At 60.3% G+C, this 115343-nt stretch carries 103 protein-coding genes and 1 pseudogene (2 of these 104 running past the window's edge); 44 read left to right on the plus strand and 60 right to left on the minus strand.

Going from position 1 to position 115343, the window contains the following annotated elements; genetic code table 11:
• A protein-coding gene (locus tag M0814_RS05930; protein ID WP_103485354.1) for a translocation/assembly module TamB domain-containing protein crosses the window boundary here: on the plus strand, positions 1–160 show its final stretch. The gene continues 3515 nt to the left of window position 1, outside the view; only the last 160 of its 3675 coding nucleotides appear in the window; its start codon lies beyond the left edge, outside the window; the stop codon is at positions 158–160.
• Positions 161–365: 205 nt separating this feature from the next.
• On the opposite strand, the gene M0814_RS05935 is transcribed toward M0814_RS05930, so the two are convergent.
• The 8 genes from M0814_RS05935 to M0814_RS05970 form a co-directional block, all read right to left on the minus strand.
• Positions 366–2852, minus strand: a complete 2487-nt coding sequence (locus M0814_RS05935) for a fimbria/pilus outer membrane usher protein (RefSeq protein ID WP_103485353.1) — start codon at positions 2850–2852, stop codon at positions 366–368.
• Between the two features lie 85 nt (positions 2853–2937).
• Entirely contained in the window at positions 2938–3687 is a 750-nt protein-coding gene (locus M0814_RS05940) for a molecular chaperone (RefSeq protein ID WP_103485352.1), read from the minus strand.
• 72 nt (positions 3688–3759) lie between these two features.
• Positions 3760–4356, minus strand: a complete 597-nt coding sequence (locus M0814_RS05945) for a fimbrial protein (RefSeq protein ID WP_003223724.1) — start codon at positions 4354–4356, stop codon at positions 3760–3762.
• 108 nt (positions 4357–4464) lie between these two features.
• A complete protein-coding gene (locus tag M0814_RS05950) occupies positions 4465–5112 on the minus strand; it encodes a response regulator (RefSeq protein ID WP_003223726.1) in 648 nt (215 codons plus the stop codon).
• A gap of 21 nt (positions 5113–5133) precedes the next feature.
• Positions 5134–8301 carry a hybrid sensor histidine kinase/response regulator gene (locus tag M0814_RS05955; protein WP_103485351.1) on the minus strand — a complete coding sequence of 1056 codons (3168 nt, stop codon included), beginning with the start codon at positions 8299–8301 and terminating at the stop codon, positions 5134–5136.
• An 86-nt stretch (positions 8302–8387) separates the two neighbouring features.
• Complete coding sequence (locus M0814_RS05960) at positions 8388–9575, minus strand: EAL domain-containing response regulator (RefSeq protein WP_103485350.1); 1188 nt, start codon at positions 9573–9575, stop codon at positions 8388–8390.
• Positions 9562–12375, minus strand: a complete 2814-nt coding sequence (locus tag M0814_RS05965; protein ID WP_103485349.1) for an ATP-binding protein — start codon at positions 12373–12375, stop codon at positions 9562–9564. Before M0814_RS05965 ends, M0814_RS05960 begins: the two co-directional genes overlap by 14 nt.
• Positions 12376–12427: 52 nt before the next feature.
• Complete coding sequence (locus M0814_RS05970; RefSeq protein ID WP_242486721.1) at positions 12428–13048, minus strand: fimbrial protein; 621 nt, start codon at positions 13046–13048, stop codon at positions 12428–12430.
• A gap of 528 nt (positions 13049–13576) precedes the next feature.
• On the opposite strand from M0814_RS05970, the gene M0814_RS05975 reads away from it, so the two are divergent.
• The 5 genes from M0814_RS05975 to M0814_RS05995 all read left to right on the plus strand — a co-directional run bounded on the left by M0814_RS05975 (position 13577) and on the right by M0814_RS05995 (position 19924).
• Complete coding sequence (locus tag M0814_RS05975) at positions 13577–14896, plus strand: DUF308 domain-containing protein (RefSeq protein WP_103485347.1); 1320 nt, start codon at positions 13577–13579, stop codon at positions 14894–14896.
• A 237-nt stretch (positions 14897–15133) separates the two neighbouring features.
• Entirely contained in the window at positions 15134–15616 is a 483-nt protein-coding gene (locus M0814_RS05980) for a MarR family transcriptional regulator (RefSeq protein WP_045122382.1), read from the plus strand.
• Positions 15606–17075 (plus strand): efflux transporter outer membrane subunit, encoded by a 1470-nt coding sequence (locus M0814_RS05985; RefSeq protein ID WP_103485345.1) that lies wholly within the window; start codon positions 15606–15608, stop codon positions 17073–17075. The genes M0814_RS05980 and M0814_RS05985 overlap by 11 nt, the downstream gene beginning before the upstream one ends.
• A gap of 15 nt (positions 17076–17090) precedes the next feature.
• Positions 17091–18293: an HlyD family efflux transporter periplasmic adaptor subunit gene (locus M0814_RS05990; protein ID WP_103485344.1), complete on the plus strand. Its 1203-nt coding sequence runs from the start codon at positions 17091–17093 to the stop codon at positions 18291–18293.
• Between the two features lie 101 nt (positions 18294–18394).
• Positions 18395–19924 carry a DHA2 family efflux MFS transporter permease subunit gene (locus M0814_RS05995; RefSeq protein WP_103485343.1) on the plus strand — a complete coding sequence of 510 codons (1530 nt, stop codon included), beginning with the start codon at positions 18395–18397 and terminating at the stop codon, positions 19922–19924.
• 125 nt (positions 19925–20049) lie between these two features.
• Here M0814_RS05995 and lpxH read toward each other — a convergent pair whose 3' ends face one another.
• Positions 20050–20802 carry a UDP-2,3-diacylglucosamine diphosphatase gene (lpxH, locus tag M0814_RS06000; protein WP_045122383.1) on the minus strand — a complete coding sequence of 251 codons (753 nt, stop codon included), beginning with the start codon at positions 20800–20802 and terminating at the stop codon, positions 20050–20052.
• Positions 20799–21305: a peptidylprolyl isomerase gene (locus tag M0814_RS06005; RefSeq protein ID WP_103485342.1), complete on the minus strand. Its 507-nt coding sequence runs from the start codon at positions 21303–21305 to the stop codon at positions 20799–20801. The genes lpxH and M0814_RS06005 overlap by 4 nt, the downstream gene beginning before the upstream one ends.
• A gap of 250 nt (positions 21306–21555) precedes the next feature.
• On the opposite strand from M0814_RS06005, the gene M0814_RS06010 reads away from it, so the two are divergent.
• Together M0814_RS06010 and cysS are read left to right on the plus strand one after the other, a co-directional pair.
• Entirely contained in the window at positions 21556–23256 is a 1701-nt protein-coding gene (locus tag M0814_RS06010) for a glutamine--tRNA ligase/YqeY domain fusion protein (protein ID WP_103485341.1), read from the plus strand.
• A gap of 22 nt (positions 23257–23278) precedes the next feature.
• A complete protein-coding gene (gene cysS, locus M0814_RS06015; protein WP_103485340.1) occupies positions 23279–24661 on the plus strand; it encodes a cysteine--tRNA ligase in 1383 nt (460 codons plus the stop codon).
• A gap of 64 nt (positions 24662–24725) precedes the next feature.
• Here cysS and uppP read toward each other — a convergent pair whose 3' ends face one another.
• Together uppP and M0814_RS06025 are read right to left on the minus strand one after the other, a co-directional pair.
• Complete coding sequence (gene uppP, locus M0814_RS06020) at positions 24726–25598, minus strand: undecaprenyl-diphosphatase UppP (protein ID WP_003223749.1); 873 nt, start codon at positions 25596–25598, stop codon at positions 24726–24728.
• A gap of 253 nt (positions 25599–25851) precedes the next feature.
• Positions 25852–27699, minus strand: a complete 1848-nt coding sequence (locus tag M0814_RS06025) for a sigma-54-dependent Fis family transcriptional regulator (RefSeq protein ID WP_103485339.1) — start codon at positions 27697–27699, stop codon at positions 25852–25854.
• Positions 27700–28071: 372 nt separating this feature from the next.
• Here M0814_RS06025 and M0814_RS06030 point away from each other — a divergent pair, with 372 nt between their 5' ends.
• From M0814_RS06030 to M0814_RS06055, 6 genes are read left to right on the plus strand one after another with little or no spacing between them, the layout of a single operon-like run.
• On the plus strand, positions 28072–29166 hold the full coding sequence (locus tag M0814_RS06030; RefSeq protein ID WP_103485338.1) for an ABC transporter ATP-binding protein: 1095 nt from the start codon (positions 28072–28074) through the stop codon (positions 29164–29166).
• Positions 29166–30281: an ABC transporter ATP-binding protein gene (locus M0814_RS06035; protein ID WP_103485337.1), complete on the plus strand. Its 1116-nt coding sequence runs from the start codon at positions 29166–29168 to the stop codon at positions 30279–30281. The genes M0814_RS06030 and M0814_RS06035 overlap by 1 nt, the downstream gene beginning before the upstream one ends.
• On the plus strand, positions 30278–31144 hold the full coding sequence (locus M0814_RS06040) for a sugar ABC transporter permease (protein ID WP_103485336.1): 867 nt from the start codon (positions 30278–30280) through the stop codon (positions 31142–31144). The genes M0814_RS06035 and M0814_RS06040 overlap by 4 nt, the downstream gene beginning before the upstream one ends.
• A gap of 10 nt (positions 31145–31154) precedes the next feature.
• On the plus strand, positions 31155–31955 hold the full coding sequence (locus M0814_RS06045) for a carbohydrate ABC transporter permease (protein WP_103485335.1): 801 nt from the start codon (positions 31155–31157) through the stop codon (positions 31953–31955).
• Positions 31956–31965: 10 nt separating this feature from the next.
• Positions 31966–32238 (plus strand): DUF2160 domain-containing protein, encoded by a 273-nt coding sequence (locus M0814_RS06050; RefSeq protein ID WP_103485334.1) that lies wholly within the window; start codon positions 31966–31968, stop codon positions 32236–32238.
• A gap of 45 nt (positions 32239–32283) precedes the next feature.
• Positions 32284–34026 carry an ABC transporter substrate-binding protein gene (locus M0814_RS06055; protein WP_103485333.1) on the plus strand — a complete coding sequence of 581 codons (1743 nt, stop codon included), beginning with the start codon at positions 32284–32286 and terminating at the stop codon, positions 34024–34026.
• Between the two features lie 305 nt (positions 34027–34331).
• Here M0814_RS06055 and M0814_RS06060 read toward each other — a convergent pair whose 3' ends face one another.
• The 3 genes from M0814_RS06060 to M0814_RS06070 all read right to left on the minus strand — a co-directional run bounded on the left by M0814_RS06060 (position 34332) and on the right by M0814_RS06070 (position 37031).
• Positions 34332–34532: a type II toxin-antitoxin system prevent-host-death family antitoxin gene (locus M0814_RS06060; RefSeq protein ID WP_247868464.1), complete on the minus strand. Its 201-nt coding sequence runs from the start codon at positions 34530–34532 to the stop codon at positions 34332–34334.
• A gap of 394 nt (positions 34533–34926) precedes the next feature.
• On the minus strand, positions 34927–36360 hold the full coding sequence (locus M0814_RS06065) for a heavy metal sensor histidine kinase (RefSeq protein ID WP_103485332.1): 1434 nt from the start codon (positions 36358–36360) through the stop codon (positions 34927–34929).
• Positions 36357–37031: a heavy metal response regulator transcription factor gene (locus M0814_RS06070; RefSeq protein ID WP_003223767.1), complete on the minus strand. Its 675-nt coding sequence runs from the start codon at positions 37029–37031 to the stop codon at positions 36357–36359. Before M0814_RS06070 ends, M0814_RS06065 begins: the two co-directional genes overlap by 4 nt.
• Positions 37032–37443: 412 nt before the next feature.
• On the opposite strand from M0814_RS06070, the gene M0814_RS06075 reads away from it, so the two are divergent.
• From M0814_RS06075 to M0814_RS06095, 5 genes are all read left to right on the plus strand, one after another.
• Positions 37444–38691 (plus strand): TolC family protein, encoded by a 1248-nt coding sequence (locus M0814_RS06075; RefSeq protein ID WP_103485331.1) that lies wholly within the window; start codon positions 37444–37446, stop codon positions 38689–38691.
• Positions 38692–38738: 47 nt separating this feature from the next.
• Complete coding sequence (locus tag M0814_RS06080; protein ID WP_103485330.1) at positions 38739–39932, plus strand: efflux RND transporter periplasmic adaptor subunit; 1194 nt, start codon at positions 38739–38741, stop codon at positions 39930–39932.
• A gap of 15 nt (positions 39933–39947) precedes the next feature.
• Entirely contained in the window at positions 39948–43097 is a 3150-nt protein-coding gene (locus M0814_RS06085) for a CusA/CzcA family heavy metal efflux RND transporter (RefSeq protein ID WP_103485329.1), read from the plus strand.
• A gap of 212 nt (positions 43098–43309) precedes the next feature.
• Complete coding sequence (locus tag M0814_RS06090; RefSeq protein ID WP_003223774.1) at positions 43310–43513, plus strand: co-regulatory protein PtrA N-terminal domain-containing protein; 204 nt, start codon at positions 43310–43312, stop codon at positions 43511–43513.
• 80 nt (positions 43514–43593) lie between these two features.
• Positions 43594–43926, plus strand: a complete 333-nt coding sequence (locus tag M0814_RS06095) for a DUF2790 domain-containing protein (protein ID WP_003223776.1) — start codon at positions 43594–43596, stop codon at positions 43924–43926.
• Between the two features lie 117 nt (positions 43927–44043).
• Here the strand turns inward: M0814_RS06095 and M0814_RS06100 are convergent, their stop codons facing one another.
• Together M0814_RS06100 and M0814_RS06105 are read right to left on the minus strand one after the other, a co-directional pair.
• Positions 44044–45228, minus strand: a complete 1185-nt coding sequence (locus M0814_RS06100) for an acyltransferase (RefSeq protein WP_103485328.1) — start codon at positions 45226–45228, stop codon at positions 44044–44046.
• 179 nt (positions 45229–45407) lie between these two features.
• Positions 45408–46733, minus strand: coding sequence for an OprD family porin (locus M0814_RS06105; protein ID WP_103485327.1), 1326 nt, complete (start codon positions 46731–46733; stop codon positions 45408–45410).
• 788 nt (positions 46734–47521) lie between these two features.
• On the opposite strand from M0814_RS06105, the gene M0814_RS06110 reads away from it, so the two are divergent.
• Positions 47522–47986 carry a GNAT family N-acetyltransferase gene (locus M0814_RS06110; protein ID WP_103486073.1) on the plus strand — a complete coding sequence of 155 codons (465 nt, stop codon included), beginning with the start codon at positions 47522–47524 and terminating at the stop codon, positions 47984–47986.
• Between the two features lie 191 nt (positions 47987–48177).
• Here the strand turns inward: M0814_RS06110 and nuoN are convergent, their stop codons facing one another.
• The 22 genes from nuoN to M0814_RS06220 form a co-directional block, all read right to left on the minus strand.
• Positions 48178–49641, minus strand: coding sequence for an NADH-quinone oxidoreductase subunit NuoN (gene nuoN / locus M0814_RS06115; RefSeq protein ID WP_103486072.1), 1464 nt, complete (start codon positions 49639–49641; stop codon positions 48178–48180).
• 7 nt (positions 49642–49648) lie between these two features.
• Complete coding sequence (gene nuoM / locus M0814_RS06120) at positions 49649–51181, minus strand: NADH-quinone oxidoreductase subunit M (protein WP_003223785.1); 1533 nt, start codon at positions 51179–51181, stop codon at positions 49649–49651.
• Between the two features lie 39 nt (positions 51182–51220).
• Positions 51221–53074, minus strand: coding sequence for an NADH-quinone oxidoreductase subunit L (gene nuoL, locus M0814_RS06125; protein ID WP_103486071.1), 1854 nt, complete (start codon positions 53072–53074; stop codon positions 51221–51223).
• Positions 53071–53379 carry an NADH-quinone oxidoreductase subunit NuoK gene (nuoK, locus tag M0814_RS06130; RefSeq protein ID WP_003223790.1) on the minus strand — a complete coding sequence of 103 codons (309 nt, stop codon included), beginning with the start codon at positions 53377–53379 and terminating at the stop codon, positions 53071–53073. Before nuoK ends, nuoL begins: the two co-directional genes overlap by 4 nt.
• A gap of 3 nt (positions 53380–53382) precedes the next feature.
• Entirely contained in the window at positions 53383–53883 is a 501-nt protein-coding gene (gene nuoJ, locus M0814_RS06135; RefSeq protein WP_003223793.1) for an NADH-quinone oxidoreductase subunit J, read from the minus strand.
• A gap of 9 nt (positions 53884–53892) precedes the next feature.
• Positions 53893–54441: an NADH-quinone oxidoreductase subunit NuoI gene (gene nuoI, locus M0814_RS06140; RefSeq protein ID WP_003223795.1), complete on the minus strand. Its 549-nt coding sequence runs from the start codon at positions 54439–54441 to the stop codon at positions 53893–53895.
• Positions 54442–54452: 11 nt separating this feature from the next.
• A complete protein-coding gene (gene nuoH, locus M0814_RS06145) occupies positions 54453–55460 on the minus strand; it encodes an NADH-quinone oxidoreductase subunit NuoH (RefSeq protein WP_003223797.1) in 1008 nt (335 codons plus the stop codon).
• Positions 55457–58171 carry an NADH-quinone oxidoreductase subunit NuoG gene (nuoG, locus tag M0814_RS06150; protein ID WP_003223800.1) on the minus strand — a complete coding sequence of 905 codons (2715 nt, stop codon included), beginning with the start codon at positions 58169–58171 and terminating at the stop codon, positions 55457–55459. The genes nuoH and nuoG overlap by 4 nt, the downstream gene beginning before the upstream one ends.
• Positions 58172–58306: 135 nt before the next feature.
• Positions 58307–59662, minus strand: a complete 1356-nt coding sequence (gene nuoF / locus M0814_RS06155; protein ID WP_027614663.1) for an NADH-quinone oxidoreductase subunit NuoF — start codon at positions 59660–59662, stop codon at positions 58307–58309.
• Entirely contained in the window at positions 59659–60156 is a 498-nt protein-coding gene (gene nuoE, locus M0814_RS06160) for an NADH-quinone oxidoreductase subunit NuoE (RefSeq protein WP_003223804.1), read from the minus strand. Before nuoE ends, nuoF begins: the two co-directional genes overlap by 4 nt.
• Positions 60157–60158: 2 nt before the next feature.
• Positions 60159–61943, minus strand: a complete 1785-nt coding sequence (gene nuoC, locus M0814_RS06165) for an NADH-quinone oxidoreductase subunit C/D (protein WP_003223807.1) — start codon at positions 61941–61943, stop codon at positions 60159–60161.
• 69 nt (positions 61944–62012) lie between these two features.
• The gene (locus tag M0814_RS06170; protein WP_003223809.1) at positions 62013–62687 is read right to left on the minus strand and encodes an NADH-quinone oxidoreductase subunit B; all 675 of its coding nucleotides are present in this window, start codon (positions 62685–62687) and stop codon (positions 62013–62015) included.
• A gap of 10 nt (positions 62688–62697) precedes the next feature.
• Positions 62698–63111 carry an NADH-quinone oxidoreductase subunit A gene (locus M0814_RS06175; RefSeq protein ID WP_003223812.1) on the minus strand — a complete coding sequence of 138 codons (414 nt, stop codon included), beginning with the start codon at positions 63109–63111 and terminating at the stop codon, positions 62698–62700.
• A gap of 644 nt (positions 63112–63755) precedes the next feature.
• Entirely contained in the window at positions 63756–65081 is a 1326-nt protein-coding gene (gene aceA, locus M0814_RS06180; protein WP_003223815.1) for an isocitrate lyase, read from the minus strand.
• Positions 65082–65554: 473 nt separating this feature from the next.
• Complete coding sequence (locus M0814_RS06185; protein ID WP_103486070.1) at positions 65555–66292, minus strand: secretin N-terminal domain-containing protein; 738 nt, start codon at positions 66290–66292, stop codon at positions 65555–65557.
• A 243-nt stretch (positions 66293–66535) separates the two neighbouring features.
• Complete coding sequence (locus tag M0814_RS06190; protein WP_003223818.1) at positions 66536–66961, minus strand: GNAT family N-acetyltransferase; 426 nt, start codon at positions 66959–66961, stop codon at positions 66536–66538.
• Positions 66954–68126: a cupin domain-containing protein gene (locus M0814_RS06195; RefSeq protein ID WP_003223820.1), complete on the minus strand. Its 1173-nt coding sequence runs from the start codon at positions 68124–68126 to the stop codon at positions 66954–66956. Before M0814_RS06195 ends, M0814_RS06190 begins: the two co-directional genes overlap by 8 nt.
• An 86-nt stretch (positions 68127–68212) precedes the next feature.
• Entirely contained in the window at positions 68213–69583 is a 1371-nt protein-coding gene (gene purB / locus M0814_RS06200; RefSeq protein ID WP_003223822.1) for an adenylosuccinate lyase, read from the minus strand.
• Positions 69584–69709: 126 nt separating this feature from the next.
• A complete protein-coding gene (hflD, locus tag M0814_RS06205) occupies positions 69710–70333 on the minus strand; it encodes a high frequency lysogenization protein HflD (protein WP_003223824.1) in 624 nt (207 codons plus the stop codon).
• Positions 70330–71454: a tRNA 2-thiouridine(34) synthase MnmA gene (gene mnmA, locus M0814_RS06210; RefSeq protein WP_003223826.1), complete on the minus strand. Its 1125-nt coding sequence runs from the start codon at positions 71452–71454 to the stop codon at positions 70330–70332. The genes hflD and mnmA overlap by 4 nt, the downstream gene beginning before the upstream one ends.
• Before the next feature lie 59 nt (positions 71455–71513).
• Positions 71514–71960 (minus strand): NUDIX hydrolase, encoded by a 447-nt coding sequence (locus M0814_RS06215; protein WP_103486069.1) that lies wholly within the window; start codon positions 71958–71960, stop codon positions 71514–71516.
• Positions 71961–72159: 199 nt separating this feature from the next.
• Positions 72160–74385, minus strand: a complete 2226-nt coding sequence (locus M0814_RS06220; RefSeq protein WP_103486068.1) for an NADP-dependent isocitrate dehydrogenase — start codon at positions 74383–74385, stop codon at positions 72160–72162.
• 481 nt (positions 74386–74866) lie between these two features.
• Here M0814_RS06220 and icd point away from each other — a divergent pair, with 481 nt between their 5' ends.
• Positions 74867–76123 (plus strand): NADP-dependent isocitrate dehydrogenase, encoded by a 1257-nt coding sequence (icd, locus tag M0814_RS06225; RefSeq protein ID WP_047601677.1) that lies wholly within the window; start codon positions 74867–74869, stop codon positions 76121–76123.
• A gap of 61 nt (positions 76124–76184) precedes the next feature.
• Here the strand turns inward: icd and M0814_RS06230 are convergent, their stop codons facing one another.
• On the minus strand, positions 76185–76466 hold the full coding sequence (locus M0814_RS06230) for a cold shock domain-containing protein (RefSeq protein ID WP_103486074.1): 282 nt from the start codon (positions 76464–76466) through the stop codon (positions 76185–76187).
• A 224-nt stretch (positions 76467–76690) separates the two neighbouring features.
• Here M0814_RS06230 and clpS point away from each other — a divergent pair, with 224 nt between their 5' ends.
• Both clpS and clpA read left to right on the plus strand, forming a co-directional pair.
• Positions 76691–77074 carry an ATP-dependent Clp protease adapter ClpS gene (clpS, locus tag M0814_RS06235; RefSeq protein WP_027614670.1) on the plus strand — a complete coding sequence of 128 codons (384 nt, stop codon included), beginning with the start codon at positions 76691–76693 and terminating at the stop codon, positions 77072–77074.
• Positions 77075–77104: 30 nt separating this feature from the next.
• On the plus strand, positions 77105–79375 hold the full coding sequence (gene clpA / locus M0814_RS06240) for an ATP-dependent Clp protease ATP-binding subunit ClpA (protein WP_003223837.1): 2271 nt from the start codon (positions 77105–77107) through the stop codon (positions 79373–79375).
• A gap of 1047 nt (positions 79376–80422) precedes the next feature.
• Here the strand turns inward: clpA and infA are convergent.
• From infA to trxB, 4 genes are all read right to left on the minus strand, one after another.
• Positions 80423–80641, minus strand: a complete 219-nt coding sequence (gene infA, locus M0814_RS06245) for a translation initiation factor IF-1 (protein ID WP_002553999.1) — start codon at positions 80639–80641, stop codon at positions 80423–80425.
• Positions 80642–80753: 112 nt separating this feature from the next.
• Positions 80754–81461, minus strand: coding sequence for an arginyltransferase (locus tag M0814_RS06250; RefSeq protein ID WP_003223840.1), 708 nt, complete (start codon positions 81459–81461; stop codon positions 80754–80756).
• Positions 81462–81518: 57 nt separating this feature from the next.
• On the minus strand, positions 81519–82199 hold the full coding sequence (gene aat, locus M0814_RS06255; protein ID WP_045122387.1) for a leucyl/phenylalanyl-tRNA--protein transferase: 681 nt from the start codon (positions 82197–82199) through the stop codon (positions 81519–81521).
• A 62-nt stretch (positions 82200–82261) separates the two neighbouring features.
• Positions 82262–83221 (minus strand): thioredoxin-disulfide reductase, encoded by a 960-nt coding sequence (gene trxB, locus M0814_RS06260; protein ID WP_103486102.1) that lies wholly within the window; start codon positions 83219–83221, stop codon positions 82262–82264.
• A gap of 309 nt (positions 83222–83530) precedes the next feature.
• On the opposite strand from trxB, the gene M0814_RS06265 reads away from it, so the two are divergent.
• The 6 genes from M0814_RS06265 (at position 83531) to cysG (ending at position 91198) form a co-directional block, all read left to right on the plus strand.
• The gene (locus M0814_RS06265; RefSeq protein WP_103486101.1) at positions 83531–85939 is read left to right on the plus strand and encodes a DNA translocase FtsK; all 2409 of its coding nucleotides are present in this window, start codon (positions 83531–83533) and stop codon (positions 85937–85939) included.
• A gap of 78 nt (positions 85940–86017) precedes the next feature.
• Positions 86018–86638, plus strand: a complete 621-nt coding sequence (gene lolA, locus M0814_RS06270; protein WP_103486100.1) for an outer membrane lipoprotein chaperone LolA — start codon at positions 86018–86020, stop codon at positions 86636–86638.
• Positions 86639–86810: 172 nt separating this feature from the next.
• On the plus strand, positions 86811–88133 hold the full coding sequence (locus tag M0814_RS06275) for a replication-associated recombination protein A (RefSeq protein WP_003223849.1): 1323 nt from the start codon (positions 86811–86813) through the stop codon (positions 88131–88133).
• Positions 88133–88507, plus strand: coding sequence for a fluoride efflux transporter CrcB (gene crcB / locus M0814_RS06280; RefSeq protein ID WP_003223851.1), 375 nt, complete (start codon positions 88133–88135; stop codon positions 88505–88507). Before M0814_RS06275 ends, crcB begins: the two co-directional genes overlap by 1 nt.
• A 15-nt stretch (positions 88508–88522) precedes the next feature.
• Positions 88523–89803, plus strand: coding sequence for a serine--tRNA ligase (gene serS / locus M0814_RS06285; RefSeq protein ID WP_103486099.1), 1281 nt, complete (start codon positions 88523–88525; stop codon positions 89801–89803).
• Complete coding sequence (cysG, locus tag M0814_RS06290; RefSeq protein WP_103486098.1) at positions 89804–91198, plus strand: siroheme synthase CysG; 1395 nt, start codon at positions 89804–89806, stop codon at positions 91196–91198.
• A 117-nt stretch (positions 91199–91315) separates the two neighbouring features.
• Here cysG and M0814_RS06295 read toward each other — a convergent pair whose 3' ends face one another.
• The 8 genes from M0814_RS06295 to M0814_RS06330 form a co-directional block, all read right to left on the minus strand.
• Complete coding sequence (locus M0814_RS06295; RefSeq protein ID WP_103486097.1) at positions 91316–92317, minus strand: glutathione S-transferase family protein; 1002 nt, start codon at positions 92315–92317, stop codon at positions 91316–91318.
• Between the two features lie 91 nt (positions 92318–92408).
• The gene (locus tag M0814_RS06300; protein ID WP_103486096.1) at positions 92409–93410 is read right to left on the minus strand and encodes a glycosyl transferase family protein; all 1002 of its coding nucleotides are present in this window, start codon (positions 93408–93410) and stop codon (positions 92409–92411) included.
• Entirely contained in the window at positions 93407–93742 is a 336-nt protein-coding gene (locus M0814_RS06305; RefSeq protein WP_003223861.1) for a TusE/DsrC/DsvC family sulfur relay protein, read from the minus strand. Before M0814_RS06305 ends, M0814_RS06300 begins: the two co-directional genes overlap by 4 nt.
• Entirely contained in the window at positions 93739–94032 is a 294-nt protein-coding gene (tusB, locus tag M0814_RS06310) for a sulfurtransferase complex subunit TusB (protein WP_103486095.1), read from the minus strand. Before tusB ends, M0814_RS06305 begins: the two co-directional genes overlap by 4 nt.
• The gene (tusC, locus tag M0814_RS06315) at positions 94032–94388 is read right to left on the minus strand and encodes a sulfurtransferase complex subunit TusC (protein ID WP_103486094.1); all 357 of its coding nucleotides are present in this window, start codon (positions 94386–94388) and stop codon (positions 94032–94034) included. Before tusC ends, tusB begins: the two co-directional genes overlap by 1 nt.
• Before the next feature lies 1 nt (position 94389).
• A complete protein-coding gene (gene tusD / locus M0814_RS06320) occupies positions 94390–94782 on the minus strand; it encodes a sulfurtransferase complex subunit TusD (RefSeq protein ID WP_003223865.1) in 393 nt (130 codons plus the stop codon).
• 179 nt (positions 94783–94961) lie between these two features.
• Positions 94962–95666, minus strand: coding sequence for a YoaK family protein (locus M0814_RS06325; RefSeq protein WP_027614683.1), 705 nt, complete (start codon positions 95664–95666; stop codon positions 94962–94964).
• 25 nt (positions 95667–95691) lie between these two features.
• On the minus strand, positions 95692–96021 hold the full coding sequence (locus tag M0814_RS06330) for a DUF6388 family protein (protein ID WP_103486104.1): 330 nt from the start codon (positions 96019–96021) through the stop codon (positions 95692–95694).
• Positions 96022–96155: 134 nt separating this feature from the next.
• On the opposite strand from M0814_RS06330, the gene M0814_RS06335 reads away from it, so the two are divergent.
• The gene (locus M0814_RS06335; protein WP_103486093.1) at positions 96156–96506 is read left to right on the plus strand and encodes a hypothetical protein; all 351 of its coding nucleotides are present in this window, start codon (positions 96156–96158) and stop codon (positions 96504–96506) included.
• Positions 96507–96608: 102 nt separating this feature from the next.
• On the opposite strand, the gene M0814_RS06340 is transcribed toward M0814_RS06335, so the two are convergent.
• On the minus strand, positions 96609–97034 hold the full coding sequence (locus M0814_RS06340; RefSeq protein ID WP_003223869.1) for a GNAT family N-acetyltransferase: 426 nt from the start codon (positions 97032–97034) through the stop codon (positions 96609–96611).
• A gap of 149 nt (positions 97035–97183) precedes the next feature.
• On the opposite strand from M0814_RS06340, the gene M0814_RS06345 reads away from it, so the two are divergent.
• The 4 genes and pseudogenes from M0814_RS06345 to M0814_RS06360 all read left to right on the plus strand — a co-directional run bounded on the left by M0814_RS06345 (position 97184) and on the right by M0814_RS06360 (position 100265).
• Positions 97184–97621, plus strand: a complete 438-nt coding sequence (locus M0814_RS06345) for a hemerythrin domain-containing protein (RefSeq protein WP_003223870.1) — start codon at positions 97184–97186, stop codon at positions 97619–97621.
• A 222-nt stretch (positions 97622–97843) separates the two neighbouring features.
• On the plus strand, positions 97844–98479 hold the full coding sequence (locus tag M0814_RS06350; protein ID WP_003223871.1) for a lytic polysaccharide monooxygenase auxiliary activity family 9 protein: 636 nt from the start codon (positions 97844–97846) through the stop codon (positions 98477–98479).
• A 40-nt stretch (positions 98480–98519) separates the two neighbouring features.
• Positions 98520–99521 (plus strand): annotated as a pseudogene (locus M0814_RS06355) (chitinase); the annotation flags it as partial.
• A 153-nt stretch (positions 99522–99674) separates the two neighbouring features.
• Positions 99675–100265, plus strand: coding sequence for an NUDIX domain-containing protein (locus M0814_RS06360; protein WP_103486091.1), 591 nt, complete (start codon positions 99675–99677; stop codon positions 100263–100265).
• Positions 100266–100392: 127 nt separating this feature from the next.
• On the opposite strand, the gene M0814_RS06365 is transcribed toward M0814_RS06360, so the two are convergent.
• The gene (locus M0814_RS06365; protein WP_103486090.1) at positions 100393–100908 is read right to left on the minus strand and encodes a methylated-DNA--[protein]-cysteine S-methyltransferase; all 516 of its coding nucleotides are present in this window, start codon (positions 100906–100908) and stop codon (positions 100393–100395) included.
• A 150-nt stretch (positions 100909–101058) separates the two neighbouring features.
• On the opposite strand from M0814_RS06365, the gene ggt reads away from it, so the two are divergent.
• From ggt to M0814_RS06380, 3 genes are all read left to right on the plus strand, one after another.
• A complete protein-coding gene (ggt, locus tag M0814_RS06370) occupies positions 101059–102786 on the plus strand; it encodes a gamma-glutamyltransferase (RefSeq protein ID WP_103486089.1) in 1728 nt (575 codons plus the stop codon).
• A gap of 66 nt (positions 102787–102852) precedes the next feature.
• Positions 102853–103386, plus strand: a complete 534-nt coding sequence (locus M0814_RS06375) for a cysteine hydrolase family protein (protein WP_103486088.1) — start codon at positions 102853–102855, stop codon at positions 103384–103386.
• A gap of 235 nt (positions 103387–103621) precedes the next feature.
• A complete protein-coding gene (locus tag M0814_RS06380; RefSeq protein ID WP_103486087.1) occupies positions 103622–104641 on the plus strand; it encodes a lysozyme inhibitor LprI family protein in 1020 nt (339 codons plus the stop codon).
• Between the two features lie 60 nt (positions 104642–104701).
• Here M0814_RS06380 and M0814_RS06385 read toward each other — a convergent pair whose 3' ends face one another.
• Positions 104702–105343 carry a TetR/AcrR family transcriptional regulator gene (locus tag M0814_RS06385; protein WP_103486086.1) on the minus strand — a complete coding sequence of 214 codons (642 nt, stop codon included), beginning with the start codon at positions 105341–105343 and terminating at the stop codon, positions 104702–104704.
• 142 nt (positions 105344–105485) lie between these two features.
• Between M0814_RS06385 and M0814_RS06390 the strand changes: the two genes are divergently transcribed.
• Complete coding sequence (locus M0814_RS06390) at positions 105486–105944, plus strand: GNAT family N-acetyltransferase (protein ID WP_103486085.1); 459 nt, start codon at positions 105486–105488, stop codon at positions 105942–105944.
• A 128-nt stretch (positions 105945–106072) separates the two neighbouring features.
• Positions 106073–106708, plus strand: coding sequence for a hypothetical protein (locus tag M0814_RS06395; RefSeq protein ID WP_003223880.1), 636 nt, complete (start codon positions 106073–106075; stop codon positions 106706–106708).
• A 41-nt stretch (positions 106709–106749) separates the two neighbouring features.
• On the opposite strand, the gene M0814_RS06400 is transcribed toward M0814_RS06395, so the two are convergent.
• Positions 106750–107295, minus strand: a complete 546-nt coding sequence (locus M0814_RS06400) for a hypothetical protein (RefSeq protein WP_003223882.1) — start codon at positions 107293–107295, stop codon at positions 106750–106752.
• An 83-nt stretch (positions 107296–107378) separates the two neighbouring features.
• Positions 107379–107669, minus strand: a complete 291-nt coding sequence (locus tag M0814_RS06405; protein ID WP_103486084.1) for a hypothetical protein — start codon at positions 107667–107669, stop codon at positions 107379–107381.
• Positions 107670–107826: 157 nt separating this feature from the next.
• Here M0814_RS06405 and M0814_RS06410 point away from each other — a divergent pair, with 157 nt between their 5' ends.
• Positions 107827–109272: a SulP family inorganic anion transporter gene (locus tag M0814_RS06410; RefSeq protein ID WP_103486083.1), complete on the plus strand. Its 1446-nt coding sequence runs from the start codon at positions 107827–107829 to the stop codon at positions 109270–109272.
• 107 nt (positions 109273–109379) lie between these two features.
• Here the strand turns inward: M0814_RS06410 and M0814_RS06415 are convergent, their stop codons facing one another.
• Positions 109380–109895 carry a carboxymuconolactone decarboxylase family protein gene (locus M0814_RS06415; RefSeq protein ID WP_103486082.1) on the minus strand — a complete coding sequence of 172 codons (516 nt, stop codon included), beginning with the start codon at positions 109893–109895 and terminating at the stop codon, positions 109380–109382.
• 131 nt (positions 109896–110026) lie between these two features.
• On the opposite strand from M0814_RS06415, the gene M0814_RS06420 reads away from it, so the two are divergent.
• Positions 110027–110842 (plus strand): AraC family transcriptional regulator, encoded by an 816-nt coding sequence (locus tag M0814_RS06420; protein ID WP_103486081.1) that lies wholly within the window; start codon positions 110027–110029, stop codon positions 110840–110842.
• Between the two features lie 3 nt (positions 110843–110845).
• Here M0814_RS06420 and M0814_RS06425 read toward each other — a convergent pair whose 3' ends face one another.
• Positions 110846–111739 (minus strand): DMT family transporter, encoded by an 894-nt coding sequence (locus M0814_RS06425; RefSeq protein ID WP_103486080.1) that lies wholly within the window; start codon positions 111737–111739, stop codon positions 110846–110848.
• Between the two features lie 91 nt (positions 111740–111830).
• Here M0814_RS06425 and M0814_RS06430 point away from each other — a divergent pair, with 91 nt between their 5' ends.
• Together M0814_RS06430 and M0814_RS06435 are read left to right on the plus strand one after the other, a co-directional pair.
• Positions 111831–113162, plus strand: a complete 1332-nt coding sequence (locus tag M0814_RS06430) for a PLP-dependent aminotransferase family protein (RefSeq protein ID WP_103486079.1) — start codon at positions 111831–111833, stop codon at positions 113160–113162.
• 161 nt (positions 113163–113323) lie between these two features.
• Positions 113324–113710: a cytochrome c family protein gene (locus M0814_RS06435; RefSeq protein ID WP_103486078.1), complete on the plus strand. Its 387-nt coding sequence runs from the start codon at positions 113324–113326 to the stop codon at positions 113708–113710.
• On the opposite strand, the gene M0814_RS06440 is transcribed toward M0814_RS06435, so the two are convergent.
• Entirely contained in the window at positions 113707–114591 is an 885-nt protein-coding gene (locus M0814_RS06440; protein WP_103486077.1) for a LysR substrate-binding domain-containing protein, read from the minus strand. The two genes, M0814_RS06435 and M0814_RS06440, sit on opposite strands and share 4 nt — an antisense overlap.
• 160 nt (positions 114592–114751) lie before the next feature.
• Between M0814_RS06440 and M0814_RS06445 the strand changes: the two genes are divergently transcribed.
• Positions 114752–115343 carry the beginning of an FAD-binding oxidoreductase gene (locus M0814_RS06445; protein WP_103486076.1) on the plus strand. Its footprint extends 710 nt past the window's final position, so the window shows 592 of its 1302 coding nt (coding positions 1–592); it begins with the start codon at positions 114752–114754; the stop codon falls past the right edge of the window.

Genomic DNA, 115343 nt, shown 5'->3' on the forward strand with positions numbered 1-115343 from the left:
CGGCAATATCTCCGAGAAACTCAGCCTGCGTTATGGCGTTGGCGTGTTCGAACCGGCCAACACCATTGCGCTGCGTTACAAGCTGAGCAAGAAGGTTTATCTCGAAGCCGCCAGCGGTGTCGCCAGTTCGCTGGATATTTTCTATAAGCGCGATTTCTAGATTGCACCTGTTTATTCGAATCGAGGCGCGGCCTGCGCGAGCAGGCTCGCTCCCACATTCGATCTGTGCCAGGCATGGATTTGTCTTCGCTCGATATCCCCTGTGGGAGCGAGCCTGCTCGCGAAGGCGTCTTCTCATTCATCGATGATGCTGAGGCTGACGAACGCTTCGCGAGCAGGCTCGCTCCTGATTTGAACTGTTGGGATTACTGGGGCGGGCGGCACACCAGCGCCACCCGCTCATAGTTCAGCGCCTTGTTGCGTTCCGGCAACGCATAAGGCGCTTCGCACTGCTGCCCCTGCCAATTGATGGTCAGGGTGCCGGTGTCGGCCTCCATGAGCGCCAGTGCCTTGCCGCCAGGGTCGGAGATCGCCAGTTGCTTGCCAGCGCTGTCCTCCAGCGATGCGCCAAACGGGATCGGTTTGTGCTGCGCGTCGAACAAGGCGAACTGCACGCGGCGTCCGGTCTTGCTGGCGTAACGCGCCAGTACCACGGCACCGCGGCGTGGCACCACTTGTCGGGTCGCATTGTCGATCTCGACGTCGCCGCCCAGATCGCGAGTGTCTAGGTTGATCCAGTTCACGCGATAGGGCTGGGCGTTGGGCACCACGGCGAAACCGTTGCTGCCGGTCTTGGCCCCGGAGAAACTGCCGATTTTTACCCCTTGCACACCTTCGACCTGCGCCAGCGCGAACGTCTCGCCAACGGTTTGCCCCAGGTTGATCCCGCCGGCATGGCCGACGATCGAACCTGCCAGGTTCAGGTTCTGCGAGTTGTAACCGCGGCCCTGACTGTAGCCGGCACTGATATCCATCACCGAGGTGCGGGTGCTCAGGTTGACCGAGCCGGAGCTGCCGCCGGTGCTGCTGTTGCCGGCTTGTACCGAGTAATAGGTGCCGCTGTCTTCTGACAGATAGCCGTTGATACCCATTTGCGTGGTGTCGCTGGATTTCTGCGTGCTGGCCGAGACAAACGCCCGCGGTGCACGAGGTTTGGAACCCAGTGGGAACGACACCGACAGGTTGACCAGCGTGTCATTGTTCGCCGTCCCGTAATTGCCGACATCCTTGGTATACGTCGCGCCGAGGTTGTAACTCACATCCCCCCAATAGTTGCTGTAACCGGCAGACAGGCTTTGCGAACCGCCGCGTCCCCAATAACGCTGGTCGCTGGCGTTCACGTAGACGCTGCCATATTCCTGGTTGCGCCCCAGGCTCTGGTTGACGGTCAGGTCGGTACGGGTTTTCGAGTTGCCGGTACGTTGCTGACCATCGCGGCTCAACTCCTCGACGTGCTCGGTAAGGGTGCGATAGCCCTCGGTAGAGTAGCGGTAGGCCGCCAATGTGAAGTTGGTGTCGGTGCCGGTGAACGTCTTCGCATACAAAGCGCGCAAGCTGTTGCCGGTGACCGTTTCGCCGAAGGTGTTACTCATGGAGTGGGTCAAGTCCAGTGAGATCGCACCGATGGCGGTATTGCGACCCGCTCCGACGGACAACGCCTTGAAGTCGTCCGTGGCTTGCATGCCGATGATCCCGGACAAGTTGCTGCTGATGCCATACGCCAGTGTGCTGCTGAAAAACTGCGGGGTCTTTTGATCCTCGCTGTTGCTGTTGTACTGGCCGGCCGAGACGCTGTACTTCAACTGGCCCTGACGCACCATGATCGGCAGGCTGGAAAACGCTTGCACGGTCACCCGGCGCCGACCATCGGCTTCGATAATCGTCACTTCCAGGTCGCCGTTGGAGCCGCTGGGATAGATATCACTGATCTCGAACGGACCCGGCGGCACGTTGGCCGAGTAGAGAATGTAGTTGTTCTGGCGAATCTCCACGGTGGCGCTGGACTGCGCAATGCCGCGAATGACCGGCGCATAACCGCGCTCGCTGTCGGCACGCATGCCGTCGTCGGACGCCAGTTTCAGGCCGCGGTAGCGCACGCTGTCAAACAGGTCGGCATCGGAGAAAATATCCCCGGCGCTGAACTGGCCTTTCAGGGTGGTCACGTCATGTTGCAGGTAACTGCGGTTGCTTTTGAACGTGCTGGGGCGACCAGTGCCGCTGCTGAAGTTCGACTCGTTGCGCAAGCGCCAGGCACCAAGGTTGATGCCGTTGCGCAGGCCGACGTTGTTGGACAGGGTGTTGTCAGCCTGAGTGCTGTTGCGGCTGCTGCTCAACTGATAATTGATGAACGCGGCGGGTACGCCTTCGTCCCACAGCGCCGGGTCGACGTAACCCCGTCGGCCACGCTCCATGGCGCTTTGCGGGACACTGACCAGCAGGCGCAGGCGCGGCACGTCGTAACGCACGCTGGCGTGATCGATCAGGGCGGGCAAGTTGATGCAGGCGTCGGGGTCATCACCGGCCAGTTTGCCGCTGGCTTGCAGTTTGCCGATGTCGACCCCCAGTTGCTGCACCATCTCCAGGGTCAGACAGGCCTCGACCTTGCCCGTACCGGGGTGGCGCCGGAAGTCGATATCGCGCCGGCCGACCAGCGTCTCGTTGCCGTAGAGGTCGACCCGGTAATTGCCGGGCAGCACGCGACTGCTGGCGAGCAGTGATCGCAGGTCGACAGAGGAGGGGGCGCCTTGCAGAAACGATGTATTGAATTGTTCTTCATCATCGGCCAGGCAGGTGCAACTGAACACCAGGGCAATCGAAAATGGTGCCAATCCGTCGCGCTTGAGTAAAAACATGCAGGAACCCTATATCACCTCCGATACGAACTAACGGAGCGAAGAGAAATACAGTGAAAGTGCTGCTGTAACAGCGGCACGAAAGTTATGGCGCTTCTTTATTCAAGCTGGCTCGAGTGTCGGCACTGCTGGAAAGTTGCGCGCTATAACGATCTTGTGCGCCGTAGTCATTAATGCTGTTGAATAACAGGCGCACTGTATTGGCGTTGTGAAGTTGTTTGAGACTGAACTCTTTTTGTTCGCCGGGCGCGATCATCATCGAATCAAAGGGATGTTCGTTGATTGCGCCGGATTGCAGAGTGATATCGGCAATCGACACGTGATACTGGCCTGGATTGTTCACCACCAACAAGTTCTTGCCGGCGCGTTGGGTCAGGCGCCAGGTCAGTTCGCTCGGTGCCAGATAGGCGTTGTTTTTCAATGCCGGCGGGCGGAAGAACACCTTGATGCGCTGGCGCACGGCCAACTGCAAAGTGTTGGCGGATTTCGCCGACTGGGGGATTTCCTGCACGTTGAGCCAGACCACCGACTCGCGGTCGGTCGGCATGCCCGCGCCTTCGTAGATCACCCGCAAGATCTGCTGTTCGTCGCCGCTGACGCGTACCAGTGGCGGGGTGACGGCAAACGGTACGGCGGCGGTTTCGCTGGAATCGGTGTCGATCCATGACTGAATCAATACATCTGCACCGCTGTTACGCACGGTGATTCCGGCTTCCTTGTGCTGGCCGTCGAAGACCAGACGGGTGCTGCTCAAGGAAATGCCGGCCATGGCCTGATTGGCCACGAGCAGGCCCAAAAGGCCCGCGCAAAAGGACAATGAGTGACGATAAAACATAAGGGGTACCGCGCAGTTGAATGAGGGTGCGGGGCCGGACGGCCCCGCACCAGGCTTGATTGCTCGCGCGGGTTATTCGTATTGCAGCGTGAACGGCAGGGTGGCGTCACCACGACCGGCAACGGCGGTTGCCACGTCGCCAGTGGTGACATAGGCGGCCGAGAATTTCAGCGTGGCGTTGCTGTCTTGCAGGGTGTTTTCGATCTTCGCGGTGGACGGCGAACTCAGGTCGATCAACGCGCCGTTGGAGTCGAGCAAGGCGATACCGATGTTCTTCGCAGCGCCCAGACCGTCGATCAGCTTCAGCACTTTGGTCCCGGCAACGATGCCCGAACCTGCGCCCTTGGTCGGTTCGAAGATCATCGCAACCTTGGTCCCGGCGTTGCAGTTGATCTTCATGTCGAAGTTCTCGACGCTCAAAGTGCCGTTGCCTTTAGGTGCAGTGGCGGTGCCCATGTCCTTGATCGATACTTCGCCCATGTCGACAGAAATGGTTTTGTTCTTGCCGGCGCCTTCAACCGAGCAGGCATCGTTGTTGATGGTGCCGGTGAAGTTGATGGTGCCGCTGCCAGCCTTGGTCGGGGTTGGGGCAGGTGGATCTTCTGCCAGAGCGTTGCCGGCAGCGGCGATGATCGAAAGGGCGAGAAGTGCGCGAGTCAGCTTTTTCATGTTGTTTCCAATGGTTGGGATTAAAACAACAACACGATATAACGCGCACTTTTGCCGGGACATCAGACGATTCCTAGAAGTCGTCTTTAACTGGGGTGTGATTACCAGTTAGTTGAACAAGTCGCGCTCTATGCAATAAGTCAGCAAGTCCTGATCACTGCTGACTTCAAGTTTGCGCATGGCCGATATCTTTTGAGTGCTGATGGTCTTGGCACTTCTGTTCAAACTTCGGGCAATCTCGCTGACGCCCATTCCCGAAACGAACAAACGCAATATTTCATGTTCCTTGGGTGACAAGCGGGTAAAGCGCTCGTCGAGGTCAGCATTGTCGACGAGCACCGAAGTCGGCGGCGGCCCGTTGCTGCGCACCGGATTACCCCGGGCGATGGCCTTGAGCGCCGTTTCGATTTCGATGTGCAACTGGTTTTTCTGAATGATCGCCAGCACCCCGAGTTCTTGCAGGCGCGTCAGGATCAGCGGGTTGGAAATCATCGTCAGCACCAGCACGCGGACGCAGGGAAAGTGCCGCGTCAGGTACTCCACCAGTTTCAGACCATCGCCGTAGGTCGAGTCGCCGGGCATGTTGAAATCGGTGATGACCAGATCCACCTGGCGGGTTTCCAGCAGGTTGATCAGTTCGCTGGAGCAAACGGCTTCGCCCACCACGCGAAAGCGTTGGTCACGCTCAACCAGCTCACGTACCCCCACCAGAACGATGGGATGGTCATCGGCAATGACAACGTTGAGGGTTTCCATGGGTGATTATCCAGAGTGAGATTATTCAAGGGTATCCAATAGATCGTTCAATTGAGCCAGATTCCGGCGGACTTCCAGGTCCAGGGCGCTGGTCACGGCCATGCCGTGCAAACGGCACTCCAGCTCGACAAAGGTTGTGGCCATGGCTTCGATCTGCACTGCACCCAAAGCGCCGGCCATGCTGTGCAGTTGCTGCGCCACGCGATGGGCGTCGGCGCTGTCCAGTGCTGTCAGGGTGGTGTGGATGTCCTGACGCAGGGTGGTGACAAACAGTTCGCGCATTTTCGGCGACAGCTGGATCGGCGCAACGACTGCCGCCGGCAAGGCGATTTTGCAGTGTTTTTCCAGATGCGTGCGCAAGGTGGCCAGGTTCAGCGGCTTGACCATCCAGGCGTTCATGCCGACAGCGGCGCAGCGCTGGCCTTCTTCGCGCAGGGCGTTGGCGGTGACGCCGATAATCGGCAGGGCCTGATCCAGTTGGCGCAACGCCGTGGCCAATTGGTAGCCGTTCATGACCGGCATGTTGACGTCGGTCAGCAGCAGATCAAAGCGCCCCGGTACCCATTGCGCCAGTGCCTGTTCGCCATTCGTCGCGACGACCACCGAGCAGCCCAGCACCTCCAGTTGCTCCTTGATGATGGCCGAGTTGATCACGTTGTCTTCCGCTACCAGCACATGCAGCTTCAATGGCCGGGGCTTGTCCGCCGCCGCAGGCCGACTTTCGCTGCTGGCGCCGTGTTGCGCCCGATAAATCGCCCAGGCGATCGCGCGCACATCATGGGCGTCGACTTCATGATCGATCCCGCGTAACTGCGCCGGATTGGGGCCGTCCGCTGTGGCGATGATTCTCGGCCCGGGCCACGCGCTGATGTTGGCCAAAGGTGCAAGCTCGACCAGCAGCGCTGATGTCGCAGGGGTGTCGGCCGTCAGCGTACGGCAGTCGAGGCCAAAACGGTTGAGCCAGGCGATCAGGTGTTGTGCCTGCTCAGTGACCTGTGCCCGCACGCAGACTGCGGGGGAACCGAGGCTGAATGCAGGGCAATCGGCAAGCTCGCCGGGCGCGTGTTCCAGCGCAAGTTGCAGGGTGAAACTGCTGCCGAGTCCGGGTTCGCTGACTACGTTCAACTGGCCTGCCATCAGCTCGCACAGCCATTTGCAAATGGCCAGACCCAGTCCGGCACCGGCCTGCTCGGTGGCGTCGTTGACCTGATAGAAGGGGTCGAACAGCTGCTGTTGTTGCGCTTGGGAAATCCCCACCCCGGAATCGCTGATCTGCCATTGCACGTTGGCTCGGCCATCGACGCTTTCCAGCAGCCGCACCCGCAGCACTACGCGCCCGTTATCAGTGAACTTGATGGCGTTGCTCAGCAGGTTGTTGAGGATCTGGCGAATCCGTATCGGGTCGCCGCGCAACCGATCCGGCAGCGTCGCGTCGATGCAGGCGTACAGTTGCAGGCCTTTGGAACGGGCGAAGGCGCTGTAGGTGCGTACGGTGTCTTCGGTCAGTTCCAGTGGGCAGAAATCCTGAAGTTCGAGGGTCATCTGTCCGGTTTCGATTTTCGACACATCCAGCACATCGCTGATCAGTTGGAACAAGGTGGCCGAGGAACGCTGGATGGTCTGCAGGTAATTCTGCTGCCGCGGGGCGAGCGCGGTCAGACCCAGCAGTTCCAGAGTGCCGAGTATGCCATACAGTGGCGTGCGGATTTCATGGCTCATGGTGGCGAGAAAGCGACTCTTGGCCCGATTCGCCGAGTCGGCGGCCTGACGCGCCTCTTCCAGTGCTGCCGCATCTTCAACATGCCGGGTCACGTCGTGCAGCGCACACAACCAGGCGTCTTGACCCTGATAGCGGGTGGGCACGAAGGCAACGTGCAGGTAGCGTCCGTTGAGTTCAAGGTCAGCGTGGCCGGGGGCGGTGCGCGAGGAGAGCAAACTCATCAACTGGCCGTTGTCATGCCACTGCTGCGCGCGCTGATTTTCCAGCAGCACATGGTGATCGCTGCGGCGAATCACGCACAGGCCGGTTGGTGCTGTGTCGATCACCGCGCGGCTGAACGCCTCGCTTTCGGCGATGCTGGCGTGCGCACTTTGCGCGGGCAGGATGACCCGGGTCTGGTACCAGCGATTGACCGCTCTACTGCAACCAAGCACCGCCAACACCAGCGCCAGCAGACACAGCAACGGCCACAGCGCGTAATCAAGGAAGCTGCGCACACTGATGAAGTAGATTGCCGTCCAGTGTTGTTCGCCGGGGCTGCTCAGTTTAAACACCAGGCCGTCACGCTTGAAGTTCACCCCTTCATCCAGCACCTCGCCGGGTTTCAGGGCGCCGGTCAAGACCACACCACGCGGGGTGATCAAGGTGAAGTCGTCGTAGATCGACCACTGCATCAGCCGCTCGATGTTATTGACCTGAGACAGGTTCATCAGCGAACCCAGTACCACCCAGGTATCGGCACCTTCGACGGTCAGCGCAGTGCTGGCCAGGTTGATACTCACGTAGGCCAGCAGGGTTGGCGTGCTCTTGTCATCCTCGGCAGAGACATAGGGTTCCCAGTGCACCTGAAGATCGGGCAGCGGCGAATTTTGCCCGCGCAGGCGCTGGTTCACCTGGGTCATTACGTCGACCAAATGACCGATCTGCGTCTGTCCCTTACCGCGCAAGCGCCCGGCAGAGGGTACGGCGACATCAAAATTATCGGGACCATTGATCAGCACGACGTGGGGCGACTGATAGTGCGACGCTGACCAGAACGCGCTGTAGTAAGCGGCCAGGTGGGTGCCGAGTGCGAAGATTTTCGGGTATTGGCTGGGCGCGATCCTGTCCGGATTGATCTTCAGGCTGTAGGGCAGCGAAAACGGCAGGCCACGGCCCTCATAGATGCCCGGCCCTTCATCGGGCAAGGGCTTTTGGGAGTAGGGCGGCAATACGGCATTGGTGATCCGCTCGCCCTTGGCACTTTCCCGGGCGATATCCTGCAGGAACAGTTCCTGTTCGCGGACATTCTCCATCAGTCGGGCAAAGTGAAACTGCACGGTATCGTGTCGCTCTTCGACCATGCGCTTGACCCCCACGTAGCTGATACCCAGTAACAGCAACACCAAGGCGCCGAGCACCAGCAGGCTTTTATTCAGGCGCGATGAACTGCTGGCGAGCTTCTCCAGGAATGCATTGGGATGTGGCATCAGTGGGCCCGGGCAGCAGAGATGAGAGAGCCTTTGAACACAGTGACCTCGATAGCAAGTGACAGTCGTCAACACCCGCTTGCGGGTCAGTACGCGTTCGCCGGCCCGTCATGGGTCAGCAACTGCTGGAATTGATCCGAAGACACGGCATGGGAGATCAGGAAACCCTGAACCTGAGTGCAGTCGATTTTACGCAACAGAGCAAGTTCTTGCGCGGTCTCGACACCTTCGGCCACTACCGTCAGACCCAACTGCCGTCCCAGGCTGACAATACTGGTGAGGGCCTGGGCCAGCTCTTCGTTGGCGTTGCAGCCATGTACCAGCGTGCGGTCGATCTTCAATTCAGTGAACGGCGCCGAGACCAGATTCATGTACGAGCTGTAACCCTTGCCGAAATCAACCTGTGACAGATCGAACCCCTTGATCCGCAAGCGGCAGGCACCGGCATAGAAGTTGCTGATGTCGTCGGGCACCGAGCACTCCATCAGCTCAAAACAGATCCGTGCCGGCAAGCCTTGATGGGCCAGCACGAACGCGTGAATACGGTCGGGCAGGTCGTGGTTGTTGAGCAGGTGCGTCGGCAGGTTGATCGAGACCGGAATGTCATAGCCCTGCTGGCGCCAGCCGACTTGAGCGGCAATCGCTTGTTCCAGCACTTTCCACAGCAGCTGTTCTTCAAGGCCACAGGCGGCCAGCACCGGCAGGAACTCGCCGGGCAGCAGCGTGCCCTGTTCGGGATGAATCCAGCGCACCAGGGCTTCGGCGGCGACGATGCGGCCATTGTTCAGGGCTTTCTTGGGCTGGAACCAGGCTTGCAGTTCACCGTTGTCCAGCGCGTGCAGAATACGCTCGCGCCCGACGCCTTCGCGGGTCTCGGCCGGAACCATCTGGCGCAGTGCCTGCAATTGATTGATCAGGCAGCGCAGGGCGGCGGTGGTCACCGGTTTGGAAATCAGCCCGATCACTTTCACCTGCAGATTGCTCGCCACCAGACTGGCGCCCATCAACATCCGTCGCGAGGCCGCGCTCATGATCGCCAGTGCGGGGCGCGAACGTTGTGCGGCGAGGCCCTGAATGAGCTGCACGCCGTCCATGCCCGGCATCAGCAAGTCGGTGAGTATCAGGTCGAAGTCCCGCTGTTTCAGGCAGGCCAGTGCGGCTTCGCCGTCCCGGACGCCGACCACGTCAAAGTTGCCCAACTCGTTGAACAGATTCTGCAAATAACGGTGCTGGAAAGGGTGGTCTTCGACTATCAAAATGCTACAGGGCTTCATGAGCAACTCGTTCATAAGGAGCCAGGGCCGCGAGCAAGGCTCGCAGCGTAAAAGGTTTGACCAGACAGTGATTCATGCCGGCCGCCAGACACAGGGCATCTTCTCCGCGCAGGGCGTTGGCGGTGGCGCCGATGATCGGGGTGACACAGCCCGCGCGGCGCAGGGCTGCGGTCAGTTCGTAGCCGTTGAGGCGCGGCATGTTGACGTCGGTGAGGACAATGTCGAACTCACTGCCGCGCCAGAGTGACAAGGCCTCTTCGCCATCGCTGGCCAGCGCCACCGTGCAGCCCAGTTCTTCGAGCTGGTCGCGCAGGATCAGTTGGTTTATGGCGTTGTCTTCGGCTACCAGAATGTGCAGACGCAATGGACGCAGCCTATGCGGTTCGTGTTGCTCAGGGAGGGGGGCGATCTGGCCGCCCTGAGCCTGGCGAACGGCGCGCTGGATCGCCGCCAGATCATTCAGATTGACCTTCCAGCCATCAGCGCCGAACTGCGGCTCGTGGGCTCCGTCGCCGCTGGCCAATACTCGCGGGCCGGGCCATGCCTGGCTCGGGCGCAGATCGGAGGGCGTGGGATACAGCTCAAGCAGCACGACGCTGCAGTCGGGTTCCGTGCAATCGGGTGTGCCTATCTGCGGACGGGCGCCCCAGCGGCGCAACCAGCCGCAGAGACTTTCGGCCAGTTCGCGCACAGGCGAAACCACGTAAACGAGGTCCGGCGCCAATGCCGGTACGACGGCCGGTGAGGTCTTGTTTGAGGTTTGCTCCAGCGGCACGCTCAAGGCAAAACTGCTGCCCAGCCCCGGCTCGCTGACCATGCGCAGGGTGCCGTTCATCAAGTGCGTCAGCCGCTGACAGATGGGCAAGCCCAGGCCAGTGCCGGCCACCACGTTGGTGTTGCCTTCAGTCTGGTAGAACGGTTCGAAAATGAACGCCTGATCGTCATGGGCGATGCCTTTGCCGGTGTCCGAGACCTGCCATTGCAGGCACACCCGTTCGCCTTCGCGACCGAGCAGTTTGACCCGCAGCACCACGCGCCCGGAATCGGTGAACTTGACCGCGTTGCTCAGCAGATTGTTGAGAATTTGCCGCACGCGGCTGGCATCGCCGATCAACCGCTCCGGCGTTTGCGGATCGAGGCAGGCGTACAGTTGCAGGCCTTTGCTCTGCGCCGCCGCCGCGTAGCCTTGCACGACTTCGTGCACCAGCGTCGTCGGGCGGAACTCGCTCAATTCCAGCGCCAGTTGCCCGGCCTCGATTTTCGACACATCAAGCACGTCGCAAATCAGTTGCAGCAGGGTGGCAGAGGAGCCTTCGATGGCTTGCAGGTAACTTTTCTGTTGGGTATCGAGTTGCGTACGGGCGAGCAATTCCAGGGTACCGAGCACGCCGTACAACGGTGTGCGGATTTCGTGGCTCATGGTCGCAAGAAACAGGGTCTTGGCCTCATTGGCGGCGTCGGCCGACTGGCGAGCCTGTTCCAGCGCCGCTTCGATTTGCCGGCGTGCACTGATGTCGCTGAAGGCACAGAGCAACACGTCTTCGCCTTTGTAGCGGGTCGGCGCGCAGCTCAGGTACAAGTGACGGCCATCGGCGGTCTCGAAGTAATCGGTCAGACCGGGTTCGTTGTCGTCAAACGCCGCGCGGATCCAGCCCGGTCCCAGTTGTTCGCCACGGCGGCCCAGCCATTGGCGGGCGAGGGTGTTTTCCAGCACCACTTGAGCGTCGGTGCGCCGCAGCACGCACAGCGCCACTGGCGCGGTCTGGATCACGTCGCGGCTGAACAGCTCGCTTTCCACCAACGCCTGGATCCGGTGGATCGCCGGGTTGATCACGCGGTGTTCCAGGCGTCGGGTCAGCAGGTACACCAGGCTGATGCTCAACAGGCAAAACAGCAGTGCGCCGAGCATTTGCGGCCACAGTGCCCATAGCACCTCGAGCAAATCGATGGAGTAAGTGAGCTGCCAATCCGATGATTTCAGTTGCTTGCGTAACACCAACTGTTCCGGCAGCCAGCCGTCACCGACAAAACCGAAAAAGTCCTGTTGCCGCAGCAGTGGCAGATACTGCCCCGGCGGCGGTTTTTGGCTGTTGCTGAACAGCGGCATGCCCTGCGAATTGAACATGGTGAACTCGCCGGCGCTGTGATCACTCAAGGCGCTGGAGACTTCGCGGTCGTCCATTTCCAGACCGAGCCAGCCGGAGTTGATGTCGCGTTCGTCCAGGCGAATGAAGATGTACAGCTGCGAGTGCCCGTCAGCGGCATGGGTCAGCCAGAGTTCCTTCAGGTTGGCGCTGTTGTGGTGTTTGAGGGTTTGCAGTCGCTCAAGTGTGGCTCGGGGGAAAGCACTGGTCACCGGCGTCGCGTTGTAAAGGCGCCATACTTGAGACTGGGGGCCGCTGCTGACATATACCAGGTTGAGTTGCCGAGCCTTGAGGTAGTCGCGCATGCGTCGGGTCAGCCAGATGCTCCATTGCTGCGCCGGCGCTTGACCGAGCAGCAGGCGGATCTCTTCATCGGAGACCGGCAGGTCCATGTTGGCCATGCGCGTGGCCGACAGGCTGAGGCTTTCCAGGAGTGCTTCCCGGGTGGTGAAAAAGGTATGCGCTTCGGCGATCGCGCTGCTCATGTAGCTGCGCCGCTGGGACACTTCATTATTGAAGGTAAACAACAGAAAGCTGTAGACGCCGCCGAGAATGCCCACCAGCAGCACCAGGGCAAAAATGCGCAATAGGCGCCGTGCCGCGTGGGGCGAGGACAGGATCGGGCTGATCTGGTGGAGGTAGTTCTTCAATCTCATCCCGGCACTCTAGGGACGGCCAGGTGCCGGGAACATCAGACGATCCTTAGATTTAAAGGTAGTTGACGATGAAGGTGACCTCGGTGTTGGCACTGCCGGCCTTGAGTTCATCTGTCGGCAGACGGTAATACGAAGCCGACAAAGGAATCTTGAAGTCGGTGCCGGTGCTGGTGAACGCGTCGAACGGGTAGGTGGTGCCCAAGGCCATGGGCTGCCCGGCGTCATTCATCAATTGCAGGCCGATGCCCTTGGCGGTGGAGCTGTCATTGAGCGCGACGATGCCTTTGGCCGCATCGATCACCGTGGTATTGGCCTTGAGCGAGTAGGTGACTTTCTTGATGCCGGTCTGGCACTGGTTCAGGCCAATGTTGAAGCGCACCGTGCGCGGTGTTGCGCCAGCCTGGCTGAACTCGTTGAGTTGATAATCATCGCCCATGGCCACCGGTACGGACGGGGTCTGGCAGGAGGCTGCATTCAGTACCAGTGCATTGGCCAGATTAAACCTGTTCAGGATCAGCTCACCGGACTGCAGGTTGCCCAGATTGCCGGCATCAATCCTGACTTGCGACGCCAGTGGGCCGGTCTTGACGATTTCCAGTCTGACCGTACCGGCTCCGATGCCGTAGTAGGTTGAGCTGATCGCAAACAGGGAGGGCTCATAGCGACTTAACATATCCATCCAGATACGGAACGAGAGCCCGGTCTTGCCCAAGGGAAAGGTCGTTACGTTACTGGGTGGGGTGCCTAGCGCGGGATTGACTGCTACGCCGTATTGCGAAGTTGCGCTGCACGACCAGCTGTGCGAGCTCGATTGCTGCGCGGTGTCCTGGTAGACCACTGTGCCATCGGGTGTGTCGGCGGGGATTGTCAGGCCACCATTGGCAAGGCTTGCGCCAAAGTTGAGCGTTTGGGTGCGGGAAGAACCGTTGAATGTGCAATTCGCCGCTATCGCGTCCGACGCGCACGTCAGTAACGTCACCGCAGCCAGGGTGTGCATGGGGCGCTGAAGTTTTGATCGCTTCATGAAAAGGCTATTCGTGTTGGCCAGGGAGGACCGTACGTTAAACACGGGGTCTGACGAGAGACATCAGGCGATTCCTAGAAAGCGCGTCCGCGCTTCGGAAATTTGAGGATGTATTAGACTCAGCGAAGCCTGAAATCCCGGTAGGTTGCAACTGCCCCAATGCAACAGGAAGCGCCTATGGTCCGCTTGAGTATGGTCTTGCTCGGTAATGACTTTGTCCGCAAGCGTTGGTCGACGCTGGCGCTGACCGGCATTGTCTGGGGCGCGGCCGGGGTGGCGATCTTTATCGATGCGCTGGACGGTGTGCTTTATTTTCCGCTGCATGTCTTTGGCTATCTGCTGTTACTCGAGGCCCTGATCATTCTGTTGGTGCCGGCACCGCAGACCGGCACCGCCGCCGCTTTGCGCAAGGCCCGCGGTCTGGCGTTCCTGCTGCTTGGGCTGCTGATCGTCGACCGGCAACATGTGGCCAGCCTGATTCTGGCAGTGCTGTTCGGTGTGGCGTTTCTGCTCGATGGCGGCTTTCGGCTGGCGGCGGCGGTGGTGGTGCGCTTTGTCGGTTGGCGATTGTCGCTGCTCACCGGATTGTTCGAAATCACCTTTGGCCTGTTCATCCTTGAACCGTATCCGACGTTGTATAAGGGCACGGTGCCGTTCTGCATTGGCATGAGCATCTTTCTTTCGGGCTGCGCGTTGTTGCGCCAGTCACTGCGCTTCAAACACCAGCCACCGTTGGCGAGTCCGGCCTCGGTCGGTGGGCCGGCCCCCAGCACCGCGCTGGTGATCCATGTCTGGACACCCAGCGGCACCGTTGATGACACCCTGGTGCGCAACCGCCTGCTCAACCGCTATATCGCGGCCGTCGACATCAACGGTGTGATTTCTGCCGGCCACGCGGCCCTGGAATGCGGCCCGGACATTTACATCAGCCATTACCCGCTGGATGACATCGATCGTTCGGCGGGGGATTTCGTGCGATTGCTGCGGGCGACGCCGAACAATGATGTCGACGGCCGGTTCCTGCCTGACTATGCGGGTGAGGTGGCGGACTGGTGTCCGTCTTCGGTTCAGGTCAGTTTTGCTCATTACGACGCGCGGCGACTGCAGGCGTTCTGGAGCGAATACCGGCAGAACAGCACGTACAACCTCACCAGCCGCAACTGCTCGAGTGCCGTCGCCCATAGCCTCGAAGCGGCCCTTGAAGGGGCGATGAATCGCGGGCATTCGAGCATGCTCGACTTCGCCCGAGTGATCGTCAGCCCCGAGTTCTGGGTGGCGGCGCAAGTGCGTAAACGCGCCGAAGTCATGGCCTGGACGCCCGGTCTGGTGCTCGACTATGCACTCGCGCTGCATGCCGCGATCGAGCCCGCACCGCCGGGCTGGCACAGCATGTATGCGGTGATCAAACGCGCTTGCGGTTATGCGCTGACGGCCTTGCGCGGGCGTGAAGTGCATCCCCTCCAGCCGCCATCTGTGCATCCTTCCGACAAATCCTGACCGACGTTACACCCAGTCGCTGCCTTCGCGAGCAAGCTCGCTCCCACATTGATCCATGTATGCATGAGATCCCTGTGGGAGCGAGCTTGCTCGCGAAAGCGTCAGTGCGGGCAACACAAAAACCCAGTCCACTGGTCAACTAATTACAAAGCAACCTAACTATTACGTTGACATTCGCTGCCTAGGCAGTAACATCTCGACATACATTCACTGCCTAGGCAGTTATTAGGTGAGCACATGAAGCATTTCACCCCGGACGAATTCAAGCATTGCCATCTCGGCCTGTTGCTGGGCCGTGCCGCGCTGCTCAAAGACAAGATCATCGACACCCACATGGACCCCCACGGCATCACCGCCGCGCAGTTCAAGGTGTTGATCATCATGGCCCAGTACGGCGTCGATACTCCGGCCGAGCTGTGCCGGCATCTGTCGCTGGACAGCGGTTCGATGACACGCATGCTCGATCGTCTGGAACAGAAAGGTTTCCTGGCTCGCCAACGCAGCGAAGGCGATCGCCGTCAGGTGCAGCTCAAACTCACCGAGCAGGGCCAGCAACTGGCCGATCGTCTGCCGCACATCGGCGCCGATGCAATGAATGAACTGGCCGGCGCCGTCACTACGGACGAGTTGAAGACTCTGGAATACATCCTCAAGAAAATCCTGCTGGCCGCCGGTGACCCGATCACCATCCAGCGCTTAGGTGAACACAATGAGCAGTAAAACCTTGCGCAGCAGCCTGACCCTGGTGCTGTCGGCGATGATCCTCGCCGGCTGCGCCAATTACAGCGGCCTCGACACTCAAGGCACAAATCTTGATGCGAAAAGCCTGAAAGTCGGCCAGTCCCTCAACGGTGTGACCCTGTCGCCGGCGGCATGGCCGAAAAGCGACTGGTGGACCAGCCTTGGCGACCCACAACTCGACGGTCTGATCCGCGAAGCCCTGCATGACAGTCCGGACATGCAGATCGCCGAAGCCCGAGCGCATCAGGCCAGCGCCGCCGCTTATGCTGCCGATGCCGAACGCTATCCGACCCTCGACGCCAGCGCCGGTATCAGCCGTTCGCGTCTGGCCAAGGATCAGGATCCGCTGGGCAAGGGCGATGCCTATGCCACCGTGCGCAATATCAGCGCCGGTTTCAATTACAACTTCGACCTGTGGGGCGGCCAGCGAGATGCCTGGGAAGCCGCTCTCGGTCAGGCCCGTGCTGCGGAAGTCGACCGTCAGGCCGCGCAATTGACCCTCGCCGCCGACGTGGCCCGGGCCTACAGCGATCTGGGACAGGCGCACATCGTCTACGACCTGGCCAACGACGATCTGAAACGCACCAAACAGATGCTCGATCTGAGCCAGCGCCGCTTGAGCGCCGGGATCGACAGCCAGTACCAGTTCCAGCAAACCCAGAGTCTGGAAGCCAGTTCCGAAGCCAGCCTGATCGATGCCGAAAAGCGCTTGAACAGCGCGAAAATCGCCTTGGCCGTGCTGCTCGGCAAAGGCCCGGATCGCGGCAACGAAATTGCTCGGCCGAAAGTCCTGCAAGCCAGCGCCGTGGCCGTGCCGTCGGTATTGCCGGCGGAACTGCTCGGTCGGCGTCCGGATCTGGTCGCTGCGCGCTGGCGCGTAGAGGCGGCGAGCAAAGACATCGACTCGGCGAAAACCCGCTTCTATCCCAACCTGAACCTTACGGCGTCTGCCGGTGCCGAATCCTTGTTGGGTGACGCAATGTTCGGGTCGGCCAGTCGCTTCTTCAGCATCGCCCCGACCATCTCGGTGCCGATCTTCGACGGCGGGCGCCTGCGCGCCAACCTTGATGCGCGCGACGCCGATTACGATCTGGCGGTGGCGCAGTACAACAAAAGCCTGGTGAAAGCACTGGGTGATGTCAGCGATACGATCAACCAGTTGCGTGACATCGGCCGGCAGATCGGGGCGCAGCAACACGCCACCGAGATTGCCCAGGACTCTTACAACACCGTCGTCCAGCGTTACGGTTCCGGCATCGGCAACTACCTGGACGTGCTCAGCATCGAGCAGCAATTGCTGCAGGCCCAGCGTCAGCTGGCCAACCTCAATGCCGAGCAGATCGACCTGTCGATTCAACTGATGCAAGCGCTGGGCGGCGGCTTTCAGGGTGAAACCCTGACCGCAGCCAACGCCACCCCAGCCACGTCGCACAACTAATTTCAGGTATTTGTCATGGCCACTGCCGAAAACACTCAAACTCAAGACAACACCCCCGACACCGGTAATCCACGCAAGCGCAAAGTCATGCTGCTGGTGCTGGCCGTCGTGGTCCTGCTCGCCGGGGCCGGCGTGTGGGCGTATCACGAATTCATCGGGCGCTTCAACGAAAGCACCGACGACGCCTACGTCAACGGCAACGTCGTTGAGATCACCCCGCTGGTCACCGGCACCGTGGTCAGCATTGGCGCTGACGATGGCGATCTGGTCCACGAAGGCCAGGTGCTGATCAACTTCGACCCCAACGACGCTGAAGTCGGCCTGCAAAGTGCCCAGGCGAAACTGGCGCGTACCGTGCGTCAGGTGCGCGGCCTGTACAGCAACGTCGACGGCATGAAAGCCCAGGTCAACGCGCAACAGGCTGAAGTGCAGAAGGCTCAGGACAACTACAACCGCCGGAAGAACCTCGCCGCTGGCGGGGCGATTTCCCAGGAAGAACTGTCCCACGCCCGCGATGACCTGACCTCGGCGCAAAACGCCCTGGCCAACGCCAAACAGCAACTGAAAACCACCAGCGCGCTGGTCGATGACACCGTGGTTTCGTCGCACCCGGACGTGATGCAGGCCGCTGCTGAACTGCGCCAGGCCTACCTGACCAACGCTCGCAGCACCCTGATTGCGCCGGTCACCGGTTACGTCGCCAAACGTACCGTGCAACTCGGTCAGCGCGTACAGCCGGGCACCGCGCTGATGGCGGTGATCCCGCTGGATCAGCTGTGGATCGACGCCAACTTCAAGGAAACCCAACTGCGTGATATGCGCATCGGCCAACCGGTGGACATCGAGTCTGACATCTACGGCAGCAGCGTGAAGTACAGCGGCACCGTCGACAGCCTCGGCGCCGGCACCGGCAGCGCGTTTGCTCTGTTGCCGGCGCAGAACGCCACCGGTAACTGGATCAAGATCGTCCAGCGTGTGCCAGTGCGGATTCACATCAACGCCGAAGAGCTGGCCAAGCACCCGCTGCGGGTCGGTCTGTCGACCAACGTTGAAGTGAACCTGCATGACCAGAGCGGTCCGGTGCTGGCCCAGCAACCGCCGCAAAAGGCCTCGTTCACCACCAACGTTTACGAGCAGCAACTGGCCGAAGCCGACGCGATGATTGCGCAGTTGATCCACGACAACAGCGCGGCGGTGAGCAAGACCGCACAACGCTAAGGTCACACCCTTCAGGTGCGGGCTTTTGTGGCGAGGGAGCAAGCTCCCTCGCCACAAAAAGCGCGCTCCCATAGCGTCAACCCGGTTTCATAGGATTCACAATGAGCAATAACGCCTCTTTCACGCCGCCCAGCCTGTTGCTCAGCACCATCGGCCTGTCGCTGGCGACTTTCATGCAAGTGCTCGACACCACCATTGCCAACGTGGCCTTGCCGACCATTTCCGGCAACCTGGGCGTGAGTTCGGAGCAGGGCACCTGGGTCATCACCTCGTTTGCCGTGAGCAACGCCATTGCGCTGCCGCTGACCGGTTGGCTCAGTCGGCGTTTCGGCGAGGTGAAGCTGTTTCTCTGGGCGACCATTCTGTTTGTGCTGGCCTCGTTTCTCTGTGGTATCTCCACGTCGATGCCGGAACTGATCGGCTTCCGTGTGCTGCAAGGCCTGGTGGCCGGGCCGCTGTACCCGATGACACAGACCCTGTTGATTGCGGTCTATCCCCCCGCGAGGCGCGGCATGGCCCTGGCATTGCTGGCGATGGTCACGGTGGTTGCGCCAATTGCCGGGCCGATTCTCGGCGGCTGGATCACCGACAGCTATAGCTGGCCGTGGATCTTCTTCATTAACGTACCGATCGGCATCTTTGCGGTGATGGTGGTGCGCTCGCAACTGGCCAAGCGCCCGGTGGAAACCAGTCGCCAACCGATGGACTACGTCGGCCTGATCTCGCTGATCATCGGCGTCGGCGCGTTGCAGGTGATCCTCGACAAGGGCAATGACCTGGACTGGTTCGAATCGAACTTCATCATCATCGGCGCGGCGATTTCGGTGATCGCCCTGGCGGTGTTCGTCATCTGGGAAATGACCGACCAGCATCCGGTGGTGAACCTGCGGTTGTTCGCCTACCGCAACTTCCGCATCGGCACGCTGGTGCTGGTGCTGGGTTACGCCGGGTTCTTCGGCATCAACCTGATCCTGCCGCAGTGGCTGCAAACGCAGATGGGTTACACCGCGACCTGGGCCGGTCTGGCGGTGGCGCCGATCGGGATTCTGCCGGTGCTGCTGTCGCCGTTTGTCGGCAAGTACGCGAACAAGTTCGACCTGCGCCTGCTGGCCGGTCTGGCGTTCCTGGCGATTGGCCTGAGCTGCTTCATGCGCGCCGGATTCACCAACCAGGTGGACTTCCAGCACATCGCCCTGGTGCAGCTGTTCATGGGGATAGGCGTGGCACTGTTCTTCATGCCGACCCTGAGCATCCTGATGTCCGACCTGCCGCCGAGCCAGATCGCCGACGGCGCTGGCCTCGCCACCTTCCTGCGGACTCTGGGCGGTAGCTTTGCGGCATCGCTGACCACGTGGATCTGGATTCGCCGCGCCAATCAGCATCATGCCTACATGAGCGAAAGCATCAGCACCTTCGAGCCGGCGACCCGCGAGACGTTGAATCATTTAGGCGGCGCGAGCCAATCGGCGTACGCGCAGATGGATCAGATCCTCACCAGCCAGGCATACATGCTCTCCACCGTGGATTACTTCACGTTGTTGGGCTGGGGCTTTATGGGGCTGATTCTGATTGTGTGGCTGGCGAAGCCGCCGTTTGCGGCGAAGGCCGGCCCGGCTGCCAGCGGTCACTAAGCAAAACGCGGTCAAAAATGTGGGAGCGGGCGTGCTCGCGAAAGCGGTGTGTCATTCAGCAGAGATGTCGACTGAACCACCGCCTTCGCGAGCAAGCCCGCTCCCACATTGGGTTTTGTGTTGTGTCAGTTGGCAGGTGCTGCCAGTTGTGGTGGCGGGGCGAAGTCGAACGGTGCCAGGGCATACCCGTTCTCATCCACCTGCAACGCCCAACCCTGACGATCCCAGTCCCCCAGCACAATCCGCTTGGCTGCCTGCTCACCGAGCTGCAGCTTGTGGATCGCCGGACGATGGGTGTGGCCGTGGATCAGGGTTTTCACCCCGTATTGCTGCATGATCCGCGGAATCTCTTCCGGCGTGACATCGACGATGTCATTGGCCTTCATCCGCACCTGCGCACGGCTTTCGCTGCGCAGCTTGCGCGCCAGTTTGTGGCGGGTGCTCAGCGGCAGGTGGCGCAGGATGAACAGGGTGATCGGGTTGCGCAGGTAGCGCCGCAGCTTCATATAGCCGACATCGCGGGTGCACAGGCTGTCGCCGTGCATCAACAACACCGGCTCGCCGTAAAACTGCACGACACTCGGGTCCTTCAACAGCGTGCAGCCGGCTTCTTTGCAGAAGGCTTTGCCGAGCAGGAAGTCGCGGTTGCCGTGCATCAGAAAAATCGCCGTGCCGCTGTCGCTCAATTGGCGCAGAGCCTGGCAGATGGAACGCTGGAAGGGCGTCATGGCGTCGTCGCCAATCCACGCCTCGAAAAAGTCGCCCAAGATGTACAACGCACTCGCCGAGCGGGCGCGTCCGGCGAGCAAATCCAGAAACGCCCGGGTGATGTCCGGGCGCTCCTCTTCCAGATGCAAGTCTGAAATCAGCAATATCACGCTTCGATGATCTCGGCTTTCTCGATGATCACGTCGTCTTTCGGCACGTCCTGGTGACCGGCCTTGGAAGTGGTGGCAACGGCTTCGATCTTGTCGACGACATCGGTACCGGCAACGACTTTACCGAACACGGCATAACCCCAGCCCTGAGCGGTCTTGGCGGTGTGGTTGAGGAAGCTGTTGTCGGTGGCGTTGATGAAGAACTGCGCCGAGGCCGAATGTGGATCCATGGTGCGGGCCATGGCCAGGGTGTATTTCTCGTTCTTCAGGCCGTTGTCGGCTTCGTTCTGGATGCTCGGGCGCTTGTCTTTCTTTTCCTGCATGCCAGGCTCGAAACCGCCGCCCTGGATCATGAAACCCTTGATGACGCGGTGGAAAATCACGTTCTCGTAGTGACCGTTTTTAACGTATTCGAGGAAGTTGGCAGCGGTGATCGGCGCTTTTTCCGCGTCCAGTTCGATGACGATGTCGCCGTAGTTGGTGGTCAGTTTGACTTGAGTCATTATCGCTACTCTGTATTAGGAATTCGTGGTTTTCGGACACCGAGTGCCGAAACCGGTTCAGCCTGCATCGGCCAAGGTGCGCAGTTTAGCGTGACAGGCGCGAATTTCGAGGCTGTTTTTCATATCCCGGCGATTAAATGCGCTCCTTTATAGGCCGCGCTCTGTCAGGCCCTTGACAGCATCGGCTATGATAGCGGCTTTGTTTTGTCTGGCCCCCTTTGCGGCCGCGCACATGTAAGTCAAGGATCCTATGAGCAAGCCCACTGTCGACCCTACCTCGAATGCCAAGTCCGGCCCTGCCGTGCCGGTCAATTTCCTGCGGCCGATCATCCAGGCAGACCTGGACTCGGGCAAGCACACCCAGATCGTCACCCGTTTTCCGCCTGAGCCCAACGGCTACCTGCACATCGGCCACGCCAAGTCGATCTGCGTGAACTTCGGCCTGGCCCAGGAGTTCGGCGGCGTCACGCACCTGCGTTTCGACGACACCAACCCGGCCAAGGAAGACCAGGAATACATCGACGCGATCGAAAGCGACGTCAAATGGCTGGGCTTCGAGTGGTCCGGCGAAGTGCGCTACGCCTCGCAGTATTTCGACCAGTTGCATGACTGGGCGGTCGAGCTGATCAAGGCCGGCAAGGCCTACGTCGACGACCTGACCCCTGAGCAGGCCAAGGAATACCGTGGCAGCCTGACCGAGCCGGGCAAGAACAGCCCGTTCCGCGACCGTTCGGTGGCAGAGAACCTCGACTGGTTCGCACGCATGCGTGCCGGTGAGTTCCCGGACGGCGCCCGCGTGCTGCGCGCGAAGATCGACATGGCCTCGCCGAACATGAACCTGCGCGACCCGATCATGTACCGCATCCGCCACGCCCATCACCATCAGACCGGTGACAAGTGGTGCATCTACCCGAACTATGACTTCACCCACGGTCAGTCGGACGCCATCGAAGGCATCACCCACTCGATCTGCACCCTGGAATTCGAAAGCCATCGTCCGCTGTACGAGTGGTTCCTGGAAAACCTGCCGGTGCCGGCCAACCCGCGCCAGTACGAATTCAGCCGTCTGAACCTGAACTACACCATCACCAGCAAGCGCAAGCTCAAGCAACTGGTCGATGAAAAGCACGTCAACGGCTGGGACGACCCGCGCATGTCGACGCTGTCCGGCTTCCGTCGCCGTGGCTACACGCCGGCTTCGATCCGCAACTTCTGCGACATGATCGGCACCAACCGTTCCGACGGCGTGGTCGACTTCGGCATGCTCGAGTTCAGCATCCGTCAGGACCTCGACGCGAACGCCCCGCGCGCCATGTGCGTGTTGCGTCCGTTGAAAGTCGTGATCACCAACTACCCGGAAGGTCAGGTCGAAAACCTCGAACTGCCGCGTCATCCGCAGAAAGAAGAACTCGGCGTGCGCAAGCTGCCGTTCGCCCGTGAAATCTACATCGACCGCGATGACTTCATGGAAGAACCGCCAAAGGGCTACAAGCGCCTGGAGCCGAACGGCGAAGTGCGTCTGCGTGGCAGCTACGTGATCCGTGCCGACGAAGCGATCAAGGACGCCGACGGCAACATCGTCGAGCTGCGTTGCTCGTACGATCCGGACACCCTGGGCAAGAACCCTGAAGGCCGCAAGGTCAAAGGCGTGATCCACTGGGTGCCGGCGGCTGCCAGCATCGAGTGCGAAGTGCGTCTGTACGATCGCCTGTTCCGTTCTCCGAACCCGGAGAAGGCCGAAGACAGCGCGAGTTTCCTCGACAACATCAACCCTGACTCACTGCAAGTGCTGACCGGTTGTCGTGCTGAGCCATCGCTGGGCGATGCACAGCCGGAAGACCGGTTCCAGTTCGAGCGCGAAGGCTACTTCGTTGCCGATATAAAGGACTCGAAACCAGGTCAGCCGGTATTCAACCGTACCGTGACCCTGCGTGATTCGTGGGGCCAGTGATTTAGCGTCAAGGAAATATAAAGTGCTGACGATCTACAACACGCTCACCAAGAGCAAAGAAGTCTTCAAGCCGCTGGATGGCAACAAGGTGCGCATGTACGTGTGCGGCATGACCGTGTACGACTACTGCCACCTCGGCCACGGCCGCAGCATGGTCGCGTTCGACCTGGTGACCCGCTGGTTGCGGTTCAGCGGTTACGACCTGACCTACGTGCGCAATATCACCGACATCGACGACAAGATCATCAATCGTGCCCGCGAGAACGGTGAGTCGTTCGACGCGCTGACCGAGCGCATGATCGCGGCGATGCACGAAGACGAAGCGCGCCTGAACATCAAGAAGCCGGACATGGAGCCGCGTGCCACGGATCATATTCCGGGCATGCACGCGATGATCCAGACCCTGATCGACAAGGGCTACGCTTACGCCCCGGGCAATGGCGACGTGTACTACCGCGTCGCCAAGTTCATGGGCTACGGCAAGCTGTCGCGCAAGAAGATCGAAGACCTGCGCATCGGTGCGCGCATCGAAGTCGACGAGTCGAAGGAAGATCCGCTGGACTTCGTCCTGTGGAAAGCCGCCAAGCCGGGCGAGCCGAGCTGGGAATCGCCGTGGGGCGCCGGGCGTCCGGGCTGGCACATCGAGTGCTCGGTGATGTCCACCTGCTGCCTCGGTGAGACCTTCGACATTCATGGCGGCGGCAGCGACCTCGAGTTCCCGCACCATGAAAACGAAATCGCCCAGAGCGAAGCGGCCACCGGCAAGACCTACGCCAACGCGTGGATGCATTGCGGCATGATCCGTATCAATGGCGAGAAGATGTCCAAGTCCTTGAACAACTTCTTCACCATTCGCGACGTGCTCGACAAGTACCACCCGGAAGTCGTGCGTTACCTGCTGGTGTCGAGCCACTACCGCAGCGCGATCAACTACTCGGAAGACAACCTCAAGGACGCCAAGGCCGCTCTCGAGCGTTTCTACCACGCGCTGAAAGGCCTGCCGAGCGTGGCCCCGGCCGGCGGCGAAGCCTTCGTCGAGCGTTTCACCACGGTGATGAACGACGACTTCGGCACGCCGGAAGCCTGCGCCGTGCTGTTCGAGATGGTGCGTGAGATCAACCGCCTGCGCGAGAGCGATCTCGATGCAGCGGCAGGTCTGGCGGCACGTCTGAAAGAACTGGCGAGCGTGCTGGGTGTGTTGCAACTGGAAGCCGATGACTTCCTGCAAGCGGGCGCCGAAGGGCGTGTCGATGCGGCTGAAGTCGACGCACTGATTGCTGCACGTCTGGCGGCACGCGCCGGCAAGGACTGGGCCGAATCCGACCGCATCCGCGACCAGCTCACCGCCATGGGCGTGGTGCTGGAAGACGGCAAGGGCGGCACGACCTGGCGTCTGGCTGACTGATTGCTTGATCCGCGTTAAAACAAAACCCGCCATGTGCGGGTTTTGTTTTATCTAGAGGGTGGGGTTAGCTCAAGGCCCCGGTGCTGACCGCGACGATCAGGAAAATCCCCAGCACCGCGCGGTAGATGACGAATGGCCAGGTGGAGAACTTCTCCAGAAAACGCATCAGGCCCCAGATCGCGAAGAACGCCGAGATGCTGGCAATCACCAGACCGAAAATCAGGTGCCCCCAAACGGCGGCTGGAAGGTCGGCATGGAACAACACCCACAACTCTTTCAAACCGGCGAGGGCGATGGCCGGCAGCCCGAGCAGGAACGAGAACCGCGCCGCTTCTTCACGCTTGAAGTTGAGAAACAACGCTGCCGTCAGCGTCGAGCCGGAGCGCGACACCCCGGGAATCAGCGCGCCAATCTGCGCAATGCCGACGATCAGCGCATCGCGCAGACGCATTTCGTCCACGGTGCGCCGATGCCGGCACGACAGTTCGGCAGCGGCCAGCAGAACCGCCATGACCACGCAGGAAATCCCGATCACCATCAGGCCGCGCAGGGGCGAGTTGCAGGCGTTGAGCGTCGAGGACAGCGCAATGCCGGCAATGCCGATGGGTATGGTCGCCAGCACGATGGCCACCGCGAGGATGAACCAGCGGTTGTTGAAATCCCGTTGGCGCACCGCGTCGACGCTGCCACCGACCACTTGCTTGACGTCGCGCCAGAAATAACTGACCACCGCCGCCAGTGCAGCCAGCTGCATGGCCGCGGAAAACGCCGAGCCGGGATCCGGCCAGCCGAGCAGGGCCGGGACGATGCGCATATGCGCGGTGGAGGAAACGGGCAGCAACTCGGTGATGCCTTGAATGATGCCGAGGAAGCCGATCTGCAGGTAATCCAGCGAGGCGAAACCGATATCAAGGCCGGTGGAACAGATGTTGGTCAAAGCACTTATCCTGTGAAAATCAGGAGGAGGGAGGTGTCTGAATCAATGGCATGGCGAAAAACTGAAACATTTCGTCACAGTCTAGTCGGTTCGGTCAATGGGGTGAGGCATTGGTTTTTGTGGTGACCGGGCTGGCGCCTTCGCGAGCAAGCCCGCTCCCACAGGGGATCAGTGTCGTACACAAAAATCAGACATCACAAAAATCCAATGTGGGAGCGGGCTTGCTCGCGAAGAGGCCGGTTCAGCCACGCTGTCACTCAGCCTGACGCAAGCGCTTGTAAAGGGTGTTACGACTAACCCCCAACCGCCGCGCCAGATGCGAAATATTGCCCCCAGCCGCCAGCAATTCGCGGCTCAACGCCTCGGTATCGTTCAGATCAACCCCTAGCGGCGGCGCCAATTCCACCGGCTCCATCTCCAGATCGACAAAAAAATCATCCGGCAGATGCTCCGGCTTCACCGGTTGTTCCTCGGCCATCGCCAAAGCCACCTGCATCACGCTGCTGACCTGGCGCAGATTGCCCGGCCATGGATGACGGGTGAACAGTTCCAGCACCTCACGGCTCAGCCCGGCCCATTGCGTCGGTTCGCGATGTTGCTCCCACAGGCGTTTGAACAGCGCCTCCTTATCGCTGCGCTCGCGCAACGGTGGCAGTTCCAGGGTCAGCCCACCGATGCGGTAGTACAAATCTTCGCGGAACCGCCCCAGTTGCACCTGCTCCCTGAGCGAGCGGTTAGTCGCCGAGATGATCCGCAAGTCCACCGCGAACAACTCGCTGCTGCCCACCGGTTGCACGCAGCGCTCCTGCAACACCCGCAGCAACCGCGCCTGAGTGGGCAGCGGCATGTCGCCGATTTCGTCGAGGAACAGGGTGCCTTTGTCAGCCTTGCGGATCAGGCCGATGCTGCCTTTCTGGTTGGCGCCGGTGAACGCACCTTTTTCATAGCCGAACAGTTCCGACTCCACCAGTTCGGCCGGGATCGCCGCGCAGTTGACGGCGATGAATGCCTGTTTGCTGCGTGAGCTGGCCTGATGCAGGGCTTTGACGAAGACCTCCTTGCCAACCCCGGTTTCGCCGTGGATCAGCAGCGGAATGTCTTTCTCCAATAGGCGCTCGGCCTGGCGCACGGCTTTTTCCACGCGGCTGTCGCCAAAATGCAGGGAACTGAGGCTGATCGTTCCCGGCACTTTGATCGGCGCTGCGGCGGGCTTGGGCTCGGCAAATACCCGGGGCTGAATCGGCGCCTGTTGCGGTCGCTTCAATAAACACTGAAAACGGTTGCGCCCGGTGGTCTGCAGGGCGAACGGCAAGCCGTCAGGCTGATTCAACAGCTCCAATAGCGACACGTTGAACAGGCTCTCGATACTGACCCGTGACAGGCGCACGCCGAGCAGATTGTCCGCCCGCCGGTTGGCCGACAGCACCTGGCCGCTCTCATCGAAGATCAACAACCCCGCCCATTGGCTGTCGAGATTGTTCAACCCGGTGTTGAAGGTCAGTTGAAAGTGCTGGCCGTGGAACAGGTTGAGGATCAGCCGGTTCTCCACGGTCTGGCTCATCATCTTGACCATGCCCAGGGTGTGCGAGGGCGGCAGGTAGCTGTCGCTGGACACATCGAGTACGGCGATGACCTTGCGCTCGGCGTCGAAAATCGGCGCGGCGGAGCCGGTCATGAAGCGATTGGCCTTAAGGAAATGTTCATCGTGTTCGATGTGCACCGCTTGTTCGCAGGCCAGCGCAGTGCCGATCGCATTGGTGCCGCTTGAACGCTCCATCCAGCTCGCTCCGGCGCTAAACCCACGGGCGAGGTGCGGCTCGATAAAGCGCTGAGTGCCCCACGATGTCAGCACTTGGCCCTGATGGTCGGCGAGCATGATCAGGCAATTGGAGTTGCTGAGGATGTTTTCGTAATAGGGCAGGACCTCCTGGTGAGTGGTCTGCACCAGTGAATGATGACGGTCGAGTAAATGCGCGATGCCGGAGGCGGGCAATTGATCGAACGCCGGGCTGCTTTGGTGGCTGAGGCCGAACGCGCGGCACCGTTGCCAGGAGTTCTGGACGATCGCGTCGTGGGACAGCGGCGGGGTAGGTGCGGCCATGGTGGTGGGCCTCTGATGCAGCGTTTTTATTATTGTTATGAACCCAAATCCTGAGCAAAACACACATCAACTGTGGGAGCGAGCTTGCTCGCGAAAGCGTCGTATCAGTCACCGAATCGGCTGAACGACACACCGCATTCGCGAGCAAGCTCGCTCCCACAGGATCTCCGGTGTTCACCGAAATGAGTTCACAGAGTGTTGTTCACGATTGTTCATTGTCAATCGCCAGACTGTTCAAATCTGTTCAGTCATGAACACCCATTCCCTACGTTTTCGGTGCTTTTCACGACAAATCAACCACTTGCCATTTCTGGCACGAATGTCGCTCTGCTGCACAGGTCGCTTGACTCCAATAATAAAAAAGGCCGAGCCATGTCACTCACCCTGGAGCACGTCAGCCGTACCGTCGAGGGCCAGACCTGGATCGACGATGCCTGCCTGACATTCGAACCCGGATCCTTCAACGTTCTGCTCGGCCGCACGCTGTCCGGCAAAACCAGTCTGATGCGCCTGATGGCCGGTCTGGACAAGCCTGACAGCGGGCGCATCCTGATGAACGGCGTCGATGTCACCCAGCGCCCGGTGCGCCTGCGCAATGTGTCGATGGTCTATCAGCAATTCATCAACTACCCGACCATGACCGTGTTCGAGAACATTGCCTCGCCGTTGCGTCAGGCCGGTGTTGCCAAGGACATCATCCACAGCAAGGTGCAGGAAACCGCACGGATGCTGCGCATCGAGAAGTTTCTGCAGCGCTATCCGCTGGAGCTGTCCGGCGGCCAACAGCAGCGCACGGCGATGGCCCGGGCGCTGGTCAAGGATGCCGAGTTGATCCTGTTCGACGAGCCACTGGTCAACCTCGACTACAAGCTGCGCGAGGAGCTGCGCCAGGAAATGCGCGAGCTGTTCAAGCTGCGCCACACCATTGCGATCTACGCCACCACTGAACCCAACGAAGCGTTGGCGCTGGGCGGCACCACGACGATTCTGCACGAGGGCCGGGTGATCCAGAGCGGCCCATCGACCTCGGTCTACCACCAGCCGCAAACCGTGCTGGCGGCGGAGTTGTTCTCCGAGCCGCCGATCAACCTGATGCCCGGGCGCATCGCCGGCAACGAAGTCAGCTTCGCCAACTTCGTGCACTTCCCGTTGAACGTCGACCTGCGCCCGGTGGGTGAGGGCGAGTTCCGTTTTGGCGTGCGCCCCAGCCATATCTCGCTGGTGCCGAGCAACGATGACGACCTGGAGCTGGCGGTCACCGTCGAAGTGGCGGAGATCAGCGGCTCGGAAACCTTCCTCCACGTGCGCAACGAGCATTTCCTGCTGGTGCTGCACCTGCCGGGCGTCCATGAATACGACGTCGATGCGCCGATCCGCATCTACATCCCGACGCACAAACTGTTCGTGTTCGATGCGCAGGGCCGTCTGGTGCAGGCACCGGGCCGGCGTGTCGCGAGGGTAGCGTGATGGCCGAAATCCGTTTGCAGCACCTCGCCCACAGCTACAGCAAAACCCCGAGCGGGCCAGAGGACTACGCGATCCGCGAGATGGATCACATCTGGGCGCAGGGCGGCGCCTATGCCTTGCTCGGCCCTTCGGGTTGCGGCAAATCGACCTTGCTCAACATCATTTCCGGCCTGCTCAGCCCCTCGCAAGGGCATGTGTTGTTCGACGGCAAAGCGGTCAACGACCTGACCCCGGAGAAGCGCAACATCGCCCAGGTGTTCCAGTTTCCGGTGGTCTACGACACCATGACCGTGTTCGACAACCTCGCCTTCCCCCTGCGAAATCAGGGCATGGCCGAGGCGAAAGTGCACAGCAAGGTGCAGGAAATCGCCGAAGTCCTCGACCTGCAAAACCTGCTGGGCAAGAAGGCGCGTAACCTCACCGCCGACGAAAAACAGAAAGTCTCCATGGGCCGTGGCCTGGTGCGCGACGACGTCTCGGCGATCCTCTTCGACGAGCCGCTGACGGTGATCGACCCGCACCTGAAGTGGAAGCTGCGACGCAAGCTCAAGCAGATCCACGAGCAGTTCAACATCACCATGGTCTATGTGACCCACGATCAGCTCGAAGCCTCGACCTTCGCCGACAAGATCGCGGTGATGTACGGCGGGCAGATCGTGCAGTTCGGCACGCCCCGGGAATTGTTCGAGCGGCCGAGCCACACCTTTGTCGGCTACTTCATCGGCAGCCCGGGGATGAACCTGATCGAGGTGCAGCCGCAGCCGGGCGGGGTCGGTTTCGCCTCGACGCACCTGCCGTTGTCCGACGCCTTGCAACGGCATATCGAACACGGTCAGTGGAAAAATCTGAAGGTCGGCATCCGCCCCGAGTTCATCCATGTCTGGGACGAGCCGTTTGACGAGGCGATGCAGGCGCGGGTGGTCCACGTCGAAGACCTCGGCACCTACAAGATCCTCACCCTCGACCTCGATGGCGCGCCGTTGAAGGTGCGTCTGGCCGAAGACAAACCGGTGCCGCAGGGCACGGCGTACATCAGTTTTCCGGCGCAGTGGCTGATGGTCTATGCCGACGAATTCCTCCTGGACGACACCGACCTTACCGAGGTGCAGCCATGAACAAGGTGCAGAACAACAAGGCCTGGTGGCTGGTGTTGCCGGTGTTTCTGCTGGTGGCGTTCAGTGCGGTGATCCCGATGATGACCGTGGTCAACTACTCGGTGCAGGACATCTTCGACCAGTCCAGCCGCTACTTCGTCGGTGCCGACTGGTATCGCCAGGTGCTGCTCGACCCACGTCTGCACGACTCATTGCTGCGTCAGTTCATCTACTCGGCCTGCGTGCTGCTGATCGAAATCCCGCTGGGCATCGCCATCGCCCTGACCATGCCGACCAAGGGGCGCTGGTCATCGGTGGTGCTGATCATTCTGGCGATTCCGTTGCTGATTCCGTGGAACGTGGTCGGCACCATCTGGCAGATCTTCGGCCGCGCCGACATTGGCTTGCTGGGTTCGAGCCTCAATGCCATGGGCATCAGCTACAACTACGCGGCCAACACCATGGACGCCTGGGTCACGGTGCTGGTGATGGACGTCTGGCACTGGACCTCGCTGGTGGCGCTGTTGTGTTTCTCCGGGTTGCGGGCGATTCCCGACGTGTATTACCAGGCGGCGCGGATCGATCGGGCTTCGGCGTGGGCAGTGTTCCGCCACATCCAGTTGCCCAAGCTGAAAAGCGTACTGCTGATCGCGGTGATGCTGCGCTTCATGGACAGTTTCATGATTTACACCGAGCCGTTCGTGCTCACCGGCGGCGGGCCGGGCAATGCCACGACCTTCTTGAGTCAGACGTTGACCCAGATGGCCGTAGGCCAATTCGATCTGGGGCCGGCGGCGGCGTTTTCGCTGGTGTACTTCCTGATCATCCTGCTGGTCTCGTGGCTGTTCTACACCGCCATGACCCATTCCGACGCCAACCGCTGAGGGCCCGGCCATGAGCAAGACAAAGCTTGTTCCGCTGCTGATCTACATCCTGTTCGTGCTGGTGCCGATCTACTGGCTGCTGAACATGTCGTTCAAGAGCAACACCGAAATCCTCGGTGGCCTGACGCTTTTCCCACAGAACTTCACGCTGGCGAACTACAAGGTGATCTTCACCGATCCGAGCTGGTACAGCGGTTACATCAACTCGGCGTACTACGTGACACTCAACACCGTTATCTCCCTGAGTGTGGCTTTGCCGGCGGCGTACGCGTTTTCGCGCTATCGCTTTCTGGGCGACAAGCACCTGTTTTTCTGGCTGCTGACCAACCGCATGGCGCCGCCGGCGGTATTCCTGTTGCCGTTCTTCCAGCTGTATTCGTCGATTGGCCTGTTCGATACGCACATCGCCGTGGCGCTGGCGCACTGCCTGTTCAACGTGCCATTGGCGGTGTGGATTCTCGAAGGGTTCATGTCCGGTGTGCCCAAGGAAATCGACGAAACCGCCTACATCGACGGCTACAGCTTTCCCAAATTCTTCGTGAAGATTTTCATCCCGCTGATCGGCTCCGGGATCGGCGTCACCGCGTTTTTCTGCTTCATGTTTTCCTGGGTCGAACTGCTGCTGGCGCGCACGCTGACCTCGGTGAACGCCAAGCCGATAGCTGCGGTGATGACCCGCACCGTGTCGGCCTCGGGCATCGACTGGGGCGTACTGGCGGCGGCGGGGGTGTTGACCATCCTGCCGGGCATGCTGGTGATCTGGTTCGTGCGCAATCATGTGGCCAAGGGCTTTGCTCTGGGTCGTGTATGAGGAACGAATGATGGAATGGATGAGCTGGACGGCCCCTACGGCGGGTTTCTTCATCGCCATTGGCTTGCTGCTGGTCGGCATGACCGCTTGGGAGTTGCGTTCGCCGAGCATTCTGCGGCGAGGTTTTCTGCCGATTGCCACCACCCGTGGCGATCGCTTGTTCATCGGTCTTCTCGGCAGCGCCTACCTGCATCTGCTGGTCATTGGCGTCACCGACTGGAGCATCTGGGCGGCGTCCGCGCTGTCTTTGGTGTGGCTGTTGCTTGTGATGCGTTGGGGCTAGTCGACTCTCGGCAATCGTGCTCCGAAAATCAAACAGGAGGTCTCTATGTTCGACAAAAACAATAAGCTGCGACATAGCATTTCATTGGCGGCCGTGCTGGCACTCAGCGGTTTGAGCGCATCGGCCTGGGCCGATGCCTATGAGGACGCTGCGAAAAAATGGATCGGCAGCGAATTCAAGCCATCGACCCTGACGCCCGAACAGCAACTCGATGAATTGAAGTGGTTCATCAAGGCCGCCGAGCCGTTTCGCGGGATGGACATCAAGGTCGTCTCGGAGACCCTGACCACCCACGAATACGAGTCCAAAGTGCTCGCCAAGGCCTTCACCGAAATCACCGGGATCAAGTTGACCCACGACCTGCTGCAGGAAGGCGACGTGGTGGAAAAACTGCAGACGGTGATGCAGTCGGACAAGAGCATCTACGACGGCTGGGTCAACGATTCGGACCTGATAGGTACGCACTTTCGCTACGGCAAGACCGAGGCGATCACCGACCTGATGGCCAACGAAGGCAAGAACTTCACCTCGCCGACGCTCGACATCAAGGACTTCATCGGCATCTCGTTCACCACGGCGCCGGACGGCAAGATCTATCAACTGCCCGACCAGCAGTTCGCCAACCTGTACTGGTTCCGCGCCGACTGGTTCGAACGCGCGGATCTGAAAGCCAAGTTCAAGGAAAAATACGGCTACGAATTGGGCGTGCCGGTGAACTGGTCGGCTTATGAAGACATCGCCAAATTCTTCAGCGAAGACGTCAAGGAAATCGACGGCAAACGTGTCTACGGGCACATGGACTACGGCAAGAAAGACCCGTCGCTGGGCTGGCGTTTCACCGATGCCTGGTTCTCCATGGCCGGTGGCGGCGACAAGGGTATTCCCAATGGTTTACCGGTGGACGAGTGGGGGATTCGCGTCGAGGATTGCCACCCGGTTGGTTCCAGCGTGACCCGCGGCGGCGACACCAATGGCCCGGCGGCAGTGTTCGCCACGCAGAAATACGTCGACTGGCTCAAGGCCTACGCGCCACCGGAAGCGGCGGGCATGACCTTCTCCGAGTCCGGCCCGGTGCCGTCGCAGGGCAATATCGCCCAGCAGATTTTCTGGTACACCGCGTTCACCGCCGACATGACCAAGCAGGGCCTGCCGGTGATGAATGCCGATGGCACACCGAAGTGGCGCATGGCGCCGTCGCCGCGCGGGCCGTACTGGGAGGAGGGCATGAAGCTTGGTTATCAGGACGTGGGTTCGTGGACGTTCATGAAATCCACGCCTGAGAAACAGAAACTGGCGGCGTGGCTGTACGCGCAGTTCGTCACCTCGAAAACCGTGTCGCTGAAGAAAACCATCGTCGGCCTGACGCCGATCCGCGAGTCGGACATCAACTCGCAGGCAATGACCGATCTGGCACCGAAACTTGGTGGGCTGGTCGAGTTCTACCGCAGCCCGGCCCGCGTGCAATGGACCCCGACCGGGACCAACGTGCCGGACTATCCGCGTCTGGCGCAACTATGGTGGAGCCACATCGCCGAAGCGGCCAGCGGCGAGAAGACCCCGCAGCAAGCGCTGGACGGTCTGGCCAAGGATCAGGACGCGATCATGTCGCGCCTCGAACGCTCCAAGGCTCAAGCAGTGTGCGCCCCGAAAATGAACCCGGAACGCGACGCGCAATATTGGTTCGACCAGCCGGGCGCACCGAAACCGAAACTGGCCAACGAGAAGCCACAGGGCGAGACCGTGAGCTACAACGAACTGCTGAAATCGTGGGCGGATGCGCGTAAGTAAAAGCTGAAATGTGCAAGGCGAACGGCACCGCAAGGTGCCGTTTTTTTTGTTGCCTGTGCCATTGCTATCGCGAGCAGGCTCACTCCCACACTGGATCTGTATCGTTCATAAATGCCGATCACAATCGAGATTACTGTGGGAGCGAGCTTGCTCGCGAATACGGTCTGCCATTCAGCATGGATAGTGACTGACACGCCGCCATCGCTTGCAGGCAAGCAATCCCACAGATTGCAGTGGTGTTCACAAAACTCAAAAATACCCTGCCCACTGCAGCAGCTACTAAAGGGCATCGGTCAATGCCAGCTTCATGTTTGATTTTCTTCAAAGGTATCAAGCATGGCGTCAGGCAATGGCGAATCGAAATCTTCAGGCAGCACAAACTTGCCTTTCATAGCGCCAATTCGTGGTGTGCCGGTTTTTCCTGTGTGAGCGAGAAGGCGCAGCGCCCGACCTTGGACTGCCAGAGTCTCGATTTCTGCAACCGACTCACAAAACATGTCTCTCATAGTGCCCTCCATCGTTCTTCTACCTGCAAAGACTTTCACCATAGAACTACCCACTCAAGGCTGGCTGTAGGACGAGGCGGATGTTAGGGCGGGAGCTTTCGGAGTTTGTTCGGAGACGAGAGAGTATCGGTAAAAAATCGTACAAAACTTCCGATTCCCATTCTGACATTCAACATGGATATCGCCTGATCCGACGCTTTCGCGAGCAAGCTCACTCCCACAGGTTTTGGCGGCGCCCACACATTTTGTGAATGACTACTGTCCCTGTGGGAGCGAGCCTGCTCGCGAAGGCTCAGTATCAGGCAGTGCAGATGTTGCAGGACCCACCGCCATCGCGAGCAGGCGAAGGCTTACAGGTTTCAGTGGTGGTCACAAAACCTGAGTACCCCGCAAATCACTGTGAGAGCTTGCCTGCAAGCGATGGGGCCATGGGTGTCGCCGCAGGAAAACCGAGGCGGAATACGGTCATGACACCGGGCAAGCTCTTCACCTCGGCTACTCCCTGATGCAGGCTCATGATCGAACGCACGATCGCCAGTCCCAGCCCGGTGCTGCCCTGCGAGCGCGAGCGGGCGCTGTCGACGCGGTAGAAGCGGTCGAACAGATGCGGCAGATGCTGCGCCTCGATGCCGGCGCCGGGATTGCTGACCAGCAGTGAAGCCTGCGTCGCGCCTTGCTCGATCAGCAAGGTGATGGTTTTGCCGTTCGGGCAATGACGCAGCGCATTGGACAGCAGATTGGAAATCGCCCGCTGGATCATCAATCGATCGCCCAGCACCGATGCGCAACCAACAACATTCAAATGAATCTGCTTGTCCTGCGCCGACAGCGAAAACATCTCCGCGACCTTCGCCGCTTCATCCTCCAGCGCTACCGATTCAAACGGCGCCAGCGCCGACGGATGACTGACCTGCGCGAGAAACAGCATGTCGGAAACAATCCGCGCCACGCGCTCAAGCTCCTCGGTGCAGGACACCAACACGTCCTGGTATTCCCCGGTCGTGCGCTCACGAGACAGCGTCACCTGCGCCTTGCCCATCAGGTTGTTGATCGGCGTGCGCAGCTCGTGCGCCAGGTCATCGGAAAACTGCGACAACTGCTGCACCCCGGCATCCAGCCGATGCAGCATGAAGTTGATGCCCTGTGCCAGTTCACTCAGCTCCTGCGGCATGTTCACCACCGACAGCCGATGATCCAGATCCTGAGTCGAGACCATCGCCGCCACCTTGCGAAATTCGCGCAGCGGCGCCAATCCACGCTGCACCGCGCCCCACGCCGTCAGGCCGATGAACACCAGCAACAGCGGCAAGGCAATCAGCGTCGAGCGCAGGTAGGCGCTGAGCAGCGCCTGATCATGTGCGTTGTCCATCGACAGCAGCACCGGCACGCGGCTGCCGTCCTTGAGGCGAATCAGCTTTGACGCGGTAAGGAATTTTGCACCCTCGCCATCGCTGCTGTCGCTGTAGGTCAATTGCTCGGTGGCGGCTCGCACCGCGCGTAACTCGGCGCGCGGATCCTTCAGTCCTGAGCCGGACTTGAGCAGCGGCGAACGCAGGTTCGAACGGTCATAAATCGTCAGCGTCAGGTTGTCATGGCCCATGACCTGATCGAGCAGAATGTGCGGCTTGCCACTGACTTCATTGGCGTCGACGTATAGCGACAGGCTGTGTTCAACCTGCGCCATCTTCTTGTCCAGGCTGTCGCGGGACAGCGCATTCAGCTCATGGGTCAGGGCGAAATAGGCAAGGATTGCCAGAAACACCACCAACAGCGCGCCGAGAATACTCACGGTCAAACCGAGGCGCATCGACAGGCTGGCCGGCTTCATTCCCGCGCCTCCAGCACGTAGCCGACACCGCGCAGGGTGTGGATCAGCTTGTTGTCGAACGGGTCATCGATCTTCGCCCGCAAGCGCCGGATCGACACTTCGACCACGTTGGTGTCGCAGTCGAAATTCATGTCCCACACCAGCGAGATGATCTGTGTGCGGGTCAGCACCTCGCCGGACTGGCGCATCAACAAGTGCAGCAGGGCGAATTCCTTGGTGGTCAGGTCGATGCGCTGTTCGCCACGAAACGCCCGATGCCGGCCCGGATCAAGCTCCAGATCAGCGACTTTCAACACTTGCGGCACCGGTATGTTTTCACTGCGGCGCATCAGGGTGCGCACCCGCGCCAGCAGTTCGGGAAACTCGAACGGCTTGACCAGATAGTCGTCGGCGCCCAGATCCAGACCACGAATTTTGTCCGCCAGCCGCCCGCGCGCGGTGAGCATCATCACCCGCGTCGAGTGGGTACGACGCAGTTGTTCCAGCACGCCCCAGCCGTCCAGTTCCGGCAAGTTCACGTCGAGAATGATCAGGTCATACGCCTGCTGTTGCGCCAGATGCAATCCATCGGCACCGGTGGCGGCGTGGTCAACGATATAACCACTTTCGGTCAAACCCTGATGCAAGTATTCGGCAGCTTTAAGCTCGTCCTCGACGACAAGGATTCGCATGATCTTTCACCACTTTTATTTAAGGGATATTTAATTAAGGTGGCCGGGAAAATTATGGTTTTTGTAAGTTCTTCCGGACGCTGTTCGATAACTGAATGACGAACACGGTAAAGGCTGTAGTGGCTACAGAGTCAATCTCGGAGGCCTTTAAAACGGCTATCCGCGACAGCCTGTCGCAGTCTGAATGCGCCAATAGACATGTATTGCATTCAGGCAAGTGCTGTTCGGCAGATAACTACCGAGTATTTGTTTCCATGTATTACGACAAAGCCGTTTGCACTTCGCATCCTAGAACAAAACAACTTTGCCAAACCGTGGATAACGGATTTGTAATGTTCCAGTCACCTTGTCGATAAGTTCAAAACCCTAACGTGGCGGCATCGAAAAATCCTGAATTAAAGGAAGTCCTCCATTGCCCGGTTTAATCCAACTGACGGCGCGATCACGCCTGAACAAAACCGCCAGCGGCCTCTTGTTGTTGGCGTGTAGCAGCCTGGCCAGCGCATCGACCTTGACGCTGGATCAGGCGCTGCAAAGTGCCTTCGCCGGCAACCCCGATCTCGCCGCCGCGCAGTGGGAAATCGGCATAGCCGAGGGCGACCGCCAACAGGCTGGACTGATCCCCAACCCCGAGGTGTCGTGGGAAGCCGAAGACACCCGACGCGACTCGCGCACCACCACGGTGATGCTCAGCCAGCCGATTGAACTGGGCGGCAAACGCGGTGCGCGCATCGATGTCGCCAGCCGTGCGCAGGACGCCGCCGGTATCGAACTGGAGCGCAAGCGCAATGCCTTGCGCGCCGATGTGATCCAGGCGTTCAACAGCGCGCAAACCGCGCAGCAACGCTTGCAGCTGTCGCGCCAGTCACTGCAACTGGCCGAGCACGGTTTGCGCGTTGCTCAGGGGCGCATCGAGGCCGGCAAATCGTCGCCGGTCGAAGGCACGCGGGCGCAAGTGCAGCTCTCGGAGGTGCGCCTGGAGGTGAGCCGCGCCGAGCGCGATCAGGCCAACGCCTATCAGCAACTGGCGCAAGTCATGGGCGCACCGTTGCCGACTTCGACCAATGTGCAAGCCGCGACGCAAAACCTCGTCACGCTGCCGCCGCCCAGCCGTTTGCTCGAGCGTCTGAACCAGACCGCCGAGCTGCGTCTGGCGAAACTGCAGATTGATCAACGCGAAGCATCGTTGGGCCTGGAAAAGTCGCAGCGCATTCCCGACCTGACCGTGAGCATTGGCAGCCAGTACAGCGAAACCGAGCGTGAGCGGGTCAACGTGGTCGGGCTGTCGATGCCGATTCCGCTGTTCAACCGCAATCAGGGCAACGTGCTCGCCGCCGCACGGCGCAGCGATCAGGCGCGGGATCTGCGCAACGCCACCGAGCTGCGCTTGCGCACCGAAGTCCAGACCAGCCTCGAGCAATGGCAGACCGCCAATGGCGAAGTCAACGCGTTCAACCAGAGCATCCTGCCCGCCGCACAAAGTGCAGTGGACAGCGCCACCCGTGGTTTTGAAATGGGCAAATTCGGCTTCCTCGATGTGCTCGATGCCCAGCGCACCCTGATTGCCGCGCGCAGCCAATACATCCAGGCCGTCAGCGAGGCGACCGATGCCCGCGTGCGCCTCGAACGGATCTTCGGCGACCTCAGCGTCAGCCCTTGAATTTCATTTTCAGACAACTGCGCGAAGCACGGCGCAGAGGAGTTTCCATGGATAAAAAACTGCTGGTGGTCGCGGTCGCGACCTTGGCGCTGGGCATTGGCATCGGCTCGATGTGGCCGGTCAATTCGAGTATCGACGCGCATGCCGATGAAGCGGCGGAGCACGCCGATCACGCCGAGGAGGGCGCAGCCGCCGAAGGCGAACATGCCGAAGAAGGCCACATCGAATTGAGTACCGAGCAGATCGCGGCGGCAGGCATTCAACTGGCCGAGGCGCGGACGCAGAGCATCAGTCTCGGCCTGTCGTTCCCCGGCGAAGTGCGCTTCGACGAAGACCGCACGGCGCACGTGGTGCCGCGCGTGCCGGGGGTGGTCGAGTCGGTGGCGGTCAACCTCGGGCAACCGGTGAAAAAGGGACAGTTGCTGGCGGTGATCGCCAGTCAGCAGATCTCCGATCAGCGCAGCGAACAGGCGGCCGCGCAACGTCGCCTGGCGTTGGCGCGCACCACCTACGAGCGTGAGAAAAAACTGTGGCAGGACAAGATCTCCGCCGAACAGGATTTCCTCCAGGCGAAGCAAGCGTTGGAAGAGGCGGAAATCGCCATGAACAACGCCCGGCAGAAAATCAGCGTACTCAGCGGCAGCGTGGTCGCCACCGGCGGCAATCGCTACGAACTGCGCGCACCGTTCGATGGCGTGGTGGTGGAAAAACACCTGACGCCGGGCGAGGTGGTCGATGAAACCACGGCCGCTTTCACCCTTTCGGACTTATCCCGCGTGTGGGTCACGTTCGGCGTCTCGCCCAAGGATCTGACCCAGGTGAAGGTGGGCAAACCCGTCACCGTCAGTGCGCCGGAATTGCAATCTGAAGTCACTGGCAGCGTGGCTTACGTCGGCAGTCTGCTCGGCGAACAAACCCGCACCGCGACCGTGCGCGTGACGCTGGAAAACCCGCAGGGTTCATGGCGCCCGGGGCTGTTCGTCACCGCGCGGGTCGCCACCGACAGCCGCCAGGCCAAAGTCGCGGTGCCGGAAACCGCGATCCAGACCGTCGAGGACAAATCCACGGTGTTCGTCCGTACCGACGACGGCTTCAAGGCGCAGGCGGTGGAACTGGGCAGCCGCGCCGCCGGCCACGTGGAAATCACCCAAGGGCTGGAACCGGGCGTGCAAGTCGCCAGCGCCGGCAGCTTCGTCCTCAAGTCGGAGCTGGGCAAAGCCTCAGCCGAGCACAGTCATTAATTCTGGAAGGTTCCCATGTTCGAACGCCTGATCCAGTTTGCCATCGAGCAGCGCATCATCGTGCTGCTCGCCGTTCTGCTCATGGCCGGCCTCGGCATCGCCAGTTATCAAAAGCTGCCGATCGACGCCGTGCCCGACATCACCAATGTCCAGGTGCAGATCAACACCGGTGCCGCCGGGTTCTCGCCGCTGGAGACCGAGCAGCGCATTACTTTCCCGATTGAAACCGCGATGGCCGGGTTGCCGGCGCTGGAGCAGACCCGTTCGCTGTCGCGCTCGGGCCTGTCGCAGGTCACCGTCATTTTCAAGGACGGCACCGACCTGTTCTTCGCTCGCCAACTGGTCAACGAGCGTCTGCAGATCGCCAGGGAGCAATTGCCTGAAGGCGCGGAAGCAGTGATGGGGCCAATCTCTACCGGCCTCGGTGAGATCTTTTTATGGACGGTGGAAGCCCAGGAGGGCGCGCTGAAGGAAGACGGCAGCGCCTACACGCCGACCGATCTGCGAGTGATTCAGGACTGGATCATCAAGCCGCAGTTGCGCAACGTGCCGGGTGTCGCCGAGATCAACACCATCGGCGGGTTTGCCAAGGAATACCAGATCGCGCCGGACCCGAAACGCCTCGCCGCGTACAAGCTCACCCTCACCGATCTGATCACCGCGCTGGAGCGTAACAACGCCAACGTCGGCGCCGGGTACATCGAGCGCAGCGGCGAGCAGTTGCTGATTCGCGCACCGGGGCAGGTGGCGAGTACCGAGGACATCGCCAACATCGTCATGGCCAATGTCGACGGCACGCCGATCCGGGTGAAGAACGTCGCCAGCGTGGAAATCGGCCGTGAGTTGCGCAGCGGTGCGGCCACCGAAAACGGTCGTGAAGTGGTGTTGGGCACGGTGTTCATGTTGATCGGCGAGAACAGCCGCACCGTTTCGCAAGCGGTGGCCAGCAAGCTGGAACAGATCAACAAATCCTTGCCCAAAGGCGTGATTGCCGTGCCGGTCTATGACCGCACGCACCTTGTCGACAAAGCCATCGCCACGGTGAAAAAGAACCTGATCGAAGGCGCGATTCTGGTGATCGCGATTCTGTTCCTGTTCCTCGGCAACATCCGCGCCGCGTTGATCACCGCGATGGTGATTCCGCTGTCGATGCTGTTCACCTTCACCGGGATGTTCAGCAACAAGGTCAGCGCCAACCTGATGAGCCTTGGTGCGCTGGACTTCGGCATCATCGTCGACGGTGCGGTGGTGATCGTCGAAAACACCCTGCGCCGGTTGGCTCACGCACAGCAGCATCACGGCCGTTTGCTGACTCGTGCCGAGCGTTTCAAGGAAGTTTTTGCGGCAGCGAAAGAGGCGCGGCGACCGCTGATTTTCGGCCAGTTGATCATCATGGTGGTGTACCTGCCGATCTTCGCGTTGAGCGGCGTCGAAGGGAAAATGTTCCACCCGATGGCGTTCACCGTGGTCATCGCGCTGCTCGGTGCGATGCTGCTGTCGGTGACCTTTGTGCCGGCAGCGATTGCGCTGTTCGTCACCGGCAAGGTCAAGGAAGAGGAGGGTGTGGTGATGCGCGGCGCCCGTCGTATTTACGCGCCAGCGCTGGCCTGGGTCATGGCGCATCGCGCGGTGGCCGTGGGCGCGGCGTTGGCGGTGATCGTGCTCAGCGGCGTGCTCACCAGCCGCATGGGCAGCGAGTTTGTGCCGAGCCTCAGTGAGGGGGATTTTGCCCTGCAAGCGCTGCGCGTGCCGGGCACCAGCCTGACGCAATCGGTGGACATGCAGCAGCGGCTGGAGATGCTGATCCTGGCCAAAGTGCCGGAAGTGGAGCGGGTGTTCGCCCGCACCGGTACGGCGGAAATCGCTTCCGACCCGATGCCGCCGAACATCTCTGACAGCTACGTGATGCTCAAACCCAAGGACCAATGGCCAGACCCGAAAAAGTCCCGCGAAACCCTGATGGCCGAGTTGCAACAAGCCGCCGCGACGTTGCCGGGCAGCAACTATGAGCTGTCGCAGCCGATCCAGTTGCGCTTCAACGAACTGATCTCCGGCGTGCGCAGCGATGTCGCGGTCAAGGTGTTCGGCGATGACATGGACGTGCTCAACGCCACGGCGGCGAAGATCGCGGCGGCGATGCAGAAGGTCAACGGCGCCTCTGAAGTGAAGGTCGAGCAGACCACCGGGCTGCCGGTGCTGACCATCAATATCGATCGCGACAAGGCGGCGCGTTATGGCCTCAACGTTGGCGATGTGCAGGACACCATCGCCGTCGCAGTGGGGGGACGGCAGGCTGGCACTTTGTACGAGGGTGATCGGCGCTTCGACATGGTGGTGCGCTTGTCCGACGCGATGCGCAAGGACATCGACGGCTTGTCGGCGTTGCTAATTCCGGTGCCGGCGCTGAGCGGTGCGGCGAACCAGATCGGTTTTATCGCCCTGAAGGACGTCGCCAGCCTCGATCTGGTGCTCGGGCCAAACCAGGTCAGCCGCGAGAACGGCAAGCGCCTGGTGATCGTCAGTGCCAACGTGCGCGGGCGAGATATCGGCTCGTTCGTCAGTGAGGCGGGTGCGCTGATCGAGCGCGAGGTGCAGGTGCCGGCCGGTTACTGGACCAACTGGGGCGGGCAGTTCGAGCAACTGCAATCGGCGGCCAAGCGCTTGCAGATCGTGGTGCCGGTGGCGTTGCTGCTGGTGTTCGGATTGCTGTTCATGATGTTCAACAATCTGAAGGACGGCTTGCTGGTGTTTACCGGGATTCCGTTTGCCTTGACCGGCGGGGTGATGGCGCTGTGGCTGCGGGATATTCCGTTGTCGATTTCCGCTGGCGTGGGGTTTATCGCGTTGTCCGGGGTGGCGGTGCTCAACGGTTTGGTGATGATCGCGTTCATTCGCAATTTGCGCGAGGAAGGGCGCTCACTGACGGAGGCAATCAACGTCGGCGCGCTGACGCGCTTGCGGCCAGTGTTGATGACCGCGCTGGTGGCGTCGCTGGGGTTTATTCCGATGGCGCTGGCGACCGGCACCGGCGCCGAGGTGCAGCGGCCACTGGCAACCGTGGTGATCGGCGGAATCCTGTCCTCCACGATCCTCACGCTGCTGATCTTGCCGGCGCTCTATCAACTCGCCCATCGCCGGGATGAGGACACCGTACCGTCTGAGTAGATGATCTCCTGTGGGAGCGGGCTTGCTCGCGAAGAGGCCGTGTCAGTCGACATCAATGTTGGATGACACACCGCTTTCGCGAGCAAGCCCGCTCCCACATGGGTTCCGTGCACTGATCCGGCAGATAACGGATATGTAATTCCCCCGCCACCGTCACGAAAGGTTCACCTTGTTACCTTGATCCCGTCAGTTACTTAAACGAGGAATCAACCATGAAATTCGCCCAACTGAGTGCCTTCGCAACCGCCCTGATGCTGTCGTCGCTGGCCATGGCCGAAGGCGGTGGTGACCGCACCTTCGACCGGATGATGACCGCCAACGACCGTGCCGTGGAGCTGTTCGTGGCCAAGGAAAAAGCCGCTGCCAACCCGGTGGTGGTCAATGAAAAGAACGACCAGAAAACTCAGGATCTTTAACGCGGCCTGAACCTGCGCAAGCCCGTCATCGCGCATCGATGCCGGGCTTTTTTTCGGGCCTGGAAGGGAAGGAAATGGAGATGAAAATGCTTAAGTCGATCGTGTTCGCCAGCGTCATGGCGATGTCCGTGAATGCACTGGCCGAGGGCGGCGGTGATCGCACCTTCGAGCGCGCTTTCAGCGCCAACGCCAAAGCCATGGAACAATACGCGGCTGAACGCGGCAAAGCGGCGCCGGTGGTCAAGGAATACGAATACGGCATGCAGCTCGACGTGGTGAAAATCGTCAGCGTGGTGAAGCCGCAGCCTGCCTGCTCGGTGGTCCCTACCGCTATGACCTACGAAGACTCGCAAGGGCAACTCAACACCCTCAGATACAGCGTGGCCGGCGTGTGCCGCAACAGTGGTGGCTAACCAATCCCTGATCCCTGGAACTGCATTTAAAAGTTGTGTGGGAAAAGCAGAACCTTCCCACATGTTTTCAGGTTGTCCTTCGGATGTCAGCTCTCTAGCCTGTGTGTTCGAGGAGGGTTACCTGGTCGGCAATGGCTCGACATCCACAACGGCCGGGAGCGGAGACGATTCCTGGTTCAACTTGCGTCGGGCAATCTCGGCGCCGCGCAGACGCAGAGGCGTTTCGATAAAGCGGTAGTTGAGTTCGCTCAGCAGCACCAGCAGACCCACCGACGTCAGTAACAGCTCAAGGGTGAAACGCCCATCCAGCGGCACGCCTTGGTTGGCGGCAACACGCGTCCAGATCTCTGTACTCAGGTGATTGGTGAACACGTGGATCACGTAGAGCCCATACGACCGTGAGCCGAGCCACTGCATGAGACCGCGCATGAACGCCGGGCAGTAGATGTAGCCCTTCTGATAACTCGCCAGCCAGACAATCAATACCGCGACCATCGCGACGATGCCGACAGCAATGGGCATGGCAATCAGCTGGATGGCGACAGAACCCAGCATGTAGAGCAGGAACAGCGTGCAAAGCAGCGGTTTGATCGTTCCCTGACCCAGCCCGACCGGTTCTATCTGCCGATAGAGGCGGGTACGGGTGAACAGGCACAAGAGAATTCCCCAGAGCATTGCATCCAGACGGAAGTGCGTGAGGATGCTTGTGGGTTGGCCGTAGGGGTTTCGATCAATACCGAACTGCAACGCAATCAGTGCGAACAGGGCGATGATCCGCCAACGGGGGGCCGTGACAAACAGCAGAAAAAACGGAAATACGAAGTAAAACTGCTCTTCGAGCGCCAGGCTCCAGTATTGAGGGCTAGGGCCCAGCAGCGAGTTGTAATGCATCGCCAGATTGCCGCTGAAGGTCGCGACGGCGGTGAAACTGCGCAGATTGTCGTACCACGAACCAAAGGCGTTCGATTGGTTGAAAACAATGGAAAACAACAGCGGAATGAGTATCCAGAGCCATGCTGTGGGCAGCAGACGATAGGCGCGGCGCAGCCAGAAACAGGCAGTTGCCAGACCGAACTGACCTTGGGCGCGCTGTTGGTCGAAATGGTCCAGATAGGCCTTGCTGACCACGAAACCGGAAATGCAGAAGAACAGGTCGACACCGGTCCAAGGCATGAAAATCGAGAATATTCTCAGCAGCGTATCGGTATGGAACGGCAGCATCATGGTGACATGGCACAAGAAGGTCATGGCCACAGCAGCCCCTCGCAAGTACTCGATTTCCAGGTTCTTACGGCTACTCATCGGTCCCTCGTTATTCTTGTTGGTCAGCGCAGGCGAAGATGGCAGGTGGCTTGCGGTTCGGTCAAGAAAACGATGATTTTTCCCAAGGCAAAAAAAGGCGCCCCGAAGGACGCCAAAAAATTCACCTCTGACCAAAGGAGCAAGGAGCTTCTAAAGGTGAATGGTATTGCTCGGGAAACTCAGAGAATCGCCAGCGGGTATTCGACGATCACCCGCACTTCATCCAGGTCGGACTCGAACGCCTTGGCGCGGGTGGTGGCCTGGCGCAAACGCAGCGACAGGTCTTTCATCGAACCGCTCTGCACCACGTATTTGACTTCGACGTCACGCTCCCAGCGCTTCTGGTCGGTCAGCGGATTGCCTTCGGCATCGCGGCGCATGTACACGGCGTTGGCGTTGGAATAGTCGGCGTCGGTGCCGCGTGCGTAACGGGTCATGAACGACAGACCGGGTACGCCGTAAGGGCTCATGTCGAGGTCGTAGCGCACCATCCACGAACGTTCCTTCGGCGAGTTGAAGTCGCTGTACTGGATCGAGTTATCGAGGAAGATCGAGTCGGACTGGCGCAGGTAATCGAAATCGTCGTTGCCGTTGTTGCGCTGGTGGGAGAGGGCGACGGAGTGCGCACCGAGTTTCACCCCGACGCGGCCGCTCCAGATGTTGTTGTCGAACTCGCCGAGCAGTTGCTTGCCTTCGTCGACCGCCTTGTAATAGTTCAGGCCGCCGAACAGCGACAGGTCGTCCGCCAGCGGATAGGTCCAGGCGGTGCCGGCGTAATACTGGTTCCAGGCATCCTTGAGGCGACTGGAGTACAGGCTGAAACTGAGGTTCTTGTTCAGCACGTAGTCGCCCCCGCCATAAGCGATCCACGGCGAATTGACCGGGCCGGCGTAGAACGTGGCGAAATTTTCGCGCATGTCGCTGGACACCGGTTGGCTCATCGCATGCAAACGACCGCCCTGAATCGACAGACCGTCGATACTGGTGTTGGTCGCCGTCACACCGCGAAAGCTTTCCGGCAGCAGGCGCGAATCACCTGCGGCCACCACCGGGTTGGCCGGGAACACATCACCGACTTTGACCACGGTATCGAAGGCCCGCACTTTGGCGGCGCCACCGATCTTGGTGTATTCATCCCGCGCCTGGCCGTCACGGTTGACCGGCAGAACATCGAACGAACTGCGCCCGCCGTTGCGGCCGTCACCGGTGTCGAGTTTCAAGCCGAGCATGGCAAATGCATCGACACCGACCCCGACGGTGCCTTGGGTGAAACCGGATTCGAACTTGCTGATCACGGCATGCGCCCAGGCTTCGGAATAACCGTTGCCGGTGGGGCTGGACTGGCCGTCGCGATGATCACGATTAAAGTAGAAGTTGCGGTTGAGCGCCGTCAGGCTGCTGCCTTCGACAAAGCCTTCGGGCTTGTCTTCTGCAAACACCATGGACGGCCCGGAGCCGACCACCACCGCTAAAGCAGCCATCGACATTTTTGTATTGTTAACCATCAAACACTCCTTGGGTTCGGCAGAACGGGAACGTGCGTCGGCGTGGTTTTATTGTTCGACGGGCAAAGGCCCGCCGGCATTGGTCGCCGGGTCACATCGTTGCAAGCTGCGGATAACGCCAAGGTGATGGGGGAATTACAATTTCGTCATGTGGTTATATGGATTGAACGCCACATAAACCTGTGGGAGCGAGCCTGCTCGCGAAAGCGGAGTGTCAGGCACTGAAGATATTGAATGTGCCGACGCCTTCGCGGGCAAGCCACGCTCCCACGGTAATCGGGGTTGCCATAAGGGCTGTGAACGACACGTAACTTGTGGGAGCGGGCTTGCTCGCGAAAGCGGAGTGTCAGTCAATGAAGATATTGAAGGTGCCGACGCCTTCGCGGGCAAGCCACGCTCCCACGGTAATCGGGGTTGCCATAAGGGCTGTGAACGACACGTAACCTGTGGGAGCGGGCTTGCTCGCGAAAGCGGAGTGTCAGTCAATGAAGATATTGAATGTGCCGACGCCTTCGCGGGCAAGCCACGCTCCCACGGTAATCGGGGGTTGCCATAAGGGCTGTGAACGACACGTAACCTGTGGGAGCGGGCTTGCTCGCGAAAGCGGAGTGTCGGGCAATGAAGATATTGAATGTGCCGACGCCTTCGCGGGCGAGCCACACTCCCACAATGATCCGGGTTTGCCACGGCATCTGTGGAAATGTGGACTGATTGATCCACATTTATGCAGAAATGGCTGTTACCTTCGCAGGTTCATTCCCGTCCGCACATACCTCATGGAGAGAGAAATGTTCGACATCAGAAGAGCTGCCCCGGACGATGCGCAGATCGCGTTCGACATTCGGCGCCTGGCCATCCGGCACCAATGCATCGATGCCTACAGCCAGCAGCAAATGCTCGACTGGACCAAAGGGGCGGCCGAAGACGGCTACGACACGCTGATGGAAAAACACTTTTATCTGGGCTGCATTCAGGGTGAGGCTGTAGCGACCGGCATGCTCGATCTGGATTACCGTGAAATCGGCGCGATCTTCATTCGCCCGGATTTCATGCAGCGTGGGCTGGGCAAGCGTGTTCTGTTCTTTCTCGAAGATCTGGCGCGGAATCTCGGGCTGACCGAGGTGTGTCTGGACGCGACGTTGAATGCGGTCGACTTTTATCGGTGCTGCGGTTACATCGGGGAGGGGAGTGCGATTTATCAATCGCCTTCAGGTTTGCAACTGGCCTGCGTGCCAATGGTGAAGAAACTGTGATGCCATTGTGGCGAGGGAGCTTGCTCCCGCTGGACTGCGTAGCAGGCCCCGCTTCTCAACTGAACAGCGGGGCCGCTTCGCGTCCCAGCGGAAGCAAGCTCCCTCGCCACAGGTATTTGTTGCTGGATGAACCCCGCAAAAACAAAAACGGCACCCGAAGGTGCCGTTTTCATGTGTAGCCAGCCGAGCAATCAGCCCGCCAGACCCGCCTGCTGAACCAAGGTCAGCAATGGCTGCGGGTACACACCCAGGAAGAAAGCGACCAGGGCGATGGCCAGCAGCATTACGCCGCCAGCCTTCTGTTCCCAGTGCAGCTGGGCGTCGTGGCGGCGCAGGTTCGGTTCGATCAGGTACAGGGTGACCATCACGCGCAGGTAGTAGAACACGCCGATGGCGCTGCCCAGTACCAGCGAACCGACCAGCCACCATTGGTGCGACTCGACGCCGGTAGCGATGATGTAGAACTTGCCGATGAAGCCAGCGGTCAGCGGGATACCGGCCAGGGACAGCATCATCACGGTCAGAACGGCGGTCAGGTACGGACGGCGCCAGAACAGGCCGCGGTACTCGTACAGCGCGTCGGCGTCACGGCCGTTGTACGGCGACGACATCAGAGTGATCACGCCGAACGCGCCGAGGCTGGTGATCACATAAGTAACCAGGTACACGCCGATGGCTTCCACCGCCAGACCCTTGCTCGCCACCAGGGCAATCAGCAGGTAGCCGAAGTGCGCAATGGACGAGTAACCGAGCAGACGCTTGAGGTTGCTCTGGGTCAGGGCCAGCAGGTTACCGAACAGGATCGAGGCGATGGCGATCACGCTCAGCACGTCGCTCAGCACGCCACTGCTGGCAGCAGGGGAGATCTGGAACAGACGCACCATCACCGCGAACACGGCAACCTTCGACGCCGTGGCGAGGAACGCGGCCACCGGTGCCGGAGCACCTTCGTAGACGTCCGGGGTCCACAGGTGGAACGGTACCAGCGACAGCTTGAACGCCAGACCGATCAGCATCATGCCCAGACCCAACTGCGCCAGCGAGCTCGGCAGGTTGGTGGTGGCCAGCGCCTGACCGATACCGTTGAAGCTCAGGGTGCCGGCGTCAGCGTAGAGCAGGGCCATACCGAACAACAGGAACGCGGAACCGGCGGCCGACAGCACCATGTACTTGATGCCGGCTTCCAGCGAACGCTTGTTGAAGAAGGCATAAGCCACCAGACCGTAGACCGGCACCGACAGCAGTTCCAGACCGATGAACAAGCCGGCCAGGTGCTGCGCGCTGACCAGAACCAGACCACCGGCGGCGGCCATCAGGATCAGCAGGTACAGTTCTTCACGGTTGCCCGGGTAACCCGAACCGCCATCGCCGAGGTAGGCGTGGGCGAGGGTTACACAGGCGAGGGTGGCGACCAGGATCAGCGCCATGTACAGGCAGGCGAAGGTGTCGACTTGCAGCAGTGGCGTCACGGCCAGAGGCGCGACTTTCAGGGCTGGCAGGATCGACAGCAAGGCCAGGTTCAGACCGGCGACCGAGATCAGGAAGGTCTGCGAGTGGTTGCGGCGCCAGGCGATTGCCAGCATCACCACGATAATGGTGAGGCTGGTGATCAACAGTGGCGCAAGCGCAATAAAGTGTTGAATCGTGAATTCCATAGCGCTCTTACCGGGCCGAAGCGAGTTGAGTGAAGGCGGTGCCGAGCCACTGCTGCACGCCATGCATCGTGGCGGCGGAAGTGTCGAGGAACGGTTGCGGGTAAACGCCGAGGTAAATCAGCAGCACCGCAAGGCCCAGCACCATGATCAGTTCGCGACCGTCCATGCCGTGCAGGATCGAATCCGATTTCGACGGACCGAAGTAGGCACGGTGGATCATGATCAGCGAGTAGACCGAACCGAACACCAGACCGGAGGTGGCAATCGCGGTGATCCATGGCGCACTGGCGAACGTACCGATCAGGATCAGGAACTCGCCGACGAAGTTACCGGTACCCGGCAGACCCAGCGAGGCGGCGGCAAAGAACAGGCTGATCGCCGGCAGGTAAGCGATACGCGACCACAGACCGCCCATCTCACGCATGTCACGGGTGTGCAGACGCTCGTACAGCTGACCGCTGAGGATAAACAGTGCCGCGGCCGACAGACCGTGCGCCAGCATCTGGATCACTGCACCTTGCAGTGCCAGTTGGCTGCCGGAGTAGATGCCGATCAGTACGAAGCCCATGTGGGAAACGGACGAAAAGGCGATCAGACGCTTGATGTCGGTTTGCGCGAAAGCGAGGAACGCACCGTAGAAGATCCCGATCAGACCGAGGGTCATGGCGATCGGCGCGAACTCGGCCGAAGCATTCGGGAACAGCGGCAGGGCGAAACGCAGCAGACCGTAGGCCGCGGTTTTCAGCAGGATACCGGCGAGGTCGACGGAACCGGCAGTCGGCGCCTGGGCGTGGGCATCAGGCAGCCAGGAGTGGAACGGCACCACGGGCAGCTTGACCGCGAAGGCGATGAAGAAGCCGAGCATCAGGATGTACTCGGTGGTCATCGACATCTTGGTCTTCAACAGGTCGGCGTAGTTGAAGGTAATCACGCCAGTGTTGTTGAAGTTGACCAGCACCAGACCGAGGATCGCCACCAGCATGATCAGGCCGGAAGCCTGAGTGAAGATGAAGAACTTGGTCGCTGCGTAGATCCGGGTTTTCTTGCCGTCCGAAGAACTGTGACCCCAGAGCGCGATGAGGAAGTACATCGGCACCAGCATCATTTCCCAGAAGAAGAAGAACATGAACAGGTCGAGGGCGAGGAACACGCCGACCACGCCGCCCAGGATCCACATCAGGTTCAGGTGGAAGAAGCCAACGTGACGTTGAATCTCTTTCCACGAGCAGAGTACCGAGAGGATACCCAGCAGGCCGGTCAGCAGGATCATCAACAGCGACAGGCCGTCGAGGGCCAGGTGCACGTTGATGCCGAAGCGCTGGATCCAGACGTGCTTGAACTCAAGCGCCCAGGTCGGATCGGCGCCAGGCGCCGGAGCAAATGAATAGTCACCGTGGGCCCACAGCCAGAGGCCGAGGGCGAGTTCCAGGGTCATGGTCAACAGCGCAATCCAGCGGGGGAGGGTAGCGCCGAAGCGCTCACCCATCCAGCACAGCAGGCCGCCGATGAAGGGGATCAGGATTAGCCAAGGCAGAATCATGACGGGCTCGTTTCCTTTCGCAAATTCGCAAGGTTCATATCAGACCGCTACCAGCACGATGGCGCCGATTACCAGCACGGCACCAGCAGCCATCGAGGCGGCATACCAACGCAGTTGACCGGTCTCGGTGCGGCTCAGGGCGGTGTGACCGCCTTTGGCCATACGCGGGATCAGACCGATGGTCTGGTCGAGCGGGTCTCTGCGCAGTACATGGCTGATCGCAAGGTACGGCTTGACGAACAGTTTGTCGTAGATCCAGTCGAAGCCCCAGGCAGCGAACCACCAGGCCGAAAGGAAACGGCCGATGCCGCTGTTGGCGATTGCCGTCACGAAGCGACGCTTGCCGAGGAACAGCAGGGCCGCCAGCAGGATACCGGCCAGGGCGATGGCGCCCGAAGCGATTTCCAGACTGTGCTTGGCTTCGCCACCGGCATGCCCAACGCTTTCCGGCAGTACGCCGTGCAGCGGTGGGACGATCATGGCGCCGACGAACGTCGACAGCACGATCAGTACCGACAGTGGCAGCCAGTGAGCGATGCCGTGACCGGCGTGGGCTTCAGTCTTGGCTTCACCGTGGAACGTGATGAAGATCAGGCGGAAGGTGTACAGCGAAGTCATGAACGCACCGACCAGACCGGCGTACAACAGACCGTTATGGCCGCTGGCGAATGCTTCCCAGAGGATTTCGTCCTTGGAGTAGAAACCGGCGGTGACCAGTGGCAGGGCGGCCAGTGCAGCACCACCGACGATGAAGCTGGCGTAGGCCAGTGGCAGCTTTTTCCACAGACCGCCCATCTTGAAGATGTTCTGCTCGTGGTGGCAGGCAACGATCACCGCACCGGACGCAAGGAACAGCAGGGCCTTGAAGAAGGCGTGGGTCATCAGGTGGAAAATCGCGCCATCCCAGGCACCAACGCCCAGCGCCAGGAACATGTAGCCGATCTGGCTCATGGTCGAGTAGGCGAGGATACGTTTGATGTCGGTTTGTACCAGTGCGGCGAAACCCGCCAGAACCAGCGTCACACCACCGACGATGCCGACCAGGTGGAGGATTTCCGGCGCCAGGGTGAACAGACCGTGGGTACGGGCGATCAGGTAGACACCGGCGGTCACCATGGTTGCAGCGTGGATCAGTGCCGACACCGGGGTCGGACCGGCCATTGCGTCCGCAAGCCAGGTTTGCAGTGGCAGTTGCGCCGATTTACCGACGGCACCACCCAGCAGCATCAGGGTCGCCAGGGTGATCCAGAAGTCGCCGACCTGGAATTTCTGCGGTGCCAGCACCAGCAGTTCCTGGATGTTCAACGTGCCCACTTGCTGGAACAGGATGAACAGGCCGATGGCCATGAACACGTCACCGATCCGGGTCACGATGAAAGCCTTGAGTGCGGCGTTACCGTTGTTGCGGTTGCTGTAGTAGAAACCGATCAACAGGTACGAGCACAGACCCACGCCTTCCCAGCCGAAGTACAGGAACAACAGGTTATCGCCGAGCACCAGGAACAGCATGCTGGCGATAAACAGGTTGGTGTACGAGAAGAAGCGCGAGTAACCCGCTTCGCCGCGCATGTACCAGGACGCGAACAGGTGGATCAGGAAACCTACGCCCACCACCACGCCGAGCATGGTGATCGACAGACCGTCGACGTAGAGAGCGAAGTCAGGCTTGAAGCCTTCGACCGCCATCCACTTCCACAGCACCAGGGTGTAGTGACCGCCTTCGGGCGGCGCGACGTTGAATTGCCAGATGACGTAGGCGGCGACAATCGCCGACAAGCCAATGGAACCCACGCCGATCAGCGCCGAGAGGTTTTCCGACCAGCGTCCACGGGAGAACGACAGCAGCAGGAAACCGATCAGAGGGAATACAAAAGTCAGAAAGATTAGGTTCATCCGCGCATCTCACTGGCAGCGTCGATATCGAGCGTGTGGAAGCGGCGATACAGTTGCAGCAGGATCGCCAGGCCAATACTGGCCTCGGCGGCTGCCAGGCTGATCACCAGGATGAACATGATCTGTCCATCCGGTTGGCCCCAACGGGCGCCTGCAACGATGAAGGCCAGTGCAGAGGCGTTCATCATCACTTCCAGACTCATCAACACGAACAAAATGTTGCGGCGGACCATCAGGCCGACCAGACCAAGGCAGAACAGGATCCCGGCAACGGCCAATCCATGTTCGAGAGGGATAGCAGGCATGTCTTACTCCTTCGCCTCGTTACGGCCCAAATGGAACGCCGTGACGGCTGCGGCGAGCAGCAGCATCGAGGCGAGTTCGACCACCAGCAGATACGGACCGAACAGGCTGACGCCCACGGCTTTTGCGTCGACGGTGGTGTGGCCGATGGCCTGGCCGCTCTGGTGAGCGAACAGCACATACAGCAGTTCGGCCAGCAGCAGGGCAGCGAGAATCACCGGCCCGGCCCAGATACCGGGCTTGAGCCAGGTGCGTTCCTGCTGAACCGAGGCGGGACCCAGGTTCAGCATCATCACCACGAACACGAACAGCACCATGATGGCGCCGGCGTAGGCGATCACTTCCAGCACGCCGGCGAACGGTGCGCCGAGTGCGAAGAAGGTCATGGCCACGGCGATCAACGAGATGATCAGGTAGAGCAGGGCGTGCACAGGGTTGGTGTTGGTGACCACACGAAGCGTGGACACCACCGCGATACCCGATGCGAAATAGAAAGCGAATTCCATCGTTCTTCCTTAAGGCAGCAAGCTCTTCACGTTGATCGGTTCGGCTTCGTTCTGCGCAGAGCCTTTCGGCTTGCCAGCGATTGCCATACCTGCAACACGATAGAAGTTGTAATCAGGGTTTTTGCCGGGGCCGGAGATCAGCAGATCTTCTTTCTCGTACACCAGGTCCTGACGTTTGAACTCGGCCATCTCGAAATCCGGGGTCAACTGGATTGCGGTGGTCGGACAGGCTTCCTCGCAGAGACCGCAGAAAATGCAGCGCGAGAAGTTGATACGGAAGAAGTCCGGGTACCAGCGACCGTCTTCGGTTTCAGCTTTCTGCAGCGAGATGCAACCTACCGGGCAAGCCACGGCGCACAGGTTGCAGGCTACGCAACGCTCTTCGCCATCGGGGTCGCGGGTCAGGACGATGCGACCACGGTAGCGTGGCGGCAGGTAGACCGGCTCTTCCGGGTATTGCAGGGTGTCGCGCTTGCGGAAGCCATGGCCGAAGACCATGACCAGGCTGCGCAACTGGGTACCGGTACCCTTAACGATGTCGCCAATATATTTGAACATGGGTCAAATCCTCACTGAACCGCAACCGCAGGTGTGTTCCACAACACAACCGCAGCGGTTATCAGCAAATTGATCAGGGTCAGTGGCAGGCAGAATTTCCAGCTGAAATCCATCACCTGGTCATAACGCGGACGCGGGATGGAAGCGCGCAGCAGGATGAACAGCATGATGAAGAACGCGGTCTTCAGTGCGAACCAGACGAAGGACAGTTGCGGCAGGATGCCGAACGGACCGTGCCAGCCACCGAAGAACAGGGTGACCAGCAGCGCCGAGATCAGGATGATGCCGATGTATTCACCGACGAAGAACATGCCCCATTTCATACCGGCGTATTCAATGTGGTAACCGTCGGCCAGTTCCTGTTCCGCTTCCGGCTGGTCGAACGGGTGACGGTGAGTCACGGCCACGCCAGCGATGAAGAAGGTACAGAAGCCGAAGAACTGCGGAATGATGAACCACAGGTTCTGCGCCTGGTACTCGACGATGTCGCGCATGTTGAACGAGCCGACCTGCACCACGATGCCCATCAGGGACAGGCCCATGAACACTTCGTAGGACACGGTCTGCGCCGAGGCACGCAAGCTGCCGAGCAGGGCGAACTTGTTGTTGCTCGACCAGCCGGCGAACAGCACCGCGTAGACCGACAGACCGGCCATGGCGAAGAAGAACAGCAGGCCGATGTTCAGATCCGCCACGCCCCAGGTCGGGGTGATCGGGATGATCGCAAAGGCGATCAGCAGGGCGGACATGGCCACCACCGGTGCCAGGGTGAAAATCACCTTGTCGGCAAACGGCGGAGTCCAGTCTTCCTTGAAGAACATCTTCAGCATGTCGGCGGCGATCTGGAACATGCCGAACGGGCCAACGCGGTTCGGACCGTAACGGTCCTGCCACCAGCCCAGCAGGCGACGTTCGACAAAGCTGAGCAACGCGCCCGCGACCACGACGGCCAGCAGAATCACGATGGCTTTGATGACCGTCAGGATCACATCGATCACTTCAGGGGTGAACCAGGTCATTGCGCTGCCTCCTGCAGACCGTCGACGGACAGGCCGGCGAATGCCGGTGGAATGCCGGCGATGCCCGCAGGCAAGGCCACCAGACCAGCGCCCAGTTCTTCATTGATGCGCAGCGGCAGACGCAGGGTCTGGCCGGCCACGTTCAGGCTCAGCAGAGCACCGTCGTTGACGCCCAGGCGATCCGCTTCGGATTTGGCCAGCGCCACGTACGGAGCCGGGATGCGTTCCTGCACCGGCGCGGCTTTCGACGAGTTTTCGTCGCTGCCGAACAGGTGGTAGAACGGCACGGCCTGCCAGGTGCCCGGCGCCGGGTTGAATGCGCGCGGAGCAGCGGCGAACCAGTTCAGCGAATCGCCGGTGCTTTCGATCAGGCGGGTGCCCGGGTCGCCAGCACGCAGGTGACCACCGACTTCGTCCTGGAACTTGTTCCAGGCTTGCGGCGAGTTCCAGCCCGGCGACCAGGCAAACGGCACCTGCTGACGCGGTTCGGCAGAGCCCGAGTAACCTTCCATGGAGAAGGCAAACGCGGTGTCTTTGTCTTGCGGGGTGCGCGGTTCGTGAACGCTGATGTCGGCGCGCATCGCGGTGCGACCGGAATAACGCAGCGGCTCACGCGCCAGTTTCAGACCCTTGATGCGGAACGCGGCAGACGGTGCGGCGTCGACGATACGTGCCAGTTGCTCGGTGCTCGAAGCCACGGCAGCGGTGACGTGGTCGAGTTGCGTCCAGTCGATCGGCTGGTTCAGCAGGGTCGAGCGCAGGGCGTGCAGCCAGCGCCAGCCTTCGTGAACCAGAATGCTCGCATCCATGTATTGCGGATCGAAAACCTGGAAGAAGCGCTGGGCGCGACCTTCCTGGCTGACCAGCGTACCGTCGCCTTCAGCGAAGCTCGCCGCTGGCAGAACCAGTTGCGCGCGGTCGGTGGTGGCGGTCTTCTGGTGGTCGGCAACGATCACGACTTTCGCAGCGTTCAGCGCGGCATCGACCTTGGCTTTCGAGGTGCGGGTGTACAGATCGTTTTCCAGCACGACGATGGCGTCGGCCTTGCCATCGATCACGGCTTGCAGCGCCGCGTCGACCGATTCGCCACCGAGCATGGCCAGGCCAAGGCTGTTGGCTTCCGGCACGATCAGGCTGATCGAACCGTTCTTCTCGCGCAGCTTCAGGGCTTTGGCGATGTTCGCCGCCGCTTCGATCAAGGCTTTGGAGCCCAGCGAAGTACCGGCGATGATCAGCGGACGTTTGGCCGCGAGCAGGGCGTCGGCAATGCGCTTGGCCAGCTCCTCGGCTTCCGCGTCCAGACCTTCAACGGCCGGGGCGCTGGCGTCCAGAGCGTGAGCCACGGCGAAACCGATACGCGCCAGATCGTCGGGAGCGGCGTGAACGCATTCTTCAGCGATGTCGTCGAGCTTGGTTTCGGCCAGGCTGGCGATGAACAGCGGGTTCAGTTCGTGCTGACCGATGTTCTTCACCGCAGCATCGAGCCACGGCTGAACGCGCATGGCTTCGGCCATGTCTTCAGCTTTGCCCTTGACCGACTGACGCAGGGACAGCGCCATACGGGCGGCGGTCTGGGTCAGGTCTTCACCGAGGACGAACACAGCGTCGTGGTCTTCGATGTCGCGCATGTTCGGCACGGGCAGCGGGCTGTCTTTGAGCACTTGCAGGACCAGACGGATGCGCTCCAGCTCGGAGGCTTCGATACCGGAGTAGAAGTGCTCGGCGCCGACCAGCTCACGCAGCGCGTAGTTGCTTTCGAGGCTGGCGCGTGGCGAACCGATACCGACGATGTTGCGCCCGCGCAGCAGATCGGCCGCCTTGTCCAGCGCCTGATCCAGACCCAGCTTGGTGCCGTCGGCCAGCATTGGCTGACGTGGACGGTCGGTGCGGTTGACGTAGCCATAACCGAAGCGGCCGCGGTCGCACAGGAAGTACTGGTTCACCGAACCGTTGAAACGGTTTTCGATGCGACGCAGTTCGCCATAACGCTCGCCCGGGGAGATGTTGCAACCGCTGGAGCAGCCATGGCAGATGCTCGGCGAGAACTGCATGTCCCATTTACGGTTGTAGCGCTCGGAGTGAGTCTTGTCGGTGAACACACCGGTCGGGCAGACCTCGGTGAGGTTGCCGGAGAATTCGCTTTCGAGGGTGCCGTCTTCAACGCGACCGAAGTACACGTTGTCGTGGGCGCCGAATACACCGAGGTCGGTGCCGCCGGCGTAGTCCTTGTAGAAACGCACGCAGCGGTAGCAGGCGATGCAGCGGTTCATTTCGTGGGAAATGAACGGGCCCAGTTGCTGGTTCTGGTGGGTGCGCTTGGTGAAGCGATAACGGCGCTCGTTGTGGCCGGTCATCACCGTCATGTCTTGCAGGTGGCAGTGACCGCCTTCTTCGCACACAGGGCAGTCGTGCGGGTGGTTGGTCATCAGCCATTCGACAACACTGGCGCGGAACGCCTTGGATTCTTCATCGTCGATGGAGATCCAGGTGTTGTCGGTGGCAGGCGTCATGCAGGACATGACGATGCGACCACGGGTGTCGTTCTCGTCGGTGTACTGCTTGACCGCGCACTGGCGGCAGGCCCCGACGCTACCAAGTGCGGGGTGCCAGCAGAAATAAGGGATGTCGAGGCCCAGCGACAGACATGCCTGTAACAGGTTGTCTGCCCCGTCGACTTCGAGCGCTTTGCCGTCTACGTGGATAGTGGCCATGGTTCAAAGGTCTTCGTTGGCCCGGTGTCAGCGGGCGTGGCTAATGGAATCTTGTTATCCGTCCGAATCCAGTCAGCCCCGAAAGGCGTCATCGGACGAAAGGCGAAGGGCACGGACCCTTCGCCTTTTAAGCGTTTACGCGCCGACTACGATCGGCCTTGCCAGAGGCGGGACGGCGGCGCTTGCAGGCGCGATACCGGCTTCGAACTCTGGACGGAAGTATTTGATGGCACTGCCCAACGGCTCCACGGCACCCGGTGCGTGAGCACAGAAGGTCTTGCCTGGGCCGAGGAAGCCGACCAGACCCAGCAGGGTCTCGATATCGCCTGGCTGACCACGGCCTTCTTCGATGGCCATCAAGAGCTTGACGCTCCATGGCAGACCATCACGGCACGGGGTGCAGAAGCCGCACGACTCGCGGGCGAAGAACTGCTCCATGTTGCGCAGCAGGGAGACCATGTTGACGCTGTCGTCCACCGCCATCGCCAGGCCGGTACCCATCCGGGTACCCACTTTGGCGATGCCGCCGGCGTACATCTGTGCGTCGAGGTGTTCCGGCAGAAGGAAACCGGTACCGGCGCCACCTGGCTGCCAGGCCTTGAGCTTGTAACCGTCGCGCATGCCGCCGGCGTAGTCTTCGAACAGCTCGCGCCCGGTAACGCCGAATGGCAGTTCCCACAGGCCCGGATTCTTGACCTTGCCGGAGAAGCCCATGAGCTTGGTGCCCATGTCTTCGCTACCTTCGCGGGCCAACGATTTGTACCAGTCAACGCCGTCGGCAATGATCGCCGGCACGTTGCACAGGGTTTCAACGTTGTTCACGCAGGTCGGCTTGCCCCACACGCCAACGGCGGCAGGGAAGGGCGGCTTGGAGCGCGGGTTGGCGCGGCGGCCTTCAAGGGAGTTGATCAGTGCGGTTTCTTCACCGCAGATGTAACGCCCGGCGCCGGTGTGGACGAACAGCTCGAAATCGAAGCCGCTGCCCAGAATGTTCTTGCCCAGCAGGCCTGCCGCCTTGGCTTCTTCCACGGCACGGTTGAGGTGCTTGGCGGCGGTGGTGTACTCGCCACGCAGGAAGATGTAGCCACGGTAGGTTTTCAGTGCGCGGGCACTGATCAGCATGCCTTCGATCAGCAGATGGGGCAGTTGCTCCATCAGCATGCGGTCTTTCCAGGTGTTCGGTTCCATTTCATCCGCGTTGCACAGCAGGTAGCGGATGTTGATGGATTCGTCCTTGGGCATCAGGCCCCACTTCACGCCAGTGGGGAAGCCTGCACCGCCGCGGCCTTTCAAGCCTGCGTCTTTCACGGTCTGGACGATGTCGTCCTGAGCCATGTCGGCGAAGGCTTTGCGCGCAGCGGCGTAACCGTTCTTGGCCTGGTATTCGTCGAGCCACACGGCTTCGCCGTCGTCACGCAGACGCCAGGTCAGCGGGTGAGTCTCGGCCGAACGCTTGATGCGGTTGGCAGGACCGAAAGATGTCAGGGTCATACGTAGCCCTCGAGCAGTTTGGCCACGCCAGCAGGCTGCACGTCGCCAAAGGTGTCGTCGTCGATCATCAGCGCCGGTGCCTTGTCGCAGTTGCCGAGGCAGCAGACAGGCAGCAGGGTGAAACGACCGTCGGCGGTGGTCTGACCCAGGCCGATGCCCAGATTGTTCTGGATTTCGCTGACCACCGACTCGTGGCCGCCGATGTAGCAGACCATGCTGTCGCAGACGCGAATGATGTGGCGGCCGACCGGCTGACGGAAGATCTGGCTGTAGAACGTCGCCACGCCTTCAACGTCGCTGGCCGGGATGCCGAGGATCTCGCCGATCGCGTACAGGGCGCCATCCGGCACCCAGCCGCGTTCTTTCTGAACGATCTTCAGGGCTTCGATCGACGCCGCGCGCGGGTCTTCGTAGTGATGCAGCTCGTGCTCGATGGCCGAGCGCTCGGTTTCACTCAAGGTGAAACGGTCTGTCTGGATAAGCGTGCTGTTCATGCTTAGCGGTCCACGTCGGCCATAACGAAGTCGATACTACCCAGGTACGCAATCAAGTCCGCGACCATGCTGCCTTTGATCACCGAAGGGATCTGTTGCAGGTGCGGGAAGCTCGGAGTGCGGATCCGGGTACGGTAGCTCATGGTGCCGCCGTCGCTCGTCAGGTAATAACTGTTGATGCCCTTGGTCGCTTCGATCATCTGGAAGGATTCGTTGGCCGGCATGACCGGGCCCCACGAAACTTGCAGGAAGTGCGTGATCAGGGTTTCGATGTGCTGCAGCGTGCGCTCTTTCGGCGGCGGCGTGGTCAGCGGGTGATCCGCCTTGTACGGGCCTTCCGGCATGTTGCGCATGCACTGGTCGATGATCTTGATGCTCTGGCGCATTTCTTCGACGCGGACCATGCAGCGATCGTAGGCATCGCCGTTGGCGGCCAGCGGTACTTCGAACTCGAAGTTCTCGTAGCCGGAGTATGGACGCGCTTTACGCAGGTCGAAGTCGCAACCGGTCGAACGCAGGCCGGCACCGGTGACGCCCCATTCCAGGGCTTCTTTGGTGTTGTACTGCGCGACGCCGATGGTCCGGCCTTTGAGGATGCTGTTCTGCAGGGCAGCCTTGGTGTATTCGTCGAGGCGTTTTGGCAGCCATTCAACGAAGTCTTTCACCAGTTTGTCCCAGCCGCGCGGCAGGTCGTGGGCGACGCCACCGATGCGGTACCAGGCCGGGTGCAGACGGAAACCGGTAATGGCTTCGATCACCGTGTACGCCTTCTGGCGGTCGGTGAAGGTGAAGAACACCGGGGTCATGGCGCCGACGTCCTGGATGTAGGTCCCCAGGAACAGCAGGTGGCTGGTGATCCGGAAGAACTCGGCCATCATGATGCGGATGACGTCGACCTTCTCCGGGACCTTGATGCCGGCCAGCTTCTCGACCGAGAGCACGTACGGCAGGTTGTTCATCACGCCGCCGAGGTAGTCGATACGGTCGGTGTACGGGATGAAACTGTGCCAGGACTGACGCTCTGCCATCTTCTCGGCACCACGGTGGTGGTAACCGATGTCCGGTACGCAGTCGACGATCTCTTCGCCATCGAGTTGCAGAATGATGCGGAACGCACCGTGCGCCGAAGGGTGGTTCGGGCCCAGGTTGAGGAACATGTAGTCCTCGTTGGCCCCGGAACGCTTCATGCCCCAGTCTTCAGGACGGAAGCGCGCGGCTTCTTCCTCAAGCTGCTGCTTGGCGAGGTTGAGGCTGAACGGATCGAATTCGGTGGCGCGCGCCGGGAAGTCCTTGCGCAGCGGGTGACCTTCCCAGGTCGGCGGCATCATGATGCGCGACAGGTGCGGGTGGCCTTTGAAGTCGATGCCGAACATGTCCCAGACTTCACGCTCGTACCAGTTGGCGTTCGGCCAGATGCTGGTGACGGTCGGCAAGCTCAGGTCGCTTTCGGACAAGGCGACTTTGATCATCACGTCACTATTACGCTCAAGCGACATGAGGTGATAGAACACGGTGAAGTCGGCGCCCGATGGCAGCCCTTGACGCTTGGTGCGCAGACGCTCGTCCACGCCGTGCAGGTCATAGAGCATGACGTACGGCTTGGGCAGGTTGCGCAGGAAGGTCAGGACTTCGACAAGTCTGGCGCGCGCCACCCACAGCACCGGCATGCCGGTGCGGGTCGACTGAGCGGTGAACGCTTCGGCGCCAAAACGGTTGTTCAATTCGACGACCACATCCTGGTCGTCTGCCTTATAAGGCGGGATGTACAGAGCGCTGCCTGTAGTCATGGTTATTTTTTCGCTTTCGGTCAACGTAAAGAATGAAGCCAGCTTCTCGTTTCTTTGAAACAGACTGGATCAGACTTCGTCAGGGCTGCGCAGGTTGGTGACTGCGATTCGCTGTTCGCGGCGCTGTTCCTTTTGCGAAGGCATGTCGGCGCGATAAACGCCTTGGTCGCCAACGACCCAGGAAAGCGGACGACGCTCCTGTCCAATCGATTCCTGCAACAGCATCAAGCCTTGAAGGAATGCTTCTGGACGAGGCGGGCAGCCAGGTACGTAGACGTCCACGGGCAGGAACTTGTCCACCCCTTGAACCACGGAGTAGATGTCGTACATGCCACCGGAGTTGGCGCACGAACCCATGGAGATAACCCACTTCGGCTCGAGCATTTGCTCGTAGAGACGCTGAATGATCGGCGCCATCTTGATGAAGCAGGTACCGGCGATAACCATGAAGTCGGCCTGACGCGGTGATGCCCGGATCACTTCGGCGCCAAAGCGCGCGATGTCGTGGGGCGCCGTGAAGGCGGTGGTCATTTCCACGTAGCAGCACGAAAGGCCGAAGTTGTACGGCCACAGGGAGTTTTTACGCCCCCAGTTGACCGCGCCACTCAGCACGTCTTCGAGCTTGCCCATGAAAATGTTTTTGTGAACTTGATCCTCTAACGGATCGGAAACGGTTTCCCGTTCGCCAATCGGATACTGCTCGTTAGGAGCATCGGGGTCGATTCTGGTGAGATTGTATTGCATTGCCAAAGCCTCATTGTTTCAGCTTCGCCTGCCGCTTGCGACGAGCTTCCGGAGCCCAGTCAAGGGCGCCCACTCGGAACAGGTAGACAAGACCTGCCAACAGAATTGCTATGAAAACGAGAGCTTCGACGAATCCGGTCCAGCCGCTTTCGCGGACGGACACAGACCATGCAAAGAGAAAGAGGGCTTCGATATCGAAGATCACGAACAGCATCGCGACCAGATAGAATTTGGCTGAGAGCCGCAAGCGGGCGCCACCGGTAGGTAGCATGCCGGACTCGAACGGTTCGTTTTTGCTGCGGCCCCAGGCTTTTGACCCGAGGAGGCTGGAGACGCCGAGCATGAAGGCACACAGGCCGACTACACCCAGAAGGAAAATGGCAAAGCCCCAGTTGTGGGCCATGAGTCCTGTCGCTTCGGGCATGCTGGTAATCCTTAACAGAGAGCAAAGGTCTCTGAGCTTGATAAAGAAATAAGGCAGTGACGATATGTCGCAGCAATCAATCGCGCTGATTTTATGGCTAAACACCCGGCAAGTAAAATTCCTATAGCGAAATTATTTATTGGAATAAGGACATAGCGCACCTCCAATGCCCTGTAGCCCATGCAGTGCGGGCATTAGCCGGGTTTCCGCGAATTATGTTTTGTAGGAAATGTAACGAACATAGTTGCTGCTAAATGATAATTGATATCGTTTGGAGTGGTTTTGTAACTGTTTAGCGGTGCAGTAATCAGGAAGTTGTCTTATATGCCTGTTACTGCAAGTAGCGGTGGCGCCAGTTTTAGCTGATTTTTCTGCCATCTGTACCGCTCTGGATCAATGTTTTTGTCCGGGCGGCGTCGATCCCTGTAGGAGTGAGCCTGCTCGCGATAGCGGTTTGTCAGCTAGCACATGCATTGACTGACCCACCGCTATCGCGAGCAGGCTCACTCCTACAGGGGGGGGGTTGTGGTCTTTGGGAAATCGGCGGGCAAAAAAACGCCCCGAACCAGTCGGGGCGTCAGTCTGCGGCTTTGCGGTTAGCTTTCCATCCGATCCGCAAAGGCCGTTTGCTCAGCGAAGCCGAATCAGTGGAACTGTTCTTCTTCGGTCGAACCGGTCAGCGCGGTCACCGACGACGAGCCACCCTGAATCACGGTGGTCATGTCGTCGAAGTAGCCGGTGCCCACTTCCTGCTGGTGAGCCACGAAGGTGTAACCCTTGGCGGCGTCAGCGAATTCCTGCTCTTGCAGCTTCACGTAGGCAGTCATGTCGTTGCGGGCGTAGTCGTGCGCCAGGTTGAACATGCTGTGCCACATGTTGTGAATGCCGGCCAGGGTGATGAACTGGTGCTTGTAACCCATGGCGGACAGTTCGCGCTGGAACTTGGCGATGGTCGCGTCGTCCAGGTTTTTCTTCCAGTTGAAGGAAGGCGAGCAGTTGTACGACAGCAGTTGGTCCGGGTATTCCTTCTTGATCGCTTCAGCGAAGCGGCGGGCTTCTTCCAGATCCGGTTTGGCGGTTTCGCACCAGATCAGGTCGGCGTAAGGCGCGTAAGCCAGGCCACGTGCGATCGCTTGATCCAGACCGGCACGTACCTTGTAGAAACCTTCCTGAGTACGTTCGCCAGTCACGAACGGCTGGTCGTACGGGTCGCAATCGGAAGTCAGCAGGTCAGCCGCGTTGGCGTCGGTGCGGGCCAGGATGATGGTCGGCGTACCGGCAACGTCAGCCGCCAGGCGTGCAGCGGTCAGCTTCTGTACCGCTTCCTGAGTCGGAACCAGTACCTTGCCGCCCATGTGACCGCATTTCTTCACGGAAGCCAGTTGGTCTTCGAAGTGAACGCCAGCGGCGCCTGCTTCGATCATGCTCTTCATCAGCTCGTAGGCGTTCAGCACGCCGCCGAAACCGGCTTCAGCGTCAGCCACGATTGGCGCGAAGTAGTCGATGTAGCCTTCGTCGCCAGGGTTCTTGCCGGCTTTCCACTGGATCTGGTCGGCACGACGGAACGAGTTGTTGATGCGCTTGACCACGGTTGGCACCGAGTCCACCGGGTACAGCGACTGGTCCGGGTACATCGATTCTGCGGAGTTGTTGTCCGCAGCCACCTGCCAGCCCGACAGGTAGATCGCCTGGATACCGGCCTTGACCTGCTGAACAGCCTGGCCGCCGGTCAGGGCGCCCATGCAGTTGACGAAATCTTTCTCTGGGCGGAAGGACGGCTTGGCACCCTGGGTCACCAGGTTCCACAGCTTCTCGGCGCCCATTTTCGCGAAAGTGTGCTCAGGTTGAACCGAGCCACGCAGACGGACGACGTCAGCAGCGGAGTAAGTGCGAGTCACGCCTTTCCAGCGCGGGTTTTCAGCCCAGTCTTTTTCAAGGGCTGCAATTTGCTGTTCGCGTGTCAGTGCCATGGAGATAAACCTCGTCGCGTCTTTATGAAAAGTTGTTCTGCGGTGGAAAATTCCTGCGCTCGCTGACCAGAAGCTTAGGTGGTCAAGTCGGATTCGGCGGGGGAGGCGACGGGATGAACGATGGGTTCGAGGGGAAGTGAGCAGGTAAAGGCGGACTGCGGGCGCATTCAGGCGTCGTGGGCCTTGGTACGAACATCAGTGTGGTGCCGGGTTACCTAATAACGCTTCCGTCCCTCGGGACAACTTCGTTCCAGTCGACAACCTCGTCAAACACACCTTGTGGGCGGTACAGACACGAAGCGGTTCGCGGGGTAGGTGCGAACATCGCTTCGAAGGCCCTTGCCAGGGCCTCTGATTAGCGGGAGCGAGGCCATCATGCCTTCGCTTTTTTGGCCCGTCAAACGTTTTGTAGTGCTTTTTTTCAAGCACTACATCTTTCGTCTAATACGACTAATCAGTCAGTTTTCGGTGCTTTAGTCCAGGGAATCGACTTTGACCCGCAGCGTCATGTCATCCCTGCCTTGAGTCGAGTAGCTGCGGGTCGCGCCCTGTTTGTCGGCCTGGGTTTCGCGGTTCACCCCGGCCAGGGTGATCCATTCGCCCAAGCGTCCGCTGACGGTTGTGTCGGTACTTTGCACGTTCACTACATCGGGACGTTCCTGGCTCATTTGGTCACGATTGGTGCTGATCGCCAGATGAACGATGTCGCCGGTAACACTGGCTGTCACGTAGAAACCCTGGGTGACGTTGCGATATTGCGTCTGGCTGCTGTAATCGCCGTAGGAATTGCTCTGGCTGCTGGTGATCGGCACGCTCTGGCCGACCTGGATCAATGCCGGCGCGCCTTCGCTGGCCTGAATCTGCTGGATGCCGCCATCACGGCTGGCGGTGCTGTAGTTGATGATCCGGGTTTGTTGATCGCCAGTGTTCTGTTGGTTGTTTTCGTTGGTATCGACGGTGATCAGCAGGCGCTTGGGCGCAGTGTCGAGCTGGGTGATCAGCGCTTTGACTTCCTGAATCTTGTCCGGCTCGGCCTTGATGATCAGTTGATTGCCATAGGCGCTGACCTGGCCGTCCTTGCCGATGAAGTCCTGCGCCATGGGCAGCATGTCGGCGCTGGTGCGGTACTTGAGAGGCACGATTTCTGTGGCTGCCATCACCGACAGGCTGCAGCCGAGCAGCAGGGTGGTGAGCAGGGTGCGTAGGGACATGTCCGTTATCTCCGCTTTCGAAAGGCTTGATATTGCCAGTTTGTCGGCCCGGGGTGGGGCAAGTTGAATCGTAGACAGCAAAACGCCCCGGCATCGGTTGATGTCGGGGCGTTTTGTGGTGTTTTTGCTGGCCTCTTCGCGAGCAAGCTCGCTCCCACATTGAATCTCTGTCTGACACACAATCTGTGTCTAATGCAGATCAACTGTGGGAGCGAGCTTGCTCGCGAAAGCCGCGCCGCGGTCTCAGGCCGAATGGCGAACCATATCGACGTGCGGAATCCCCGCTTCAAGGAATTCCTCGCTGACCAGGCTGAAACCCAGACGCTCATAGAACGCCGTGGCTTGTACCTGGGCGCTGAGCATCTGCTGCTGCAGGCCACGGGCTTCGGCTTCAGCGATGACCGCTTGCATCAGCGCATCGCCTACCTTCATGCCGCGCCAGTCCTTCAGCACCGAAACCCGGCCAATGTGCCCGTCGGGCAGCAGGCGGGCGGTGCCGATCGGAAAGTCGCCTTCGAACGCCAGAAAATGCACGGCGGTCGCGTCATCGGCGTCCCATTCAAGCTCGGGTGGCACCGATTGTTCGGCGATGAACACCGTTTCACGAATGCGCCGGATCTCGGCGTTGTCCTTTTGCCAGTCTGCGACACGTACGCGAATCTTATTCATCGGCAAATCCCAGGCTGCCTTGTTTGACCAGCTCGCACAGCAGGCCGCGACCGTCTTCGTCGTTCAGCCACTCGCCGAGGTTGTCGACGTGCAGCGCATCGGCGGCGCAGATCATCTTCAGCAGCTCGCGCAGCTTGCCCGGCAGGTAACGGCTCTGGCCGCTGGCGAACAGCAGCAGGTCGTCATCGACTTCCGACCAGGCCAGGCGCGCACTCGGGTTGCGGATCAGCACCGCGCCGTCTTGCAGGGCATTGAGGAAGTCATCTTCTTCAACGTCTTCCGGGCCGACCACCAGTTCCGGGTAGCGCGGCTCGGTCATGTACTGGCCGAACCAGGTCAGCAGCAGGCGCTCGTCGCTCATGTGCTCGGCGAGCAGGCTTTTCAGGCGGCCGAGTGCGTCGTGCTGGATCTGATGTGGATCATCGCTGACCGGTTTCGCATCGGCGTCGGTGTAGCGTTCTTCGTCAGTCAGGAACTGGCTGAGGAAGTCGGTGAAGTGGGTCAGCACTTCAGAGGCGCTTGGCGCACGGAAACCAACCGAGTAGGTCATGCAGTTGTCCACGGCGACACCGCAGTGAGCCAGGCGCGGCGGCAGGTAGAGCATGTCGCCCGGCTCCAGCACCCACTCTTCGGTCTCGTGGAATTCGGCGAGAATGCGCAGATCCGCGTGTTGCAGCAGCGGGCTCTCGGAGTCGCACATCTGGCCGATCTTCCAGTTGCGCTGGCCGTGGCCTTGCAGCAGGAACACGTCGTAGTTGTCGAAGTGCGGACCAACGCTGCCACCCGGGGCGGCGAAGCTGATCATCACGTCATCGACGCGCCAGCTCGGCAGGAAGCGGAAGTTTTCCAGCAGCTCGCTGACTTCCGGGACGAATTGATCAACGGCCTGAACCAGCAGCGTCCACTCTTTTTCCGGCAGTTTGCTGAATTCGTCTTCGGCGAACGGGCCGCGACGCAGCTCCCACGGACGCTCGCCGTGCTCGATCACCAGGCGCGACTCGACCTCTTCTTCCAGGGCCAGGCCGGCCAGTTCATCGGCGTCGATCGGGCTTTCGAAGTCAGGAATGGCCTGACGGATCAGCAGCGGCTTTTTCTGCCAGTAATCGCGCATGAATTCGCGCGCCGTGAGACCGCCCAGAAGTTGAAGAGGAGTATCAGGATTCATGTGTAACCTATTGAAAAAAAGCATTTTTCAGACGGGAATAAAAACGCCCGGCGCGGCCGGGCGTCTCAAACGGGTCAAGCGGTGAATCAGATGCGTTTGGCTTGCGCTACAGCGTTGCCGATGTAGTTGGCCGGAGTCAGCTGTTTCAGCTCGGCTTTCGCTTCGGCTGGCATGTCCAGGCCGTCGATGAAAGTCTGCAGCGCTTCCGGGCTGATGCCCTTGCCGCGGGTCAGTTCTTTCAGCTTTTCGTACGGGTTTTCGATGTTGTAGCGGCGCATCACAGTCTGGATCGGCTCGGCCAGCACTTCCCAGCAGGCGTCGAGGTCAGCAGCAATCTTCTGCTCGTTGAGCTCCAGTTTGCTGATGCCTTTGAGGCTGGCTTCGTAGGCGATCACGCTGTGAGCGAAGCCCACACCGAGGTTGCGCAGTACGGTGGAGTCGGTCAGGTCGCGCTGCCAGCGGGAGATCGGCAGTTTGCTCGCCAGGTGCTGGAACAGTGCGTTGGCGATGCCCAGGTTGCCTTCGGAGTTTTCGAAGTCGATCGGGTTGACCTTGTGCGGCATGGTCGACGAACCGATTTCGCCAGCGATGGTGCGCTGCTTGAAATAACCCAGGGAGATGTAGCCCCAGATGTCACGGTCGAAGTCGATCAGGATGGTGTTGAAGCGTGCGATCGCGTCGAACAGCTCGGCGATGTAGTCGTGCGGCTCGATCTGCGTGGTGTACGGGTTGAAGCCCAGACCCAGTTCGTCTTCGATGAAGGCGCGGGCGTTGGCTTCCCAGTCGATCTGCGGGTAGGCCGACAGGTGCGCGTTGTAGTTGCCCACGGCGCCGTTGATCTTGCCCAGCAGTGGCACGGCAGCGACTTGAGCGATCTGACGCTCGAGACGGTAAACCACGTTCGCCAGTTCTTTGCCCAAGGTGGTCGGCGAGGCCGGCTGACCGTGGGTGCGCGACAGCATCGGCACGTCGGCGAAACGGATCGCCAGTTCGCGGATGGCGTTGGCGGTCTGGCGCATCAGCGGCAGCATCACGTCGTCACGGCCTTCGCGCAGCATCAGGGCGTGGGACAGGTTGTTGATGTCTTCGCTGGTGCAGGCAAAGTGGATGAACTCGCTGACCTTGGCCAGCTCCGGCAGCTTGGCCGCCTGCTCCTTGAGCAGGTATTCGATCGCCTTGACGTCGTGGTTGGTGGTGCGCTCGATCTCTTTGACGCGCTCGGCGTGCTCCAGCGAGAAGTTTTCAGCCAGTTCATTGAGAACGGCGTTGGCCTCGGCGGAGAAGGCTGGCACTTCCGGGATACCGGCGTGGGCGGCCAGGCGCTGGAGCCAGCGCACTTCAACCAGGACGCGGGCACGGATCAGGCCGTACTCGCTGAAAATCGGGCGCAGGGCCTGGGTTTTGCCGGCGTAGCGGCCGTCAACAGGGGAAACCGCAGTGAGCGAAGAGAGCTGCATGGGGTGTTCTCGGACAGTCGGGCAACGAAATGGGGCGCGTATCATACATGAAAAAATCCGCCGGTCCGTTGCCAACTGACCGGCGTATTACGCGCTACAGACTACAAAACTTTATTGCGCGTCGATTTACTCGCTGCGCATCAACGGATACAGCTCTTTGAGCAGCTTGCGCCGGCTGATCACCAACTGCCAGCGGTGCCCGCCGAGCTGTCGCCACAGGCGTGCCGAACGGATGCCGGCCAGCAGCAGGGCGCGGATCTTCGAGGCGTTGCTCGGTTGCTGCAGGTTGCGCATGTCGCCATGTACCTGAATCCGCTGGCGCAGGGTGCTCAGGGTGTCCTGATACAGCGCACCGCAGGCGGCAATCACGTTTTCGTGGGCCGGGCCGAAGTGTTCGACTTGCGACTGGATCTGCGGCAGGCGCTTGCCGATGGTGTCGAGCATGTCGTCACGTTTGGCCAGTTGGCGTTCCAGGCCGAGCATCGACAGGGCATAGCGCAGCGGCTCGCGTTGCAGGGTGCTCGGGTCGCGCTCGAGAGCGCCGATCAATGCGCGATAACCCTCGCGCAGATTGAGGTCGTCGCCACCGTAGACATCCAGTGTGTCTTTCGGGTCGCGCACCAGCAGGCTGCCGAGCATGCAGCTCAGGCCGGCCTCGCTGGTCTGCCCGGTCTTGGCAATGCGGTCGACCAGCACGGCGGCGAGAAACACGCCGCCCAGCGCCGTCAGTTGCTCCTGAGTCGGGCTCATGCCTGGCCGCTCCACGGCTCGGCGACTTCGATCACGCCACCACCGAGGCAGATTTCACCGTCGTAGAACACCACGGACTGGCCCGGGGTCACTGCGCGTTGTGGTTCGTCGAACACGGCGCGGTAGCCGCTGGCGGTTTTTTCCAGAGTGCAGGCCTGATCGCTCTGGCGATAACGCACTTTGGCGGTGAGGCGCAGCGGCTGGCTCAGGTCGATCGGGTTGACCCAATAGATTTCCGAAGCGAGCAGGGCGCTGGAGAACAGCCACGGGTGGTTGTTGCCTTGGCCGACGATCAGCTCGTTGGTGTCCAGATCCTTGCGCAGCACGTACCACGGCTCGTCGCCGGCATCTTTCAGGCCGCCGATGCCCAGGCCCTGACGCTGGCCGATGGTGTGGTACATCAAACCGTGGTGACGACCGATGACTTCGCCTTCGGTGGTCTTGATCTCGCCCGGTTGCGCCGGCAGGTATTGCTTGAGGAAGTCGCTGAAACGTCGCTCGCCGATGAAGCAGATCCCGGTGGAATCCTTTTTCTTGGCGGTCGCCAGCTCGTATTTCTCGGCAATTGCCCGCACTTCCGGCTTTTCCAGTTCACCGACCGGGAACAGGGTCTTGGCGATCTGTTCGCCGCCGACAGCGTGCAGGAAATAGCTCTGGTCCTTGTTCGGATCGAGGCCCTTGAGCAGTTCGGTACGACCATCGATGTCGCGACGGCGCACATAGTGGCCGGTGGCGATCAGGTCGGCGCCAAGCATCATGGCGTAGTCGAGGAACGCCTTGAACTTGATCTCGCGGTTGCACAGGATGTCCGGGTTCGGGGTGCGACCGGCCTTGTATTCGGCCAGGAAGTGCTCGAACACGTTGTCCCAGTACTCGGCGGCGAAGTTGGCGGTGTGCAGCTTGATGCCGATCTTGTCGCACACGGCCTGGGCATCCGCCAGGTCGTCCATGGCGGTGCAGTATTCCGTTCCGTCGTCTTCTTCCCAGTTCTTCATGAACAGGCCTTCCACCTCGTAACCCTGCTCGATCAGCAGGAGAGCGGAAACGGAAGAGTCCACGCCGCCGGACATGCCGACAATGACGCGCTTCTTGGATGTGTCAGAAGGGGCTGGATCACGCATAGGGATTCAATGAGTGTCTTGAAAAAGGACGCGATTCTATCAGGCTCACGGCCTCAAGGCTAAAGAGAAGGGCGGATCAGTTCGAGACTGAAGTGATGGCCGGCCAGATAGTCGTCGATGCAGCGGATGATCAGCTCGCTGCGCCAGTTGTCGCGCTGGGCGATTAATTCGCTGCGGGTCAACCACTTGGCGCCGACGATGCCATCGTCGAGTTGATAGTCCGGGTGGTGTTTCACCGCTTTGGCGCTGAAGCACACGCGTTGATAAGTCACGCCGTTGCTCGGCGCGGTGTACAGGTAAATGCCGACCACGCCGGTGGGTTCGACGTCCCAGCCGGTTTCCTCGAGGGTTTCACGGATGGCGGCTTCGATCAGGGTTTCGTCCGGATCCAGGTGGCCGGCCGGCTGATTGAGCACGTTACGCCCGGCCTTGTGTTCTTCGACCATCAGGAAGCGGCCGTTGTCTTCGACGATGGTGGCGACGGTGATGTGGGGGAGCCATTCCATAAAACCTTCCTCAATATCCAGGTTAAAACTCAATCCCCCTGTGGGAGCGGGCTTGCTCGCGAATGCGGTGGGTCAGTCAATGACGATGTTGAATGATAAACCGCATTCGCGAGCAAGCCCGCTCCCACAGGGGTTTTGTGTTGTGTTCGGAAATAGAAACCCCGGCACTGGGCCGGGGCTTCTTTACAGCATTACAACCTTAAACCAGCGCAGCAATCGCCGCGTTGAAGGTTGCGCTTGGGCGCATGGCCTTGCTGATCAGCTCGGCATCGGCGTGGTAGTAACCGCCGATGTCCACTGGCTTGCCCTGCACAGCGTTGAGTTCGGCAACGATGGTCGCCTCGTTCTCGGTCAGGGTTTTGGCCAGGGTCGCGAACTGCGCTTGCAGTGCAGCGTCTTCGGTCTGGGCGGCCAGGGCCTGAGCCCAGTACATCGCCAGATAGAAGTGGCTGCCGCGGTTGTCGATGTTGCCGACTTTGCGCGATGGCGACTTGTTGTTGTCGAGGAACTGACCGGTGGCCTGATCCAGGGTTTTCGACAGAACCAGCGCTTTCGGGTTGTTGTAGTTCACACCCAAATGCTCGAGGGACGCTGCCAGCGCCAGGAATTCGCCCAGCGAATCCCAGCGCAGGAAGTTCTCTTCAACCAGTTGCTGCACGTGCTTCGGTGCCGAACCGCCGGCGCCGGTTTCGAACAGGCCACCGCCGTTCATCAGCGGCACGATCGACAGCATCTTGGCGCTGGTGCCCAGTTCCATGATCGGGAACAGGTCGGTCAGGTAGTCGCGCAGTACGTTGCCGGTCACCGAGATGGTGTCCTTGCCTTCGCGGGTGCGCTGCAGGGTGTACTTCATGGCATCGACCGGCGCCATGATCTGGATGTCCAGACCGCTGGTGTCGTGATCCTTCAGGTAAGCCTGAACCTTCTCGATCACTACGCCGTCGTGGGCGCGCATCGGGTCCAGCCAGAAGATCGCCGGGGTGCTGCTGGCGCGAGCACGGTTGACGGCCAGTTTGACCCAGTCCTGGATCGGCGCGTCTTTGGTCTGGCACATGCGGAAGATGTCGCCGGCTTCAACAGTCTGTTCCATCAGCAGGTTGCCCTTGCTGTCGGTGACGCGAACCACGCCGTCAGCCTTGATCTGGAAGGTCTTGTCGTGCGAGCCGTACTCTTCGGCTTTCTTCGCCATCAGGCCAACGTTCGGCACGCTGCCCATGGTGGTCGGATCGAACGCGCCGTTGGCTTTGCAATCTTCGATCACGGCCTGGTAGATGGTTGCGTAGCAACGATCCGGGATCACAGCCTTGGTGTCGTGCAGCTGACCGTCGGTGCCCCACATCTTGCCGGAGTCACGGATCATCGCCGGCATCGAGGCGTCGACGATAACGTCGCTCGGCACGTGCAGGTTGGTGATGCCCTTGTCGGAGTTGACCATCGCCAGCGACGGACGCGCGGCGTAGACCGCTGCGATGTCCGCTTCGATCTGCGCTTGCTGCTCGGCCGGCAGGGCCTTGATGCGAGCGTACAGGTCGCCGATGCCGTTGTTGAGGTTGAAGCCGATCTGGGCCAGCACGTCAGCGTGCTTGGTCAGGGCGTCTTTATAGAACTCGGCAACGATCTGGCCGAACATGATCGGGTCGGAGACCTTCATCATGGTCGCTTTCAGGTGCACCGAGAGCAGCACGCCCTGGGCCTTGGCGCTTTCGATTTCAGCGGCGATGAACGCGCGCAGGGCGTTTTTGCTCATCACGGCGCAGTCGAGGATCTCGCCAGCCTGAACGCTGGTTTTTTCTTTCAGGACGGTCGCGGTGCCGTCTTTGGCGATCAGCTCGATTTTCACAGCGTCAGCGGCGTCGATCAGGGCGGCTTTTTCGCTGCCGTAGAAATCGCCGGTGCTCATGTGAGCTACGTGGGACTTGGAGTCTTTGGCCCAGGCGCCCATTTTGTGCGGGTGCTTGCGCGCGTAGTTTTTTACCGACAGCGGGGCGCGGCGGTCCGAGTTGCCTTCACGCAGAACCGGGTTCACGGCGCTGCCCTTGACCTTGTCGTAACGCGCCTTGGCTTCTTTTTCGGCGTCGTTGGTCACGGTTTCCGGGTAGTCCGGCAGGTTGTAACCCTGGGCTTGCAGCTCTTTGATTGCTGCTTGCAGCTGAGGCACCGAAGCACTGATGTTCGGCAGCTTGATGATGTTGGCTTCAGGCGTAACGGCCAGGTCGCCCAGTTCGGCGAGGTGGTCGGCTACAGCTTTGTCGCCCAGTTGCTCGGGGAAGCTGGCCAGGATGCGCGCTGCAAGAGAGATATCGCGGGTTTCCACGGCGATATCGGCCGAGGCGGTGTAAGCCTCGATGATCGGCAGCAGGGAATAGGTGGCGAGGGCTGGAGCTTCGTCGGTGAAGGTATAGATGATCTTCGAGCGGGTGGGCATATTCGGATTAACTCTCTCTTCTTTGCTAAAGCGTGCGCAGAAACTCGAGGGGCGCCGGGTAAGCGCGTTCGTTCAAAGTCATCCATGAACCGAATGTCGAGATTCTTCGCGGTGATGTTGGGTGCATCAGTAGAGCGTCAAGCAGTCGGACTGCGGTAACAACCCGACCAATCAGGCGGAAAGTCTCGTGCTAGAGAGGCCAGCCGTCGTGACCCTTTGGTCAGCGGGCGGCATTATACATAGGTAGCTGGCAATCTGCCGATGGTTCATATGCAACGATTCTCGTCCATTGGTCTAAAGGTCGCAGGGGCGGGTGGGGCGTAGAGTCGCTGCGAATGCTTGAGTTTGGCGCTTTTCCCTTTGCTTTCAGGCTTGTACGAAACCAGATGTAGCCGCGCCGTGAACAGAGGGTTTGCGTGTTGATTTAACTGGGTTACGCTCGAACCAAGCCAGATGTTCAATCCAAACAATGGAGTTCAGCATGGGTTACAAGAAGATTCAGGTTCCAGCCGTCGGCGACAAAATCACCGTCAATGCAGACCATTCTCTCAATGTTCCTGATAACCCGATCATCCCCTTCATCGAAGGTGACGGCATTGGCGTCGACGTCAGCCCGGTGATGATCAAAGTGGTTGATGCTGCCGTGGCCAAGGCCTACGGGGGCAAGCGCAAGATTTCCTGGATGGAGGTTTATGCTGGCGAAAAAGCGACCCAGGTCTATGACCAGGACACCTGGCTGCCCCAGGAAACCCTGGACGCCGTCAAAGATTACGTGGTCTCCATCAAAGGCCCGCTGACCACCCCGGTCGGTGGTGGCATCCGCTCCCTCAACGTAGCCCTGCGCCAGCAACTCGATCTGTATGTATGCCTGCGCCCCGTGGTGTGGTTCGAAGGTGTGCCGAGCCCGGTGAAAAAGCCTGGCGACGTCGATATGGTGATCTTCCGCGAGAACTCCGAAGACATTTATGCCGGTATCGAATGGAAGGCCGGTTCCCCTGAGGCCACCAAGGTCATCAAGTTTCTGAAAGAAGAAATGGGCGTCACCAAGATCCGTTTCGACCAGGATTGCGGGATCGGCATCAAGCCTGTTTCCAAGGAAGGCACCAAGCGTCTGGTGCGCAAGGCCCTGCAATACGTGGTGGACAACGACCGCAAGTCGCTGACCATTGTGCACAAGGGCAACATCATGAAATTCACCGAAGGTGCCTTCAAGGACTGGGGTTACGAGGTGGCGAAGGAAGAATTCGGCGCCGAGCTGCTCGATGGCGGCCCATGGATGAAGTTCAAGAACCCGAAAACCGGCCGTGAAGTCATCGTCAAGGATGCCATCGCCGACGCCATGCTTCAGCAGATCCTGTTGCGTCCGGCCGAGTACGATGTGATCGCCACGTTGAACCTCAATGGTGACTACCTCTCCGACGCCCTGGCGGCGGAAGTGGGCGGTATCGGTATCGCGCCGGGTGCCAACCTGTCCGACACCGTGGCCATGTTCGAGGCGACCCACGGTACCGCGCCGAAGTACGCCGGCAAGGACCAGGTCAACCCGGGTTCGGTGATTCTGTCGGCCGAGATGATGTTGCGTCATCTGGGCTGGACCGAAGCGGCGGATCTCATCATCAAAGGCACTAACGGCGCCATCAAGGCCAAGACCGTGACCTATGACTTCGAACGTCTGATGGACGGTGCCACGCTGGTATCGTCTTCGGGCTTTGGTGAGGCGATCATCAAGCACATGTAAGCCGTGCAGGTACAAAAAAACCGCCTTCGGGCGGTTTTTTCATGACCGGGTGACGGTTATGTCAGCCCGACACCTTTTCTGTATGAGGGGCATGCGTAGCCGCTTCGTTTGACACCTGCGCCGCCGCGATCTTTACCGCATGCAGGCCTTTGGGTCCCTGGACGATGTCGAAACTCACGACCTGCCCGGCCTTGAGGGTTTTATACCCGTCCATCTCAATGGCGGAGTAGTGCGCAAAGAAATCAATGTCTTTGCCATCCTCGTCACGTCCTTCCCGGGCATCGGTATTGATGAAGCCGAATCCCTTGGCATTGTTGAACCACTTGACCTTGCCGACAGCCATGCTCAAATCCCTCTGCAACAGACTCCATCGCTGGAGTATCATCCAGGACATCCGCAATCTAATCCGTTAAAAGGATTGACTCCGCGGATCTTTTTTACCCACTGTGGGCTCTATTGGTTGTAACACCGTTTTCCCGATAGTCAAGGTGACCGGGCAGTCGGAGTTGAAAAGGTGTACAGCCGCCCCCACCACTGTATTTGCACAACTGACGAACCTTTCTTTCCATGCATGCAATCAGCCAGATTCGACTAACATTCAATCAGGATCGCCCGCTTCTCCAAAAGGATCATCCAGAGGAGCACGACGACGATTCGGCAGGCGTTGCTGTTCAGGAAGCAAAGCCTGCGTTACAGGCGCCGCCGATGTACAAGGTGGTTTTGTTCAATGATGACTACACACCGATGGATTTCGTCGTCGAAGTGCTCGAGGTGTTTTTTAACCTGAATCGCGAGCTGGCGACCAAGGTCATGCTGGCCGTTCACACAGAAGGACGGGCAGTATGTGGAGTGTTTACCCGCGACATCGCCGAGACAAAGGCCATGCAGGTCAACCAGTACGCCAGGGAAAGCCAGCATCCGCTACTCTGTGAAATCGAGAAGGACGGTTAATCGCCGACCACTTGGGTATGAGGTGAAGCTATGTTAAACCGCGAGCTCGAAGTCACCCTCAATCTTGCCTTCAAGGAGGCTCGTTCGAAGCGTCATGAATTCATGACCGTCGAACACCTGCTGCTGGCCCTATTGGACAATGAGGCTGCCGCCACCGTATTGCGTGCCTGCGGCGCAAACCTCGACAAACTCAAGCACGACCTGCAGGAGTTCATCGACTCCACCACGCCACTGATCCCCGTCCATGACGAAGATCGCGAGACCCAGCCAACCCTGGGCTTCCAGCGTGTACTGCAACGTGCTGTCTTTCATGTACAGAGCTCGGGCAAACGCGAAGTAACCGGCGCCAACGTGCTGGTTGCCATCTTCAGTGAGCAAGAGAGTCAGGCCGTATTCCTGCTGAAACAGCAGAGCGTTGCGCGCATTGATGTCGTCAATTACATCGCCCACGGCATTTCCAAAGTGCCGGGGCATGGCGATCACTCTGAAGGTGAACAAGATATGCAGGACGACGAGGGCGGTGAGTCTTCTTCTTCAGGCAATCCGCTGGATGCTTATGCCAGCAATCTCAACGAGCTCGCGCGCCAGGGTCGGATCGATCCGCTGGTCGGCCGCGAGATGGAAGTCGAGCGTGTCGCGCAGATTCTGGCGCGTCGGCGCAAGAACAATCCGCTGCTGGTCGGCGAGGCAGGCGTGGGTAAAACCGCGATTGCCGAAGGCCTGGCCAAGCGTATTGTCGACAACCAGGTGCCGGATCTGCTGGCCAACAGCGTCGTTTATTCGCTCGATCTCGGTGCCCTGCTGGCAGGCACCAAGTATCGCGGTGATTTCGAGAAGCGCTTCAAGGCGCTGCTCAATGAGCTGAAAAAACGTCCGCAGGCGATCCTGTTCATCGACGAAATTCACACCATCATCGGTGCCGGCGCTGCGTCCGGTGGCGTGATGGATGCCTCGAACCTGCTCAAGCCGCTGCTGTCGTCTGGCGACATTCGCTGCATCGGCTCGACCACGTTCCAGGAATTTCGCGGCATCTTCGAGAAGGATCGGGCCTTGGCTCGACGCTTCCAGAAGGTTGATGTCGTCGAGCCGTCGGTGGAAGACACCATCGGTATCCTGCGCGGTCTGAAAGGGCGTTTCGAGCAGCACCACAACATCGAATACAGCGATGAGTCGTTGCGCGCCGCTGCTGAACTGGCATCGCGCTACATCAATGACCGGCATATGCCGGACAAGGCCATCGACGTGATCGACGAGGCGGGTGCCTATCAGCGCCTGCAACCGGCTGATAAACGCGTGAAGCGCATTGATGTGCCGCAGGTTGAAGACATCGTGGCGAAGATCGCGCGGATTCCGCCGAAACACGTCACCAGCTCCGACAAGGAACTGCTGCGTAACCTGGAGCGTGACCTGAAGCTGACGGTGTTTGGTCAGGATGCGGCGATCGATTCGCTGTCGACCGCGATCAAACTGTCCCGTGCCGGCCTCAAGTCGCCTGACAAACCAGTCGGCTCGTTCCTGTTCGCAGGTCCTACCGGTGTCGGTAAAACCGAGGCCGCGCGGCAACTGGCCAAGGCACTGGGGATCGAACTGGTGCGCTTCGACATGTCCGAGTACATGGAGCGTCACACCGTATCGCGTCTGATCGGTGCGCCTCCAGGCTATGTCGGGTTCGATCAGGGAGGTCTGTTGACCGAGGCGATCACCAAGCAACCGCACTGCGTATTGCTGCTCGATGAAATCGAGAAGGCGCATCCGGAAGTCTTCAACCTGCTGCTGCAGGTGATGGACCACGGTACGCTCACCGATAACAACGGGCGCAAGGCGGACTTCCGCAATGTGATCATCATCATGACCACCAACGCCGGCGCCGAAACCGCGGCGCGTGCTTCGATCGGTTTCACCCATCAGGACCACTCGTCTGATGCGATGGAAGTGATCAAGAAGAGCTTCACGCCGGAATTCCGTAACCGTCTGGACACCATTATCCAGTTTGGTCGCCTCAGCCATGAGGTCATCAAAAGTGTGGTGGACAAGTTCCTTACCGAACTGCAGGCGCAGCTGGAAGACAAGCGTGTGTTGCTGGAGGTTACCGATGCGGCGCGCAGTTGGCTGGCGGCCGGTGGCTACGATTCGGCCATGGGCGCGCGTCCGATGGCGCGTCTGATCCAGGACAAGATCAAGCGTCCGTTGGCGGAGGAGATTCTGTTTGGCGAGCTGGCCGAGCATGGCGGTGTGGTGCACATCGACATCAAGGATGGTGAGCTGACGTTTGACTTCGAGACTACGGCGGAGATGGCCTGACGGCTTGGTTGTTGGTTTGGAAGGCGCCTTCGGGCGCCTTTTTGTTGGCTGATGTTTTTGGGTGTATATCCGTTGCTGCGGTCACGGCCTCCTATGGTTCCGCCCTTACGGCGGGTCACTTTTTCCAGACGCCGAAAAAGTAACCAAAAAGGCTTTACCCTGACGTTCGGCCCTCGCTTAGGCTCGGGTTCCTTCGCTGCGGGATTCATCCGGGGGGCAGCGCCTACGGTTTGCTTCGCTGCACCTCCTCTCGCTGTGTTTGGCTGCGCCAAACGGTCGCTGCGCTCCCACCCCCGGATAAATCCCTCCACTCAGCCTGCCGACGGGCCCTGAGATCAAAAGCTTTACTCGAGCTAACGCTCATTGTGTTGAGTGGGGCGGCTTCGCCGCATGCGGGGCACGCTCTCTGAACTGTAGGAGCCAGCCTGCTGGCGATGGCGGCCTGACAGCCGACCAATTTCTTGCTGATGCACCCGGCCCAACTGTGGGGTCTGGCCTGCCAGCGATGGCGGCCGACCAGCCTACCAATCTCCTACTGCCTACCCCAATCCACTGTGGGAGCGGGCTTGCTCGCGAAGGCGGCCTGCCAGCCGACCAATTTCTAACTAAATGCATCCTGTGCCATGCAGGAACTGCCGAAGGCTGTGATCTTTTGACCTGCTTTGGCTTTGGCTTTTGATGTGGCTTTTGATCTTCAGCCCATCGGCAGGCCGAGCGAAGGTGTCCATCAGGGGGTTAGGCGCGCAGCGCCATGCGGCGAAGCCGCATCCATCGAGAGGAGGTGCAGCGAAGCAAACCGGAGGCGATGCCCCCTGATGGGCACCGTAGCGAGGGAACACTGAGCCTCAGCGAAGTGCCGTACGCCGGGGCAAAGCCTTTTGGGTTACCTTTTCGGCGTTTGGAAAAGGTGACTCGCTGTAAGAGCGAAACCATAGGAGGCCGTTACCGCAGCAACGGATATACACCCAAAACCCAGGCCCAAACTCAAACCCAAATCGCAGACAAACAAAAACGCCCGGCAAAGCCGGGCGTCTTGTATTGACTTGATTAGCGAGCGCGGTAAGTGATGCGCCCTTTGCTCAAGTCATAGGGCGTCAGCTCGACGCGCACTTTGTCACCGGTAAGAATACGAATGTAGTTCTTGCGCATCTTGCCGGAGATATGCGCGGTTACGACGTGCCCATTTTCCAACTCCACACGAAACATGGTGTTGGGCAGGGTGTCGACGACAGTGCCTTCCATTTCGAAGCTGTCTTCTTTCGACATGCAGTAAAGCCCTCGGTGTCCAATGAATGGCCCGGTGCAACTGCGCCAGGCAAAAGCGGCGTGCATTGTGCCCGAAAAAGGGGGTTCAAGCCAAGGGGTTTACGGCTTGCGATTAGTTCAGGATCACCCAGCGCTGATTAATCAGCAATTCGATGGGGCGATATTGGGTCTTGTAGTTCATCTTTTTGCAGTTCTTGATCCAATAACCGAGATACACCGCCTCCAGCCCCAGGCGCTGACTTTCAGCGATTTGCCACAGGATTGCGAAACGCCCCAGGCTGCGGCGCTCTTCGTCAGGCTCGTAAAACGTATAGACCGCCGACAAACCGTTGGGCAGCAAGTCGGTGACGGCGACGGCGAGTAACCGTCCGTCGAGACGAAATTCGTAGAAGCGCGAAAAGGGCAGGTCACGTACCAGAAAGGTCGAAAACTGGTCGCGGCTCGGCGGGTACATGTCGCCATCGGCATGTCGCTGCTCGATATAGCGCTGGTAAAGATCGAAATATTCTTCGCTGAAGTGCGGTTTTACCGGGCGCACCTGCAAGTCGGCATTGCGTTTGAAAATGCGTTTCTGCTGGCGGTTGGGGCTGAACTGCGACACCGGGATGCGCGCAGGCACGCACGCATTGCAATTCTGGCAATGAGGTCGATACAGATGATCGCCGCTGCGACGAAAACCCATTTCCGACAGGTCTGCGTAGACATGCACATCCATGGGCTGACTAGGGTCGAGGAACAGCGTCGTCGCCTGCTCCTCGGGCAGATAACTGCAGGAATGAGGCTGAGTGGCATAGAACTTCAAGCGCGCCAACTCGGTCATGATCAACCCTCGGGATAAGCTGGTGAATTAAGTGTAAGCCACGCGCGCAAAAGTCGCTCAGCAAACCCAGGTGGCACGACTGGGTTGATCCAGGTGGCGAGCCAGATAGTCGGCGAATTCGCGACGGGGGATCGCCCGCGCGCCAAGGCTGTGCAGATGATCGGTCGGCATCTGGCAGTCAATCAGGACGAATCCGGCTTCTTTCAGGTGCTGCACCAGCGTTGCAAAGCCAAATTTGGAGGCATTGTCGGCGCGACTGAACATCGATTCGCCGAAAAACAGCTGACCCATCGCCAGGCCATACAGGCCGCCGACCAGTTGGCCCTGATCCCAGACCTCGACCGAATGGGCGAAGCCGCGGCGGTGCAGTTCGAGGTAGGCGTCCTGCATGGCTTCGGTGATCCAGGTACCGTCGGCGTAGTCCCGTGGTGCAGCGCAGGCGCGAATGACGGCTGCGAAATCCTGATCGAAGGTCACCTGATAGCGTTGCTGGCGCAGCAGTTTGCCGAGGCTGCGCGAGACGTGCAGTTCGTCGGGAAACAGAACGGTGCGCGGATCCGGAGACCACCAGAGAATCGGCTGGCCTTCGGAGAACCACGGAAAACAGCCATGCCGGTAAGCCTGCACCAGGCGATCGGCGGACAGATCACCACCGGCAGCCAGCAATCCATTGGGATCGCGCATGGCCTTTTCCAGAGGTGGGAAAGTCAGGGAATTGCGTTGTAACCAAGTCAGCATGGCGTCCAGGCTTGCAGAAGGGGAGGGCGGTGCGGGCATCAGGCCCGCGATAAAGTGTGCCGTTAAATGACAGGAATGTCGTCCAGATACTTCTCCGCGTCCAGTGCCGCCATGCAGCCGGCACCGGCCGAGGTCACGGCCTGGCGATAAACGTGGTCGGCCACGTCGCCGGCAGCGAAGACGCCGGGGATCTCGGTGGCGGTGGCGTCACCGTCATTGCCGCCCCTGACCAACAGATAGCCGTCGCGCATCGGCAACTGGCCCTGGAACAGGTCGGTGTTGGGTTTGTGGCCGATGGCAATGAACACGCCGGCCAGCGGCAACTCACGGGTTTCGCCTGTGTGGCTGTCACGCAGGCGTGCACCGGTCACGCCGCTGGCGTCGCCCAGCACTTCATCCAGATTCTGGTCCCAGTGCAGGCGAACGTTGCCGTTGGCGGCTTTTTCGAACAGTTTGTCCTGAAGGATTTTCTCCGAGCGCAATTTGTCGCGACGGTGGATCAAGTGCACCTCTTTGGCGATGTTCGACAGGTACAGCGCTTCCTCGACGGCGGTGTTGCCGCCGCCCACCACCGCGACTACCTGATTGCGGTAGAAGAAGCCGTCACAGGTCGCGCAGGCCGACACCCCTTTGCCGGCAAAGGCTTCTTCCGAGGGTAGTCCCAGATACTGCGCCGAAGCGCCGGTGGCAATGATCAGCGCGTCGCAGGTGTAGGTGCCGCTGTCGCCGATGAGTTCGAACGGGCGCTGCTGCAACTTGGCGGTGTGGATGTGGTCGTAAACGATCTCTGTGGCAAAGCGCTCGGCGTGTTTCTGCATGCGCTCCATCAGTACCGGGCCGGTCAGGCCTTCGACGTCGCCGGGCCAGTTGTCGACCTCGACGGTGGTGGTGAGTTGGCCACCGGCCTGCAGGCCGGTAATCACCACGGGTTTGAGGTTGGCGCGGGCGGCGTATACGGCGGCGCTGTAACCGGCAGGGCCGGAGCCAAGAATGATCAGGCGTGAATGCTTCGCTGCGTTCATCAAATACACCTCATAAGCCTTTGTCACAAAAGACAATGCATGCTCAAATTGAACCGCAGGGTTTGTGGGATTGGCTATGCTCAGCTAAGGGTTTTGAAGCATGGCATCAGCCGCACAAACCCGTACAATGCCGGACTGTTACAGAATATTCGCCGTGCGCAGTGTTTATAGCTGTGTTTATAAAAGCAGCGGCACAGTGTTAAAAGTAGTCTCAGTTGCGCCGGTTCACTTTTTTACCTGCCTGGATTGGGCAGTTTTTTATCGTCATTCAATAGATGGACGCGCCCCGGGCGCAGGAAAAGAAGCGTTTTGAAGAAATCCACCGCAGCACCAAAAACAGTCGTTCCGCTCTGGCGCCAGCAATTGCACTACCGGCTCAAGGAAGGTGCATTGATCGCCATCGGTGCCTTGTGCCTGTTCCTGATGATGGCCTTGCTGACTTACGGCAAGGACGATCCGGGCTGGAGCCACAACAGCAAGATCGACGACGTGCAGAACTTCGGCGGCCCGGCCGGTTCCTACAGCGCCGACATCCTGTTCATGGTGCTGGGTTACTTCGCGTACATCTTCCCGTTGCTGCTGGCGGTCAAGGCGTATCAGATCTTCCGTCAACGTCACGAGCCGTGGCAGTGGAGCGGCTGGCTGTTCTCCTGGCGCCTGATCGGTCTGGTGTTCCTGGTGCTGTCGGGCGCCGCGCTGGCGCATATTCATTTCCATGCGGCCACCGGGCTGCCGGCGGGTGCGGGCGGGGCGCTGGGGGAAAGTCTCGGTGATCTGGCGCGTAACGCGCTGAATATCCAGGGCAGCACGCTGCTGTTCATTGCGCTGTTCCTGTTCGGCCTGACCGTATTCACTGACCTGTCGTGGTTCAAGGTGATGGACGTCACCGGCAAGATCACCCTCGACCTGTTCGAACTGTTCCAGGGCGCGATCAACCGCTGGTGGTCGGCGCGTACCGAGCGTAAGCAACTGGTTGCGCAACTGCGTGAAGTCGATGATCGCGTCCACGACGTGGTGGCGCCGACCGTTACCGACAAGCGTGAACAGGCCAAGGTCAAGGAGCGCCTGATCGAGCGCGAGCAGGCCCTGAGCAAGCACATGTCCGATCGCGAGAAGCAGGTGCCGCCGGTCATCGCCCCGGCTCCGGTCAAGGCGCCCGAGCCTAGCAAGCGCGTGCAGAAAGAGAAGCAGGCGCCGTTGTTCGTCGACAGTGCCGTCGAAGGCACCTTGCCGCCGATCTCGATTCTCGATCCTGCGGAAAAGAAACAACTCAATTATTCGCCGGAATCCCTGGCTGCGGTCGGCCACTTGCTGGAGATCAAGCTCAAGGAGTTCGGCGTCGAGGTCACCGTGGACTCGATCCATCCGGGCCCGGTGATTACCCGTTACGAAATTCAGCCTGCCGCCGGCGTCAAAGTCAGCCGTATCGCCAACCTGGCCAAAGACCTTGCACGTTCGCTGGCCGTGACCAGTGTGCGGGTGGTCGAGGTGATTCCGGGCAAGACCACGGTCGGTATCGAGATTCCCAACGAAGACCGGCAGATCGTGCGTTTCTCCGAAGTGCTGTCGACCCCCGAGTACGACAACTTCAAATCGCCGGTCACCCTCGCTCTGGGCCACGACATTGGCGGCAAACCGGTCATCACCGACCTGGCGAAGATGCCGCACCTGCTGGTCGCCGGTACGACCGGTTCCGGTAAGTCGGTGGGTGTGAACGCGATGATCCTGTCGATCCTGTTCAAGTCTGGCCCGGAAGACGCCAAGCTGATCATGATCGACCCGAAAATGCTCGAGCTGTCGATCTACGAAGGCATTCCGCACCTGCTGTGCCCAGTGGTCACCGACATGAAGGACGCCGCCAACGCCCTGCGCTGGAGCGTTGCCGAGATGGAGCGCCGCTACAAGCTGATGGCGAAGATGGGCGTGCGTAACCTGTCCGGCTTCAACGCCAAGGTCAAGGAAGCGCAGGACGCCGGCGAGCCGTTGAGCGATCCGCTGTACAAGCGCGAAAGCATCCACGACGAAGCGCCGCTGCTGCAGAAGCTGCCGACCATCGTCGTGGTCGTCGACGAATTCGCCGACATGATGATGATCGTCGGCAAGAAGGTTGAAGAACTGATCGCCCGTATCGCGCAGAAGGCGCGTGCCGCCGGTATTCACTTGATCCTCGCGACCCAGCGTCCTTCGGTGGACGTGATCACCGGTCTGATCAAGGCCAACATTCCGACGCGGATGGCGTTCCAGGTGTCGAGCAAGATCGACTCGCGGACCATCATCGACCAGGGCGGTGCCGAGCAACTGCTCGGTCACGGTGACATGCTCTACATGCCGCCGGGCACCAGCCTGCCGATCCGGGTTCACGGCGCGTTCGTTTCCGACGATGAAGTACACCGCGTGGTGGAAGCCTGGAAACTGCGTGGCGCACCGGAATACAACGATGACATCCTCAACGGTGTCGAAGAGGCGGGCAGCGGTTTTGAAGGCAGCAGCGGTGGCGGCGACGGTGATGATCCGGAGACCGACGCGCTGTATGACGAAGCCGTGCAGTTCGTGCTGGAAAGCCGCCGGGCGTCGATTTCCGCGGTACAGCGCAAGCTGAAGATCGGTTACAACCGCGCTGCGCGCATGATCGAAGCCATGGAAATGGCCGGCGTGGTGACTTCGATGAACACCAACGGTTCGCGTGAAGTGCTGGCCCCGGGGCCGATGCGCGACTGATTCGGCCGCTCCGATTTGCAACAAAGGATGGCGCAATGACGCGCCGTCCCCTCCCCACAAGTATTCAAGAGGACTCCCATGCGTCTTATCCGCATGCTGTTGCCAGTACTGGCGCTGACCACTTTCACGGCCCACGCCGATGACAAGGACGTGGCGCGTCTGACCCAATTGCTGGAAACATCGAAAACCCTGACCGCAAATTTTTCCCAGCTGACCCTCGACGGCAGTGGCACGCAGTTGCAGGAAACTCGCGGTGATATGGTTCTGCAGCGTCCGGGCCTGTTCTACTGGCACACCGAAGCGCCAAACGAGCAGACCATGGTCTCCGATGGCAAGAAAGTCACCCTGTGGGACCCGGACCTGGAACAGGCCACCATCAAGAAGCTCGACGAGCGTCTGACCCAGACCCCGGCGCTGCTGCTGTCCGGTGATGTGTCGAAGATCAGCCAGAGCTTTGAGATCAGCGCGAAAGAGGCGGGCGGCGTGATCGACTTCACCCTCAAGCCGAAGACCAAGGACACCCTGTTCGACAGCCTGCGCCTGTCGTTTCGCAACGGTCTGGTCAATGACATGCAACTGATCGACAGCGTCGGCCAGCGCACCAACATCCTGTTCACCGCGGTCAAGGCCAACGAACCTGTCTCGGCGTCGAAGTTCAAGTTCGACGTCCCGAAGGGTGCTGACGTTATCCAGGAATAAACCCTCAGCCCTGTAGTTCTGTGAAGGGGCTTTTGTGGCGAGGGGATTCATCACCGATGGGCTGCGAGCAGCCCCAAAAAAGGTGACTGCTGCGCAGTCAGTCGGGGATGAATCCCCTCACCACAGGGTTCCCGACAGACTTTAAGACAATCAGAGGTTTCAACGCTACGTGATGGATCTGTTTCGCAGTGCACCGATTGCCCAGCCACTGGCCGCGCGTTTGCGCGCGACCAACCTGGATGAGTACGTCGGTCAGGAGCACGTGCTCGCTCGCGGCAAGCCTCTGCGGGAGGCGCTGGAGCAGGGTGCCCTGCATTCGATGATCTTCTGGGGGCCGCCGGGCGTGGGCAAGACCACCCTCGCGCGATTGCTTGCGGAAGTCTCAGATGCGCACTTCGAAACGGTCTCGGCGGTACTCGCTGGGGTCAAGGAGATCCGCCAGGCGGTGGAAATCGCCAAGCAGCAGGCCGGCCAGTATGGCAAGCGCACGATTCTGTTCGTCGATGAAGTGCACCGTTTCAACAAGTCGCAGCAGGATGCGTTCCTGCCGTATGTTGAGGACGGCACGCTGATTTTCATCGGCGCCACCACCGAAAACCCTTCGTTTGAATTGAACAACGCGCTGTTGTCGCGGGCCCGTGTCTATGTGCTGAAAAGCCTCGACGAAACGGCGCTGCGCAAACTGGTACATCGCGCGCTCACCGAAGAGCGCGGGCTGGGCAAACGCAACCTGACCCTCAGCGATGAAGGCTTCCAGATGCTGCTGTCGGCCGCCGATGGCGATGGCCGGCGCCTGCTCAATCTGCTGGAGAACGCCTCGGATCTGGCCGAAGACAACAGCGAGATGGGCACCGAGTTGCTGCAAAGCCTGCTCGGCGACACCCGGCGACGCTTCGACAAGGGCGGCGAAGCGTTCTACGACCAGATCTCGGCGCTGCACAAATCGGTACGCGGTTCCAACCCCGATGGCGCGCTGTACTGGTTCGCGCGAATGATCGACGGCGGCTGTGACCCGTTGTACCTGGCGCGGCGTGTGGTGCGCATGGCCAGCGAAGACATCGGCAACGCCGACCCGCGTGCCCTGAGCCTGTGCCTGGCGGCGTGGGAGGTGCAGGAGCGCCTCGGCAGTCCGGAAGGCGAGTTGGCGGTGGCCCAGGCCATCACCTATCTGGCCTGCGCGCCGAAAAGCAATGCGGTGTACATGGGCTTCAAGACCGCACTGCGCGCCGCTGCCGAGTACGGTTCGCTGGAAGTGCCGCTGCACTTGCGCAATGCCCCAACCAAGCTGATGAAGCAGTTGGGCTATGGCGACGAATATCGCTACGCCCACGACGAGCCGGACGCTTATGCCGCCGGCGAAGATTATTTCCCGGAAGAGCTCGAACCGATTCCGTTCTACCAACCGGTGCCCCGTGGCCTGGAATTGAAGATCGGCGAGAAGCTCAACCACCTCGCTCAACTCGACCGTTTAAGCCCAAGACAGCGGAGAAAATAGTGCTTCCATTGATCGTTGCGGTCTCCGTCGGCGGAATTGCCGGCACCCTGTTGCGCTTCGCCACCGGCAATTGGGTCAACGCCAATTGGCCGCGGCACTTCTATACCGCGACGCTGGCCGTTAATATCGTGGGCTGTCTGCTGATTGGCGTGTTGTACGGCCTGTTTCTGATACGCCCGGAGGTGCCGATCGAGGTGCGTGCCGGGTTGATCGTCGGCTTCCTCGGAGGGCTGACGACTTTTTCATCCTTTTCACTGGATACGGTGCGTCTGCTGGAAAGCGGGCAAGTGCCGCTGGCCCTGGGCTATGCGGCAATCAGCGTATTCGGCGGGCTGCTCGCGACATGGGCCGGCCTGTCCCTGACCAAACTTTGATAACGAGAAACCGACATGCTCGATTCCAAACTGTTACGTAGCAACCTTCAGGACGTAGCGGACCGCCTGGCTTCCCGTGGCTTTGCCCTGGATACCGCGCGCATCGAAGCGCTGGAAGAACAGCGCAAGACCGTCCAGACCCGCACCGAAGCACTGCAGGCTGAGCGTAACGCGCGTTCCAAATCCATCGGTCAGGCCAAGCAGCGCGGCGAAGACATCGCGCCGCTGATGGCGGACGTCGAGCGCATGGCGGGCGAGCTGAGTGCCGGTAAAGTCGAGTTGGACGCGATCCAGACCGAGCTGGACTCGATCCTGCTGGGTATTCCCAACCTGCCGCACGAATCGGTACCGGTCGGCAAAGACGAAGACGACAACTTCGAAGTGCGCCGCTGGGGCACCCCGACGCAGTTCGATTTCGAAGTCAAAGACCACGTCGCCCTCGGTGAGAAGTTCGGCTGGCTGGACTTTGAAACCGCGGCCAAGCTGTCCGGCGCGCGTTTCGCCCTGCTGCGCGGCCCGATCGCCCGTCTGCACCGCGCCCTGGCGCAGTTCATGATCAACCTGCACGTCAACGAGCATGGCTACGAAGAGGCCTACACGCCTTATCTGGTTCAGGCTCCGGCGCTGCAAGGCACCGGTCAACTGCCGAAGTTCGAGGAAGACCTGTTCAAGATCGCTCGCGAAGGCGAAGCCGATCTGTACCTGATTCCGACCGCCGAAGTGTCGCTGACCAACATTGTGGCCGGCGAAATCGTCGACTCGAAACTGTTGCCGATCAAGTTCGTCGCCCACACCCCGTGCTTCCGCAGCGAAGCCGGTGCGTCGGGTCGTGACACTCGCGGGATGATCCGTCAGCACCAGTTCGACAAAGTTGAAATGGTGCAGATCGTCGAGCCGTCGACGTCGATGGAAGCGCTGGAAGGCCTGACCGCCAACGCCGAAAAAGTCCTGCAGCTGCTGGGTCTGCCTTACCGCACCCTGGCGCTGTGCACCGGCGACATGGGCTTCAGCGCCGTCAAGACCTACGACCTCGAAGTGTGGATTCCGAGCCAGGACAAGTACCGCGAAATCTCGTCGTGCTCCAACTGCGGCGACTTCCAGGCCCGCCGCATGCAGGCGCGTTTCCGCAACCCGGAAACCGGCAAGCCTGAGCTGGTACACACCTTGAACGGTTCCGGCCTCGCAGTCGGTCGTACCCTGGTGGCGGTGCTGGAAAACTACCAGCAGGCCGACGGTTCGATCCGTGTGCCGGACGTACTGAAGCCGTACATGGGTGGCCTTGAGGTCATCGGCTAAATGAAATATCTGCCGCTGTTTCACAACCTGCGCGGCAGTCGTGTGTTGGTGGTCGGTGGGGGGGAAATTGCCTTGCGCAAATCCCGCCTGTTGGCCGATGCCGGTGCGCTGCTGCGGGTGGTCGCACCTGAAATCGAAGCGCAACTGCGCGAACTGGTCAGCGCCAGCGGTGGCGAATGTCTGCTGCGTGGTTACGTGGAGGCGGATCTGGACGGTTGCGGGCTGATCATTGCCGCCACCGACGATGAAACGCTGAATGCCCAGGTCTCCAGCGATGCCCATCGGCGTTGCGTGCCGGTCAATGTGGTCGACGCGCCGCAGCTGTGCAGCGTGATCTTCCCGGCGATCGTCGATCGCTCGCCGCTGATTATTGCGGTGTCCAGCGGCGGCGATGCGCCGGTGCTGGCGCGGCTGATTCGCGCCAAGATCGAAACCTGGATTCCCTCAACCTATGGCCAATTGGCCGGACTGGCCGCACGTTTCCGTAATCAGGTGAAAAACCTGTTTCCGGATGTGCAGCAACGTCGTGGTTTCTGGGAAGACGTGTTTCAAGGGCCGATTGCCGATCGGCAACTGGCCGGGCAGGGCAGCGAGGCCGAACGTCTGTTGCAGGCCAAGATCGATGGCGAAGCGACCGTCACCACCGGTGAGGTGTATCTGGTGGGGGCAGGGCCGGGTGATCCGGATCTGCTGACCTTCCGCGCCTTGCGCCTGATGCAGCAAGCCGACGTGGTGCTGTACGACCGTTTGGTCGCTCCGGCGATTCTTGAACTGTGCCGTCGCGATGCCGAGCGCGTCTATGTCGGCAAGCGTCGCTCTGATCACGCGGTGCCACAGGATCAGATCAACCAGCAACTGGTCGATCTGGCCAAGGCCGGTAAACGCGTGGTGCGCTTGAAGGGCGGTGATCCGTTCATCTTTGGTCGCGGCGGTGAAGAAATCGAAGAGCTGGCGGCCCACGGCATTCCATTCCAGGTGGTGCCGGGGATCACGGCGGCCAGCGGTTGCGCGGCGTATGCCGGGATTCCGCTGACCCATCGCGATTACGCGCAGTCGGTGCGCTTCGTCACCGGGCACCTGAAGGACGGTTCCACCGATCTGCCTTGGGCCGACCTCGTCGCCCCGGCGCAGACGCTGGTGTTCTATATGGGCCTGGTGGGCTTGCCGGTGATCTGCGAGCAACTGATCAAGCATGGTCGTTCGGCAGACACTCCGGCGGCGTTGATCCAGCAGGGCACTACGGTCAATCAGCGGGTCTTTACTGGCACGCTGGCCGATCTGCCACGCCTGGTGGCGGAGCATGAAGTGCATGCGCCGACGCTGGTGATCGTCGGTGAAGTGGTGCAGTTGCGCGAGAAACTGGCGTGGTTTGAGGGGGCTCAGGCGCAAGTCTGAAAACCGAGTTGCCCTCATTCGCGAGCAAGCCCGCTCCCACATTGGATCTGTGTCATGCACAAATCACCTGTGGGAGCGGGCTTGCTCGCGAAGAGGCCCTCAAAAACACCGAATCAATTAACCCCGCCGCCAAACTCCTTTCCCGCTCAGCCGCTCCCGATCATGAGCGATGGTGAAATCCTGCGCCGGCCCCTTCGGCACAATCCCCGTCGGATTAATGGTCTTGTGGCTACCGTAGTAGTGATTTTTGATGTGCTGAAAATCCACCGTCTCGCCAACTCCCGGCCACTGATACAGCTCACGCAGCCAGTTCGACAGGTTCGGATAATCAGCAATCCGCCGCAGATTGCACTTGAAGTGTCCGTGGTACACCGCATCGAAGCGAATCATCGTGGTGAACAGTCGCACATCGGCCTCGGTCAGGTATTCACCCGTCAGATAGCGATTGGCGCCCAGCACCCGTTCCAAGTGATCCAGCTCGGCAAACACCTCATCGAACGCCTCTTCATAAGCCTGTTGCGAGGTGGCGAAACCGGCGCGATACACGCCATTGTTCACCGCCGGATAAATCCGTTCGTTCAGTGCATCGATCTCGCCGCGTAACGGCGCCGGGTAGAAGTCCAGCTCGTTACCGGTCAGGTCATCGAAGGCGCTGTTGAACATGCGGATGATTTCCGCCGATTCATTGCTGACGATGCGCTTGAGTTTTTTGTCCCACAGCACCGGCACGGTGACGCGGCCGGTGTAGTCGGGCGTGTCGGCGGTGTAGCGCTGGTGCATGAAATCGAAGTGATCGAGCTTGTCGCCAGTCGAGCCGTGGGCCTTGTCGAAGGTCCAGCCGTTTTCCAGCATCAGCCAACTGACCACGGAGACGTCGATCAGATTTTCCAGGCCTTTGAGCTTGCGCAGGATCAGCGTGCGGTGTGCCCAGGGGCAGGCGAGGGAAACGTAAAGGTGATAGCGCCCGGCTTCGGCGGCGAAACCGCCTTCACCGCTCGGCCCTGGCTGGCCGTCAGTGGTGACCCAGTGACGGCGCTGCGCCTGTTCGCGCTGGAACGCGCCGTCCTTGCTGCTTTCGTACCACTTGTCCTGCCAGTGGCCGTCGACGAGTAAACCCATGATCAAGACTCCTGAATCCAATAAGCGTTGGAGCCGAGTCTATTCCGATGAGTTCGAACAAAAAGCGCAAAGATCGGGCGTCGATGATCGGTTAAATCGATTTGTTACGCGCCGCCCAGTATTGCTCGGCGGTTTCGAACGCTTGCTCGCGACTTTGACCGAGACCGCGCAGGGCCAAGGCCATGGTCGAGATCAGCGCCAACTGCGGATAGCTGTCGACCACCTCGCCGCGCCAAACCGCTTTCAAATGCTCGACATCCAGCGAGGCCGGTTTGACGTGGCGCTGGCTCGACAGTTGCGGCCATTCCTCGTCCCAGCTCTCGCCGCCTGTGGTGCCATAGAGGTGGCTGTCGGCATCCGGGTTGATCTCGATTTCGCCGCCATCGCCCTTGACCACGATCGCCGTGTCGCCGAGCAGACCGCTGGCCTCGCGATGCACCGCTTGATAGCCCGGGTGGAAAATGCTCTGCAGGCCACAACGCGCGCGCAGCGGATTGAGAATCCGTGCCAGCGAATGGATCGGCGAACGCAGGCCCATGGTGTTGCGCAGGTCGATCATCTTCTGCAACTGCGGCGCCCAGTCCATCAGCGGCATGAACGCCAGACCGCCGTTGTCCAGCGCGCTCCCGACCTGCTGCCAGGTGCGGCACAGCGGAATGTTCAACTCGCCAAGCAGTTGTTCGGTGTACAGACGCCCGGCGGTATGCGCGCCGCCGCCGTGCATGAAGATCCGCACGCCGTTTTGCGCCAGGCACTTGGCCGACAACAGGTACCACGGCAGATGGCGTTTCTTGCCGGCATAGGTCGGCCAGTCCAGATCGACGTTCAGCGTTGGTGCTGACAGGCGCTCGCGGAGGGCTTCGGTGAAACCGGCCATTTCCTCGGCGCTTTCTTCCTTGTGCCGCAGCAGCATCAGAAAGGCGCCGAGTTGGGTGTCTTCGACTTTGTCGTCGAGCACCATGCCCATGGCTTCCCGTGCTTCCTCGCGAGTCAGGTCGCGGGCACCGCGTTTGCCCTTGCCGAGGATCCGCACGAATGGTGCGAATGGGTGTTCGGCGGGCGTTTCGAGGGTCAGCGCTGGAAAGTCGGTCATAAGCAATTCGTCGGTTTGGGCAGGCCCGCCAGTTTCGCGGCGAGTTTGGCAGGGGTGCCTTTGAACAATCGGTTCAGGTGCAGGCTGTTGCCTTTGTCCGGGCCGAGTTTGAGTGCGGTGTACTTGATCAGCGGGCGGGTGGCCGGCGACAGCTGGAATTCTGCGTAGAAGCTGCGCAGCAGTTCGAGGACTTCCCAGTGTTCCGCGGTCAGTTCGATGTCTTCAGCGGCGGCGAGAGCGCTGGCGACGTCATGGGACCAGTCGTCGAGGTCGACCAGAAAGCCGTCCTTGTCCAGTTCGATGGCGCGGGCGCCGACAGTCATGGAGTTCATAGCCAGCTGTTGACCTTGTCGTGGTGGATCGACAGTTCGACGAAGGCCGGGTAATCGATGGCTTCGGCCCAGTCGGGAACAACGATGGCACGGGCCTGCAGGTCTTCGGCGAGGGCGAACAGCTTGACCCGGCGCTCGTTCAGCGTGTTGAACGGCGCGGTGCCCGGTTGCAGGGCGTAGACCGCGTCACCGGATAACAGCAAGGCGTCGGCAGCGCCGATCACGCGCAGGCAACTGCTCAGGCGATCATCGCCAAACGGGGAATGAGACAACACATGCAAAGTCGACATCAGAGGGTGATCACCTGGTCGTAGCGGTCAATGAGGGCGGTGATTTCGCTGGCATCGAGCGGCTGCGCTTCGTCCAGCGACAGACTGCTCAGGCCACGATGGCTGGCGCTGTCGGCGCAGTAGAACAGTTCTTCAACGCCGAACATCGGCAGCGCCTGCAGGTTGGCGCTGAGGTCTTTCTGTTTCAGGGCCTTGGCGTTCTGTCCAGCGGCCAGTTGCAGCACGCCGTCGTCGAGAAACAGCAGGCCGATCGGCAGATCGAACGCGCCGCCGGCCAGCACGATGTCCAGCGCTTCGCGGGCGCCGGGGCCGGACCACGGCGACTGGCGGCTGATGATCAACAGCGATTTGGCCATCTCACGCGCCTCCGAAACAGATCAGTCGATCGGCGTCCTGCACCGCATCGTGCAACTGGCCGAGGCCGGACAATTCCCACGGCGCGCTGACCGCGACCGCATCACGCTGGTAGCGTTTGGCTTCTTCGTCATTCAGCACGCCGCGGCGCAGGGCGGCGGCGATGCACACCACACCGTCCAGTTGCTGCTCGCTGATGAACGCGCGCCATTGTTTGGGCAGGTCCAGTTCGTCCTGCGGGGTGACCACCGCGTCCGAGGCGTTGTAGACGCCGTCCTGATAGAAAAACAGCCGGACAATCTCATGCCCGCCGGCCAGCGCAGACTGCGCAAACAGCAGGGCACGGCGCGAGGAGGGCGCATGGGCGGCGGAAAACAGCGCGATGGCGAACTTCATTACGGACTCGATCAGCAAAACTGCGGCCATGATAAAGCTTTATCGAGGCAGCCGCGAAACCAAGTGAAGCACATGCCCTCTGTGGGAGCGGGCTTGCTCGCGAAGGCGTTGGGTCATTCAAAACATCTTTGACTGATGCACCGCTTTCGCGAGCAAGCCCGCTCCTACAGGATCGTATTTCAGCGGGGCATATAGCCCAGTTGCCAACGCCGCGGAATGCTCAGGGACAGCACGCCCAGTACAGCAGCCAGCAAGCCGCTGGCGAACAATGCCCGAAGCCCGAAATGATGTTCCAGCACCGCGCCGAGAATCGCGCCGATGAACATCCCGCTCCATGGCACCAGTTGCACCCGCCAGCCGTTACGGCGTTCGCCGAGCATCCAGCGCCCCAGTCCACGGCCGAACCGTGACAACGCTCCGGTCACGTAGGTCAGACCCACCGGCAGACCGTTCACTTCCTCGACCGCCGCGTTGAGCATGCCCATCGCGATGATCGCCGCCAGCAGCGCCGGCAGTTGCGTGTCATACGGCCAGGCAGCCGCCAGGCAGAGCAAGGTGGCGATGCACAGCAACAAGGGCAATGTGCGCCGACCACCGAGGCGCCCGATCACGATCCCCAAGGCATTACCGATCACGAAGGTGACGACGAGGATGATCAGGCGCAGCGTCAGTCCGAGGTCGCCGTCACTGATCGCCACCGCCAGGCGCGTGGTATTGCCGCTCATGAACGAAACGAAATCGCCGCTGGCCATGAAGCCGATCGCGTCGGTCATGCCCGCCAGCACCGACAGACTGGCCACCAGTGCCAGACCGATGCGGCCACGCCACTTCTGCCGGTGCAGATGTCCGGACGTGGCGCGGTGAGTCGAGGTCGAAGGCAGCATCGGCGGCGATATCCTTGAGCGGTGGTTACGGTTCTAACCCATACAGGTCGCAATAATCCGGCCAGCTCATGTTTGCCATTTCCGCCACCTCGCGGTGCACCTCCATGCGCTGGGCCTGATAGTCCTCGGGCGTTGCCGCCGTCAGGAGCAAGGTCAGTTCCCAGGCGAACAGGCCTTGATGCTCCGCCTCGGCCTCGAAGGCTTCGTGCAGGCGTTCTTCACGATACTGCGCCGGGGTTTCGCCCTTGGCCTGGGCCAGCAGCGGATTGAGATGATCGAGGGTTTCGCGCAGGTCGGGGCGCGCGTCGAGAAACAGTTTCAGGGCTTGTTCATGTCGCTGGTCGGTGGGCGCCATGTGTGTTCCTTGTGAGGCTGATGACCCTAGGGTGCCGGAGCGGCCGATGCGTGTCGCGCTATAAATGCAGTAAAGCAGAACGATTTTGCCTGTTGCGGTGATACAGTCCGCTTTTTTCTGAATGAGCGAATGCAATGCGAATTCTGATGGTAGCGCTGGCCGCGACCGTGCTGGCTGGCTGCGCGGGTTCGGTGATGGATGATTCTCGCACCAAAGCCCCTTACAAGGTTCTGACCTCGGACAAGCCCGAGCAAGTCGTGGCCCAGTGCGTGCAATTCGCCTGGCAGGACGAGGCGGTGTTTGGCGTGGATGCGGGGGCCTATCTGCAACCGGGCAAGAAGGGCGGCTCGACGGTGTATACGCGTTCGGCGGAGTCGTTTGTCGACGTGACCAGCGATGCGTCGGGGACCGTGCTCAATTATTACGTGCAGAAGGATGATTTTGTCGCCAAGCGCCGGTTGGCGGGGTTGGCGACCTGTCTTTGATCTTGCGTTGAGGCGGCTGCCGCCATCGCGAGCAGGCTCACTCCCACTTTTGAAATGCATTCCATTGTGGGAGCGAGCCTGCTCGCGAAGGGCCCTTGAGGTTCAACCCTTCAAGCGCTTCTGGAAATAATGCCGACTATGCCCCGGCGGGTAGTCGACGATCTCGCCAAACTGGCTGAATCCCAGCTTCTTGTAAAACTCCGGCGCCTGAAAATCGAAGGTGTCCAGCCAGATGCCCAAGCAGTTCTTCTCTCGGGCCAGATTTTCCGCCATGGCCATCAGTTCCGAGCCGATGCGTTGTCCGCGGCCTTGTTCCGGGACGCACAGCAACTCAATGTACATCCAGGTAAAAATCACCCGGCCATACAAACCGCCGAGAATCGCGTCGTGTTCATCGCGCACCAGCAGGGCGAAGGGTTCTGACACGGAACCACCGGTCTGGGCGTCGTTATACGCAATCAAAGGCTCGAGAATGGCCTTGCGTTGTTCTTCCGTGGGGTTCTGCGACAGCTCGATTCGTAACGTCATGCGCAACTTCCTTGTGAAGTGAATCCGCAGCCTATCCTGCCGGGGGGGCGTCCTCCAAGTCCTTCCTCAAGCCTTTGGAACCGTCGCTGAGACGTCGGGGTCTAGGTTTTACAGCGTCATTTCCGAACGCGACTGATGAGGATTACCCCATGAATATTTTTGAAGCCCTTCGCGAAAGCCATGACCGCCAGCGCAGCTACGCCAAAGCCCTGGTCGAAACCAGCGGTGATACTCCGGAGCGGGTTGAGGCCTACAAACAGCTCAAGGCTGAACTGCAGGCCCATGAAACCGCCGAAGAACGCCACTTCTACATCCCGCTGATGGAATTCGACAACGGTGTCGACCTCAGTCGCCATGCCATTTCCGAGCACCATGAAATGGACGAGATGATGGAAGAGCTGGACGAGACCGAGATGTCCAGTCCGGCGTGGCTGGCGACCGCCAAGAAGCTCTCGGACAAGGTTCATCACCATCTCAAGGAAGAGGAACAGAAGTTCTTCCAGATGGCAGGCAAGTTGCTTGACGACAAGCAAAAAGAACAGCTCGCCGGGCAGTACGAAAAGGAATACCAGGCACAACTGGAGTGAGTGGTGAATGCAGGTTTTTGCTGTGTCGGCGTGTAGGCCTTTAGCCATGCGTCAGGTGGGTGTTGTCGCAATTGACTGGATATCCATCCAGTATTTTCGGTGTTTTCAATGCGGGCGGTCGATTGCCTGCGACAAAACCGCCGATGGACAAAAAAACCACCTCCGTTAGCTTGAAGGCCTCTCCTCGGACAGGAGAGTTCTTAAATCAACGGAGTGAAAAACATGAATCAACCACAAGCTCAAACCCAACTGCGACACGGTCGCGTCACCTCTCCAGCCAGCCGCGGTGCGGTAGCCATCGAGCAAGGATTGCTCGGTGCCTGGCAGGTCAACGAAATGGAAGGCGGCAAGAACTTCCCGGCGCTCGTGGCAGGGCCTTTTCCTGCTCCCTATGGCAGCGACAGTGACAGCGTCACACCGCCCGCCGATGGTTACATTCTCAGCGGCGGCAAGACCGATGCCCGTGACTGCGTAAACTTCACCGACGAGGAAATGAGCAAGAAGCTCAACCGTCCGTTCAACTGGCCGCTGCTCAGCGTTACCCCGGGCCAGACACTGGAAGTGAAGTGGGAATACACCGCGCCGCACACCACCCGTGGCTATCGCTGGATGATCACCAAGGATGGCTGGGATCCGAAACAGCGGATTTCCCGTGCACAGCTCGAGGCGCAGCCTTTCGCCGAAGACTTCTACACTCAAGTGCCGTATTACAGCTATCCGGGGGAATTGAAGGCCAAGGTCAATCATTCGGTGAAATTGCCGGCCAATAAAAAAGGTCGTCACGTCATCGTGTTGATGTGGATCGTCGCCAACACCGGCAACGCGTTCTATCAGGCGTTCGACGTCGACTTCAAATAACGGCGTTACGCTCAACCCACAGGTTCTGAAGGATTAGAACATGTCAAATATCGACTTCACGCTAGTGCAAAACCAGGCGGCCGACGCGGCCTCGCTGATGCCGAGCATCGCCGGCAAAAAAATACTCATGGGCTTCTGGCACAACTGGCCGGCGGGTCCGAGTGACGGCTATCGCCAGGGCCGATTCGCCGAGATCGCTCTGGAAGCCGTGCCCAAGGAGTACAACGTGGTCGCGGTGGCGTTCATGAAGGGCAGCGGAATTCCGACTTTCAAGCCGTACAACGTCTCCGATGCCGAGTTCCGGCGTCAGGTCGGCGTACTCAACAGCCAGGGGCGGGCGGTGCTGCTGTCCCTGGGGGGTGCCGATGCACACATCGAGTTGCGCAGCGGGCAGGAACAACCGCTGGCCAATGAAATCATCCGTCTGGTGGAAACCTACGGCTTCGATGGGTTGGACATCGATCTTGAACAGAGCGCGATTGATTTCGCTGCCAACAAGACCGTGCTGCCAGCCGCGCTGAAACTGGTCAAGGATCACTACGCAGGCCAGGGCAAACACTTCATCATCAGCATGGCCCCGGAGTTTCCGTACCTGACCACCAACGGCAAATACGTTGGTTACCTGCAGGCACTCGAAGGCTATTACGACTTCATCGCCCCGCAGTTCTACAACCAGGGCGGCGACGGGGTCTGGGTGCCGGAAGCCAATAACGGCAATGGCGCGTGGATCGCGCAGAACAACGATGCGCTGAAAGAGGACTTCCTTTATTACCTGACCGAAAGTCTGGTGACCGGGACCCGCGGTTTCACAAAAATCCCGGCGGACAAATTCGTCATCGGCCTGCCGGCCAACGTCGATGCGGCCGCCACCGGTTATGTGATCGACAGCACCGCAGTGGGCAATGCGCTCAAGCGTCTGGCGATCAAAGGACTGCCGATCAAAGGGCTGATGACCTGGTCGGTGAACTGGGATAACGGTGTCAGCAAGGATCGCGTGCCGTATAACTGGGAGTTCAGCCGGCGTTATGGGCCGCTGATTCACGGCGTCCGAACAGCAGTGCAGGAAACGGATGAAGCGTTATCGCGTCTCGCCCGTTAATCGTAAATAAAGAAGCCCGGTAGCGCTGCCGGGCTTTTTTTGTGGGCGCGATTAATCGACTATGGACGTTTTCCGATGGCACAAGGATCTGGCGTCATGATCAAGACAGCCGAGCGGGTCAACATTGTCGACACCGAGGTGTTGTCCCACGACTGGTACCTGTTGCAGAAAATCACCTTTGACTATCTGCGCAATAACGGCGACTGGCAGCGGCAGACGCGCGAGGTTTACGACCGTGGCAATGGTGCCGCGATCCTGTTGTTCAACCGCGCACAGCGTACCGTGGTGCTGACCCGCCAATTCCGTTTGCCGGTGTTCGTCAACGGCCACGACGGCTTGTTGATCGAAGTGGCAGCGGGGTTGCTGGAAGGTGCTGCGCCGGAACAGCGAATTCGCGATGAGGCCGAAGAGGAAACCGGCTACCGTGTGCATGACGTGAAGAAGGTATTCGAGGCTTACATGAGCCCTGGCTCGGTGACCGAAAAGCTGCACTTCTTTATTGCCGAGTACGACGCGAAGTCGAAGGTCGGCGAGGGTGGCGGACTGGAAGAGGAAACCGAAGAACTGGAAGTGCTCGAGTGGGGTTTCGACGAAGCACTGGCGGCGTTCCAGCGCGGCGAAATCTGCGACGCCAAGACCATCATGCTGTTGCAGTATGCGGCGATGAATAATCTGTTCCACACCTGATTCAGCGCCAATCCATTGTGGCGAGGGAGCTTGCTCCCGCTGGGCTGCGCAGCGGTCCCAGGTTTTTGCCAGTGCTGCGCACCGGAGCGGGAGCAAGCTCCCTCGCCACACAATGGCATTTACAGGGTTAAAACAGGTCGCCTGTTCTACCGACATCAGACCAGGCACCTCCCTCCAGCGTCAGCAATCTTTCCTTGGCCTCAAGCCCACCTGCAAACCCGGTCAATTTCCCCGACGCGCCAATCACCCGATGACACGGCGCCACGATCGAAATCGGATTGCGCCCATTCGCCGCTCCCACCGCACGTACGGCTGTCGGATTACCGATCTGCTCGGCGATCTGGCTGTAGGTGCGGGTTTCGCCAAATGGAATCGTCAGCAGCGCCGCCCAGACCTTTTTCTGAAAATCGGTGCCGACAAAATCCAGTTCCAGGTCGAAGCGATCACGCGTGCCGGCAAAATATTCTTCAAGCTGCTGCGCGGTTCGCTGCAGCAGCGGATTGTCCGGCGCTTCGCTCATCGGACCGAGGCGCACCCGGCCCGGTTTGTCGTTTTCCCAGAGGATGGCCGCCAGTCGTGAGCCGTTCGCAACCAGCTTCAATTCGCCGACCGGTGAGGGCAGGGTGATGAACGTGTAGGGCATGGGCAAAACTCCGGATCGGCGCGGCAACGGCGCCCAGCATACTGCGTGGACGGGGAGGCGCAAATCGCAATAACGACCATACTGCTGGTTGCCTTTAAAGCGTTCCCCTCTGTTCTGCACACCATCCAATAACAAAAAAGAGATCGACTCATGAAGTACGAACCTTTGGCCAAAACGCTGATTGCGACTTCACTGGCACTGAGCTGCCTCATGGCCCACGCCGCCTCCGTGGCACCGGTTGCCGCCGAGAACGGCATGGTGGTCACCGCCCAGCACCTGGCCTCCCATGTCGGCGTCGATGTGTTGAAAAACGGCGGTAACGCGGTGGATGCGGCGGTTGCTGTGGGCTATGCGCTGGCGGTGGTATATCCCGCGGCAGGCAACCTCGGCGGTGGCGGTTTCATGACCATTCAACTGGCGGACGGGCGCAAGACCTTCCTCGACTTCCGCGAAAAAGCCCCACTGGCGGCGACGGCCAACATGTATCTGGACAAGGACGGCAACGTCGTTCCCGACCTGAGCACCCGTGGTCACCTCGCCGTGGCGGTGCCGGGCACCGTGTCGGGCATGGAGCTGGCGCTGAGCAAGTACGGCACTAAACCGCGCAAGGAAATGATCGCCCCGGCAATCAAACTGGCTGAAGACGGTTTCGAGCTGGAGCAGGGCGACGTTGATCTGCTGGACTACGCCACCGATGTGTTCAAAAAGGACATGCGTGATTCCGGGTCGATCTTCCTGCACAACGGCGAGCCGATGCAGGTCGGGCAGAAACTGGTGCAGAAGGATCTGGCGAAAACCCTGCGCACCATTTCCGAAAAAGGTGCTGACGGCTTCTATAAGGGCTGGGTGGCCGACGCCATCGTCACGTCCAGTCAGGCCAACAAGGGCATCATCACCCAGGCCGACCTCGACAAGTACAAGACCCGCGAACTGGCGCCGGTTGAGTGCGATTACCGTGGTTACCATGTGGTCTCGGCGCCACCGCCAAGCTCCGGCGGCGTGGTGATCTGCGAGATCATGAACATTCTTGAAGGCTATCCGATGAAGGATCTGGGCTTCCATTCGGCCCAGGGCATGCACTACCAGATCGAAGCGATGCGCCACGCCTATGTCGATCGCAACAGCTATCTGGGTGACCCGGATTTTGTGAAGAATCCGATCGAGCATCTGCTGGACAAGAACTACGCGACCAAGCTGCGCAACGCGATCCAGCCGCAGAAGGCCGGGATCTCCGCCGAACTGAAACCCGGCATCGCGCCGCATGAAGGCAACAACACCACGCACTATTCGATCGTCGACAAGTGGGGCAACGCGGTGTCGGTGACTTACACCCTCAACGACTGGTTCGGCGCCGGGGTGATGGCGAGCAAGACCGGGGTGATCCTCAACGACGAAATGGATGACTTCACCTCCAAGGTCGGTGTGCCGAACATGTACGGTCTGGTGCAGGGCGAGGCCAACGCCATCGCCCCGGGCAAAACCCCGCTGTCGTCGATGAGCCCGACCATCGTCACCAAGGACGGCAAAGTGGTGATGGTGGTCGGTACGCCGGGTGGCAGCCGCATCATCACCGCGACCTTGCTGACCATGCTCAATGTCATCGACTACGGCATGGCGCTGCAGGAAGCGGTCGACGCGCCGCGCTTCCACCAGCAATGGATGCCCGAGCAGACCAACCTCGAAGACTACGCCGCCAGTCCCGACACGAAGAAAATCCTCGAAAGCTGGGGCCACAAATTTGCCGGCCCACAGGATGCCAACCACATCGCCGCGATCCTGGTCGGTGCGCCGTCGCTGGGCGGTAAACCGGTGGGTAACAACCGTTTCTACGGGGCCAACGATCCACGGCGTAATACCGGGTTGTCACTGGGTTACTGAGTGGCGTAAAAAGGGGGCGGATTCAGGTCCGCCCCTGTTTCGAGGATCGATCAAGGAAGACCCATCATGCCTACTGCATTGCTGATCATCGACGTCCAACAGGCTCTCTGCTCGGGCCAATACCAGTGCTTCGACATCCACCGCGTGATCGACACCATCAACCAGCTCAGCACCCGCGCGCGCAAGGCCGGCGTGCCGGTGGTGCTGATTCAGCATGAAGAAGAGGACAGTCCGCTGGCCCACGGTGCCGAAGGCTGGCAACTGGCCGAAGGCCTGCTGACTGAAGCAAAAGATCTACGCTTACGCAAAACCACCCCGGATTCGTTCTACCAGACCGACCTGGGCAAACTGCTGCCCAGTGAAGACTTCGAGCGCCTGATCATCTGCGGCCTGCAAACCGACTACTGCGTCAACGCCACCGTGCGCAAGGCGCATGAACTGGGCTACGACGTGGTGCTTGCCGCGGACGCCCATTCCACCCTCGACAACGGCAACATGAGCGCCGAAGACATCATCGCTGAACACAACAAGGACTTGGCGCACCTGACCGGTGCCACCGGCCGCATCGATGTCAAACCTGCAGCCGAGATCATTCTCTAAACCAGCGAATACCCCTGTGGGAGCGGGCTTGCTCGCGAAAGCGGTGGGCCTGTGACGCATGTGTGGGCTGATCCGACGCCTTCGCGAGCAAGCCCGCTCCCACATTGATTGATGGTGTTCACAGATTCCGATGTCCAGCACAAATCCCCTGTGGGAGCGGGCTTGCTCGCGAAGACGGCAGCACTGACCACACTTCACTGGCATAATCCCGCGCCCCGAAGAATGGAATCTGTCGATGTTGTCTTTCAAACCCCGCCACGCCTTGCTGCTGACATCCCTGGCATTTTCCATTACCGCGCATGCCACCAGTTTCGATTGCACCGGCGCCATCAGCCCGGCTGAAAAAACCATTTGTTCTGATCCCTACATCTCCAACCTTGATGAAAAACTGAGCTCGCTGTGGCGTGCCACGTTGCCGAAAGTTGCGGATTCGAAAGCCTTGAAGGCCGATCAGCGAGGCTGGCTAAAGCAACGCAATCAATGTGCTGCGGATGTGGCCTGTTTGCGCCGGGAATACCTGATGCGCCTCAAGGCACTGGAATTCATGGCCAAACCCTTCAATTGGGATGCGACCTGGCAACTCATTCCATGGGGCGTATCATCGTCGGTCGAGGTTAAAACCAAGCGTATCGATGCCACTCATATCGCCTTTGATATTTCAGGCGTGGCTGGCGCCAACTCCGGCGATATGGATGGAGTCGCCAACATTGTGGGCAGCGAAGCACACTATGCCCAAGATAACTGTTCGTTGAAGTTCAGCGCATTCAACGGTCTGTTGGACATTGACCAGGATGGTGCAGACCCTACCTGCGGCGGTGGAATGGGGGTTTACTACGGCGGTCGCTACGTGGCATCGGAACAGCCACTGTCGATTGATTACGACTTGCTTAGTCTGGGGGTGGCGCGGACTGAGCAGGAAAACGAGCTATTACACACTCTGCTCAAAGGCGATTATCAGACGTTGTTGCAAAACAGTGGATCGATGGTGACGGCCGATGCTTCCCGCGATGTGCCGGATGCTCAGGTCGATGAGTTCTGGTTGCGTGGGCTGGCCAACACCAATGCAGGCATTCTGATGCGCGCGCCGGACGCTCGGGTATGGCTGGTTTTATTGGTGTTCGATGAGCAGCGTAATTTGCGTGCCCGCTATTACACCAACGCGCCGCAATGGAAAAAACGTATGCCCGAAGCATTGCTTGCCTGGCACAAGCGAATAGAGAACGGTGAGACGTTGCCGCTGGATTTCATGCCCTGATTCTCTGCGGCGAGGTTTTTGGCGAAATGTCGACGGGGCTGACCAACAGCCCCGCTGCATTCAAGTCGCAAACAACCAGCCACGCGCACTCGCGACCGGTTCCGCCACCACCCCCTCCAGCACCATCCGCGTAATCGTCTCCGCCGCCGTCTGATAATCCTCATCCTGCGGCACGGCGCGCCCGGTGATGCAGCCCATTTGCCAGCCAATGTTGGTGTAGGTGCGGGTCGCCGACCAGATGAACAGCATCAGGTGTTCCGGGTCTACCGGGGCCAGCAGGCCGCGTTCGATCCAGCTGCGCAGGCAGTCGACGTTGCGCCGGGCTTCGGCGTGCAGCAGGTCGCGGCACTCGTCTGGCAGTTGGCGACCGCCGAGTAGCAGTTCGCCGCTGAAGACCTTGGCGATGGCCGGGTGTTCGCGAGCGATGCGGATGCGCGCGGCGACGTAGGCGCGCAGGCCGATCATGGGATCGTCGCTTTCGCGCAGCGCTGCCGAGGCTTCCAGCAGCGGTTCGACAAACCCCAACAGGACCTTGGAATAGAGGTTTTCCTTGGTCTGGAAGTAGTAATACAGGTTGGCCTTGGGCACGCCGGCACGGGCGGCGATGTCGCGGGTCTGGGTGGCGTCGAAGCCGTTGGCGGCGAACTCTTCGCTGGCGGCGGCGAGGATCAATTGCTCGTTGCGTACGCGAATGGCGCTCATGGGAACACGGTGTGAATGAATGGCGTGGGCGGATACTGGCAAATTCGGTTTCGCAATATATAAAACTATATAGCGATGAGGCCAGCTAACTCGTTCGAGAGCGCTATGCTGGTTCGATAATCAACAGAACGGGGGAGGGAGCATGGCGATCAAGATACTGCGCGCTACGGCGGCTGATTTGGAGGCGGTGGCAAAACTGTTCGACGCCTATCGCGGTTTCTATCAGCAACCCTCGAACCTGTCGCAATCGCGCGCCTTCATCGCCGAACGCATGGCCGGCAACGAGTCGGCAATTTTCCTCGCGCAGGATGAAAACGCCGAAGCGCTGGGTTTCGTGCAGCTGTATCCGACGTTTTCCTCGATAGATGCCCATCGCACCTGGTTGCTCAGCGATTTGTTCACCGCGCCCGCTGCTCGTGGCCGTGGAGTGGGCAGATTGCTGATGAACACGGCGCGGGACTTTGCGCTGCAAACCGGCGCCAAGGGGCTGGTGCTGGAAACCGCCACCGACAACTTCACTGCACAGGGTTTGTATGAATCGCTAGGTTATGTACGCGATACCGGTTACTACACCTACGTGCTCGATTTGCGGCAGGGCTGAGCGGGGGTTTTTGTGTAAATTTTCCGATTCAGCCTTTCCTCACGCGACCGCTCTCTCTAGAATCCGCCCCGCCTCCGCAATGGAGGCTCATTGCTATCATTTGGCTCGGTTCATATAGGGAAGACAACATGCAATTCGGGAAAATCGTGGCGCTGGGCCTGGTGCTCACGCTCGGTGGTTGTGCCAGTTTCACCAAAGACGAAGTCGCGCCGGTCAAGCTGCCATCGATGGCCAGCTACGCGAATAAACCGAACGTGTATGTGGACTTCGACTTCTATCAGGGCGAGCCGAAAAGCACTTCGGCCGTAGAAGTGCCGCAAGCGCGAGATCAGCTCAAACCAGAGCTGCAAAAGATTCTGACCGATTCGGGTCTGTTCGGCCGTGTCACCCTGGACGAGTTCCAGAAGCAGCCGGGTGACTACAGCCTGCGTCTGAAAATGTACAACCATCCGCCGAATGCCGGTTCAATGGTGCTGGCCTTCATCAGTGGTTTCAGTCTGATGGTGATCCCGGCGTACGGCACCGATCAGTACACCATGAGCCTCGAAGCCGTCGACGGCACAGGCCAGGCCCTGACCACCGCGAGCAACCATGATGCGGTCGGTACCTGGATCGGTATCTGGTTCATTCCGCTGATGGGCAACACTCCGAAGGCGGCGGTCAACGACACTTTCGCCCGTCAGGTCAACGCGCTGCTCAAGCAGATGATCGACAACAACACCCTGAAATACTCGGCGCTCGAGACCCGCACTCCGCGGGCCTGATGCCAAAAAAAAGAGCCGCAATCGCGGCTCTTTTTTTGCCCTTACTTCAGGGCCTGGATGAACTGCGGATCGCTGTACAGTTCCTTCAGCAGATCGCGCAGCATCGGGTTATAGGCGTTGACCGCATTCGGAATCGCGATGAAACCGAAGAAGCTGCTGCTCCACTGGCTGCTGACATTCTTGGTCGCGTCGTAGACCACATTCTGGCCATTGAGCAGGGTGAAGCGTGCCGCGAGTTGGCCTTCGCCCGTGCCCATGCCGGCCGACAGATTGTTCTTCACCACCAGCACTTTCAGCTGACGCTGAGCTTGCGGATCAAGCAGGCCGGCCTTGCGCAGTTCTTCAGTGATCGCGTCCTGGATGTGCGCCGGGATGCTGCCGGACGGCGAGCGCACCGGATTGGCTCGAACTGTCAGCGAACCTTCGCCGGACTCGGCAGTCACCTGCGGATTGCTGACAGCATGCAGGGGCGGAGTCTGCTTGAGCTTTTGAACGTTTTCGAAGCTCGGCTCGTAGCGGGTCATGGTCATGCCACAACCTTGCAGCAGCACTGCCAGCATCGGGATCAACAACAGAGACTTTTTCACGGCGTTTCCTTGCGTGAGGAATAAGGGGAGCGAATTATGGGCAGAGTGCCATCATTGAGCAATCGACTTTGTCCGTGAGGTGTTCAGGGGTTCAACAGATTTTCGATCTGCGCCAGTTCCCAAGTACTGAGCAGATTCACCGGGTCGGTGCCGTAACGGCTATTGAAATGCCATTCGCGGCCATCCGGGCAGCGGCACTGTTCACAGTGATGCAAGCGTCCACCCTCAACATCCAGCAATAGGCGCCAGCCCTCGATATCGACCGCAACCAGTCCGGCAGCACCGGACGCCTCTAATCGGTTGAACATCAGCACACCCAGCGCAGCCTCGCGCAAGCGCTGGCAAACGTCGCGGGCGGTCAGCAATGCAGTCATGGTCATACTCGGTGGAGGCATAAGCGCGTCAGGATAAATCGCACGGCTACACGTGTCAGCGATCACTGGCCCGCTTGTGAACTATTCCGTAACATCCGCACCCCTCATTTTCGCGAACATCCGCGGCCACACTCGTCGGCCGCCAGTCAGGTAAGCCATGAAACCACAACGTCTGCGCGCCGATGTCCTGGCCGGACTCACCACCTCGTTTGCCCTGTTGCCCGAATGCATTGCGTTTGCGCTGGTGGCCCACCTCAATCCGCTGATGGGCCTGTACGGCGCCTTCATTATTTGCACGCTGACCGCATTGTTTGGCGGGCGGCCGGGGATGGTCTCCGGGGCGGCAGGCTCGATGGCGGTGGTGATCGTCGCGCTGGTGGTGCAGCACGGCGTGCAATACCTGCTCGCGACGGTGTTGCTCGGCGGTCTGATCATGATGGCGTTCGGATTGCTGCGCCTGGGCAAACTGGTGCGCATGGTGCCGCACCCGGTGATGCTCGGCTTCGTCAACGGCCTGGCGATCATCATTGCGCTGGCGCAACTGGAGCATTTCAAGAGCGGCGAACACTGGCTCAGCGGCACGCCGCTGTACCTGATGACCGGGCTGGTGCTGCTGACCATGGCCATTGTCTACATCCTGCCGCGCCTGACCCGCGCGGTGCCGCCGGCACTGGTGGCGATCCTCGGCGTGGGCCTGCTGGTCTACCTGTTCGGCCTGCCAACGCGCACCCTCGGCGACATGGCGCACATCGCCGGCGGTCTGCCGAGCTTCGCGCTTCCGGACATCCCGTGGAACCTGGAGACCCTGCGCATCATCGCCCCGTACGCGATTCTGATGGCGCTGGTCGGTCTGCTGGAAACCCTGTTGACCCTGAACCTCACCGACGAAATCACCGAAAGCCGTGGTTACCCGGATCGCGAATGCGTCGCCCTGGGGGCGGCGAACGTGGTCTCCGGCGCGTTCGGTGGCATGGGCGGTTGCGCGATGATCGGTCAGACCGTGATCAACCTCAGCTCCGGCGGGCGCGGGCGTTTGTCCGGTGTGGTAGCGGGTGTGTTGATTCTGTTGTTTATCCTGTTTCTGTCACCGCTGATCGAGCGCATTCCGCTGGCGGCGCTGGTGGGGGTGATGTTCGTGGTCTCGCAGCAAACCTTCGCCTGGGCGTCGTTGCGGGTTTTGAACAAAGTGCCGCTCAACGATGTGCTGGTGATCATCGCCGTGACCACCATCACCGTGTTCACCGATCTGGCCACTGCCGTGCTGTGCGGGATCATCATCGCCGCGCTGAACTTCGCGTGGCAGCAGGCCCGTGAGTTGTACGCCGATGAGCATCTGGAAGCCGACGGCAGCAAACTCTACCGCCTGCACGGCACGCTGTTTTTCGCCTCGACCACGCCGTTCCTCAACCAGTTCGACCCGGCCAATGACCCGGAGCGGGTGACCCTGGATTGCCGGCATTTGAGCTTCGTCGATTATTCGGCGATCGCCGCGTTGAAGACCTTGCGTGAGCGTTACGCCAAGGCCGGGAAGGAATTGCAGGTGTTTCATCTGTCCGAGCGCTGCAAGAAGCTGCTGAAACGCGCCGGCGTCGAACACCACTGATCAACTGTGGGAGCGGGCTTGCTCGCGAAGGCAGCGTGTCATTCAACACACAAGTTGACTGACCCAGCGCTTTCGCGAGCAAGCCCGCTCCTACATTTTTTCCGCGTTCAATCAATGGCCGGGAAGTCGATGTCGGTCAAAGCTGCGTTGTTCAGGTAGTTGGTCAGCGACTGTACGGCGACCAAGGCAATCACTTCGATGAGCTTACTGTCGTCAATGCCGGCCGCGCGGGCCGCGGCGATCTGCTCGTCGCTCAGGTGGCCGCGGCTTTGCGTCAGTTGCTGGGCGAGAGCGGCATAGGCATTCAGTTCACCTTGACGCGCCGCGCCGATGTCCTGCGCCGAGAGCCCGGCCTTGCTGGCAAACAGGCTGTGCGCGGCCAGGCAATAATCGCAGCCGTTGACCTGGGAAGTGGCGAGATACACCGCTTCTTTTTCCTTGGCGCTCAGCGACGTCTTGCCAAGGATCGTCGAAGCTTGCACGTAGGCTTCCAGAGCCACCGGGGCTTTGGCCAGGGTGGTAAAGACATTGGGCAGGAAGCCGATTTTTTTCTTCACGCCTTCCAGCGTCGGGCGGCTGGCGTCGGTGGCATTTTCAAGGCTGATTACAGGGATGCGGCTCATGGTGACTCTCCAGAAGTCCGGCGCGAAGTGCACCGGGGACGGAGGTCATGTTATTGAGCGCGGCTGGTGCTTTGGCAGCAAATCGTCGAGGATATGCGACAGATCGTCCAGATATGCTTCGGGAGTCGTCCATGGATCGCCTTTCCACGCTGCTCAGTCATTTTGGCGTGAACGCCGGTACCTTTCACAGCGGCACGTTTTGCGGCATCGGCATGCACGAGGACGAACCGGTGGGGCATGTGCATCTGTTGCGGGCCGGCGAGTTGCTGCTGAGACCGGGCAATGAACGCGAGATCCGCATCGTCGAACCTTCACTGATTTTCTTCCCCAGACCCTTCACTCATCGGATGTCCGCCGACGAGGCCATGGGCGCGCAGCTGGTGTGCGCCACGCTGACGTTTGACGGTGGCTCCGGCAATGCGCTGGCGGCGGCGCTGCCGGATTATCTGGTGCTCAAACTCAGCGAAATCCCGGAATTGGGCAACACTCTGGAGTGGCTGTTCAGAGAAGCCTTTGAAGGTCATTGCGGGCGCGTGGCGGTGATGGATCGGTTGTTTGAATTGCTGGTGATCCTGTTGTTGCGCCACCTCATCAGCAGTCGTGTCCAGCAACCCGGCATGATGGCCGGGCTCGCCGATCCGCGCTTGTCTCGCGCCTTGACCCTGATGCATGAGCAGCCGGCCAAACCCTGGCGGGTGGCTGACCTGGCGGCTGCCGCCAACCTGTCCAGAGCCGGATTCGCCGAGCAGTTTCACCGGGTTGTCGGACAGGCGCCGGCCGACTATTTGGTGAGCTGGCGGATCAGTCTGGCGCAGAAGCGTTTGCGCGAGGGACGGCCGATTGCGCTGGTCGCGCTAGAGGTCGGTTATGAAAGTCCTTCGGCACTGGCCCGAGCGTTTCGCCGCAAGACCGGGCTCAGCCCGCGGGAGTGGAAGGCCGGCATCTGAGGGTTATCGGGCGAACTTCTTCGCTCCGGCTACGCAGAGGATGACGCCTGCCGTCACCGCCAGCATCCCCACACTCACCTGTTCATGCAGCAACGTCGCCGCCAGTGCCAGACCGAAAAACGGCTGCAGCAATTGCAGTTGGCCGACCGCTGCGATCCCGCCCTGGGCCAGACCGCGATACCAGAACACAAAGCCGATCAGCATGCTGAACAGCGCCACATAGGCCAGGCACATCCAGGCCGACAGGCTGATGTGGCTGAACGAGGCGGGCGCCAGGTACAGGCTGAGCAACGCCATCACCGGCAGTGACAACACCAGCGCCCAGCAAATCACCTGCCAGCCACCGAGGACTCGCGACAGTTTCGCGCCTTCGGCGTAACCCAGGCCACAGGCCAGAATCGCGGCGAGCATCAGCAGGTCGCCGGTGGGCGAGGCGGCCAGCCCCTGTGACAGAGCAAAGCCGACGACCAACGCACTGCCCAGAATCGAAAAAAACCAGAACACCGGTCGCGGGCGCTCGCCGCCGCGCAGCACGGCAAAAATCGCCGTCGCCAGTGGCAGCAATCCTACAAACACAATCGAATGCGCCGACGTCACGTGTTGCAGGGCCAATGCTGTCAGCAGTGGAAAACCCAGCACCACACCCAACGCCACAACCAACAACGACCACCACTGATCGCGTGCCGGACGCTGTTCGCGAAACAGCCACAGCAGAACCATCGCCAGCACCCCGGCAATGGCCGCGCGCGCCACGGTGAGAAACACCGGATCGAATTCCAGCACCGCCAGACGCGTGGCCGGGAGTGATCCGCTGAAGATCACCACGCCGATAAAGCCATTGATCCAGCCGCTGGTTTTTTCCAGGGCCGGGTTAACCGGGTTCGAAGTCCGTTCCATAGAAGGTCGCGCTCAAAGGGTGGGGTTGCTTTCGAGCCATCCTGGAGCCGAGAATCAGCACAATCAAATAATTGTCATGGATACATCCGACATGTCGCGCTCGCGCTACAAAACCCTCGTTGACGCCTATGCCGCTGACATTCGCGCGGGGCGTCTGGCGCCCGGAACGCGACTGCCCACCCACCGGGAACTGGCGGCCAACGAAGGCCTGGCACTGGTTACTGCGTCGCGGGTGTACGCCGAGCTTGAGGCGATGGGGCTGGTCAGCGGCGAAACCGGGCGCGGGACGTTTGTGCGCGAAACCTCGTTGTCGCCGGGGCAGGGCATCGACCAGAAAGACGTGGCGGTCGGCATGATCGACCTCAATTTCAACTATCCATCGCTGCCCGGTCAGGCCGATCTGTTGCGCACGGCGTTACGCCAACTGGCCCTGTCTGGCGATCTGGAAGCCTTGCTGCGTTACCAGCCCCACGCCGGGCGCCCGCATGAGCGCGCCTCGATTGCGCGGCATATGCAGGATCGCGGGGTGCAGGTCGATGCCGGGCAAGTGCTGATCGTCAACGGTGCCCAGCAAGGGTTGGCGGTGACACTGATGGCGTTGCTCAAACCCGGCGATGTGATTGCAGCGGATGCGCTGACCTATTCCGGCTTCAAGGTGCTGGCCGAAGCGCTGCATCTGGAAGTGGTGGCGATCCCGCCCGGTGATCACGGGCCGGACTTGGCGGCACTGGAAAAGCTATGTCGCAGCCGCTCGGTGCGGGCCGTGTACAGCATGCCGACGCTGCACAATCCATTGGGTTGGGTGACGCCGATCGAGCAGCGCGAGCAATTGGTCGCGCTCGCCCGACGGCATGATCTGACGCTCATCGAGGACGCGGCCTACGCCTTTCTGGTGGAAAACCCACCGCGTACCCTGGTCGACCTGGCACCGGAGCGCACGGTGTACGTCTCGGGACTTTCGAAGAACATTGCCACTGGGCTGCGTGTCGGTTTCATTGCTGCGCCGCTGCAGACGGTGCCGGCGCTGGAACGGATCATTCGCGCCACCACCTGGAACACCCCCGGTGTGATGACCGCGATGGCTTGCGGCTGGCTCGACGACGGCACTGTCACCCTGCTCGAACAACAAAAACGCGACGACGCCAAGGCCCGGCAAACCCTGGCCGCCGAGTTGCTGCAAGGGCTGACCTGCATCGGTCATCCATCTTCATATTTCCTGTGGCTGCCACTGCCGGAAGACGTACGCGCCGATCAGATTGTGGTGGAGTTGATGCACCAGCAGATTTCGGTGACCACCGCCGAGCCGTTCGCCGTATCGGCGCATGTGCCGCATGCGATTCGGCTGGCGTTGGGGTCGGTGCCGATGGATGTCCTGCGTCAGGCATTGATCACCGTCAGAAAGGTCATCGGCGCTTACCTGTAAAAAGCACCTGCTGTGAAAAAAACTGTGGCGAGGGAGCTTGCTCGCGCTGGGTGCGAAGCGCCCCCTACGATGAGCCTGCTGCATAGGCCAGCGGGAGCAAGCTCCCTCGCCACAAAGTGTTAGCCTTGCCTCAACTGCATCACACCGTTCTGGATCGCCCGATGAAAAACACCGTTGCACTGCTTCTTGCCCTCACCGCAAGCGCCATTCTGTTCAGCTCAACTGCCCGCGCCGCAGGCGATCCGGCAGCCGGCGAAAAGATCTTCCCGCGCCTGTGCGGCGGCTGCCACCAGGTCGGCCCGGATGCGCGCCCGGGGTTCGGCCCGCAACTCAACGGCATCATCGGTCGACCCGCCGGGACCTCGGCCAATTACGTGTATTCCGACGCGATGAAAAATTCCGGCAAGACTTGGGATCGCGAAACGCTGACTGCGTATCTGAAAGATCCAAAGGGCGTGGTGCCAGGCACGCGGATGATTTTCTGGGGGCTGAGTGATGAGGAGAAGATCGATAATTTGCTCGCGTATCTGCAGCAATTCTCCAACTAAATGTTTTGCTCGGCGTGCGCGGCGAACCACTGCATGACCACCGCGCACGCCGTATGCGAAGCCGCTGCCGGTTGCAGGCACAACGCGTAAATCCCGCCCGTTTTCAGCGGTGGTCCGAACGGCACCACCAACACCCCGCGCTCGATGGATTCTGCCGCGAGCGTCATGTCCGTCACCGCAACGCCCAAGCCTCGCGCCGCCGCATCCAGTGCCAGCTCATCGAGGTTGAACGGAATGTGCCGGTAACTTTCCAGTGGCTTGCCGCCATTGGCCGCCAGCCATTCGATCCACGCCTGCCGATCGGCAGAGCGATGCAGCAACGCAAAGCGTTGCAACTCCGCGACTGATCGAGGCGCCTGCAGCAGGCTCGGCGCGCACACGGGCACCAGCGTTTCCTCAAACAGCGTCAGGCAGTCTGCGTCGTTGGTTGGCTGCGGCAGATAAAGAATGTAGGCGTCGCTGTCACTGGCCGGTTCCACCACCTCGGTGGCAACGGTTTCTATCGCCAGCGAGACCTCGGGGTGGCTGAGGTAGAAGTCGTTGAGTTTGGGCAGCAGCCAGCGCACCGCCAGTGACACATGCATACGAATGCGGAACGGGCGTTGCTGCGGGACCAGGCGCTCTTCGAGGGTTTTCAATTGTTCGAGAATGCTGACGGCGCTGGCCAGTACCTGTTCGCCTTCCGGGGTCAGGCGCAGGCTGCGGCTGGTTCTGATGAACAGCGCAACGTTGAAATGGTTTTCCAGTTGCTGGATCTGCCGGCTCACCGCGCTTTGGGTCAGGCACAGCTGTTGCGCGGCCTGGGTGAAGCTGGCGCAACGGGCGACTTCAACCAGCGTCTGCATGGCCTGCAGGGACGGTACGTGGCGGATTTTATCCATGCGTTTTCAGAATGGCTCGATGATTTTATAACGTTGGTTGGGTCAGCCAAGGCCTTATAGATTTTAGCTCTGGCGGCGAACTTTACGCTTTTTCCATGCGATTCACGCATGAGCAAGGGTGAAAGGCAAGCCGTGCAACGACAGTCGAATGAGGTCAGCAATGGAAAACGTATGTGGCTGGATCGCGCAGGCCGGCAGCTCGCCGCAGCGCGGTCGCCTGAGCGGTACGCAACAAGCCGACTGGCTGGTGATCGGCGGGGGCATTACCGGCCTCAGCGCCGCGCACAACCTGGCACAAATACACCCACAGGCGCGCATCGTGGTGGTTGACCGCCAGCGTGCGGCGCAAGGTGCTTCGGCGCGCAACTCGGGGTTTGTCGTGGCCCACGAGCATCCGGCCGACAGTGAATTACTCGGCGCGCCAGGCTTTGCCGGGTTCGAAATCGACACGGCGATTTCCCGTGCCGCCAGCGACGCGGTGCGCCAGACCATCGCGCAACATGCCATCGACTGCGACTTTCGCGACAACGGTTATTTCTTCGCCGTCAGCGACGCCGCCAAGCTCAGCCATGTCGACGCCAAACTGGCGACCTTGCGCGCCCTCGGTGCCCGCGCAGAATTTCTCCAGGGCGATGCGCTGGCGCAGAAACTCGGCACCCGGCATTACGCGGCGGGGATCTGGTGCGGCAACGGCAATGCGCTGTTGCAACCGGCCAAGTACGTGAAGGGCCTGTTCAATGCGCTGCCGGGCA

Origin of the sequence: Pseudomonas sp. MWU12-2020 (assembly GCF_023100605.1) — a bacterium.
Lineage (GTDB): Bacteria > Pseudomonadota > Gammaproteobacteria > Pseudomonadales > Pseudomonadaceae > Aquipseudomonas > Aquipseudomonas fluorescens_H.

Bases quoted from the DNA above. Each gene is read 5' to 3' on its own strand.
- M0814_RS05935 (WP_103485353.1), bottom strand. From the start codon at position 2,852: ATGTTTTTACTCAAGCGCGACGGATTGGCACCATTTTCGATTGCCCTG.
- M0814_RS05940 (WP_103485352.1), bottom strand. From the start codon at position 3,687: ATGTTTTATCGTCACTCATTGTCCTTTTGCGCGGGCCTTTTGGGCCTG.
- M0814_RS05945 (WP_003223724.1), bottom strand. From the start codon at position 4,356: ATGAAAAAGCTGACTCGCGCACTTCTCGCCCTTTCGATCATCGCCGCT.
- M0814_RS05950 (WP_003223726.1), bottom strand. From the start codon at position 5,112: ATGGAAACCCTCAACGTTGTCATTGCCGATGACCATCCCATCGTTCTG.
- M0814_RS05955 (WP_103485351.1), bottom strand. From the start codon at position 8,301: ATGCCACATCCCAATGCATTCCTGGAGAAGCTCGCCAGCAGTTCATCG.
- M0814_RS05960 (WP_103485350.1), bottom strand. From the start codon at position 9,575: ATGAAGCCCTGTAGCATTTTGATAGTCGAAGACCACCCTTTCCAGCAC.
- M0814_RS05965 (WP_103485349.1), bottom strand. From the start codon at position 12,375: ATGAGATTGAAGAACTACCTCCACCAGATCAGCCCGATCCTGTCCTCG.
- M0814_RS05970 (WP_242486721.1), bottom strand. From the start codon at position 13,048: ATGTTAAGTCGCTATGAGCCCTCCCTGTTTGCGATCAGCTCAACCTAC.
- M0814_RS05975 (WP_103485347.1), top strand. From the start codon at position 13,577: ATGGTCCGCTTGAGTATGGTCTTGCTCGGTAATGACTTTGTCCGCAAG.
- M0814_RS05980 (WP_045122382.1), top strand. From the start codon at position 15,134: ATGAAGCATTTCACCCCGGACGAATTCAAGCATTGCCATCTCGGCCTG.
- M0814_RS05985 (WP_103485345.1), top strand. From the start codon at position 15,606: ATGAGCAGTAAAACCTTGCGCAGCAGCCTGACCCTGGTGCTGTCGGCG.
- M0814_RS05990 (WP_103485344.1), top strand. From the start codon at position 17,091: ATGGCCACTGCCGAAAACACTCAAACTCAAGACAACACCCCCGACACC.
- M0814_RS05995 (WP_103485343.1), top strand. From the start codon at position 18,395: ATGAGCAATAACGCCTCTTTCACGCCGCCCAGCCTGTTGCTCAGCACC.
- M0814_RS06005 (WP_103485342.1), bottom strand. From the start codon at position 21,305: ATGACTCAAGTCAAACTGACCACCAACTACGGCGACATCGTCATCGAA.
- M0814_RS06010 (WP_103485341.1), top strand. From the start codon at position 21,556: ATGAGCAAGCCCACTGTCGACCCTACCTCGAATGCCAAGTCCGGCCCT.
- M0814_RS06025 (WP_103485339.1), bottom strand. From the start codon at position 27,699: ATGGCCGCACCTACCCCGCCGCTGTCCCACGACGCGATCGTCCAGAAC.
- M0814_RS06030 (WP_103485338.1), top strand. From the start codon at position 28,072: ATGTCACTCACCCTGGAGCACGTCAGCCGTACCGTCGAGGGCCAGACC.
- M0814_RS06035 (WP_103485337.1), top strand. From the start codon at position 29,166: ATGGCCGAAATCCGTTTGCAGCACCTCGCCCACAGCTACAGCAAAACC.
- M0814_RS06040 (WP_103485336.1), top strand. From the start codon at position 30,278: ATGAACAAGGTGCAGAACAACAAGGCCTGGTGGCTGGTGTTGCCGGTG.
- M0814_RS06045 (WP_103485335.1), top strand. From the start codon at position 31,155: ATGAGCAAGACAAAGCTTGTTCCGCTGCTGATCTACATCCTGTTCGTG.
- M0814_RS06050 (WP_103485334.1), top strand. From the start codon at position 31,966: ATGGAATGGATGAGCTGGACGGCCCCTACGGCGGGTTTCTTCATCGCC.
- M0814_RS06055 (WP_103485333.1), top strand. From the start codon at position 32,284: ATGTTCGACAAAAACAATAAGCTGCGACATAGCATTTCATTGGCGGCC.
- M0814_RS06060 (WP_247868464.1), bottom strand. From the start codon at position 34,532: ATGAGAGACATGTTTTGTGAGTCGGTTGCAGAAATCGAGACTCTGGCA.
- M0814_RS06065 (WP_103485332.1), bottom strand. From the start codon at position 36,360: ATGAAGCCGGCCAGCCTGTCGATGCGCCTCGGTTTGACCGTGAGTATT.
- M0814_RS06070 (WP_003223767.1), bottom strand. From the start codon at position 37,031: ATGCGAATCCTTGTCGTCGAGGACGAGCTTAAAGCTGCCGAATACTTG.
- M0814_RS06080 (WP_103485330.1), top strand. From the start codon at position 38,739: ATGGATAAAAAACTGCTGGTGGTCGCGGTCGCGACCTTGGCGCTGGGC.
- M0814_RS06085 (WP_103485329.1), top strand. From the start codon at position 39,948: ATGTTCGAACGCCTGATCCAGTTTGCCATCGAGCAGCGCATCATCGTG.
- M0814_RS06090 (WP_003223774.1), top strand. From the start codon at position 43,310: ATGAAATTCGCCCAACTGAGTGCCTTCGCAACCGCCCTGATGCTGTCG.
- M0814_RS06095 (WP_003223776.1), top strand. From the start codon at position 43,594: ATGAAAATGCTTAAGTCGATCGTGTTCGCCAGCGTCATGGCGATGTCC.
- M0814_RS06100 (WP_103485328.1), bottom strand. From the start codon at position 45,228: ATGAGTAGCCGTAAGAACCTGGAAATCGAGTACTTGCGAGGGGCTGCT.
- M0814_RS06105 (WP_103485327.1), bottom strand. From the start codon at position 46,733: ATGGTTAACAATACAAAAATGTCGATGGCTGCTTTAGCGGTGGTGGTC.
- M0814_RS06110 (WP_103486073.1), top strand. From the start codon at position 47,522: ATGTTCGACATCAGAAGAGCTGCCCCGGACGATGCGCAGATCGCGTTC.
- nuoN (WP_103486072.1), bottom strand. From the start codon at position 49,641: ATGGAATTCACGATTCAACACTTTATTGCGCTTGCGCCACTGTTGATC.
- nuoM (WP_003223785.1), bottom strand. From the start codon at position 51,181: ATGATTCTGCCTTGGCTAATCCTGATCCCCTTCATCGGCGGCCTGCTG.
- nuoL (WP_103486071.1), bottom strand. From the start codon at position 53,074: ATGAACCTAATCTTTCTGACTTTTGTATTCCCTCTGATCGGTTTCCTG.
- nuoK (WP_003223790.1), bottom strand. From the start codon at position 53,379: ATGCCTGCTATCCCTCTCGAACATGGATTGGCCGTTGCCGGGATCCTG.
- nuoJ (WP_003223793.1), bottom strand. From the start codon at position 53,883: ATGGAATTCGCTTTCTATTTCGCATCGGGTATCGCGGTGGTGTCCACG.
- nuoI (WP_003223795.1), bottom strand. From the start codon at position 54,441: ATGTTCAAATATATTGGCGACATCGTTAAGGGTACCGGTACCCAGTTG.
- nuoH (WP_003223797.1), bottom strand. From the start codon at position 55,460: ATGACCTGGTTCACCCCTGAAGTGATCGATGTGATCCTGACGGTCATC.
- nuoG (WP_003223800.1), bottom strand. From the start codon at position 58,171: ATGGCCACTATCCACGTAGACGGCAAAGCGCTCGAAGTCGACGGGGCA.
- nuoF (WP_027614663.1), bottom strand. From the start codon at position 59,662: ATGACCCTGACATCTTTCGGTCCTGCCAACCGCATCAAGCGTTCGGCC.
- nuoE (WP_003223804.1), bottom strand. From the start codon at position 60,156: ATGAACAGCACGCTTATCCAGACAGACCGTTTCACCTTGAGTGAAACC.
- nuoC (WP_003223807.1), bottom strand. From the start codon at position 61,943: ATGACTACAGGCAGCGCTCTGTACATCCCGCCTTATAAGGCAGACGAC.
- M0814_RS06170 (WP_003223809.1), bottom strand. From the start codon at position 62,687: ATGCAATACAATCTCACCAGAATCGACCCCGATGCTCCTAACGAGCAG.
- M0814_RS06175 (WP_003223812.1), bottom strand. From the start codon at position 63,111: ATGCCCGAAGCGACAGGACTCATGGCCCACAACTGGGGCTTTGCCATT.
- aceA (WP_003223815.1), bottom strand. From the start codon at position 65,081: ATGGCACTGACACGCGAACAGCAAATTGCAGCCCTTGAAAAAGACTGG.
- M0814_RS06185 (WP_103486070.1), bottom strand. From the start codon at position 66,292: ATGTCCCTACGCACCCTGCTCACCACCCTGCTGCTCGGCTGCAGCCTG.
- M0814_RS06190 (WP_003223818.1), bottom strand. From the start codon at position 66,961: ATGAATAAGATTCGCGTACGTGTCGCAGACTGGCAAAAGGACAACGCC.
- M0814_RS06195 (WP_003223820.1), bottom strand. From the start codon at position 68,126: ATGAATCCTGATACTCCTCTTCAACTTCTGGGCGGTCTCACGGCGCGC.
- purB (WP_003223822.1), bottom strand. From the start codon at position 69,583: ATGCAGCTCTCTTCGCTCACTGCGGTTTCCCCTGTTGACGGCCGCTAC.
- hflD (WP_003223824.1), bottom strand. From the start codon at position 70,333: ATGAGCCCGACTCAGGAGCAACTGACGGCGCTGGGCGGCGTGTTTCTC.
- mnmA (WP_003223826.1), bottom strand. From the start codon at position 71,454: ATGCGTGATCCAGCCCCTTCTGACACATCCAAGAAGCGCGTCATTGTC.
- M0814_RS06215 (WP_103486069.1), bottom strand. From the start codon at position 71,960: ATGGAATGGCTCCCCCACATCACCGTCGCCACCATCGTCGAAGACAAC.
- M0814_RS06220 (WP_103486068.1), bottom strand. From the start codon at position 74,385: ATGCCCACCCGCTCGAAGATCATCTATACCTTCACCGACGAAGCTCCA.
- icd (WP_047601677.1), top strand. From the start codon at position 74,867: ATGGGTTACAAGAAGATTCAGGTTCCAGCCGTCGGCGACAAAATCACC.
- M0814_RS06230 (WP_103486074.1), bottom strand. From the start codon at position 76,466: ATGGCTGTCGGCAAGGTCAAGTGGTTCAACAATGCCAAGGGATTCGGC.
- clpS (WP_027614670.1), top strand. From the start codon at position 76,691: ATGCATGCAATCAGCCAGATTCGACTAACATTCAATCAGGATCGCCCG.
- clpA (WP_003223837.1), top strand. From the start codon at position 77,105: ATGTTAAACCGCGAGCTCGAAGTCACCCTCAATCTTGCCTTCAAGGAG.
- infA (WP_002553999.1), bottom strand. From the start codon at position 80,641: ATGTCGAAAGAAGACAGCTTCGAAATGGAAGGCACTGTCGTCGACACC.
- M0814_RS06250 (WP_003223840.1), bottom strand. From the start codon at position 81,461: ATGACCGAGTTGGCGCGCTTGAAGTTCTATGCCACTCAGCCTCATTCC.
- aat (WP_045122387.1), bottom strand. From the start codon at position 82,199: ATGCTGACTTGGTTACAACGCAATTCCCTGACTTTCCCACCTCTGGAA.
- trxB (WP_103486102.1), bottom strand. From the start codon at position 83,221: ATGAACGCAGCGAAGCATTCACGCCTGATCATTCTTGGCTCCGGCCCT.
- lolA (WP_103486100.1), top strand. From the start codon at position 86,018: ATGCGTCTTATCCGCATGCTGTTGCCAGTACTGGCGCTGACCACTTTC.
- M0814_RS06275 (WP_003223849.1), top strand. From the start codon at position 86,811: ATGGATCTGTTTCGCAGTGCACCGATTGCCCAGCCACTGGCCGCGCGT.
- serS (WP_103486099.1), top strand. From the start codon at position 88,523: ATGCTCGATTCCAAACTGTTACGTAGCAACCTTCAGGACGTAGCGGAC.
- cysG (WP_103486098.1), top strand. From the start codon at position 89,804: ATGAAATATCTGCCGCTGTTTCACAACCTGCGCGGCAGTCGTGTGTTG.
- M0814_RS06295 (WP_103486097.1), bottom strand. From the start codon at position 92,317: ATGGGTTTACTCGTCGACGGCCACTGGCAGGACAAGTGGTACGAAAGC.
- M0814_RS06300 (WP_103486096.1), bottom strand. From the start codon at position 93,410: ATGACCGACTTTCCAGCGCTGACCCTCGAAACGCCCGCCGAACACCCA.
- M0814_RS06305 (WP_003223861.1), bottom strand. From the start codon at position 93,742: ATGAACTCCATGACTGTCGGCGCCCGCGCCATCGAACTGGACAAGGAC.
- tusB (WP_103486095.1), bottom strand. From the start codon at position 94,032: ATGTCGACTTTGCATGTGTTGTCTCATTCCCCGTTTGGCGATGATCGC.
- tusC (WP_103486094.1), bottom strand. From the start codon at position 94,388: ATGGCCAAATCGCTGTTGATCATCAGCCGCCAGTCGCCGTGGTCCGGC.
- tusD (WP_003223865.1), bottom strand. From the start codon at position 94,782: ATGAAGTTCGCCATCGCGCTGTTTTCCGCCGCCCATGCGCCCTCCTCG.
- M0814_RS06325 (WP_027614683.1), bottom strand. From the start codon at position 95,666: ATGCTGCCTTCGACCTCGACTCACCGCGCCACGTCCGGACATCTGCAC.
- M0814_RS06330 (WP_103486104.1), bottom strand. From the start codon at position 96,021: ATGGCGCCCACCGACCAGCGACATGAACAAGCCCTGAAACTGTTTCTC.
- M0814_RS06335 (WP_103486093.1), top strand. From the start codon at position 96,156: ATGCGAATTCTGATGGTAGCGCTGGCCGCGACCGTGCTGGCTGGCTGC.
- M0814_RS06340 (WP_003223869.1), bottom strand. From the start codon at position 97,034: ATGACGTTACGAATCGAGCTGTCGCAGAACCCCACGGAAGAACAACGC.
- M0814_RS06345 (WP_003223870.1), top strand. From the start codon at position 97,184: ATGAATATTTTTGAAGCCCTTCGCGAAAGCCATGACCGCCAGCGCAGC.
- M0814_RS06350 (WP_003223871.1), top strand. From the start codon at position 97,844: ATGAATCAACCACAAGCTCAAACCCAACTGCGACACGGTCGCGTCACC.
- M0814_RS06360 (WP_103486091.1), top strand. From the start codon at position 99,675: ATGATCAAGACAGCCGAGCGGGTCAACATTGTCGACACCGAGGTGTTG.
- M0814_RS06365 (WP_103486090.1), bottom strand. From the start codon at position 100,908: ATGCCCTACACGTTCATCACCCTGCCCTCACCGGTCGGCGAATTGAAG.
- ggt (WP_103486089.1), top strand. From the start codon at position 101,059: ATGAAGTACGAACCTTTGGCCAAAACGCTGATTGCGACTTCACTGGCA.
- M0814_RS06375 (WP_103486088.1), top strand. From the start codon at position 102,853: ATGCCTACTGCATTGCTGATCATCGACGTCCAACAGGCTCTCTGCTCG.
- M0814_RS06380 (WP_103486087.1), top strand. From the start codon at position 103,622: ATGTTGTCTTTCAAACCCCGCCACGCCTTGCTGCTGACATCCCTGGCA.
- M0814_RS06385 (WP_103486086.1), bottom strand. From the start codon at position 105,343: ATGAGCGCCATTCGCGTACGCAACGAGCAATTGATCCTCGCCGCCGCC.
- M0814_RS06390 (WP_103486085.1), top strand. From the start codon at position 105,486: ATGGCGATCAAGATACTGCGCGCTACGGCGGCTGATTTGGAGGCGGTG.
- M0814_RS06395 (WP_003223880.1), top strand. From the start codon at position 106,073: ATGCAATTCGGGAAAATCGTGGCGCTGGGCCTGGTGCTCACGCTCGGT.
- M0814_RS06405 (WP_103486084.1), bottom strand. From the start codon at position 107,669: ATGACTGCATTGCTGACCGCCCGCGACGTTTGCCAGCGCTTGCGCGAG.
- M0814_RS06410 (WP_103486083.1), top strand. From the start codon at position 107,827: ATGAAACCACAACGTCTGCGCGCCGATGTCCTGGCCGGACTCACCACC.
- M0814_RS06415 (WP_103486082.1), bottom strand. From the start codon at position 109,895: ATGAGCCGCATCCCTGTAATCAGCCTTGAAAATGCCACCGACGCCAGC.
- M0814_RS06420 (WP_103486081.1), top strand. From the start codon at position 110,027: ATGGATCGCCTTTCCACGCTGCTCAGTCATTTTGGCGTGAACGCCGGT.
- M0814_RS06425 (WP_103486080.1), bottom strand. From the start codon at position 111,739: ATGGAACGGACTTCGAACCCGGTTAACCCGGCCCTGGAAAAAACCAGC.
- M0814_RS06430 (WP_103486079.1), top strand. From the start codon at position 111,831: ATGTCGCGCTCGCGCTACAAAACCCTCGTTGACGCCTATGCCGCTGAC.
- M0814_RS06435 (WP_103486078.1), top strand. From the start codon at position 113,324: ATGAAAAACACCGTTGCACTGCTTCTTGCCCTCACCGCAAGCGCCATT.
- M0814_RS06440 (WP_103486077.1), bottom strand. From the start codon at position 114,591: ATGGATAAAATCCGCCACGTACCGTCCCTGCAGGCCATGCAGACGCTG.